Here is a 111,437-nt window from a genome sequence, read left to right as displayed (position 1 = left end):
AGCGATTCCGACAATTCCTCCTCCGACCAGCCGGCGCGCCGCGCCATCCGCAGGTGGATCGCGAGTTCCGGCCAGGCATGGGTCGCGGTGTCGGAGATCACGCAGATCAGCGTGCGCGTCTTCAGGTCGAGCCCCGGACGCGCCCAGAGCTTCGCGAAGACCGCCTCGCGCGCATAGTCGCCGAAGGCCTCCATGATCGGGTCGTCATAGACGCCCTGGGCCATGCGCTCGACCGTGGCGGAGCCCATCAGGCTGCGCCGCACGGCGTCGCCCTTCTGCCAGTCCTCGTTCTTCGCCATGGCGGTGTCCTCCGGTTGGGCGGCGGGCCTGGAGGCCTTTGCGCTCGCCTTGGCTCGCTGCAATGCCGCCGGACCCTTGTCCGCAGCAGCATCCCTACCCGATCGGACGGGTCCATCCGACCGGGATCTGCTGGCGGGCGCCGTGGCGGCGCCGGTCAGCCGGCCAGGTAGTCGTGCACCACCTCGCCCAGCGCCAGCGTCAGGTCGGCCACCAGATGCGTCGCGGACACCACCTCCAGCACCGGCAGGTCCGCCACCGGTGCCATCGCGTGCGGCGTGAAGGACAGCGCGGCGGGGCCGCTCCAGCCGCCCTTCAGCACGACATCGGTCATGAAGTACCGCACCAGTTCGCAGATGCGCGGGGTGCCATCGACATGCGGGATGACCTTCAGCAGGAAGCCGGGCTCGGCCATCGATGCCTGCAGCTTGTCCATCGGCACCGCGCGATGCTTGTACCCCATGGTGCCGGTGGCGATCCGCACGCTGCCGTAGTCGAGCGTGCCGACCAGCGTGTCCTGTTCCACCCGCAGCACCGGCTTGGCCAGCTTCTTGGGGAAGCCCCACAATTCGCGCCCGCCGGCGATCGGCGATTCATCGTCGAGGAACATGGCATGGACGTAGCCGCCCTTCTGGCTGCCCAGGCGCACCGGGATGACCTGGCCGCTTTCGGTGTAGTCGCCGAAGCCGGTGCTGTCGGGCATGCGGATGAATTCGTACTTCACCAGCGGTTCGTCGAATTCGAGCGGCCCGGGCACCACGCGCCGCAGCGCCTCGGGATCGGTGCGGTAGGTGATGATGAGGAACTCGCGATTGACGAAGCGGTACGGGCCGGGCGGATAGGCCGGGCTGGTCAGCGGCATGGCGAAGGCGCGGCGGCGGACCTCGTCGGGGGTCATGCGAAGGCTCCTCGGATGGGGTGGGGGGTCGAAGACCGTGGGTGACGGCCGGCGCTGGCCCGCTCCAGCACCCTGCCACCCGCATCCGTCCGCCGGAACGGGTGACCGGGCCGGGGCGCGCTTTCAGGCGTGCTCGCGCCGGCCCAGGGCGCGCAGGCGGTCGCCGGTGACATCGAAGGTGCGCGCGCCGACATCGGGCGGCATGGGCGCGAGCCACGGCGCCGCATCGAGCGTCGCCTGGGCATCCTCCCGCCCATGCGCCCAGCGATCCTCCATGGTCGCGCGGCTGAACTCGTAGTCCTTGGACTGGCCCTGGTCCTGCTCGGGCCGGTAGATCAGCTGGGCGACATCCATCGTGGTGACGCAGCCGAAATTGTACAGGAAATGCGCCTCGGGCGTGTCGCGCAGCTCGGGCGGCAGTTTCTCGATCAGCGCGTTGATGTTGTGCCGCAGGTCGTGCGTGAAGCGGATAATGTCCGACGCCGCGCGGGTGCGGCTGCTGTAGCGGATGTCCTTCTCCCGCTCGGCCACTTCCTCGAGCGTGGTGGGCAGGCGGCCGCGGGCGGGAAACACATCCACCTGGAAGGTCAGGCGCGACCGGCGCGGGCTTTTGGTGATGACGTATTGCAGCGGCGTGTTCGAGACCAGGCCGCCATCCCAATAGTGCTCGCCGTCGATCTCGATGGCCGGGAAGCCGGGCGGCAGGGCGCCGCTCGCCATGATGTGCTCGGCGCGCAGCGGGATCTCGGCGCTGTCGAAATACGCGAAGTTGCCGGTCCGCACGTTCACCGCGCCGACCGACAGGCGCGTGCCGGTGGCGTGGTTGATGCGGTCGAAATCCACCAGGGCTTCCAGCGTGCCCTTCAGCGCGGCGGTGTCGTAGTAGCTGGTCGGCGGCGGCTTCGCGAACCAGGCGGTGGGCGGCTGCGGCGCGAAGAAGCCGGCCTGGCCGAACAGCAGCGCGCTGGTGGCCGCGGCCTGGCGCCGCGCGCCGGGCAGCCGCCCGAAGGCGAGGTCCGGCCAGCCTGGCGGCGTCGTCACCACCTCCCAGAAGCGACGCAGCTTCGCCACGCGGTCGGCTTCCGCATTGCCGGCGATGATCGCGGCGTTGATCGCGCCGATCGAGATGCCGGCGACCCAGTCGGGCAGGTAGTCGCTCCCGGCGATCGCCTCATAGACCCCGGCCTGGTAGCTGCCGAGCGCGCCGCCCCCCTGCAGCACCAGCGCGACCTTCTTGTTGTAGCCGTTGGCGCGCTTCGGGGCGGGGTGTCGTGGCATGCGGTGCGGCTCCGGGACGTTCTGCGCGCATCGTAGCCGTTCCGGTGGCAGGCGCACGCGGTTTTGCTGCGGCGCAGCGGTGCGGCCGCCGGCCGGGTTGCGCGGACGGGCGCATCCGGTGGCGGTCGGTCAGCCGAAGCGCAGCGCCGGCACGGCATCCTGCGCGCGCACCAGGTAGCGATACCGATAGGCCTCGGTCATGCCGAGCCCGGTGTTCAGCGCCAGCGACGCCGCATTGGCCGCGGCCACCTGGCAGAACAGCCAGGTGGCGCCCTGCGCCTGCGCCCAATGCGCCGCGGCGCGCACCGCCCGTGCCGCCAGCCCGCGGCGCCGATGGGTGGGCGGCACCGCCAGGTCGAAGAAGCCGGCCAGATCGCCCGCCGCGACGACCGAGATCACCGCGGCGGCGGCGTTGTCCTCGTGCAGGGTGATCCAGGCGCCGGGCACCATCAGCAGGGCCGGCGTGCCTTGCTTTTCCTGGCGGCGCGCGGGGGTCTGGTGTTCCGCGGTGGCGGTCACCGCCATCCAGTCGGCGTCCGGCGCGGGCAGCGCGGTGGCGGCGGGGTCGGCAGCGGCGATGGCGCCGATCGGCGCGACCAGGATGACCGTCTCGTCCTTCTCCACATAGCCGCGCGCGGCGAGCAGCGCGCCCAGGCCCGGGGGGTCGAGCGGCGTGGCGCGGAAGCGTGGCGGCAGGCCGAGCGCGGCGTAGCGCGCTTCGATCCGCGCGATGCGCGCCGCGAGGTCGGGATCGGGCGCGGGGTCGATCGCGGAGGCGGCATTGGCGCGCCCGGTGCCGCCGGCGAAGGCGCGCACCACGAAGGGCCCGTCGAAGGCGATGCGCGGCGCGGGCACGGTGGAGAGCGTCGCGCGCTCCAGCGCGCGCACGTCTGGCATAGCGCGCTCCAGCGCGCGCACGTCTGGCAAAGCGCGCTCCAGCGCGCGCAGATCCGGCATAGCGCCCGCCGGCCCGCGCGCATCCGGCGGCGCACCCGCCGTCACGGCTGCAGCCCCAGCCGGCCGATCAGCATTTCCTCCATGCGCGCCGATTCCGCCAGGAAGGCGCCATAGGCCGCACCCTCGCGATAGTCCTCGGTCATGTCGTTGCGATCCAGCGCGGCGCGGAAGGCCTCGTCGCGCATGCCGGCGCGGAAGGCGTCGCGCAGCGCCTCGGCGATCGGGTCCGGCAGGCGCGGCGGGGCGATGATGCCGAAGGGCGCCGTCACGGTCAGGCGATAGCCCAGTTCGCGCAGCGTCGGCGCGGTGGGCCAGCGCGGCAGGCGCTGCGCGCTCCAGACATGCAGCCAGGCGGCCTCGCCGTCATCGACCAGCGTGCCGATCCGCACCGGCCCGGCCATCACGTCCACATCGCCGGCGGCCAGGGCGCGGGCGCCGTGCAGCGCGCCGCGGAAGGGCACGTGCACCGCCTGCACGCGTTCGCGCAGCAGCAGCCGCGCCATGGTCAGGTGGCCGTTCGAATTCACGCCCGAACTGCCATAGGACAGCACGCCAGGCTTCTCGCGCGCCTCGCTCAGGAAGCCGGCCCAGCCATCGGGGAAGCGGCCGGCCTTGGCGATGGCGCCGAAGGCGGCGCCGGCCACGCCCAGCAGCGGGGTGATGTCGTTCGGGATCTCGAAGGGCAGGTGTTCGAGCAACGCGGTGCGCAGCGCGGCCGCGGGCAGTTGCGCCAGCAGCCGTCCATCCGGCGGCGCGGTGGCCAACGCCGCGATCGCCGCCATGCCGGCGCGGCCGGGCTTGTTCTGGATCACGATCTCCTGGCCGAGCGCGGGCTCCGCGGCATCCGCCAGGGCGCGCATCACCGTGTCGTTGCCGCCCCCCGCGGCGAAGGGCACGACCAGGCGCAGCGGGCCGCCCGGCCGCCAGGCACGGGCCGGCCGTCCGACCGCGGGCAACGCACATGCGCCGAGCAGCAGGGCGCGGCGCGCCGTAGCGGACATCAGGCTGGTCCCCTCCATTCCCCCCGGCCAGGCGCGCATCCTGCGCGCGCCGGCGCCCCCGCGCCAGCGACCGGCCGTTGCATTCGGTCGCGCGGCGAACATCCGCGCGCCACGCCAGGCTGGCCTGCTGGATCGCACGAACGGGTAAAGGATGAAAGATGGCGGCCCGCCGCAGGTTTGGGCGGGGCGGCGCGGTGCCTGCCGCGGCATGGATCGTCGCGGCGCCGCCGCCCGGCGCCGTGGCGCGGGGCGACGGCCGTGGCGGCCTCACCAGCGGTCATGCGGGCCCCAGGCGTGCCGGCGATGGTCCCAGCCGTGGCGCGGGCGTTCCTGGCGCCAGCCATGCCAGGACGGGCCGTGGCGATAGGGCCGGTGCCAGTGCCGCGGCGGCGGCGGCGGGCGATGGTGCCAGGACGGCGCATGGCCCCAGCCGGGACCATGGCGGCGGTAATCCCCGGCATCGGCAGGGGTGGCGATGAGTGTCGCGAGAACCAGGGCGGCGGCGGCGGCGAAGCGGCGCATCGGGGGTCTCCTTTCCGGCGTCTGGAAGCAGACCCCGGCGGCAAGGCGCGCCGGAGGCCCCGCCATGGCGGGACCGCGGCACGGCGTGACGCAATGTCACGCCGCCCGGCGGGCAAGCGGTCACGGCGCGGCGGATCGTGCCGCCCGGCCCGGCCCACGCATCGCCACGTCGTCCTGCGCCGGCGACGGGCAGCGCGGGTGTCGCGCCGCGGGGCCGGGGGCGGGCCGGGCGCCGGCGCGCGCGGCCCCCCGCATCAGTGCGGGCGTGCCGTCGGGTCCCCGCCGCAGGTGCAGCCGGCCCAGGGCAGGGCGGCCAGCAGCCCCATCGGCAGCACCGCGCCCGCCAGGAAGCCATGCAGGTCGGCCTCGGCCGCCAGCAGGCCGTCGCCGAAGGCCGCGCCGACCTCGATCGCGCCGGCATCGGCGATGCGGTGCGCCGCGGCCATCCCGAATACCAGGCCATGCACATGGCGCAGCGCGGCCGCCAGGGCGCGATCGTTCGGCGGCGCCGCGGTCGGGTCCCCGCCGCTCGCGGCCAGGCCGAAGAAGTAGCCGAGCGCATGGTCCGCCTGCAGCGCCGCGCGCGCCGCCGCCGGCGCGACCAGCCCGGCGCGCAGCAGGGCGCGCGCCGCGAGCAGCTGTTCGATCAGGACGATGCTGCGGGCGTGGCGCAGCCGGGCCTCGGGCGCGGCGGTGGCGAACAGGGCGCAGGCTTCGCCATGGGCCTCGTGCAGATCGGCCTCGGGCACGGCCAGCCAGTCGTCGGCGGCGCGGGCGGGGGGCACGGGGCGCGGCGCCGGCCAGCCGACCGGCGTGTCATGGGTGTCGAGCATTCCGGCTTCTCCGGTGGGCGGCACGCCACCGTGCCTGTGCCGGAAGGAATGCCCCGGAACGCGCCCGGATTGTTCGCCATTGTCTTCATGTGGCGAACCGGTCCGGTGCATGGGCCTCTGCGCTATCGCGCCGCGAGGCGCGGCCAGTTGGCGTCGCCGCGCGCCACGCGGCCGGGGATGTCGCGTTCCCAGCGCCGCTGCACCGACCGGTCGTAGTTCAGGTACAGCCGGCCATCGACGATGCGCCAGGCGGCCGGGTCGATGGGGGCGGTGTAGCCCTCGCTCACGGCATAGGCGCAGAAGCCGCCATAGGCCGGCGCGTAGCGGTCCGGGTCGGCGGCGAAGGCATCGCGATGCGCGGCGGTCGCGAACAGCCAGGTGGCGCCGCGCCACGCATGCGCGAAGGCGGCGCTGGACGCCACCGGGCGGCCCTGGGTGGCATAGGCGACCACGTCGGTGCCGCGCACCGCGATGCCGCGCTCGGCATTGACCTGCGCGGCCTGGCCGTCGCGCGGCAGCAGCAGTGCGCCGAGCGGGACGGCGATCGTGGCGCCGGGGACGATCCAGAGCATCGAGCGGCGGGAAACGGCCATGGCGGTTCTCCTGTTCACCCGCTTTCGCCTTGCCTTCGGCGTCGGTTACGGCCCCCATTGGCGCGGCGGGGGCGGCGCATGATATGGTGCCCTCGGAAGGTCGGCGGCGGACGGGCTCCTCGCCAACCCGGTCAGGTCCGGAAGGAAGCAGCCGTAACGGGTTCTCGCCCGGGTCGCTTGTCGGCCTTCCACCTTCACGGCCCACGGGGCCGCGCCGCAGCCCCAGGGGATCGCACAAGGCACCGCATGGCTTCCGACCTCCTCGGCTCCCCCTCCGCGCAGGATGCGGACGCGCCGGCCGAGGACGGCCTGCCGGAGCCCCCCGCGCCCGAGGGACCGGGGTTGTTCGGCGACCCCGCGCCTGCCGCGGCGCCGCCCGCCGGCCCGGTGCAGGACGCCGGCGCATCGGCCGTGGCCGTGCGCGGGACACCCACCGCGGCCGGCTACCGCGTGCTGGCGCGCAAATACCGGCCCACGCATTTCGACGACCTGATCGGCCAGGACGCGCTGGTGCGCACGCTGCGCAACGCCTTCGCGCAGGGGCGCGTGCACCACGCCTTCCTGCTGACCGGCGTGCGCGGCGTGGGCAAGACCACCACCGCGCGCATCATCGCCCGCGCGCTGAACTGCATCGGCGTGAACGGGCAGGGCGGCCCCACCGCCGACCCCTGCGGGGTCTGCCCGGAATGCAAGGCGATCCTGGCCGACCGCCACCCCGACGTGACGGAAATGGACGCCGCATCGAACAACGGCGTGGACGACGTGCGCGAACTGCGCGAGGCGCTGCGCTTCCGCCCCGCCCAGGGCCGCCAGAAAGTGTTCATCCTGGACGAGTGCCACATGCTCTCGGCCGCCGCCTTCAACGCGCTGCTCAAGACGCTGGAGGAACCGCCGCCATCGGTCACCTTCGTGCTGGCCACGACGGAACTGCGCAAGGTGCCGGTCACCATCCGCAGCCGCTGCCAGGTGTTCTCGCTGCGCCGCGTGCCACAGGACATGCTGCGCGACCACTTCGCCGGCATCGCGGCCAAGGAAGCCGTGACGGTGGCAAGCGAGGCGCTCGGCATGATCGCCCGCGCCGCCGATGGGTCGGTGCGCGATGGGCTGTCGCTGCTCGACCAGGCGATCGGGCTGGCGGGCGGCGCCGCCGTCACGGGTGACTCCACGCGCGACATGCTCGGCCTGGCGGACCGCTTCATGGTCTTCGACCTGATGGAGGCGGTGATGGGCGGCGACGTCGCCGGGGCGCTCGCCATCCTGGACCGCACGCATGAAGTCGGCGCCGATCCGCTGGCGGTGCTGCAGGACCTCGCGGAACTGACCCACCTGCTGACCCGCTTCCGCGCCGCCCCCGCGCTGAAGGACGACGCCACGCTGCCCGAGGCCGAGCGCACCCGCGGCGCGGCGCTGGCGATGCGCCTGTCGGTGCCGACGCTCGCGCGCGCCTGGCAGATGCTGCTGAAGGGTGTGGCCGAGGTGCAGCAGGAAGGCGTGGACCGCCGCGCCGCGGCCGAGATGGTGCTGATCCGCCTGGCGCATGTGGCCGACCTGCCGACGCCGGGCGAACTCGTGAAGCGCCTGACGGCCGAGGGTGCGGGCGATGCCGCGCCGCGCCCGGCACCTGGCGGCGGGTCGGGCGGGATGCGGGCGATCGCCGGCGGTGGCGCCGTGGCCTCCGCCGCACCGGAGCCGGTCGCCGACGCCCCGCCGCAGCCGCGCGAATGGCGCGAGGTGGTGGCGCTGGCCTCCGGCGTGAAGCCACTGCTGCACGCGCATCTGCTGCACGATGTGCATCCTGTTCGCATCGCGCCGGGCCGCGTCGAGATCCGCCCGCTGCCCTCTGCCCCGCGCGACCTGGCCGCGCAGCTCACCGCCCTGCTGGCGGATCGCACCGGCACCCGCTGGACCGTCACGGTCAGCAACGAGCCCGGCGAACCCACCCTGGCCGAACAGGGTCGCAGCGCCGAGACCGACCGCCGCGCCATCGCGCAGACCCACCCGCTGGTGCAGGCCATCCTGGCCGCCTTCCCGGGTGCGACCATCGAGACGGTGCGCGACGACGCCGCCGACGACTACGGCCTGGTCGCCACCCCCGCCGCCCGCACCGCCGAACCCGACGAGCTGGACGGCCGCGACTTCGCCCCGCCCGAGGCGGATTCCGCCTGGACCGACGACGACGACCTCCCCAACGACGACTGAAGGCACAGCACGATGAAGAACCTCGCCAACATGATGAAGCAGGCGCAGCAGATGCAGTCGCGCATGCAGGAAATGCAGGCGAAGCTGGAAGCGACCGAGGTCGAGGGTTCCTCCGGCGGCGGCATGGTGAAGGTCCGCATGACCGGGAAAAGCGAGCTCAGGCGCGTGACGATCGACCCGTCGCTGATGAACGCCGATGAGCGCGAAGTGCTGGAAGACCTGCTGGTGGCCGCGCACGCCGACGCCAAGCAGAAGGTCGAGGCGACCATGGCCGAGGAAATGCAGAAGGCGACCGCGGGCATGAGCCTGCCGCCGGGGATGAAGCTGCCGTTCTGACACACGCCGACGGCACCAGCACCGCCGGCTGACAATTCCGTTTTGCGCGACACGGCGCCACCCGCCACACCCTCCCGGCATCATGCAGAACGACCCGGTCGAACACCTCGTCACGCTGCTGTCGCGCCTGCCCGGCCTCGGCCGGCGCAGCGCACGGCGCGCCGTGCTGAAAATGCTGATGGACCCGGCGGAGAAAATGCTCCCCCTCGCCGAAGCCCTGCACGCCGCCGCCGACGCCGTCCGCCCCTGCGAAACCTGCGGCAACCTCGACACCCAATCGCCCTGCCACATCTGCCGCGACCCGCACCGCGACCACAAAATCGTCTGTGTGGTGGAAGGCGTCGCCGACCTCTGGGCGCTGGAACGCGCCCACGCCCACCGCGGCACCTACCACGTCCTCGGCGGCCTGCTCTCCGCCCTCGGCGGCACCGGCCCCGACGACCTCAGCATCACCCCCCTCCTCCAGCGCATCGAAACCGACCGCATCGAGGAAGTCATCCTCGCCCTCCCCGCCACCGTCGACGGCGCCACCACCAACCACTACCTGACCGACCGCCTGAAACCGACCGGCACCTCCATCACCCGCCTGGCCCAGGGCGTGCCCATCGGCGGCGCCCTCGACGTGCTCGACGACGGCACACTGGCGGCGGCGTTCAAGGCACGGCGGCCGCTGTGATCGGGGGTGGACGTGACCGGGGGGCCAGCCCCCCGGGCCCCCCGCTGGGAGGCAACCGCCTCCCAGACCCTGGGTCAGATGGGCAGGATCAGGGAGGGGCATGGTGTGCCCGTCGCGTCGGTACCGCCGATGAGCCCCTCCCTCATCCTGCCCATTCGGTTTCCGCGGGTCCGGGGGCACGTATGCCCCCGGCGGGAGGGTTCGGGAGGGCAGAGCCCTCCCGAGACGCGCCCACCCCTGTCAGAGCCTCCCGCCGCGCCCTGATCGCCGCAGCCGCGATGTCCGTCGTCGCGCCGTCCGTGCGCGCCGCTGGGGCAGAGCGGTGGTTCAGGACGAGTGATGGCGTGCGGCTTCGGTATCTGGAGGCCGGGTCGGGGCGGGTGGTGGTGTTTGTGCCGGGGTGGTGCATGCCGGCGCGGATTTTTGCGCCGCAGGTCGAGGCCTTGTCGCGGCGATGGCGGGTGGTGGTGTTGGACCCGCGCGGGCAGGGGCTCAGCGAGGTGCCGCGGGAGGGGTATGAGCCGACGCGGCGTGGCCAGGATGTGCGGGATTTGCTGGCGCAGCTGGGTGGTGGGCGGGTGGTGCTGGCGGGGTGGTCGCTGGGGGTGCTGGACGTGCTGTCCTATGCCGATTTGGCGGGGGATGCGCGGATTGCGGGGCTGGTGCTGATCGACAATTCGGTGGGCGAGGGGCTGCCGCCGCCGCCGCGCGCGTCGCGGTTCTTCCAGAATTTGCGGCAGCGGCGGGATGCGACGGTGCGCGGCTTCGTGGCGGGGATGTATCGGACGCCGCAGGAGGCGGCGTATCTCGATGGCATAGCGCGCGATGCGCAGCGGATGCCGGTCGAGGCATCCATCCGGCTGCTGTCCTACCCGCGGCCGCGGGAGTTCTGGCGCGACAGCCTCTATGCCGTGCGGCGGCCGGTCTATTACGCCGTGACGCCGCGGCTGCGCGGCCAGGCGGAGGCGGTGGCGCAGCGACATCCGGCGCCGACGGTCGAGGTGTACGAAGGCGCCGGCCATGCGCTGTTCGTCGATGAGCCGGCGCGCTTCAATGCGGCGGTGGATGATTTCCTCGCGCGCAAGGCGGCCTGGTCCTGATGGCATCGTTGTTTCCGTTGTTCCTCATCGCCGGCGCGGCGGTGGGGGTCGAGATCGCGCTGACGCGCTTCTTCGCCGTCGCGAGCTGGTCGGAATATGGCTACTGGGTGATCTCGATCGCCATGACGGGGTTTGCCGTCTCGGGCGTGGTGATGGTGCTGGGGCGGGGCGTGTTCCTGCGCCATGCGCGCTGGCTGTTGCCGGCGCTGCCCATCGCGATGCTGGCGGTGGGCGGCGCGGGCTGGATCGGCGCGACGCTGAACGGGTTCAATCCGCTGGAACTGCAGAACCCCGCCACGGCCGAGGCGCAGCTGGTGAACATCGCGCTGTATTACGCGGCGCTGTTTCCGTTCTTCTTCCTCGCCGGGCTGGCGGTGTCGCTGAACTTCGTGGTGCATCACGACCAGGTCGGGCGCGTGTACGGCTATGACCTGCTGGGCGCGGGGACCGGGGCGGTGCTGGCGCTGGTGCTGATGTTCGTGCTGCATCCCTTTGCGCTGGTGCCCGCGCTGCTGCCGCTGCTGGCGGTGGCGGCGATGCTGTCGGGCGGTGTGCGCTGGCGCGTCGCCGCGGTCGTGGTGCTGGCGGCGACCGAAGCCGCGGTGTTCGGCCTGGCCGCGCCGCGCGTGAACGAATTCAAGGCGATCTACGCGCCGCTGAACGTGCCCGACAGCCGCGTGGTGGCGCAGATCCTGTCGCCGCGCGGCGTCTACATGCTGCTGGATAACTTCACCGAGCGGCTGGACACCGACGTGTCGAACAATGCCGGCGGCATGGGCATCCCGGCGCCGCCGCGGTCCTTCGGGCTTTATCGCGACGGGTCGCGCATCGCCGCGCTGCCGAGCGGGCCGGTCAGCGCCGAGCACGCGCCGGCCTCGCTCGATGCCGCGCCCTATGCGTTGCTGGCTTCGCCGCGCGTGCTGGTGCTGGGCGGCGCGGGCGGGTTCCGGGCGGCGGAGGCGCTGGCGCTGGGCGCCGATCACGTCACCATCGTCGAGCCCGAACCTGTGCTGCGCGATGCGCTGCTGCATGGGCTCGGGCCGTCGCCGGCGCTGGCGGCCGACCCGCGCGTGGTGGTCTCGGCGGCGCATCCGCTGACCGCATCGGGCGTGTTCGAACTGGTCGACTTCGCCGGCGATTTCATGGGCGCCGACGACCAGAACCGCACCGCCTTCACGGCCGAGGCTTTGGCGGGATTCCTCGCGCGGCTGGAACGCGGGGGCATGGTGTCGGTGCCGGTCGGCATCCGCGAATTGCCGGTCTATGCGATCCGCGTTCTGTCCACGGCACGCGAGGCGCTGCGCATTGCCGGCGTGGCCGAACCCGCCCGGCACGTGGTGGTGATCCGCAGCGCGTGGAACCTGCGCGTACTGATATCGCGGGACCCTTTCACGCGCGCGCAGGTCGAACGGCTGTCGTCCTTCGCCGAGGAACGATCCTTCGACCTGTCCTACGCGCCGGGCCTGGTGATGGAGGGGCGCGACGTCTGGAACGACCTGCCGCCGGTCTCGCTGGAAGCGACCACGGTGGACCAGGGCGGCCAGGCGCAGGACGCGGTGGCGCGGGAGGCCGCGCTGGTGCTGGCCGGCACGCCGCCCGTCGATGCCTTCGACCGTTCGCCCGTCACCGCCGACCGGCCCTGGCTGTCGCCGCTGGTGCGGTTGCCGTCGCTGGGGGCCGCGCTGGAACGCATCGAGATCCTGCCGCAGCAGGAGATCGGCCTGCTGGTGAATGTGGCGGTGCTGGCGCAGGCGATCGTGCTGGCCTTGGTGGTCTCGCTGCTGCCGCTGTTCGCGCGCGGGGCGCTGCGCGTGCCCGCGCCGGTGCTGGGCCGCGCGCTGGTGTATTTCCCAGCACTCGGCCTGGGCTTCCTGCTGATCGAGATCGCCTTCATCGAACACGCGGCGCTGCTGCTGGGGGACCGCACATCCGGCTTCGCGCTGGTGCTGACCACGATGCTGGTGTTCTCGGGCATCGGTGCGATGTGGGCGGGCAGCGTGACGCGGGCCGGGCGCGCGCTGCGCTTCGCGGTGGTGGTGGCGCTGGCCTGCGGCGTGCTGGCGCTGGTCGGCGTGCGGCCGGCGGTGCTGGCGGCGCTGGACCTGCCCTGGCTGGCGCGTGCGGCGATCCTCGTGGTGGCGCTCGCGCCAATCTCCCTCGCGCTGGGTTTTCCCTTCCCGCTGGGTCTGGACCGCTTCCAACAGGAGGGGCCGGCGCTGCTGCCCTGGGCCTGGGCGCTGAACGGGGCGTTCTCCGTGGTGGCGACGCCACTGGCGAATTTAATCGGCCATGGGGCGGGGCTGTCCTGGCTTCTGGCGGCGGGGATGGTTTGTTACACTGGGGCCGCCCTCGCCTGGCCAAGGACACGCCCATGACGATCTCCCGCCGCCCCCTGCTGCTTGGTGCGCTTGGCGCGCTGGCCGCGCCGCCGCTCGTGCAGGCCCAGGGCAGCACCGCCTGGACGCGGGAAGCCTATCTGGCGGCGATGCGCGCCTCGGGCCGCGAGACCACCATCACCGAGGCGAATTTCAACGCCATCCAGGCCCGCAAGCCGGCTGCCATGCGCCGCATCGAGAATTACCTGAAGGCCCGCTTCAACGGTGAGGCCGACCCGGTGGTGATGCGCGCCTTCGAAACGCTCCCGCGCGAATACTTCCACTGGAACTACGAAGGCCGGTCGAACCAGGCCGGCGTGGCGTACGAGAACGACCCCAAGCCCTGGGGCCTGGGCTATGGGTCGGCGCTGTCGGACTACCTGGGGCAGGCCTACATGACGCAGGTCTGCGCGCCCAAGCCGGACCACGTGGTGCTGGAAATCGGCACCGGGTCGGGCTTCCAGGCGGCGCTGCTGTCGCGCTGCGTGGCCAAGCAGTATTCGATCGAGATCATCAACCCGCTCGGCACCGCGGTGCAGCGCATCTTCGCGCCGCTGGGGTATTCCAACGTGGAAACCCGCGTGGGCGATGGCTTCTTCGGCTGGCCGGAAGTGACCGGCGGGTTCGACACCATCATCGTGACCTGCGCCGCGCAGTATGTGCCGCCGGCGCTGATCCAGCAGCTCAAGCCGGGTGGGCAGCTGGTGATCCCGATCGGCCAGCCGTTCCGCCGCGGGCAGTTCCTGTACATCTATTCCAAGGACCAGGACGGGCGCGTGCGCAGCCGCAAGGATGTGGGTGTGTATTTCATCCCGATGACCGGGGCGATGATGAACCGCCCGCGGCCGACCGATGCGCCGAACCCGGAAGGGGCGCCGGCGCGGCCCGCCGCGCCGCCCGCCGCGGCCCCGGCCCAGCCGGCCGGCTGACCACGCGGGCCGCGCGCTATCCCTCGGCGCGCGGCACCATCCGCCCGACCCGCCGCCCGCCGAAGATGTGCACGTGGAAATGCGGCACTTCCTGCCCGCCATCCACGCCCATGTTGGTCAGCACGCGATAGCCCCCGTCCTCGAGCCCCAGGTCGCGCGCCACCTTCCCCACCGCCCGCCAGAAGCCGGCGATCTCGGCCTCGGTCGCCGTTGCGGCGAAATCCGCCATCGACACGTAGCGACCCTTCGGGATCACCAGCACATGCACCGGCGTCTGCGGGTTGATGTCGTGGAAGGCCAGCGCGTGCGCGTCCTCATGCACGCGCTTGCAGGGGATCTCCCCGCGCAGGATGCGGGCGAAGATGTTGGTGTCGTCATAGGGCGGCAGGCCGGTCACGGACATGGCGGGTCTCCTTCGCGGCCATCCTGGCCAAGCGCAGCGGTGGCGCAAGCGTCGCGCAGCATGCCGCGCGCGGTCTGCGCCGCACGGGTCACGGCAGCTTGCGCGTGCCCGCCGCGCGCAGGATGCCCTGCGGCCTGGCGGCCTTCTCGGCGATGCCCGAAATGCCCTGCCGGCGCGCCAATTCGGCCCAGACCTCCTGCGGCGCGATGCCCGCATCCACCCACACCACCACCAGGTGATACAGCAGGTCCGCGCTTTCGAGCACGGTCTCGGCGCGGTTGCCGACCGCGGCCTCGATCACGCATTCGACGGCTTCCTCGCCCAGCTTCTGCGCCACCTTCGCGGTGCCGCGCGCCAGCAGCCGGGCGGAATGCGAACGACCGGCATCGCCGGATTGGCGGCGCGCCTCCACCACCTGCCACAGGCGGTCCAGGATGGCCGCATCGGCACCCTTGATGGCGGGCACGAGCGGCGCCAACAGGCGCTGTTCCGCCTTGCGGACCGGCTTGGGCAGCTTGGCCTTGGCCACCGCCGCGCTGCCGCGCACGATGGCCGGCACCGGCACCCGCTCGCCCTTGGGCAGCTTCCTGGGCGCGGCCTTCTTGGCGGTGGACTTCTTCGGCACGGCCTTCTTGGCCGCAGGCTTCCGCTTCGCAGTCTTTGCCATCACGCGGCCCTCATCATGCGGGGGGCGTGGCGCACCGGCAGGCCGGCGCCGGCAAGCGCCGCCTTGGCATCGGCGATGCTGAATTCCCCGTAGTGGAACACCGAAGCGGCAAGCAGCCCGGTCGCCCCGGCCGCCGCGCCATCGACGAAATGCGCCGTGGTCCCGACCCCGCCGGACGCCACGATCGGCAGCCGCACCGCGGCGCGCACCGCGCGCGTCAGCGGCAGGTCGAAGCCCTGCTTGGTGCCGTCGCGGTCCATCGAGGTCAGCAGGATCTCCCCCGCGCCCAGCGCGGCCACGCGGCGCGCCCAGTCCACCGCATCGATGCCGGTGCCGCGGCGGCCGCCATGGGTGAAGACCTCCCAGCCCTCGGCGCTGTCCTTCTTCCGCGCGTCGATGGCGACGACGATCGCCTGGCTGCCGAAGGCCTCGGCGCAGCGGCGCACCACGTCCGGGTCGGCGATGGCGGCGGAATTGATCGAGACCTTGTCCGCACCCGCCAGCAGCAGGCGGCGCGCATCCTCGACACTGCGCACGCCACCGCCCACGGTCAGCGGGATGAAGACCTGCGCGGCGGTGCGCGAGACGACATCGAGGATGGTGTCGCGGTTCTCGTGGCTGGCGGTGATGTCGAGGAAGGTGATCTCGTCCGCGCCCTCGGTGTCGTAGGCGCGGGCCTGCTCGACCGGGTCGCCGGCGTCGCGCAGCTCGAGGAAGTTCACGCCCTTCACGACGCGACCATCCTTGACGTCCAGGCACGGGATGACGCGCAGCGCGAGCAAGGTGATGGATGACCTTCCCAATTGTCGGCGAACCGGCGCGGTGTGATCCGCAGGATTGCAAACCGCAGCGATTGGGGCCGAATGTTTCACAGGTCAAGTGAATGCATGTTGACGGGAGGGCATGGCCGATGCGCTTCGACGGCGTGGGTGTGATCGAGGACGGCTTCACCTTCACCGAGGCGGAGATCGAGCGCGCCTCCCCGCGCTTCTGGTGGGGGCCGCGCAAGCGCGCGGCCTATGAGCGGGTGCTGGAACGCCGCGGCCTGCGGCGCGAGCGCGAGGACGAGGATGACGGCCCGGAGTCGGGCAGCGACAGCGATCGCCGCGACAACAGCGCCGCCGGCACGGCCGCCGCCGCGACGGTGCTGATGGCGGACAGCGAGAAGCGCCAGGAGGGCGGCGCTTCGTCCTGGGGGTCGTGGTTCAGCGGCGGGTCGGATGGCGGCGGCGGTTCCTCCGAAAGTGACAGTTCTTCTTCGTCGAGCAGCGGCGGGTCGGATGGCGGCGGGGGTGGTTCGGGAGAATAGCGCCGACATTGCCCGCGCGGGCCCGCGCGTGGCAGGTCTCCGGTCATGGGATCGCGCCGGACGATGCAGGGTGATGATGGCGACGCCGGGTCGAGACGCGCGCTGCCACGATCGGTCGACACCATCATCGGGCCGACCCTGTTTTCGGCGGTACGCCGGATAACCCGGTCCGCCAGCATCGCATTCACCGCCCTGGCCTGCATCGGCGCGACGCTGGCGCGGGCTGACGAGGCCTGCCTCTACGCGCCGACGCCCGTTTGCATCGTGGATGTCCATGCCGCCGGCGCCGACCTGCCACTCCATGCCGTGCGCCCGGCGACCGATGCCACCTTCGCCGTGACTCGCGTGATGTCGGCGCTGCTGGCTCTCGATGAGGTCGACATCGCCGAAGCGGTGGCGCGGCGCGCGCCGGTGCGCGCGGGGGGCCAAGGCGCGCCGGACCTCGCTTCGCCGATTGCCGTTGCGCGATTCATGGCGTCGGTGCGCGCGGGCACGCCCGCGTTTTCCTGGCTCGATGGCCTTGCTGATCCCGACGGGCCGCTCGCGGCGCTGTACGGCTCCTCGACCACTTTGTTCGGGGCCGCCGGCCGGGCGGCCTACGCGTACCGGCGGGCTGGTGACGGGCTCCTGGCCGCCTTGGCCGAGCAGCAAGGTGTCGCGACGGCGGAGGCGGTGTCCCGCGAGGCCCGCTCCGCGTTTCGGGCGAGTGCGGCCTGGCAGGGGGTTGATGCCGGCATGGCGCGCTGGAACGAGCGGGTCGCGCGCCATATCCGAGTGTGGGAGAATCTCGCGGAGTTCCGCACCACGCTCGACGATCCCGCGGGTGCGCGGGACGCCCTGGCGCGCATCGGCACCGCGCCAGCGACCGGGACCGAGATACGGCTGTGGTGGCGCCTGGGCGATGCAGGCCGGGCGGAGGCCCGGGCGCGCGAAAGCGGCGAGGGATCGGTGATGGCGGTCCATGCCGATCTCGCCATCGCGGCAGCCCTGGCTGCCGGGGATCGGACAGAGGCGCTGCGGCTGATCGCGGAGGCCTGGCCGCGCTCTCTCGAGCGGCGCCGGTACGGGAGCGCCGACATGCATCATGTCCGCCGACTGATCCGCGCCACCGCCGCTGCCGGCGCGCGCGCGGATGCGCTGGTCCGCGCCGAGGCGTTGCGAAGCCTCGTGCGATCCGTCCCGCCGCGTGAGAACGAGACCTACTGGATCGAGGCGGGCGCGGCGTTGAACGACATCGGCGAATACCGTGCCGCGCTGGCGCTGCTGCATGAGGAACTGGCGTGGCGGTCCGACTCCCGCCCTTCCATCTGTGCGCCGCGGAGCGATCGGCCGGCGCCCATTGTGCGGCGTGGTGTCTCGGATCCGTATGCCCTGGCGGTGGAATTCGCGCGGGCCGGCGCGGAAGACGCAGCACTGTGCGTACTCGGCACTCTCGCGGCTCCTTTCGTGGTGGCGCCGGATGCGGACCAGGCACGATCGGCGGCGGCCTTCCTGCAAGGCCTGGGCCTGCCCTCCGGGGCCGCGCTGAGGCTCGCGCGCCGAGATATCGCGTCGCGGGAGGTTCACTGGATGATGGCGTCGCGGCCAGGCGACGTACCGCACTGGCGCAACGCGGTTCTCGACGAACGCGGCAACGTTCAGCGCATCGAGGCCATTCTCACCTTCCTGTCGCGCCAGCCGGCGCCTGTCCGCATGGGGCCCTTGCTCACGGCTGCGCAGGAAGGTGCGCGCGGCGGTCTTGGCGCGTGGGCTGCGACACGGCTGCACGACGCGCTGGCTCTCCTGCCTGACTTGGGGCGCCCCTTCCCCGAAGCCTGTCGGATCATGTCAACTGCACGCAGCCCTGGCCGTGAGGATCTCGCCGAGGCCGCGTTCCGCAGCGCAGTCGACGCGGCTCGCGCCGAGCCTGACTTCGTCCGTGGCGCGATTTTGGTCGACATCGCTGCCTGCCGCGCTGGCCGGCGCGCTAGTTGACCAGAGCCGTTTCCGCTCGCTTCGGCTCGCCTCAACGTCTCCAGATCATTGTTCTTGCGAGCCTCTTTACCCGCCCAAAGAATTCCGTTTGGGCGGGTGATGCTCTAACCCGCCGCCGCCAGCGCGGCCGCCGCATCGATCCGCCCATCATACAGCGCGCGCCCGATGATCGCGCCCGCGATCCCCGCCCCCGCCTCGCGCAGCGCCACCAGATCCTCGACCCCCGCCACGCCGCCGCTCGCCACCACCGGCAGCGCCACCGCGCGCGCCAGTGCCGCCGTCGCCTCCACATTCACGCCGCCGAGCATCCCGTCCCGCGCGATGTCGGTGTAGATCACCGCCGCCGCGCCGCTGTCCTCGAAGCGCCGCGCCAGGTCGGTTGCGGACACGTCCGACGTCTCCGCCCAGCCCTCCGTCGCGACCATGCCGTCCCGCGCATCGATGCCCAGCGCCACCCGGCCGGGGAAGGCGCGGCACGCCGCCCGCGCGAAATCCGGGTCCTTCACCGCCGCACTGCCCAGGATGATCCGCGCCACGCCGGCATCCAGCCAGGCCTGCGCCACCGCCATGCTGCGGATGCCACCACCCAGCTGCACCCGCGCGCCCGGCACCGCCGCCAGGATGCCGCGCACCGCCGCGGCATTCGCGGGCTTCCCGGCGAAGGCGCCGTCCAGGTCGACCACATGCACCCAGCCGAAGCCCGCCTGCACGAAGGCGCGCGCCTGCGCCGCCGGGTCCTCGGCATAGACCGTCGCCTGGTCCATCTCGCCGCGCTTGAGGCGCACGACCTGGCCGCCTTTGAGGTCGATGGCGGGATAGAGCGTCAGGGTCACGGGCAGCATCCGGATGGCGGGAGGTCGGGGCAGGCGCGGGGGCTTCCTGCCGCCTCGGCCGCGATCGCGCAACCGCCAGCAGTTACCGGGGCTGCAGCGCGATCGCCGCGGCGCGCCGCACCGCCGCTGGCCCATGGCTTCCGCGAAGATCCGTGCCCAGGTGCATGAGTCCGCGTGGGCAGGGGGCGATCTGGCGAGGACGCCGCCTATTCCGGCTGGATGCCCGCGGCGCGGGTGACCTGCGCCCATTCCGTGACCTCGGCCGCCACCTCCTGGCCGAACACATCGGCCGGGCCGCCGGCCGGGGAAATGCCCTGCGCGCGCAGCCGATCGGCCACGCTTGGCACCCGCACCGCGCGCGCCATCGCCGCGTTGATCTGCTGCACCAGCGCCGGTGCCATGCCGGCCGGGCCGAAGGCGGCGTACCAGTTCATCGACAGGAAGCCGGGATAGGTCGCCGCGAAGGGCGCCACGTCGGGTAGCACCGCCTGGCGGTCGGGGCTGCCGATCGCGATCGGCACCATCCTGCCCTCGGCGATATGCGGCAATGAATTCACCAGGTTGTTCACCAGCGCCTGCACCTGGCCCGACAGCAGCGCCGTGGTCGCCGGCGCGGCGCCGCCGAACGGGATATGCGCGATGTCGAGCCCGGCGATCTGCTTCAGCCGCTCCATCGTCAGGTGGTTGCCGGTGCCGTGCCCGGCCGAGCTGTAGTTGAACTGGCCTGGGCGCGCCTTCACCGCCGCCACGAAGTCCGGCAGCGTCCGCACGCCCAGCGAGGGATGCGCGACCAGCAGGAAGGGCGCATCGGCCAGCCGGCACACGGCGGTGAAGTCGCGCAGCGTGTCGAAGGGCATGCTGCGCAGCACGGATGGGTTGATCGCATGCGAATTCGCGGTGACCAGCAGCACGTGCCCGTCAGGCGCGGCTCGCGCCACCACCGCGCTGCCGGTGCTGCCGCCGGCGCCCGGGCGGTTCTCCACCACCACCGACTGGCCCCACGCCGCTTCCAGCTGCTGCGCGACGAAGCGCGCGATGGCATCGGTCGGCCCGCCGGCCGAGAACGGCACGATGATGCGCACCGGCCGCGCCGGAAACGCCTGTGCCACGGCGACACCCGGCGCGGCCAGAACGGCGGCGGCGAGCACGGCCCGGCGTTGGATCGCCATGGTTCTTCCCTCCCGAGGATACCCGCGACCATGCCCCACCCACCGCGCCAAGGCCACGGGCTGGCACGGCGCCATCGGCGTGGCAGCATGCACGGGTGACATCCAACGCCTTCCTGCCGGGCCTGCGCGAGGCCCTGGGCGCGCCGGGCATTGCCATGGCCGCGACCTTCCTCGCCTTCGGCGCCGCGGTGCAGGAGGCAGGCCTATCGCCCGGCTGGGCCGTGCTGGCCTGCTGGGGCATCTATGGCATGCCGGGGCAGTTGGTGCTGGTGCAGGCGGCCGGCGCCGGCTGGACCGGCGGGGTCGGCATCGCGGTGCTGGGCGCGGTCGCGGTGAACGCCCGGTTCCTTCCGATGGCTGTCTCGATCACGCCGGTGCTGTCGGCGCGCAGCCGCTGGCGCCTGCTGCCCGCGGTGCCGTTCATCGCGGTGACGCCCTGGGCGGCGGCCATGCGCGCGCTGCCGGCGGTGGACAGGCCGGACCGCGTGCCGTGGTTCCTCGGCTTCGGGCTGACGTCGTGGATGGTGGCGGGCTTTGCCTCCCTCGCTGGCTTCCACCTGGCCGGGGCGCTGGGGCCGGAGGCCCGCGCGGGGCTGCTTTTCGTCAACCCGCTGTATTACGCGCTGCTGCTGGCCGCCGACCTGGACCGGCCGGCCCCGCGGCGCGCGGTGCTCTGCGGTGCAGCCGCGGCGGCCCTGGCCTGGCTGCTGCCGGCTTCGGTCGCGTTGCTCGCGGCGGGGCTGGTGGGCGGCACGGCGGCTTTCCTGATCGGGCGTCGCCATGGCGCCGGCTGACCTCGCGCTGATCCTGACGGCCGCGGCCTGTCTGGCGCTGCGCCTCGCCGGGGTGTGGCTCGCCGGCGGGCTCACGACGGATCATCCGGTCATCGCCTGGGCCACCGCCGTCGCCCAGGCCACGCTGGCGGCCTTCGTCACGTTGGCGATCGTGGCGCCCGCCGGCGCGCTGGCGGAGGTGCCGCTGGCGGCACGGTTGGCGGGGCTGGCGGTGGGGGTCGCGGCATGTCTGGCGATGCGACGGCGGTTGCTGCCGGCACTGGTCGCGGGGTTGGCGGCGATGCTGGTTGTCCGGGCGATGCTGTGAGGGCGAGAGGGGCTTTGCCCCCCTCGCGCTCCCCTCACCAAGGGGCAACCGCCCCTTGGATCCCGGGGGAAATCAAGCAGTGATGACGCGGTGGTGGCGCAGGAAGGACAGCAGGTCCAGCATGGGCAGGCCAAGGATCGCCGAGTGGTCGCCGGTGATACGGCCGAACAGGTGAATGCCGGGGCCTTCCAGGCGATAGGCGCCGACCGAGGCCAGCACCGCCTCGCCCTCCAGCGCCAGGTATGAGGCCAGGAACGCCTCGCTGAAGTCGCGCATCACCAGGCGCGGCACCGACACATGCTGCCAGATCCGACCGCCGCGACGGTGGCACACCACCGCCGTCACCAGGTCATGGGCGCGGCCACGCAGCGCCATGAGCTGCGACCGCGCGGCGGCCAGGTCGGGCGGCTTGTCGTACCAGAGGCCCTCGCAGACCAGCAGCTGGTCGCAGCCGATCACGAACGCCTCGGGGTCGCGCCGCGCAATGCGCTCGGCCTTGGCATCCGCCAGCATCAGCGCGGCATCGGCCGCAGGTATCCCTTCGGCCTGGGCGGATTCCTTGATCGCAGCCTCGTCCACGGCCGCGGCGACGGCCTCGAACCGGAGCCCGGCGGCTTCAAGCAACGCCCGGCGCGCCTGCGACGCCGAGGCAAGCACCAGGCGCGGCGCCGAAGCCTGGATCACGCGCCCGGCCCGGCCTGGCCGAGCACCGCCGCGGCCGGGTCATCGGGCGGCGGCGGCGCGACGGCATCCTTGCGGCGGGCATGCCAGGCATCCATCAGCTGCAGCACCGTCGCGGCGGTTTCCTCGATGCTGCGGCGGGTCACGTCGATGACGGGCCAGCCCCGCGCGGTGCACAGGCGGCGCGCGGCGACGATCTCGGCCTTCACCGCCTCGGGATCGATGTAGTCGGTGGCGTCCTGGCGCACGCCGCCAGCGCCGATGATCTTGAGACGGTGGCGGCGGATGTCGATCAGCGCATTCACCTCGATATGCAGGCCGACCACCGGGCAGGGCGGGTTCTCCAGCGCATCCGGCAGCGCGGCGCCCGGCACGATCGGCACATTGGCCGCCTTGATCCCGCGATTCGCCAGGTAGAAGCAGGTCGGCGTCTTGGACGACCGCGACACCCCGACCAGCACCACGTCGGCATTGCGGATGCCCAGCGTGCCCTGCCCGTCATCATGGCTGAGCACGTAGTGCATCGCGTCGATGCGCCGGAAGTAATCGGCATCCATGACATGCTGGGCGGCGCGGCGTTCCTTCGCGCGGGCGCCGATCGCGCTCTGCAACAGATCCATCACGGGATCGAGCGGCGAGAAGCACGGCAGGCCGAGCCGCCCGCAATGTTCCTCCAGCGCCAGGCGCAGGCTGGAATCGACCAGGGTGAACAGCACCGGCCCGGGCTCGTGCTCCATGCCCTCCAGCACGCGGTCGAGCTGCAGGCGGGACCGCACCAGCGACCAGCGATGATGGATGACATGGTGGTCGTCGAACCGCGCGAGCGTGGCGCGCGCGATCGAGTTCAGTGTCTCCCCGGTGGAATCGGAGACCAAATGGAGGTTGATCTGGCGGTGGATCATCGTGGGGATAGTAGCGCGCTTCGCTGTGGATGACGGGGATGGAATCATGCCGTCGCGTCGCCTCGGTGGACATCGTGAATCGACGACACATCCATGGCGGCCTGCGGATGGATCGCGGCGCTCCCTGGGGACGATGTGGACAGCTTCAACCAGCCCAGGCTGTACCTGGGGTGGCGGGGCCGGCCGGCCGGTGGGCGAAACCGCCTGGCGGATCGGCGGTGGCTGAATCCCCGTCATCCACACCCCCAACTACCTACACACCCTTTCTTAAAACCTGATTCCTTGCGAAGGGTTGTCCATGGACAGCGAACCAGCGACCGGCCCGACCAAGCCTCTCCTGCGCGCATTGGGTGGCGAAGCCGTATGGCCGCCGCCGGCCTGGCTGATGCGCCAGGCCGGGCGGTACCTGCCGGAATACCGCGAGCTGCGCGCGCAGGCCGGGGATTTCATCAGCCTCTGCACCACGCCGCCGCTGGCGGCCGAGGTCACGCTCCAGCCGATCCGCCGCTATGGCATGGAAGCGGCGATCCTGTTCTCCGACATCCTGATGATCCCCTGGGCGCTGGGGCAGCCGCTGCGCTTCGCGGAAGGCGAGGGCCCCTTGCTCGAGCCGCTGCGCACGGCAGAGGCGATCGCCGCGCTGGATCCGTCCGTGGTGGTGGCACGTGCCGCGCCGGTGTTCGAGACGGTGGCCCGGGTCCGCGCCGGCCTGGCGGCCGAGGCCCCGCGCACCACGCTGATCGGCTTCGCCGGTGGCTGCTTCACGGTCGCCTGCTACATGCTGGAAGGCAAGGGCAGCAAGGAATTCCCGGCCGCCAGGGGGCTCGCCTATGCCGACCCGGCGCTGTTCGGGCGGCTGATCCGCACCCTGCAGGACGCCACGGTCGAATACCTGGTGGCGCAGGTCGAGGCCGGCGCCGAGGCGCTGATGATCTTCGATTCCTGGGCCGGGATGCTCTCGCCTGGCCAGTTCCGTCGGTGGGTGATCGAACCCACCGCGGCCATCACCCGGGCGCTGCGCAAGCGCTGCCCGGGGGTACCGCTGATCGGCTTCCCGCGCCTGGCGGGCCCGCTGCTGACGGATTACGCCGCGCGGGCGGGGGTGGATGCGACCGCCATCGATACCTCGATGGACCCGCGCTGGGCGGCGCAGGCGGTGCCGCCGACCATGGCGCTGCAGGGCAACCTGGATCCGCTGGCGCTGGTGGCGGGCGGGGCCTCGCTTGAAGCCGAGGCGCGGTCGATCCTGGGGGCGATGCGCGGCCGGCCGTACATCTTCAACCTGGGCCATGGGATCGTGCCGCAGACGCCGCCGGAGCATGTCACCCAGCTGATGCGGATCCTGCGGTCGGCCTGACGCCGCGGCGCGTGGTGTCAGCGCGCCCGCGCGCGCCGGGCCCAGCGCGCGCCCACGATACCGCCGGCGATGGCCCCAACCACGCCGCCGAGCGGGCCGATGAGGAAGATCGCGCCCATGGCGAAGGCACCCTCGGCCTGGCTCACGCGCGCCATCATGCCGTAGGTGAGCACCGCCGCGCTGGTCGCGACCCATCCCAGGGCGATGCCCAGCACGACGCCCAGCAGGATCCGCATCATGCCTCGGTCGCGAAGGGTGGCTTGAGCCACAGCGCGTCCTTCACCTTGGCGCGCAGGAAGGCCTGGTGGCTGCCGGCCTGGTCGTCGCTGACCGGGATGGGGCGTGGCGTCCAGGCGACGCTCTCGCCCATGGTCAGGGCATCGGCCCCGCCGGCCTGGCTGGCTGCCAGTTCGAAGCCAGGCTGCTTGCCGCCCATCAGCTCCAGGTAGACCTGCGCGAGCAGCCGGCAGTCCAGGATCGCGTTGTGGGCGGCGCGCATGGAGTTGTCGACGCCAAGGCGCCGGCACAGCGCATCGAGGCTGTTCGGCATGCCCGGATAGCGAAGCTTGGCCAGGGCCAGGCTGTCGATCATGCGGCTGCGATCGAGCGGCGGCGCGCCGCAGCGGCGAAGCTCGGCATCGAGGAAGCCGAAGTCGAAAGGCGCGTTGTGGGCGATGACCGGCGAATCGCCCAGGAAGGCGATGAACTCCTCGACGATGGTGGCGAAGCGCGGCTTGCCCTGGAGATCGGCGTTGGTGAAGCCATGGATACGGGTGGCCTCGGCCGGGATGTCGCGCTCGGGATCGACCAGCCGATGAAAGACATTGCCAGTCGGCAGCAGGTTCACAAGCTCGACCGCCGCCACCTCGATCACGCGATCCCCATGCAGGGGATCGAGACCGGTCGTCTCGGTATCAAGGATGACTTGCCGCATGGCGCAACACTAGCAGGCTTGGTCCGACCCTAGAATCCCGTGGTCAAGGGGCCCGTCGGCCCCTTGCGGGGTGCGGGGCAGAGCCCCGCAGCTTCCTCACCACCCTGCGGATGGCCGCCTGCGCGAAATGCCGACTGATCCCCGTTCGGACCACATGATCCGCCCGTCGCCGCTTCTCCGCATCCGGCATCTGCCGCGCATGGATGGCCGCGAAGCGTTCCGCCGTCATACCAGCCCGCCGCAGCACCCGCGCGCGCTGCACGGCGGCCGGCGCCGAGACGACGATCACCTGGTCGACGCGCCGCTGGCCGCCATTCTCGAACAGCAGCGGCACGTCGAGCACGACGATGCCCTGCCCGTTGCGTCGGGCACGGGCCAGGAAGCGGCGCTCCGCATCACGCACCAGCGGCCAGACGATGGCTTCGAGGCGCTTCAGCGCCGCGGGATTGCCCAGGACCGCGCGGCGCAGGGCCTCGCGATCCACCCGGCAGTCGCGCACGCAGCCGGGGAAGGCCGCGGCGATCGGCGCCACGGCGCGCCCGCCGCGGGCCTGGAGCCGATGGACGGCCGCATCCGCATCGAAGACCGGGATGCGCAGGCGGCGCAGCGTGGCGGTGGCGGTGGACTTGCCCATGCCGATGCCGCCGGTCAGGCCGATGACGATCATCGTGGCGGGATGTCGGCGGCGACCACGGCGCGTAGCGCCTCGTCCACGCCGGGGGCGGCGCCGAACCAGGCTTCGAAGCCGGGGCGCGCCTGGTGCAGCAGCATGCCGAGCCCATCCACCGCGCGAAGCCCGCGTGCCCGCGCCGCGGCGAGCAGCGGGGTTTCCAGCGGGACATAGACGATGTCCACGACCACGGCCTGTGCGGGCAGGGGCGCCAGGTCGAGCTGCAACGGCGGCTGTCCCTGCATACCGAGCGCCGTCGTGTTCACCAGCAGCGCGGCATCGTGCAGCGGCGGTACGTCCGCCACCACGATGGGGCCGCCGAGATCACCGGCCAAGGCCTCTGCCCGGGCGCGCGACCGGTTCACCAGCGTGACCCTCGGGCAGCCGGCGTCGAGCAGCGCGGCCGCCACCGCCCGCGCCGCGCCACCGGCCCCGAGCAGCACGGCCGGGCCAGCGGCAGGCTGCCAGCCCGGCACCCCGGCGCGCACGCTCTCCAGGAAGCCAAACCCGTCGGTATTGGAACCCTCGATCCGGCCGTCGCGGAACACCAGCGTGTTCACCGCGCCGGCGCGCCGCGCCGTGGCATCGACGCTGTGGCAGACATCGAAGGCCGCCTGCTTGTGCGGGATGGTGACATTGGCGCCGCGAAAACCGAGATCCGCCAGCGCATGGACGGCGGTGGCGAACCGGTCCGGGTGGACCGGCAGCGGCAGGTAGGCGCCATCGATCCCGAGCGTGGCAAGCCAATGCCCATGCAGGCGCGGCGAGCGGGAATGCGAGACAGGCCAGCCGAGGACCCCGGCAAGGCGCGCGTGACCGGTGAGAAGGCGCATCCCGCCAGCAAGCCCGGCCGGCGGGCGTCGTGCAAGGGGGTGGACAGCGGGGCCGGCGCCGGGCTGCATGTCGGCGCGGCGCGCGAGCGCCCCTGCAAACCGCCGATGCCGGGACCATTTCCTCCCCATGCCCGCAAGACCCGATGACCACGGCGCACCGGCACGACTGGGCTTCGATGCCGTGGTCAACCTGTCGCAGGACATCCTGTCGGCGCATCGGCTGGAGGGTCGGGGCACGCCAGCGGAAGCGGCGGCGCGCCTGGCAGTGCAGCGGTTGCCCGGGGTGGCCCAGGTGAAGCTGCGCTGGCACGGGCCGCGGCCAGGGGCTCCGACGCCGCCGCTGGTGACGATCCACCCGATCGGCAGCACGGCGCCGGTGGCCGGGGCCGGGTGGCAGGCGGCGCAGGAGCTCGCGGCGGTGCTGGTGCGGGAGGCGCTCGATCGCCTCGCCACGGCGGGGTGACGCGGCGCGCTATTCGGCGGGCAGCGCGGCCGGGCGGCGCGCCTCGGCGAATTCGGGCGCGCGGGCCCAGAGCTCGGGCTTGAGCTCCTCCGGCCGGTCGGGGAAGGCGAAGGCGCAGACCAGCGTCACCATCGCGAAGCCGCCCAGCACCAGCATCGCGACGGCCAGGGAGCCGGTGGCTTCATGCAGGAAGCCGATCAGCGGGGAGGCGACGGCCGCGCCCATGAAGCCGATGGTGAAGCGAACCGAATAGAGCTTCGCGCGCAGCGGGGGCGCGACATAGCGCGCCGTCATCGTCTCGTTCACCGTGACCTGGCCGAACACGCAGGCGGCGACAATCCCCGCCAGCGGCAGCACCAGCCAGCCATCGAGGAAGGACAGCGCGAAAAGCGCCGGCACCACGGCGATGCCGAGCGGCATGAAGACCCGCTTCAGCGTGGTGCGGTCGATGATGTTGCCCACGGTGAATTGCGTCAGGCCGCCGCACAGCGTCGCCAGGAAGGCCAGCAGCCCGACCACTGGCAGCAGGTCCGGGCTGTCCGCCAGGCGTTCCTGCATCAGCTTCGGCAGCAGCAGGGTGAAGGCGTTGAACACCAGGCCGGAGACGGCGGCGATCGACATCAGGATCAGCACGGCGCGGCGCACCACGCTGGGCGGGATCTCGGCGAAGGGGCGCGCGCCGCCGCCGGCCTTCACGGCATCGAAATCCGGTTCGCGCATGTAGAGCAGGCCGACCGCCATGCAGGCGACGCCGGGGATGATGAAGGCCCAGCGCCAGCCGAGGGCGGCCGCGACGAAGGCGGTGACCACCGGCGCGCTCGCCACGCCGAGATTGCCGAAGACGCCGTTGATGCCCATGGCGCGGCCAACGCGATCGCCGGCGGCCTCGACCAGCACGGCGGTGCCGATCGGGTGGTAGATCGCGGCGAAGCAGCCCATCAGGCCAAGCGCCACGCCGATCGCCACCGGGCCGTCCATGAAGCCCGCCGCCGCCATGAAGAAGCCGGTGCCGAGGAAGAACGCCGTCATCAGCGCGCGCCGGCCGACGCGGTCGGCCAGCCAGCCCATTGGCAGCGCGCCCAGCCCATAGGTCACGAACATCGCCGTGCCGAGCGCCAGGATCGGGCCGTAGTCGCCGCCGAAGGTCGCACGGTCCTGGGTGACCATGGCCAGCACGGCGGTCGCCAGGATCAGCAGGCAGTAATGGGTAAAGGTATGGGCGGCGTTGATGAACACCACCTGGCGCTGGGCCGCGGTCATGGCTTGTCCTCGGGTGCCGGGACTTCCGCCCGGGTGCTGCGGCAGGCTACGCTCGGCCGCATGGCGACGTCAGGCCAAATCCTGTCGCGAGACGGCCAGGCGCCGCGGCGCGACCTTCCGCAGGACCGGGTGGACCGCCCGCTGGCCGCCTTCGCGCGCGACTATGCCGAGGGCGAGGCGGTGCCGCGCCACAGCCACGACCGCGCGCAACTGCTGTATGCCACCGCCGGCATCATGCGCGTGACCACGGATGCCGAGCGCTTCACGGTCCCGCCGGGGCGCGCGCTCTGGATGCCGGCGGCCGTGCCCCATGCGGTGGCGATGCCCCGCGGGCTGGCCATGCGCGCGCTGTTCCTGCGCGCCGACGCGGCGGCGGCCGGGCCGCCACGGGCCGCCATCCTGTCGGTGGCGCCGCTGCTGCGCGAACTGATCCTGGCCGCCTGCGCCGAGCCGCTGGAATGGGACGAGAAGGGTCGTGGCGGCCACCTGGCCGCGCTGATCCTGGAAGAGATCGCCCGCGCGCCGGCCCTGCCGCTGGGCGTGCCGCAGCCGCGCGACGCCCGGCTGGTCCGCCTGGCGGCGGCGCTGGCGGCGCGGCCCGACAGCGCGCTGACGCTGGATGACTGGGCGGCCCGCACGGGCGCCAGCCCGCGCACGCTGCGGCGCCTGTTCCAGGCCGAGACCGGCATGGGCTTCGCGCGCTGGCGCCAGGCGCTGCGCCTGGCGGAGGCGGCGGCGCTGCTCGCCAGCGGCATGGCCCCGGCGCGCGCGGCGGCCGCGGTGGGCTATGCCAGCGCACCCGCCTTCGGCGCGGCGTATCGCGCTGCCTTCGGCGTGACGCCGGGTACGGTTCAGCCCGCCACCGTGGCGGTCGCCCACAGCGCATAGGCTTCGTCCCGCACGACGCGCACGGAATCGAAGCGCGCGGTGACCAGCGCAGCTTCCAGCGTGCGCGCGGTGAAGCCGGTGCGATGCGCCATGAAGGCATTGCCCGCGGCGATCGCCGCGCCATGGCCGTACAGCATATCGAGCGGTGCGATCGGCCCGGCGGGCGACAAGTAGGCAGGGTCGGCGAGCCGGTCCTGGGCCACCAGCTCGGCCACGCGCTGCAGGTCCGGCAGGGTGATCAGCGCGAAGCCGCCCGGGCGCAGCACGCGGCGGAATTCGCGCAGCGCCAGCGGCACCTCATGCGCGAACAGGTGTTCGAGGTTGTGGGCCGACCACACCGCATCGAAGGACGCGGTGGCGACGACCGACATGTCGGTGATCGAGCCCAGGATATCCGGCGCCACGCCGGGATCGATGTCGAGCCGCACCTCGTGCCATTCGCCGGGGGCGAAGAAGCCGGCCGGCAACTTGGCGGGGTCGGCCCGCCCGCAGCCGACATGCAACAGGCTGCGCAGGGTGGGCGGGGCGTCGGCAAGCAGGGTCATGGCGTGTCCCGTCATGTCAGGCGGCGCGCGGCAAGGGCGACTGCAGCCCCGCCAGGTAGGCGGCGGCGCGGCGGCCGCCGCGGCGGCGGTCATGCTCGGCCAGCAGGCGGAAGGCGATGTCGCAGGCCGCGTAGCAGTCGTGCAGGATCGCCGCCATCGCCAGGAGCTGCCGGTCCGACAGCGCGTCCAGCCGCGCGAAGTCGCGGATGAACACCGCATCGGCCCAGACCAGCTGGCCGAGCCCCGCATAGGGATCGTTGTTCACCATCATTGGCTGCACGGCACGGCTGACGGTGGGGAAGAAGCGGTGCAGCACGAAGCCGTGGCCGCGCAGGAAGATGTCGATCTCGCTGAACAGCGGCTGGCCCTTGTAGAGCGGCAGGAACTCGACCTCGGCCTGGACCACCACGGCATCGCGCAGGCGGGCCTGCGCGTGGCGCAGCACCATCAGCTCGGCACCCTGGATATCGAGCTTCAGCAGGTCGGCGCCTTGCGTCTGGGGCACGTCGTCGAGGCGGACGGTGTCGACCTGCTCGGTCGCGATCACGCGGCCCCAGTCGGGGAAGCCGTGGAACAGCGCCAGCACATCCGGGTCGGGTTCCAGCAGGGATGTCATGCCCGGCGCCTGGCAGATATGCAGCGTGTGGCGCCGGCCATCGCCGACGGCATGCGGGAAGTAGCGTTCCAGCGGCCCCTTGCGCGTATCCAGCAGGTCCAGCGCGGCCGGGTTGGGTTCGAACCCCACCACCTCGGCATCGCCGGCGCGCAACATGGCGGCATAGGGCGGGTCGGAATCGATCGGGTTGGCGCCGATATCGATGACCTTGATGCGCGGCGTGTCGTCCTGAAGGCCGCGGGGATCACCGTCGCCCGACAGGGCGCGGAAGCTCGGGTCGGGCATGGCGGCTGCCTCCTGCAGCGGCGGGCATCCTCGCCGGATGATCTTTCCGAAGCGTTCACGCCGGCTTGCCGCGCGCCGCACGTGGCGTATGGGTGCCGCGCGGCACGGCCGCACCCGAACGGAACCCGCATGGCCGCCTGGCTTCCCCTCCTCCTCGGCTTCCTCACGGCGATCGGTCCGGTTTCGACCGACATGTATCTGCCCGCCTTCCCGGCGATCGAGGCGGAGCTCGGTACCGCGCGCGGCAGTGTCGAGATCACGCTGGCGGCCTGGTTCGTCGGCCTCGCGGTCGGGCAACTGGTGCAGGGCAGCCTGGCGGACCGGCTGGGGCGGCGTCGGCCGCTGGTGATCGGCACGGCGGTCTATACGGTGGCGTCGATCGGCTGCGCGCTGGCGCCGGACATGCCGACGCTGGCCGCCTGGCGCTGCGTCGCGGCCTTCGGCGGCGCGGCCAGCGCGGTGATCCCGCGCGCCATGGTGCGCGACCTGGCGGAGGGCCTTGCCGCGGCGCGGCTGATGTCGCGGCTGATGCTGGTGATGGGCGCGGCGCCCATCCTGGCCCCCACGCTGGGCGGGCTGCTGCTGGAGGCCGGCGGCTGGCGCGCGATCTTCTGGGTCTGCGCGGCCTATGGCGGGCTGTCCTGCCTGCTTGCGTGGCGCTTCCTGCCGGAGACGCTGCCGCCCGACCGCCGCATCCGCCGTTCGGTGCTGCGGCTGCTGACGGATTTCGTGCAGATCGGGCGCGAGCGCGTTTTCATCACCCATGCGCTGATGGGCGCGGCGACCATGTTCATGGTCTTCGCCTACATCAGCGGCGCGCCGGGCGTGTACATTGAGCAGTTCGGCATGTCGGCCACGAGCTTCGGGCTGGTCTTCGGCATCAGCGCCACCGGCTTCATCGCGGCATCGCAGGTGAACCCGATGCTGCTGCGCCGCTTCGGGGCAAGCCGCGTCCCGGCATTGGCGCTGCGGGTCTCGGCGGTGGCGGTGGCGGTGCTGGCGGTGGCCGCCTGGACCGGCGCGGGCGGGCTGATCGGCGTGATCGCGGCCGCGATGGTGGCGCTGGCCTGCACCGGGCTGGTCTTCCCGAACGCGGCGGTGGGCGCCCTGTCGCGCCATGCGGGGCGGGCCGGAAGCGCCTCGGCGCTGCTCGGCACCCTGCAGTTCACCTGCGCGGCGGCCGGCAGCGCGCTGGTCGGCGCGCTGGCCGACGGCACGGCGCGGCCGATGGCCGGGCTGATGCTGGCGGGGGCGATCGCGGCGCTGGTGGCGGAACGCCTGCGGCCCGCATCCTAGGGCAGATCGCGTTCAGATGGACTCATCTGAACGCGTGAAGATGCTCTGAAAACAAAAGGCCAAAGCCAGCGACGTGAGCGCGAGCGAACGCAGCATGCGCGAGGGCATCGTCCGTTCAAACGGGTTCGTCTGGACGGGCAAGGATGCTCGTGAAGACAACGGGCGGGCGGCATTGCACGGAGCCATGGCGAGCGGAAATGGCTCCCGCCGCGCAGCGTCGCCGCGCCAGTGGCCAAGCTGCCGATCGGCTCGACCCGCGCCTTCGCGTCATCGGCCAGGCGCGGCCAGCCGGCCTTCTTCGCCGGCGCGTTGCTTGCGCCTGCCCGCCGCGGCCTACGCCCCGCCCGCGGCCTCCTGCGCGCCGTCGCGCCGCAGCGGAATCGCGCGATCCAGCCGGCACGAGACCTCCGCACCCTCGGCCCAGGCCTGCGCCGCCGCGGGCGTGACCACGAACAGCATCCCGGCCGGCGTCGCGACCTCGTATTCGCGGGTCTGGCCCAGGAAGGCGGCGCGCTGCACGCGACCGGGCAGGCCGGCACCGGCCTCCGGCGGCAGCAGGCGGATCGATTCCGGGCGGACCGCCAGCGCGGCGGGGCCGGGCGGATGCGCGCGCATCACCGTCTCCAGCACCGCGCCGCCGAGCGCGATGCGTCCCTCGTCCAGCACCTCGCCCTGCAGCACATTCGCCTCGCCCATGAAGTCGGCGATGAAGGCGTCGGCGGGGTCGTCGTACAGCGCGGCCGGCGTGCCCTTCTGCGCGATGCGGCCATCCTTCATCACCACGACCAGGTCCGAGACGGCCAGCGCCTCCTGCTGGTCGTGCGTGACGTAAACGACCGACAGGCCAAGCCGCTTCTGCAGGTCGCGGATATCCTCCCGCACACGCCGGCGCAGGCGGGCATCGAGGTTGGACAGCGGCTCATCGAACAGCAACACCTTGGGCCGCAGCACCAGCGCGCGCGCCACCGCCACGCGCTGCTGCTGCCCGCCGGAGAGTTCCGCCGGCAGCCGCGCACCCAGGCCGTCCAGCCCCAGCGTCTTCAACATGGCGTTGGCCTCGGCCTCCGCCGCTTGGCGCCGCGCGCCGCCGACCACCAGGCCGTAGGAGACATTCTCCAGCACGTTCATGTGGGGGAACAGCGCGTAGGATTGGAACACCATGGCGATGCGGCGTTCGGCGGCCGCGAGGCGCGTGACGTCGCGGCCCTCGATCTCGATCCGCCCCGCGGTCGGCAATTCGAGCCCCGCCACCAGCCGCAGCGTGGTGGTCTTGCCGCAGCCCGACGGCCCCAACAGCGTGACCAGCGCGCCCTGCGGCAGGTCGAAGGTGACATCGTCCACCGCGCGCACCTGGCCGAAGGCCTTGGTCACGCCGGTGAAGCGGATGGCGGCATCGGTGGTCATGGCATGTTCATCCAGTCCAGGCCTGCGTGCCCGCCGCGCGCCGTGGCGACCTTCGCCGGCACGCTCACGCGCCGGCCCGCATGGGTGTCGCCGGCAACGGCGTTGCTGCCCGCCGTCCGATCTGTGCGCGGCCGACCATCTTCTCGATGCCCAGCACGACCGCCAGCATGACCACGATCAGCACGGTGGAGTAGGCGATGGCGAGCGCCATCTCCCCCGCCTCGACCCGCCCGACGATATAGACCGTGGCCAGGTTGTGCTGCGCCGAGACCAGGAAGATCACCGCCGAGACCGCCGTCATGGCATGCACGAAGCTGAAGGCCAGCGCCGCCACGATGGCCGGGCGCAACAGCGGCAGCACGACGCGGCGCAGCGTCTGCAAGGCGCCTCCGCCCATGGTGGCCGATGCCTCGTCCAACGACCTGTCGATCTGCGCCAGCGCCGCGATGCCCCCGCGCACGCCGACCGGCAGGTTCCGGAACACGAAGCAGATCACCAGGATCAACGCCGTGCCCGTGAGCTCCACGGGCGGTTCGTTGAACGCCATGATGTAGGAGACGCCGACCACCGTGCCCGGGATGGCGAAGGACAGCATGGTCGTGAATTCCAGCGACCTGCGACCGGGGAAGGCCTGCCGCGCCAGCAGCCAGGCCAGCAGGATGCCGAGCCCGGCGGTGAGTGGTGCGGAGATCGCCGCCACCTGGATGGTGGTGAACAGGCTGTCCCAGGCCGACCCGCGGAAGGCCGGGCCGTTCGCCCATTCCACCTCGAACCCGGTCACGAAATGGCGCCAGGTGAAGGACATGTCGGCGCGCCCGATATCGTGCACGAAGCCGCCCACCAGGATGATGCCATAGACCGCCGCGGTGAAGGCCATCCAGGGCCAGGCCACGGCGCCACAGGCGAAGCGCAGCCCGCGCGGCAGCGGCGCCGGCACGCCGGAATCGCCCTTGCCCGTGACGGTGGTATAGCGCCGCTTGCCCAGCCACAGCGCCTGCAGGGCGAAGGCGCCGAAGGTCAGCGCCAGCAGCAGCAGCGCCAGCGCCGCCGCGCGCCCCGGATCGTGCCGCGCGCCAGCGATGGCGAAGAAGATGCGCGTCGACAGCACGTCGAAATCGCCGCCCAGCACCAGCGGATTGCCGAAGTCGGCAAGACTCTCGACGAAGGCGAGCAGCAGGCAGGCGGCGATGGCCGGGCGCAGCAGCGGCCAGGTCACGGTGCGGAACACGGTGAAGCGCCGCGCCCCCATGGTGGACGCCGCTTCCTCCAGCGACGGGCCGATCGCACGCACCGCGCCTTCCAGCAGCACGAAGGCGATCGGCGCCTGCGCCAGCACCTGCGCCAGCAGCACGCCCGGCAGCCCATAGATCCAGCGGCTGCGCGGAATGTCGAACCATTCCCACAGCGCGGTGGTGACGATGCCGGTGCGTCCGAACAGCACGATCAGCGCGAGCGACACCACGAAGGGCGGCGTGATCAGCGGCAGGATGGTCATGGCGCGGAAGGCCGGCTGCGCGCGCATCTGCCCGCGTGCGGCCAGCAGCGCGAAGGCGAGGCCGATCAGGGTCGAGATCACCGCCGTCAGGCTCGCCAGCAGCAGCGTGTTCCACACCACGCCGCAGCCCTGGTGGGTGCTGAGGCAGGCGAGGCTCCAGGCCTCCGGCGCGGCCAGCCGCGTGGCCAGCGCGGCGGGCGCGATGCGGCCATCCTCCATCACCGCCGCGGCCAGGATGGTGGACAGCGGCACGAACACGAACAGCAGCAACAACCCCGCGCTGCCCGCCACCAGGAAGGCGATGAAGGCATCCCCGCCGAAGCGCCCCTGCGCCGCCAGCCCGGCCGACAGCATGGCGAAGGCGCCGGCCAGCAGGATCGCCGCGCCCCAGCCCAGCGCGGTCTGCGGCCCTGCCTCGCCCATCAGCGGCGCCAGCATCGGCCAGGCCAGCCCGCGCAGCCCGATCGCGTAGCCCTGCACGAAGACCAGCGCGATCGCGCCCGCGCCGCACCACGCCAGCAGCCGCCCCGGCACGCGCCCGGCCAGCAGCGCCGGTGCGGGCGCCAGCAGCACAATCACCGCCGGCCACAGCCACCAGCGCGTGCCGTTCGCGAGCAGCGCGACCAACGGCGCGGCGTCGCCGGAAGGCCAGGCCGCCAGCCCCGCGACGCCGGAGTCCACGCCATGCCAGGGTGCCAGCAGCACCCCGGCCAGCACGGCCGCGAGCGCGGCACGCCCGAGCAGCAGCGCGCCCACGCCGCCTCAGCGCGCGGCCGCGCGCACCTCGCGTTCCCAGCGCTGCAACAGGCGGGTGCGCTGTTCGCTGCTGCCCCAGCGGGCGAAGTCGTAGTCGATCAGGCGGACATCCTCGAAGCGCGGGGCCTGCGGCGGGATCGGCGCGGCGCGGTTCGACGGCAGCTGGAAGGAATTGGCCTGCGCGCCGATGGCCTGCGCCTCGGGGCTCAAGGCCCAGTCGTAGAAGCGGCGCGCATTCTCGATGTTGCGCGCGCCGCGGATGATCGACATGGAGCCGATCTCGTAGCCGGTGCCCTCGCAGGGGGCGACGATGTTGACCGGCGCGCCGCCGACCTTCTGCGTCACCGCGTCATGCAGGAAGGTGATGCCGACCAGCGATTCCCCCGTGGCCGCCGCGCGCGCCGGTGCCGCGCCCGAGCGCGTGTACTGGTTCACGTTGCGATGCAGGGCGCGCAGGTAGGTGAAGGCGGGTTCCTCCCCCATCACCTGCACCAGCGTGGCCAGCATGGTGTAGGCGGTGCCGGAGGTGTTCGGGTCGGCCACCTGGACCTCGCCGCGGAACTCGGGCTTCGCCAGGTCCGCCCAGCAGGTGGGGGCGGCGATGCGGCGGCGTTCCAGCTCGCGCGTGTTGTAGGAATAGCCCAGCGCGCCGGCATAGATGCCGACGGTGCGGAACTGCGCCTGCTCCGCCTGGCGCACCGCCCAGGGCTGCAATTCCGCCAGGCGCGGGGAGCGGTATTCGACCGTGAGGTTCTCCTGGCCTGCCTGCATGTGCGGGTCGCCGGTGCCGCCCCACCACACGTCGCCGCGCGGGTTCGACGCCTCGGCGCGGATCTGCGTCATGGTCTCGCCGGAGGATTTGCGCGTCATGGCCACGCGGATGCCGGTGGCGCGTTCGAAGGCGGCCATCATCGGGCGGCACCATTCCTCCTGCACCGAGCAATAGACGGTCAGGTTGCCCTGCGCCTGGGCGGCGGCGGGCAGTGCGGCGAACGCACCGGCGGCGATGGCGATGGCGATGGCAAGAGGGCGACGGGTCGCCATGGCGGTAGTCCTCCCAGAGGGCCGGGTCTGCTGCCCGGCGCCAGAATGTGACGGTTCAGTTACGCGCGTCCGCGCGCCGCGTTCAAGCCTCCAGCAGCGCACCGAGCCGCGCGCCCAGCGCCGGCGCGCCGACGCCGATGGGGTTGCCGCCCACCAGCCAGCCGCCGCTGTCGAAGCCATTGGTCCAGCAGCCGGCCTCGCGCGCGATGACGATGGCCGCGGCGGCATCCCAGGCGTTGATGTGCAATTCCAGGTAGCCATCGAGCCGCCCCGCCGCCGCTTCCACCAGCCCGAGCGCGCCCGACCCGCCGCAGCGCATCCCGGCGCCCTGCGCCATCACGCCTTCGGCCATGCGGTGGAAACGCGCGATCGGCACGCGCAGGGACCAGCCGCATTCGATGATGGCGCGGCCGAAATCGGTGGTCGGCGCGGCACGGATCGGCGCGCCGTTCAGGGTTGCGCCAAGGCCCTCGGCGGCTGCGAAGACCTCGGCCGGGGCATGGCGGGCGATCGCGCCGGCCACCGCGCGCCCGTCCATCACCAGGCCGATCGACACGCACCAGCGATCCCCGCCGCGCGAGAAATTCGACGTGCCGTCGATCGGGTCCAACACCCAGAGCGGGCCCTTGGCATCGGCGACGCCGCCCATCTCCTCGCCCAGGATCGCCTCGTTCGGGAATTGCGCGGCGAGGGCGTCGCGGATGAAGCGTTCGGTCGCGCCATCGGCTTCGGTGATGAAGTCCTGCGCGCCCTTCAGGCTGGCCACGCCGCCGCCCGAAGCGCGCAGGCGCTGCGCCAGGTCGGCGGCCTCCACCGCGATCAGCGCGGCGGCGTCGCGGCGTCGCGCGAGGTCGTTCATCCGTAGGCTCCCATCACGTTCTGGTCGAAGTCGATCAGCGCGCCGGTCATCATCGCCGCGGCGTCCGACAGCAGGTGGATCGCCAGCCCCGCCACGTCGCGCGGTTCGATCAGCCGGCCGAAGGGCTGGCCTGGCGCGGCCTGGTCCAGCCAGTCCGGCGGATTGCCGTCGCGCGCCTGGATGGCGTGCTCCCCCGGCGTATCGGCCCAGCCGAGGTTGATCCCGTTCACCCGGATGCGGTGGTCGCGCAGCCCATGCGCGGTGTTCTTCGTGAGCGTCGCCAGCGCGCCCTTCGACGCCGCATAGGCGGTCAGGAAGGGCTGCCCGCCATGCGAGGACATGGTGATGATGTTCACGACGGCGCCGGGCCGGTCCAGCGCGACCAGCCGCCGCGCGATGGCCTGGGTCAGGATGAAGGGCGCGCGCGCATTCACCGCGAACAGCCGGTCCCACAGCGCCACCGGCGTGTCGAGGATGGTGCCGCGATCCGTCAGCCCCGCCGCGTTGACCAGCGCATCGACGGGACCGAGCGCGTCCTCGGCCTGCGCGACGATGCGCGCCGTCGCCTCGGCATCCGCCAGGTCGGCGGGGATGAACACCGCCGGCACGCCAAGTGAATCCGCCACCGCCCGCCCGCGCGCGATGTCGCGCCCGGTGATGGCGATGCGGTCGGCGCCGGCTTCGGCCGCGGCGCGCGCGATGCCCTCGCCGATGCCCTGGGTGCCGCCGGTCACCAGCACCACGCGGCCCTTCAGCGAGACCTTCGGCAGCGCGGTCATGCGACGCGCACCGGGCGGTTGTCGCGCAGCGATTGCAGCGCGGCCTCGGCCAGTACCAGCGCCTGGCGTCCATCCTTGGCGCCGACCGGCATCGGCGTGCCTGCGCGCACCGCGTCGATGAAGGCGGCGAGTTCGATCCGATAGGCATCGGCATAGCGTTCGAGGAAGAAAGGCAGCGGCTTGTCGGTGGCGACGGCGGCCGCATCCGCCTGTTCCACCGTGGTCGCCACGCGGTTGCCGGCGGTCAGCCGGCCCAGGCTGCCATGCACCTCGACCCGCTGGTCGTAGCCATAGGCGGCGCGCCGCGAATTGTTGATATGCGCCATGCGGCCGGACGCCGTCCGCAGCAGCACCATGGCGCTGTCGATGTCGCCGGCGGCGGCGATGGCGGGATCGACCAGCGCGCTGCCGGTGGCGAAGACCTCGATGGGCTCTTCGCCCAGCATCAAGCGCGCCATGTCGAAGTCGTGGATGGTCATGTCGCGGAACATGCCGCCCGAGACGCGGATATAGTCGAGCGGCGGCGGGCCGGGATCGCGCGAGGTGATGACCACCTGCTCGACCGCGCCGATCGCGCCGGCGGCGATGCGGCGATGCAATTCGGCGAAGTTCGGGTCGAAGCGCCGGTTGAAGCCCACCAGCATCGGCACGCCGGCGGCCTGCACCACGGCTAGCGCCTGATCCACGCGGGCCAGCGAGAGGTCGATCGGCTTTTCACAGAAGATCGCCTTGCCCGCCTTCGCCGCGGCGATCACCAGGTCGGCATGGGTGTCGGTGGAGGACGCGATGATCACCGCATCCACCAGCGGGTCGCGCAGCGCCGTCACGGCATCGGACGCCAGGGCGCCGTGCCGCGCGGCGAGGGTGGCGGCAGCGGCTTCGTGCACATCCACCACATGGGCCAGCCGCGCGGCGCCGCTGGCGGCCAGGTTGGCGGCATGGATGGCGCCGATGCGCCCGGCGCCGAATTGCGCGAAGACCAGCATCGCGTTCCTCCCCGGGCCTCGCTTGTGGCCCGCGCCATCCATCCGTAACACTGCGTCGCCGTCAATGCGCGGCAGCACGGCCGCGCCACGACACCGGGGAGGGGAATCGCCATGGCCACCATCCGCCTGACCGCGGCCGAGGCGACCATCCGCTTCCTCGCCGCGCAGGAGACCGAGATCGACGGCCGGCGCGTGCCGCTGTTCGGCGGGGTCTTCGCCATCTTCGGGCATGGCAACGTGGCCGGGCTCGGCCCAGCCTTGCAGGCGGCCGGCAAGCGCCTGCCCACCTTCCGCGCGCACAACGAACAGGCCATGGCGCATGCCGCCATCGCCTACGCCAAAACCCATGCACGGCGGCGCATGATGGCCTGCACGACCTCGATCGGGCCGGGTGCGACGAACATGGTCACGGCGGCGGCGCTGGCGCATGTGAACCGCCTGCCGCTGCTGCTGCTGCCCGGCGACGTCTTCGCCGATCGCCGCCCTGATCCCGTGCTGCAGCAGGTCGAGCAGTTCGGCGACCCGACCATCAGCGCGAATGACTGCTTCCGCCCGGTGTCGCGCTTCTTCGACCGCATCACGCGGCCCGAGCAGCTGCTGCACAGCCTGCCCGCCGCGCTGCGCGTGTTGACCGACCCGGCCGAATGCGGCCCGGCCACCATCGCCCTGCCGCAGGATGTGCAGGCGGAGGGGTTCGACGTGCCGGCGGCGTTCCTGGCGCGGCGGTTGCACCGCATCCGCGCGCCGGAGGCGGATGCGCGCGACCTCGCGGAGGCCGTCGCGGCCCTGCGGCGCGCCAAGCGCCCGCTGCTGATCGCCGGCGGCGGCGTGAAGTATGCCGGCGCCGAAGCCGCCCTTGCCGGCTTCGCGCAGCGCCACGGCGTGCCGGTGGCCGAGACCCAGGCCGGCAAGGGCAGCCTGCCCTGGGACCATCCCTGCAATGCCGGCGCGATCGGCGTCACGGGATCCGCGGCGGCCAATGCGTTGGCGGCGAAGGCCGACCTGGTGCTGGCGATCGGCACGAGGCTCGCGGATTTCACCACCGGGTCGCGCGCGCTGTTCGCGCAGGCGCGGCTGGTGGCGCTGAACGTCGCCGCCTTCGATGCGGGCAAGCACGGCGCGCTGGCGATGGTGGCCGATGCGGCGCGCGGCCTGGCGGCGCTGGAGACCGCGCTGGCCGGCTGGGCGGCGCCGGCCGACTGGACGGGGCGCATCGCGCCCGCCGTCGCGCGGTGGAACGCCACCGTCGCGCGTGTCACCGTCGCGCCGAAGCCGGGCGCGCTGCCGACCGATGCGCAGGTGCTCGGCGCCGTCAATCGCGCCATGCCGCGCGAGGGTATCGTGGTCTGCGCCGCCGGCGGCCTGCCGGGCGAATTGCACAAGCTGTGGCGCGCGAACGATGCGGCGTCCTATCACCTGGAATACGGCTATTCCTGCATGGGCTACGAGATCCCCGGCGGGCTCGGCGCCAAGCTGGCCATGCCGAAGCGCGAGGTGGTGGTGCTGGTCGGCGACGGGTCGTACCTGATGATGAACAGCGAGATCGCGACCTCGGTCGCAATGGGTGCGAAGCTGACCATCGTGATGCTCGACAATCGCGGCTTCGGTTGCATCAACCGGCTGCAGCGCGGGACCGGCGGCGCGGCGTTCAACAACCTGTTCGACGATGCGGCCCCGCCGGTCGACTTCGCCGCCCATGCGCGCAGCCTTGGGGCCGATGCGGTGGCGGTTGATGACATCGCCGCGCTGGAGGCCGCCCTGCCCGCCGCGTTGCGCGCCAGGCGCACCACGGTGCTGGTGGTCACGACCGATCCGCAGGCATCGACCACCGAGGGCGGGGCCTGGTGGGACGTGCCGGTCACCGCCGTCCCGCGCGACGCCGCGCAGACGCGCGCCCGCACGGAGTATGAGAGGCGTCGCGCCGGAGGCGCGCCGTGAGGTGCAATGCCGGAGGCGCGCCGTGAGGTGCAATGCCGGAGGCGCGCCGTGAGGTGCAATGCCGGAGGCGCGCCGTGATCCGCCAAGCTGGAGCCCCACAGTGATCCGCCTTGCCATCAACCCGCTGACCTGGACCAACGACGACATGCCGGAACTCGGCGCGGCGACGCCGCTCGGGACCTGCCTGTCCGAAGCGAACCAGGCCGGCTTCGCGGGCGTCGAACTCGGCAACAAATTCCCGCGCGACGCCGCGACGCTGGCGCCGATCCTGGCGCGGCACGGCCTGGCGCTTGCCTCCGGCTGGTACGGGTCGCGCCTGCTGGAACGCGACGTGGAGGCCGAGATGGCGGCCGCCGAACCCCACCTCGCGCTATTGCAGGCGCTGGGCTGCACTGCCTGCGTCTTCGCCGAGGTCTCGCGCGCCGTGCACGGCGAACGCACCACGCCGCTGTCGCGCCGCCCGGTGCTGACCGATGCCGACTGGGCCGTGCTCGCGCCGCGGCTGGACGAGATGGCGCGGCGCATGGCGGCGCGCGGGCTGCGCCTCGCGTACCACCACCACATGGGCACGGTGATCGAGACGCAGGCCGAGATCGACCGGCTGATGGCCTCGACCGGCCCGGCCTTCCACCTGCTGCTTGATACCGGCCACCTGACCTTCGCCGGCGGCGATCCGGTGCTGGCGGCGCGCACCCATGCCGGGCGGATCGCGCATGTGCATTGCAAGGATGTGCGCGCGCCGGTCATGGCCGATGCGAAGGCGCGCGACCTGCCGTTCCTGGCGGCGGTGCTGGATGGCGTGTTCACCGTGCCCGGCGACGGCAGCGTGGATTTCGCCGCGGTCTTCGCCGCGCTGCGCGGCTACGAGGGCTGGCTGGTGGTCGAGGCTGAGCAGGATCCCGCCCGCGCGCATCCGCTGACCTATGCGCGCATGGGCCATGACCATGTGGCGCGGCTGGCGGGTGCGCTCGCGCCCTGAACAGCGCCCGCGCGGGATGAGCGTGATCCCCGGCGCGACGCTGAGGGCGTTGTGGCCGACGACAGCCGCTTCAGGCCCCTGACCGCGGCTCCGGCACCGCGACCGGCCGCGGCGCCAGCATCGCCAGGCCGCCATCCGCCGACGGCGCCAGCGCATGGATCCAGAAACGCCCCTCCGGCCGGTCCGGCGCGCCCATGACGGGCGATGGCGCGGAGGCGATGCGCAGCGCGCCGCTCGTGCCCATCCAGTCGAAATGGCGATGGCCATGCAGCACCAGCACGCGCGCCGCGACGCGCCGTAACCGCCCCAGCACCCAATGGCCATTGACCAGCGCGGTGCCGATGCGTTCGGCCAGCGCGGCGCCGGGGCGCGGGTATTCCATCAGATGGTGGTGCAGCGCGACCAGCCAGCGCGCGCGGGGGAACTGCGCCATCGCGGCTTCCGCCGCGCGCATCTGGTCCATGCCGACCAGGCCGAGCGCATTGGTGAAGGAGAAATGCGTCTCGGCATTCGAATCCAGCAGGATCACGCCGAGGCCATCGGGCGCCGGCGGCGGCACCACCATGGGCCAGGCCTGGTTCCAGACCTCGCGTGCCGCCAGGCCGGCGCGGATGCCGCCATCGTCCATGAAGCGCGCCAGCGCGGCGCCACGGCCATCGGCCGCCAGCCAGTCGTTGAGCGTCGGCCCCAGGGCGCGCGCGGCGCGGTCCATCACGTGCACGCGGTGGCCTTGCAGCCGCGCGGTGGCGGCCAGCATGCGCAGCCGCCGCAGCGATCCTCCCGGCGCGATCGGCAGTTCCAGCCGCGCCGGATTGGCGCGGTCCACGATGTTGACGTCGTGGTTGCCGGGAATGACCAGGACGCGGTCGCGCAGTGCGGGATGGCGCGCCAGCGCTTCCTCGAAGGCGATGTATTCAGCATTGCGCCCGGCATCCGTGACATCGCCCGTGACCATGATCCAGTCGAGGCGTTCGCGCGCGTCCTCGGCCGCGAGCACCGCGAGCGCGGCGTCCAGGCGGGCATTGCCGCGCGGGCCGTCGCGCCCGCATTCCAGGCGGAACCCATAGGGGTCGCCGACCACATGGATGTCGGACAGGTGCGCGATGCGCCAGGCCGCGGTGCCAGGGACGATGGCGCTGTCGATCTCCTGCGGGGAGCCGGCCAGGGCCTCGGCCACCGACCAGGCCGGCGCGCCGACCATCAGGTACACGGCGATGGCCCAGATGCCGTTGGACAGCGAGTCGCCGGCGGCGCGCAGCAGGCCGGCGGGCGAGAGATCGTCCACGATCACGCTGGGCAGCGGCCCCACGGCCAGCGCGACCAGCGCCGCGCCAACCGCCAGCAGGCTGCCGGCGACCAGCCCGGCCAGGCGGCGCGCCGCGGCGAAGTCCCGCGTCGGCGCGACGAATTCCAGCGCCAGGCCGACCAGTTCGCGCACCGCCATGTACAGCGGCTGCACCAGCGCGGCGTTCAGCGCCCAGAAATTGCGCTCGACCGCGCGCAGCAGCCGTGCGCTCCAGCGCCACAGGATTCCGGCGGCCAGCAGCAGGACGGCGATCACGGTGATCCAGCGGCCGGCGTCCGAGACCCGCGCCCAGACCTGGTCGGCGAACCACAGCGCGACCTTCGGCGCCGCGCCGATCAGCACCGCCGGCACCACCAGCAGCAGCAGCGCGGCGAGCGCCAGCTTCGGCAGGCTGATCTCGAGCAGGATATGGGAGGCATGGCCCAGCAGCGAATGGCGGGAGGTGCTTGAGGCATCATCCTCGAGATCCCCGTCGCGTGGGTCGGCGAAGGCCATGGGCATCGATCCGTTAACGGGAGCGTGGCAGTCTAGCCCGCGTCAGCGCCGCGGGACCAGGAACGTGCCGACAGACTCCTATGTCTACATCGCCGTCCGCAGCGCGACCGTGCTGCTGGCGCTGGCCGCCATCGCCTTCGGTGCGGTCCGCGCCGTGAACACCCGCGCCGACATGATGCGGCGGCTGCTGCGCCTGGTCGGGGCGGTGATGCTGCTGGCGATCGCCTGGCTGGCGCTGCGCGACGTGCTGGACACCATCGCGCGCGGCGCGGCGCCCGAGACCACGGCCGACGACTGGAGCTGGCGCGTCATCGACGTGCTGGTGCCGCTGTTCTTCCTGCTGCTGATCGAAGGCTGGCGGCAGCGCGATGCGCTGGAGCTGCGCCTCGCCGCGCAGTCCGAGACCGATCCGCTGACCGGCCTGCCGAACCGCCGCGGCTTCACGCAACGGGCCGTCGCGGCCTTGCAGGCGGCGCGCCGGCAGGGCGAGCCCTGCGCGGTGGTGGCCTTCGACCTCGACCGCTTCAAAGCCATCAATGACGGCCATGGCCATGCCGCGGGGGATGTGGTGCTGCGTGGTGTGGGCGCGGCGATCCGCGCGTCGGTACGCGGCAGCGACGTGTCCGGGCGGATGGGCGGGGAGGAATTCGCCCTGCTGCTGCCCGGCGACGACATCGCCGATGCGGTGTCGGTCGCGGAGCGGCTGCGCGCCCTGGTGCGCGCCACGGTGGCGCATCCGGCCGGCGGAGAGGTGGCGGTGACGTTGAGCGCCGGCGTGGCGGTGGTCGGCGCGGGTGCCACGGATGCGGCGCTGGATGCTGCCCTGGCGGCGGCCGACCGGGCGCTCTATGACGCCAAGCAGCAGGGCCGCGACCGGATCCTGGTCGCCGCCTGAGCGGCTGCCGGCCGGGCTGGCACGAAACCTGCCGGGATCGGCCCGTGCCGGTGGCCAGCGCCGCCGGGCGGAAGGCTGCGCCGCAGCTTGCGGCGCCGTGGATGGAGCGGGGCGGATTTCTTCCTTCCGACAGGGCGGTGGCGTGGTGATGCGGCCGGGGACGGCGCGCCGGCGTGATCGCGCGGCGGTGCCGGTGCGGCGGCCGGTTGCCGCTGGCGGTCCGGCATGACGGCGGCGCGCATCCTGCGCCTGCTGCTGGGGGGCGCGATCGGCGCGGTGGGCGGGGCGGCGTTCTGGGCGCTGCAGCTGCCGCTGCCCTGGCTGATCGGGTCGCTGGTGGCGGTGGCCGCCGCGCGGCTGTCGGGCGCGCCGGCCGAGGCCGACCCGCGGCTGCGCAACGGCTTCCTCGGCATCATCGGGATCGCGCTCGGCGCCTATTTCACGCCGGCGACGGCGGCGGTGCTGGTCTCGCAGGCGGCGCTGCTGGTGCTGGCGGCCTTCATCACCCTGGCGATCGGCGCGGCGCTGGCGCCGGTGCTGGCGCGTCGCGGCAAGGTGGACATGGCGACGGCCTGGTTCTCATCGATCCCGGGCGGGGTCGCGGACATGGCGATGCTGGCGGAATCCTATGGCGGGCGGCCGGCGCCGGTGGCCCTGGCGCAGCTGCTGCGAGTCTGCTCGGTGGTGGTGCTGGTGCCCAACCTTTTCGCATTGGCGGGGCTGCGCGGGGATGTGCCGCAGGCCTCCGCCGTGCTGCCCTTCCTGCCCGGCATCCTGGTGCTGCAGGTGCTGGGCGGGCTGGCGGCGGGCTGGGCGCTGGTGCGCGTGGGCGTGCGTGCGGGGTGGATGCTGGGGCCGCTGGCGGTGACGGCGGCGCTGACGGCTTCGGGCGTGGTGCTGTCGGGCGTGCCGGCGTGGCTGTCGGCGCTGGCGCAGGTGGTGCTGGGGGCCAGCCTGGGCGCCGCCTTCGGGCGCGAGACGATCCGCCCGCTGCGCCGCTTCCTGCCGCATGCGGTGGTGCAGGTGGTGTTGCTGATGGTGGCCTGCGCGGTGGCAGGGGCGGCGCTGGCCTGGCTGTTCGGCGCGCCGCTGGGCGCCATGCTGCTGGGCACCGCGCCGGGCGGCGTGGCGGAAATGAGCCTGACCGGCAAGGTGCTGGGCATGGATGTGGCGCTGATCGTGACGCTGCATGTCACGCGCATCTTCCTGGTGACGGTGCTGACGCCGCCGGCCTTCCGGTGGCTGCATGGGCGGTAGCGCGCCGGCCGGGAGTTTCCGGTAGCCTTTTCCCGCGATCCGCGCCATATGCCCCCCTGGAAGCGACCGGCCCGATGCCGGGGCGCGCCAACCGCCGCGACCGCGGCGGGCTGACAGTGCTGCCGCGGGCCTCCTTGACCGGACCGGCGCGGCGTCTCCGGCCACATGGGCGGCCTTCCCGTCGCGGACCCCGCGATGGGCCCACCCCATGCCGCCCGAGACGCCGACCACGCCGGTCCTTGGATCCGCGGTGCGCCCCTGTGCTGCCCTCCGTGTCGCTCCCGGGGCCAAGCCTGGCCCCATCCGCCGTGCCGCCGCCCGCGCAAGGACGGGCGGGCATGGTCCGCAGGGCGCATCCGGTGCCATGCGACGAGAGGACGACCGATGTTCGACAAGTACTTCCGCAAGGAAATCGCCTGGGGCGACAAGACCCTGGTGCTGGAAACCGGCAAGATCGCCCGCCAGGCCGATGGCGCCGTGCTGGCCCGCCTGGGCGACACCATCGTGCTGTGCACCGCCGTCGGCGCGCGCAGCGTGAAGCCGGGGCAGGACTTCTTCCCGCTCACGGTGAACTACCAGGAGAAGGCCTTCGCCGCCGGCAAGATCCCGGGCGGCTTCTTCAAGCGTGAGGGCCGCCCGTCCGAATTCGAGACGCTGACCTCCCGCCTGATCGACCGCCCGATCCGCCCGCTGTTCCCCGATGGGTTCCGCAATGAAGTGCAGGTGGTCGCGACCGTGCTGTCGCATGACCTCGAGAACGAGGCCGACATCGTCGCCATGGTCGGCTGCTCGGCCGCCCTGACCCTGTCGGGCATTCCCTTCTTCGGGCCGATCGCCGGCGCGCGCGTGGGCTACATCAACGGCCAGTACGTGCTGAACCCGACCGCCGAGCAGCGCAAGGAAAGCGTGCTCGACCTGGTCCTCGCCGGCACGGCCGAGGGCGTGCTGATGGTGGAATCCGAGGCGAGCGAGCTGACCGAGGAGGTGATGCTCGGCGCCGTCGAATTCGGCCACAAGTCGTTCCAGCCGGTGATCCAGGCGATCATCGACCTGGCCGAGGTCGCCGCCAAGGAACCCTGGGCGGTGCCTGAGGAATCCGAGGCCACCAAGGCGCTGAAGAAGCGCATCGCCGAACTGGGCCGCGCCGAGATGGCGGTGGCCTATACCGAGACGCAGAAGCTGGTCCGCCAGGACAAGGTCGGCGCGGTCAAGAAGAAGATCGCCGCCGCGCTGGAAGCCGAGGGTGCCGATGTGGGCGCGGCCAAGGGGCTCTTGAAGGAGCTCGAGGCCGACGTGGTGCGCAACAACATCCTCGACACCGGCAAGCGCATCGACGGGCGTGACACCCGCACCGTGCGCCCGATCGTGGCGGAAGTGGGCGTGCTGCCCCGCGCGCATGGCTCCGCGCTGTTCACCCGTGGCGAGACGCAGGCGCTCTGCGTGGCCACGCTGGGCACCGGCCAGGACGAGCAGATCATCGACGCGCTGCCCGGCGAATACCGCGAAGACTTCATGCTGCACTACAATTTCCCGCCCTATTCGGTGGGCGAGACGGGCCGCATGGGCTCCCCGGGCCGGCGCGAAGTGGGCCATGGCAAGCTGGCCTGGCGCGCCATCCATCCGCTGCTGCCGGAGAAGGCGAAGTTCCCCTACACCATCCGCGTGGTGTCGGAGATCACGGAGTCCAACGGCTCGTCGTCCATGGCGACGGTCTGCGGCACCTCGCTGTCCATGATGGATGCCGGCGTGCCGCTGAAGCGCCCCTGCGCGGGCATCGCCATGGGCCTGATCAAGGAAGACCGCGGCTTCGCCGTGCTGTCCGACATCCTGGGCGACGAAGACCACCTGGGTGACATGGACTTCAAGGTGGCCGGCACCGATGTGGGCATCACCAGCCTGCAGATGGACATCAAGATCACGTCCATCACCTTCGAGATCATGAAGATCGCGCTCGACCAGGCGCGTGATGGCCGCCTGCACATCCTGGGCGAGATGTCGAAGGGCCTGTCGGGCAACCGTTCGGACGTGGCGGCGACCGCGCCGCGCATCACGGTCATCAACGTGCCGAAGGACAAGATCCGCGACGTGATCGGCTCCGGCGGCAAGGTGATCCGCGAGATCACCGAGCAGACCGGCACCAAGGTCGACATCGAGGATGACGGCACCATCAAGGTGGCGGCCACGTCGGTGGAAGCCGCGCAGCGCGCCATCGACTGGATCCGTGGCATCGTGGCCGAACCCGAGGTGGGCGTGATCTACAACGGGAAGGTCGTGAAGACCGCCGAATTCGGCGCCTTCGTGAACTTCCTCGGCGCCAAGGACGGGCTCGTGCACATCAGCGAGCTGGCGCAGGAGCGCGTCAACAAGACCTCCGACATCGTCAAGGAAGGCGACCAGGTGAAGGTCAAGGTCCTGGGCTTCGACGACCGCGGCAAGGTCAAGCTGTCGATGCGCGTGGTCGACCAGGCGACGGGCGCGGACATCACCGAGCAGGTCGGCGCGCGCCGCCCGCGCGAGGATGGCCCGGATCGTGGCGGCGAACGCCGCGACCGTGGCGATCGCGGCCCGCGCCGCGACCGCGGCGGCGAAGCGGCCGACTGAGTCACCTGCCGGGGTCCCCTGTCAGGGACCCCGGCACGTGCCATATAGCTGTCACGCTGGTCGCTGGGAGCGCCATTCGTTGAAGGCCATCAATACGATTCGCATGGGCGGCGTGGACGTCCTGCCGCTGGTCGAAGGCGGCAAGGGCGTTGCCGTCTCCAATGGCGCGACCTGCGGCGCCTGGGCGGCCGCCGGCGGCGCCGGCACCTTCTCCGCCGTCAATGCCGATTCCTACGATGCGGACGGCAACCCGATCCCGCAGGTCTACCATGGCAAGACGCGCCGCGACCGGCACGAGGAGCTGGTCCGCTACGCGATCGATGGCGCCATCGCGCAGGCCAAGCGCGCGCACGACATGGCCGGCGGCAAGGGCCGCATCCACGCCAATATCCTGTGGGAGATGGGCGGCGCCGAACGCGTCGCGCGCGGGATGCTGGAAGGTGCGAAGGGGCTGGTGCACGGCGTCACCTGCGGTGCCGGGATGCCCTATCGCCTGGCCGATGTCGCGCGCGACTACGGCATCCACTACTACCCCATCGTCTCCTCGGCGCGCGCCTTCAACGCGCTGTGGAAGCGCGCCTATTCCAAGACACGCGAATGGCTCGGCGGCGTGGTCTACGAAGACCCCTGGCTGGCCGGCGGCCATAACGGCCTGTCGAACAGCGAGGACCCGAAGGTCCCGGAAGCGCCCTATGCCCGCGTGCTGAAGCTGCGCCAGCAGATGCGCGAATTCGGGCTGGACGACACACCCATCATCATGGCCGGCGGCGTCTGGTGGCTGGAGGAATGGGAAGACTGGATCGACAATCCCGAACTGGGCCCGATCGCCTTCCAGTTCGGCACCCGCCCCCTGCTCACGCAGGAAAGCCCGATCCCCGACGTGTGGAAGCAGCGCCTGCTGACGCTCCAGCCCGGCGACGTGCTGCTGCAGCCTTTCTCGCCGACGGGCTTCTATTCCTCGGCGGTCCGCAATCCGTTCCTGCAGGAGCTCGAGGACCGCAACGAGCGCCAGGTCGCCTACACGGCCGAACCGGTCGGCGACCACATCTCGGAATACGGCGTGGGGCCGCGCAAGCGGAAGGTGTATCTGGCCCCCCACGACCTGGCGCGCGTCTCGCACTGGGAAGCGGAAGGCTTCACCGAGGCGATGCGCACGCCCGACAATACGCTGATCTTCGTGACGCCCGACAAGGCGCAGGAGATCGTGAAGGACCAGGTGGACTGCATGGGCTGCCTGTCGGCCTGCCGCTTCTCCAACTGGTCCCAGCACGAACCCGATTTCTCGAACGGCAAGAAGGCCGATCCGCGCAGCTTCTGCATCCAGAAGACCCTGCAGGACGTGGCGCATGACCGCGGGCTGGAGAACCAGCTGATGTTCGCCGGCCACAACGCCTATCGCTTCGGCCAGGACCCGTTCTATTCGAACGGCTTCGTGCCCAGCGTGAAGCAGCTGGTCGAACGCATCCAGACCGGTCGCTGAGGAAGCAAGGCCGGGGGAGGACGCCTCCCCCGGCCTTCCTGTTCACTTCGCCGGCAGGAACCCGACGATCTCCCGCGCCCTGGCGCAGATCGGCTCGGCGATCGCCCGCGCGCGTTCGGCGCCCACATGCAGCGCCGCATCCAGCGCAGCCGGGTCGTCCAGCAGGCGCTTCATCTCGGCGGCGATGGGGCCCAGATGCGCCACCAGCGCATCCGCCAGCGTGCCCTTGAAGGCCCCGAAGCCCTGCCCGCCATGTTCGCGCAGCACGTTCTCCGGCAGCGTGTTCGTGATGCCGGCCAGGATGCCCACCAGGTTGCGCGCCTCCGGCCGGTTCTCGAGGCCCGCCATGTGGTCGGGCAGCGGCTCGGCATCGGTCTTCGCACGGCGGATCTTGAGCGCGATGGTGTCGGCATCGTCGGTCAGGTTGATGCGCGACTGGTCCGATGGGTCGGACTTCGACATCTTCTTGGTGCCATCGCGCAGCGACATCACGCGCGCGGCCACGCCCTGGATCAGCGGCTCGATCGTCGGGAAGAAGTCCACGCCGTAGTCGTGGTTGAACTTCTGCGCGATGTCGTTGGCCAGCTCCAGGTGCTGCTTCTGGTCGTCGCCGACCGGCACCTTGGTGGCGTGATAGGTCAGGATGTCGGCCGCCATCAGGTTCGGATAGACGTACAGCCCGGCCGACGACGCCTCCTGGTTCTTGCCGGCCTTGTCCTTGAACTGCGTCATGCGGTTCAACCAGCCCAGCCGTGCGACGCAGTTGAAGATCCACGCCAGCTCGGCATGCGCGCGCACATGGGACTGCACGAACAGGATGCAGCGCTGCGGATCCAGCCCGCAGGCGATCAGCGCGGCGGCCATCTCGCGCGTCTGGCGCGTGAGTTCGGCGGGGTCCTGCCAGACCGTGATGGCGTGCAGGTCCACCACGCAGTAGATCGCCTCGGCCTGGTCCTGCAGCGGCACCCAGTTGCGGATGGCGCCGAGGTAGTTGCCGAGCGTGGGCACGCCCGAAGGCTGGATGCCGGAGAAGACGCGGGTCATGGTTGGCCTTGGCTGAGCGGTATCGCGCCGTGCATCCCGCGCCCGCCGCGGGGCGTCAAGGCCAACGGGAGCAACCGATGCACGCGCCCTTCGACACCCTGCCCGGCTGGGCCGCAGCGGTCGCGTGCCGGCTCGAATTCTTCGCGCGCGGCCAGCCCCGCGCGCGCCAGCGGCGCCGCGCCCTGCGCCGGGCCCTGCGCGCGCTGCGCCAGCACCTGGCCGTGGTGGGGGACGGCGCCGCGCTGGCCGCCTTCTGCCACGCCGCCCTTCGGCTGGCCGAGGCCGGCCTGGCGGCGCGGCCGGACCTCGCGGCCCATCGCCCCGGCTTTGGCGGGCTGTGCGCCCTGGCGCGGGCCGAACTCGCGGCGGGCCGGGACGATCGCGCGCTGGTCGCGGCGGCGCAGGCGGCTGCCGCGCTGCCCGTCGCCATGCCGTGGCCGCTCGCCGCGCTGCCCGGCCGCGTGGTGTTCCTCGCCAGCGTGGCGGACACGCTGCCGGACGAGGCGCCCGCGGCCGCGGCGATGCTGGCGAACGACCTCGCGACGCTGGGCCACGACCTGCCCTGCCTGGCGCTCGCGGCGGCGGCGCATCCACGCTGACCGGCGCCCTGCGTCGCGCGACCCGAACGGGTGCGCCAGCCCTGGCCCGCCCGCGGTTCAGCCCGGCGCGCGCGCGCCGAAGATCGCGCTGCCCACCCGCACCAGCGTCGCGCCCTCGGCGATCGCCGCCTCGAAATCCGCGCTCATGCCCATCGAGACCACGGCCAGCCCGTGCCTGGCCGCGAGGTTCGCCAGGAACGCGAAATGCGGCCGCGGGTCGTCCTCGACCGGCGGGATGCACATCAGGCCGGTCACCGGCAGGCCGTGGTCGTCGCGCGCGGCGCGGATGAAGGCGTCGGCCTCGGCGCGCGCCACGCCGGATTTCTGCGGTTCCGCGCCGGTGTTCACCTGTACCAGGCAGTCGGGGCGGCGGGCTTCCTTCGCCATGGCCTCGGCGATGGCGGCGGCCAGCTTCGGGCGGTCGATGGTCTCGATCACGTCGGCCACGCGCACCGCGTCGCGCGCCTTGTTGGTCTGCAGCCCGCCGATGATGTGCAGGCGCAGCGCGGGGTGGGCGGCGCGCAGCGGGGGGAATTTCCCGTCGGCCTCCTGCACGCGGTTCTCGCCGAACACCAGCTGGCCCGCCGCCAGGGCATCCAGCACGGCCTGCTGCGGGTTGGTCTTGGACACCGCGACCAGCGTCACGCTGGCGGGCGGGCGGTTGGCGCGGGCGCAGGCCTCGGCGATCCTGGCGCGGATGGTGGCGAGGTTGGCGGCGATGGTGGTGGTGTCGGTCATGGCGGGACGAGGCTAGTGCATCTGGCGCGGCTGCACAGGATGCGTCGGCGTGGCGGGCCGCCGTGGCTGTGGCTGTTCTCGGACCCGCTGCGGCTGCCCGACCCGCTGGCCGCCGCCGCCCGGCTGCCGCGCGGCGCGGGGGTGGTGGCGCGGGGGGTCGATCCCGAGGTGCTGGCGGCGCTGGCGGTGCTGGCGCGGCGGCGTGGGCTGGCGCTGGTGGTGGCGGGCGATGGCCGAGCCGGGCTGGCGCTGGGCGGCGGGGTGCATGTGCCGGACCGCCGGCCGACGCGCCACCTGTTGCCGCTGCTGCTGGCGCGGCGCGCGGGCGCGCCAGGGGCGTGGCTGACGATGGCGGCGCATGGCGGGGCGGGCGCGGCGGCGCGGGCGCGGCGGCTGCGGCCGGACCTGGTGTTCCTTTCGCCGATCTTCCCGACCGCCAGCCACCCGGGCGCGCCGGCGCTGGGCCCGCTGCGCTGGGCGGCGGCGGCGGGGCGGCTGGGGGGTGTCGCGACAGGTCGCGCCAAGGGTGTCGCGACAGGTCGCGCAAGGATGAACGAGACGGGTCGCGCCAAGGGTGTCGCGACGGGTCGCGCAGGGATGAACGAGACGGGTCGCGCAGGGATGAGCGAGACGGGTCGCGCAGGGATGAACGAGACGGGTCGCGCAACGATGGACGCGACGGGTCGCGCGGCATCGCCGATGGCAGGCGGCGCGGCGTTCTGCCGCCGTACTGTCCTGGTGGCGGCGTTGGGTGGCATCGCGCCCGCGACGCTGCGGCGGCTGCCGCGCCGTGCCGCGGCGGTGGGGGCCATCGGGGGGTTGCTGCCACAGGCTGTGGCGCGCCCGCCACAGTGTCTCAGGTAAGTCGCGTGTCGCCTGTCTGCGCGGTTGCCCCCCCCGGCCCGGCCGGGACATAGTCCGTTCCAGGCCGCGACGCCGCCATTCCGCCTGTTCGCGGGAAGCGGCGGCGTACCTTGTCCGGGGGGGCAGGGAGGCCGAGGAAAATGCCGGTTCGCCGGCCATGAGGAGGACTAGAATGCGCAAGATTCTGCTGGGGACGACCGCCGTCGTTGGCGCCGCCCTTCTGGCGCCGGGGGCTTTCGCTCAGCCCGCGGCAACGCAGGTTCCCGCCGGTGGCGGTGCCCCCACGGCCGGCCAGGCTCCGCTGGTCCCGTCGGGCGCCGGCACGGGCGGCGTCGCCGTGCAGCCGACCCCGTCGATCGCCGGCGCCGGCGGCCTGACGGTTCGCCTGGGTGGCTACTTCGCCTTCACCGGCGGCTACGTGCAGGACGACTGGGATCGCGGCCGCAGCCGTAACTTCCAGAATGGCACCACCGGCGCTGCCGCGAATGCCAATGGCCGTGCGCGGACCGACTTCCGCAACGACATGGAACTGAACATCTTCATCGATGGCCGCGCCTCCAACGGCATGACCTACGGTGCGGTGTTCGAGCTGCAGATGGACAACGCGACGGCCGGCGCCGGCGACGGCACCACCGTGTCGTTCGACGAGATGTACGGCTTCATCACGCTGCCGAACCTCGGCACGCTGCGCTTCGGCCAGGAAGACAGCGCGGCCTCGCTGCTGCAGGTCCGCGCGCCGGCCTCCGCCGCGCTGGGCGGCGACGGCGAGTGGGACGAGTTCATTGTCCAGAGCGGCCTGTTCAGCTCGCCCTATCTGCTGGCGGGCATCAACGACGGCTCCGACGCGACGAAGATCATCTACCTGTCGCCGCAGTTCGCCGGCTTCGACTTCGGCGTCTCCTACGCGCCGAACGCCTTCGAGGGCGAGCGCACCGACATCGCGAACAGCACCTCGGCGCAGCGCGACCAGACGAACATCCAGAACGAGGTCTCGCTCGCGGTTCGCTACCGCGGCACCTTCGGCGCCATCGGCGTGCAGGCCGGTGTCGGCGCGATGTTCGCCGAAGCGCCTGAGCTGAACACCGCCGGCGCCCTGATCAACCCGCGCGCCCAGTCGGTCACCGCCTACACCATCGGCGCGCAGATCACCGCCTACGGCTTCGGCTTCGGCGCCGAGTACACCTGGGGCCAGTACAATGGCTCCGGCCCGGGCCGCGCTGCCCTGGCGGCCGGCCTGGATGACTCGCAGCACTACATCATCGGTGCCACCTACACGATGGGCCCGGTGGTGTTCGGCGGCATCTTCGGCCAGGCGATGCAGAGCAACGGCGCCTGCCGCGTGGGCACCGCCAACGCGTCCTGCGGCGCCGGCGTCGCGGGCACGATCCGCGACCTCGACGACCGCACCCAGACCACCTGGGGCGTGGGCGTCGCCTACAACCTGGCGCCGGGCCTGGTGCTCTTCGCCCTGTACAACAACGTGAACGACGAGAACGTGCCGACCGCGGCGCCGACCAACGCCCGCTACGGCGGCAACGGCACCACGCTGGCCTCGTTCAACGGTTCCAACACCCGCACGATCAACGTCGGCGTGGCTGGCATCCGCCTGGCCTTCTGATCCTTCGGGATCGGCAGCAACGGGGGCGGCAGGGGAAACCCTGCCGCCCTTCGTCGTTCCGGGCACCAGATTCCGTCCGCGGCGCGAAGCCGCTACACCCGGCGGCATGACCATCGACCTCGACCCCTGCATCGCCCTGCACCAGGCCGGTCGGCTTGACGAGGCGATCCGCTGCTATCGCCGCGCCCTGCCGCGCGACCGCGGCGGCGTGCAGGTGAACCGCCTGCTGGGCGTGGCGCTCTTTGCCAAGGGCGACCTGCGCGATGCGCTGAAGCACCTGCAGGCCGCCCTGGCACGCGCGCCCGGCGATGCCGCGTTGCTCAACGACACCGGCAATGCGTTGCGCGCCCTGGGCCGGCGCGCCGAAGCCGCGCAGGCCTTCCGCCGCGCCATCGCCACCGCCCCCGATGCGCTGTTCAACCTGGCCGACACGCTGCTGGAGCTGGACCGCCCGGCCGAGGCGCTGGATGTCTATCGCGCCATCCTGGCGCGTCGCCCCGACGGCATGGATGCCGACTTCCACAACAACCACGGTGCCTGCCTCATGGCGCTGGACCGCGCCGAGGAGGCGCTCGCGGCCTTTCGCCAGGCGCTCGCGCTGGATGCCGCGCATCCGGGCGCGCTGACCCATATGGGCGCGGCCTTGCAGGTGCTCGGCCGCCCGCGTGAATCGGTCGAGCATCTGCGCGATGCGGCGCGCCGCCATGGCGCGACGCTGCCGCTGCTGGTCACGCTCGGCCACGGCCTGCTGGACCAGCGCGACCTGCCGCCCGCGCTCGAGACCTTCGCCGAGGTGCTGCGCCACCAGCCGGGCCACCACGGCGCGATGGTGGGCCAGGCGATCGCGCTGTCGGGCCTCAAGCGCCATGCCGAGGCGATCGCGGCGATCGGGCGCGCCATTGCGGCAGCGCCTGCGGAGCGCCCGGCCCATATCGTCGCCGGCAATATCCACCTGGCTGCCGGCGACCTGCCCGCCGCCGTCGCCGCCTATGCGCGCGCGGCCGCGCTGCCCGCCGGGCGCCGGCCGGATGCCGCCGCGGCGCTGCTGACCTTCACCCGCCTGCGGGTCTGCGACTGGACCGGCTTCGACACGGCACGCACCGGCCTGGTGGCGGGCTTCGAGGCCGGCACGGCGCGCCTGCCGCCCTTCGAGGCGCTGGCCCTTGCCGACGATCCCGGCCTGCACCGGCGCACCGCCGCCCACCATGCGCGCACCAGCTTGCCCGCACGGCGCGACGCGCTGCCGGTGCGCCGCGAAGCGACGCGCCTGCGTATCGGCTATGTCAGCGGCGAGCTGCGGATGCATGCGGTCGGCCACCTGATGGCGCGGCTGCTCGAATGCCACGACCGCGATGGCTTCGAGGTGCATGCGATCTCGCTCGGCCGCCTGACCGGCGACCCGGTGCAGGCGCGCATCCGCGCCGCGGTCGATGGCTTCCACGACGCCGTCGCGCTGACCGACGATGCGCTGGTGGCGATGGCGCGCGGCCTGCGGATCGATATCGCCATCGACCTCAACGGCTATACGGGGGATTCGCGCGGCGCGGTGCTGGCGCGCGGCATCGCACCGGTGCAGGTCGGCTTCCTGGGCTATCCGGGCACCAGCGGCGGCGGTTTCCTGGACTACATCATCGCCGACGCCACGGTGATCCCGCCGGGCGCCGAGGCCGACTGGACCGAAGCCGTGGTCCGCCTGCCGCACGCCTTCCTGCCGACCGACGGCGGCCGGCCGGTCGCGACCGACGGCATCACCCGCGCGCGCTTCGGCCTGCCCGAGCACGGCTTTGTCTTCTGCTGTTTCAACAACACCCACAAGATCCTGCCGGCGGTGTTCGACGGGTGGATGCGGATGTTGGCCGCGGTGCCCGGTTCGGTGTTCTGGCTGCGCGAGGAGAACGCGCCGGCCACCCGCAACCTGCGCGCCGCCGCCGCCGCGCGCGGCATCGACCCGGCCCGGCTGGTGATGGCCGGGCGCGTGGACGCCATGGCCGAGCACCTGGGCCGCCACGCGCTGGCCGACCTGTTCGTCGACACCCTGCCCTACAATGCCCACACCACGGCGGCCGATGCGCTGCAGGCCGGGCTGCCGGTGCTGACCCAGGCGGGACGTGCCTTCGCCGGGCGCGTCGCGGCCAGCCTGCTCACCACGCTCGGCCTGCCGGAGCTGGTGACCGACGGTGCCGCCACGCAGGAACACACCGCCATCGCCCTGGCGCGCGACCCGGCCCGGTTGGCGGCCATCCGCGCCAGGCTGGCCGCCGCCCTGCCCGCCACGCCGCTGTTCGACACCCCGCGCTATGCCCGCAACCTGGAACGCGCCCTGCGCGCCATGCAGCAGCGCGCCCTGGCCGGGAGCCCGCCCGCCGGCTTCGCCCTGGACGAACCGGGGACGAATTGACCGCCCCGCCGCGGCTTCGTCTTTTCAGCGCCCCAATCGAGGCGCTACAAGGCAGCGCCATGACCCGCGCATCCCCCCGCCGTCCCGCCGCCTTCCTGTGCGCCCTTGGTGCCGCTGCGCTGCTGGGCGCCTGCGGATCGGGCAATGTCCGCGATGTCGGGCGCGACGAATACACCTCGCAATCCGGCCGCGACCGGGTGCGCGGGCGGCTCACCGGGCAGGATGACGGCATCGTGCTGTTCGGCACGGCGCGCAGCCGGCCGGAGGACGCGGCCTCGGGCGCGACCGGGCTCGGCGTCAACGCCTACCTCTGGCGCGCGACGCTCGACACGCTGGCCTTCATGCCGCTGGCCTCGGCCGATCCCTTTGGCGGCGTGATCATCACCGACTGGTATTCGCCGCCGGGCGCCGGCGCCGAACGCTTCAAGGCGACCGCCTATGTCATGGGCCGCCAGCTGCGGTCGGATGGCGTGCGGATCTCGATCTTCCGCCAGATCCGCCAGGGGCAGGGCTGGGTGGATGCGGTGGTCGCGCCGGCCACCGGCGCCGAGCTCGAGGACCGCGTGCTGGCGCGGGCGCGCGAATTGCGCAGCCAGTCGGGCGTCGCGGGGCGGTAGGGCCTTCGCCGCGCGCCCGGGCGCGCGGCGGTTGTTTTCGCGCACCGCTCCGCCCGATCGGGATCGGCGCTACCCGCCGCCGCAGGGTGCCCGTCGCAGGCCGCGCGCCACGCCGGCCTCGGGCGCCGTCACCAGGGTCAGCAGGCAGGGCGCGTGGCCGCGCGTGAAGCGCCAGTCATTGCCCGCGCCATGGCCTTCCAGCGGTGGTTCCGGGTGCAGCGCCAGCGTCGGGGCGCGGCGCGATGCCGCGGCCTCGGCCACCAGCGCCGCGCGGGCCGCCGGGTCGGGGTCGAAGGGGTCACGGTCGAAGACCGCCACGCCCAGCCGCGGGCCGGTGGCCGGCAGTCCGGCCAGCAGGCGACGGAAATCCTCGATCGCCGCACCGTGGTTGTTGGGCTGGCGGACCTCCCCATGCGCGGCGGGGGCGAGGGCCAGCACGGCGTGCACCAGTTCGGGCCGCTCGGCCGCCGCCAGCACCGATTGCCAGGCGCCGCGCGACTGCCCCGCCAGCACGATGCGGCGATAGCCCGCCTGGCGCAGCAGCGGCAGCGCGCGCGACAGCGTGGTCAGCGCGGCGGCCAGGTGGTCCTCGGCCGGGTCGCGGTCGAAGCGCAGGATGTCGAAGCCGGCATCGTTCAGCATGGCCAGCAGGCCGGGCACGGCGCGCCGGCGGTGATCCACCGATGCGCCGCCGAAGCCGTGCGACCAGACCACCACGCCCTCGGCGGCGCGCGGCCCGTGGCGGAACATCAGGGGTGCGGCGCGGAACGGGCCGACCTGTGCCTCGACCGGGCGGAAGGCGGGCAGCGCGAGGGACATCACATTGCCGTCGAAGGCCACGACGCGGCAGGTGGCCGGGTCGGGGGCGGTGTTGGCCTCGGTGCTCTCGCAGGTGGCTTGCAGGCGGTTGCGGACGGCGACGGGGCCGTCCTCGCCGCCGGTGAAGCGCCAGCTGATCGACCGGCCATTGCCGGCCACGACGAAGCCGGCATTGGTCATGGCGCCGCGGTAGTGCAGCGTGAAGCCGATGACGGTGGAAGGGCCGCGCGCCTCGCCGAGTGCCGCCACCGAGAACAGCGCGCGATAGGCGGCGAAGTCGGTGTTGGGGTCCGGCTGCGCCTGCGCGGGTGTGGCGGCGAGCAGCCCGGCCGCTAGGAATCCGGCGCGGAGCGGCTTATGCATCGCGCTTCCCAGACGAAGCGCGCGCGCAGGATGAACGACAGCACCGCACCCCAGGACGCCCCGTCCCCCCGCTACGATTTCCGTGCCGCGGAGCCGCGCTGGCAGGCCGAATGGGAGGCGCGCGCCTGCTTCGCCGTGCCCGACGTGCCGCCGGCCGAGGCGCGCAAATACTATGTGCTCGAGATGTTTCCCTATCCGAGCGGCAAGATCCACATGGGGCATGTGCGCAACTATACGCTGGGCGACGTGGTCGCGCGCTACAAGCGTGCGCGCGGCCACCTGGTGATGCACCCGATGGGGTGGGATGCGTTCGGGTTGCCGGCCGAGAACGCGGCGCGCGAACGCGGCGTGCATCCCGCCGCCTGGACCTACGCGAACATCGCCAACATGCGCGACGAGCTGAAGCGCATGGGGCTGTCGCTGGAATGGGCGCGCGAATTCGCCACCTGCGACCCGGACTACTACGGCCAGCAGCAGAAGCTGCTGGTGGATTTCTGGAAGGCCGGGCTGGTCGAGCGCCGCGAATCCTGGGTGAACTGGGACCCCGTGGACAACACGGTGCTGGCGAACGAACAGGTGATCGACGGGCGCGGCTGGCGATCCGGCGCGGTGGTCGAGAAGAAGAAGCTCGCGCAGTGGGTGCTGGCCATCACGAAGTACGCGCCGGAGCTGCTGGAGGCGCTGTCCACGCTGGACCGCTGGCCCGATCGCGTGAAGCTGATGCAGTCCAACTGGATCGGCCGCAGCGAGGGTGCGCGGGTGCGGTTTGCGCTGTCCGCGCCGGTCGATGGCATCGAGGATGTCGAGGTCTTCACCACGCGCCCGGACACGCTGTTCGGCATGTCGTTCCTGGCCGTTGCCGCCGAACACCCCATCGCGGTGGCCACTGCCGCGCGCGATGCGAAGGCCGCCGCGTTCATCGCGGAGTGCCGTTCGATGGGCACCTCCGAGGCGGTGATCGAGCAGGCGGAGAAGAAGGGCCACGACACCGGCATCCGCGTGAAGCACCCCTTCACCGGCGCCGAATACCCGGTCTGGATCGCGAATTTCGTGCTGATGGAATACGGCACGGGCGCGATCTTCGGCTGCCCGGCGCATGACCAGCGCGACCTGGATTTCGCGCGGAAGTATGGGCTGTCGGTGACGCCCGTCGTGCTGCCGAAGGGTGCTGACGCCGCCACCTTCGCGGTGGCAGACGAGGCCTTCACCGATGACGGCACCGCGTTCAATTCCGGCTTCCTCGACGGCCTCGACGTGGCGGCCGCCAAGCGTGGCGCGATCGACGCGCTGGAGCAGCGGCAGGCCGGGACCGGCGTGGTGAATTGGCGCCTGCGCGACTGGGGTGTCTCGCGCCAACGCTACTGGGGATGCCCGATCCCCTTCATCCATTGCGACGATTGCGGCGTGGTGCCGGTGCCGGCCGACCAGCTCCCGGTGCGCCTGCCCGAGGATGTGGACTTCGCCAAGCCCGGCAATCCGCTGGACACGCACCCGACCTGGAAGCACGTGGCCTGCCCGCGTTGCGCGAAGCCGGCGCGGCGCGAGACCGACACCTGCGACACCTTCGTGGATTCGTCCTGGTACTTCGCGCGCTTCTGCTCGCCGCGCGCCGACCAGCCCGTGACGCGCGCGGCCGTCGATGCCTGGCTGCCGGTGGACCAGTATATCGGCGGCATCGAGCACGCGATCCTGCACCTGCTCTATTCGCGCTTCTTCACGCGCGCGATGTCGGCCTCGGGCCACCTGTCGCTGGCGGAACCCTTCGCCGGGCTGTTCACGCAGGGCATGGTGCAGCACGAATCCTACAAGTCGGCCGATGGCCGCTGGCTGTATCCGGAGGAAGTGGAGTTCGGCACCGCCGCCGACGGGTCGCGCACCGCCACGCTGAAGGGCGCCAATGCGCCGGTCACGATCGGCCGTGTCGAGGCGATGTCGAAGTCCAAGCGCAACACGGTGGATCCCGGCGCCATCGTCGCGCGCTACGGTGCCGATACGGCGCGCTGGTTCATCCTGTCCGACAACCCGCCCGAGCGCGACATGGAGTGGACGGAATCCGGCGTCGCCGGTGCCTACCGCTTCACGCAGCGTGTGTTCCGCATGGTCGAGGCCGCGCTGCCCACGCTGCCCGCGCCGGATGCGGGCGTGCATGATGGCGACGACCGCGCGGCCAAGGACTTGCGCCGCGCCACGCATCGCGCCATCGCCGCGGTGACCGAGGCGCTGGAGACCTTCGCCTTCAACGTCGCCGTCGCGCGGCTGTACGAATTCGCCAATGCGATCGAGGCGGCGCGCAGCGAAACGTCCCCCGCCGCGGCCGCCGCGCGGCGCGAGGCGCTGGAGATGCTGGCCCGCCTCTCCGCGCCGATGATGCCGCATCTGGCCGAGGAAGCCTGGTCCCTGCTGCGTCCCGGCGACGCCGCGCTGGTCGCGCAGCTGCCGTGGCCCGAACCCGATGCGGCGCTGCTGGTGGCGGAGAGCGTGAAGCTTGCCGTCCAGGTCCTGGGCAAGCTGCGCGCCACCATCGAGGTGCCGGTGGGCGCGAGCGAGGACAGCATCTTCGCCGCGGCGGAAGCCGAGGAGAACGTGCAGCGCGCGATCGCCGGCAAGCCCATCCGCAAGCGCATCCATGTGCCCGGCCGGGTGGTGAACCTTGTCGTCTGAGCGCGGCACGCGCCGGGCCGTGCTGGGGCTGCTGCTGCTGGGCGGCTGCGGCTTCCGGCCGATGTATGGCGAGCGTGAATCCGGCAGCGTGACGCAGGGGCTGCAGACCGTCCGTGTCGGCCTGATCCCCGAGCGCAACGGTCAGCTGCTGCGGCGGAACCTGGAACAGCGCCTGGGCAGCGGCGGGGCGCAGATGCGCTACGACCTGCGTGTCGGCCTGGCCTATGGCATCGACCTGCAGGGCTTCGCGCGGGACGGCACGCCATCGCGCGTGCGGATCACCGCCTCGGCCAGCTGGTTCCTCTACGATGCCGCCAGCCCGCCACGGCTGGTGGCAAGCGGGTCGGAACGCGCCTTCGACGCCTACAACGTGCCGGAGAACCAGTTCTTCTCGGCCGATACCTCGCGCGAGGCGACCGAGCGCCGGCTGCTCGACCAGCTGGCCGACGATATCGTGCGCCGCCTGGCGGTGCGCTTCGAGTCCGGGCCGCCGAGCGCGGGCTGAACGGGCATGGCGAAGCTGGACGCGCGCCGCATCGCGGGCTTCCTGGCCGACCCGGGCGGCGCGCGCATCGTGCTGGTGTTCGGCGAGGATGGCGGCCTGGTGCGCGAACGCGCCGATGCGCTGGCGCGCGCCGTCGCCGGCGACGACCCCTTCCGCCTGGTGGACGTGCCGCGCGAGGTCGCGGCCAAGGATGCCGGCCTGCTGGCCGCCGAGGCAGCGACCCCGGCGCTGACCGGCGGGCGCCGCCTGGTGCGCGTGCGCGACGCGACCGACGGCCTGGCGACGGCGGCCAAGGCCGTGCTGGCGGGCAACGGGCCGGGCGTGGTGCTGCTGGAGGGCGGGTCGCTCGATGGCCGCAAGGGGCTGCGCGCCGCACTTGAGAAGGCCGGGCCCGAGGCGGCGGTGATCGCCTGCTACGCCGAGACGGGCGCGGCGCTGGAGGGCTCCATCACCGGATTACTGAAGGGATTCGGCGTCACCGCCGAACCTTCCGCCGTGTCCTGGATGGCGCAGCGGCTGGGCGAGGATCGCCTGGTGATGCGCCGCGAATGCGAGAAGCTGGCGCTGTATGTCGGCGCCGGCGGGCGCGTGAGCGAGGAGGATGCGCTGGCGTCGCTGTCGGAGGGGTCCACGCTCGACCTCGACGCCGCGCTGCTGGCGGCGACCGAGGGCGACCCCGCACGCGCCGACCGCGCGCTGGATGCGGCCTTCGCCGAGGGCGCGCACGCCGTGCAGGTGGTGCGCGGCGCGCTGCGGCATGTGCAGCGGCTGGAAGTGGCGGCGATGGCGGTGGCGCGCGGGGCGGCACCGAAGGACGCGCTGGAGGGGCTGCGGCCACCGGTCTTCTTCAAGTCGCGCCCATCCTTCGAGCGCGCTCTGCGCCTGTGGCGGCCGGAGACACTCGCGGCCGCCGGCGCGGCGCTGCTGGAGGCGGAACGGGCGACCAAGACCACGGGGATGCCGGATACGGCGGTGGCGCGGGCAGCGGTGATGGGGTTGGCGCGGGAGGCGGTGCGGGCGCGGCGGGGGTAGAAGGCCAGGGCTCTGCCCTGGACCCGCCAAGGGCCGAAAGGCCCTTGGATCGCGGGACTTAGGCGAAGTCGGGGTCCAGCAGGCGCAGCACGCCTTCGAGCTGGTCGAGGTCGCCATAGGTGATTGTGACCTGGCCACCCTTGCCGGCCGGCTTGATGCCCACGCGAAGGCCCAGCCGCTCCGTCAGCCGGCGTTCCAGCGCGGCGGTGTCGGCATCCTGCTTCGTGGCACGGCGGGCGGCGGGATCGCGCGGCGCGGCAGCGGCCAGTGCCTCGGTCTGGCGCACCGACAGGCCGCGCACCACCACCAGCCCGGCCAGGCGTTCCGGGTCCTCGGCGCCCAGCAGCGCGCGCGCATGGCCGGCCGACAGCGTGCCCGTGCGCAGCAGGTCCCGCACGCGGCCGGGCAGGTTCAGCAGGCGCAGCGTATTCGCCACATGGCTGCGCGACTTGCCGACCGCCTGGCCGAGCGCCTCCTGCTTCAGGCCGAATTCGCCGAGCAGGCGGGCATAGCCCTCGGCTTCCTCGAGCGCGTTCAGGTCCTCGCGCTGCAGGTTCTCGACCAGGCCGGCGGCCATGGCGGCACGGTCGTCGAGGTCGCGGATCACCACCGGCACGTCGTGCAGCCGCGCCTGCTGCGCGGCGCGCCAGCGGCGCTCCCCGCCCAGGATCTGGTAGCGGCCAGGCGCCTTGGGCTTCGGGCGCACCAGGATGGGCTGCAGGATGCCGTGTTCCTGGATGGAGGCGGCGAGTTCGGCCAGGGCGGCCGGGTCCGGCGTGGCGCGGGCCTGGAAGGGGCTGGGTTCCAGGGCCTCCACCGGCAGGGTGCGCGGGGCGCCAGCCGGGGTGGCGGCAGGGGCGGCGGGCGCGTCGCCCATCAGCGACGACAGCCCCCTGCCGAGGCGCGGCGGCTTCGTCATGCGGCGGATTTCCTGGCGCGGCGCTCGCGCTTCAGCAGTTCCGCGGCCAGGTCGACATAGGCCTGCGCGCCGGCGGAGCGGTGGTCGTACAGGATCACCGGCAGGCCGTGCGACGGCGCCTCGCTGATGCGGACATTGCGGGGGATGACGGTGCTGTAGACCTTGTCGCCGAAGAAGGCGCGGACATCGGCGGCGACGAGCTCGGATAGATTGTTCCGCTTATCAAACATTGTCAGCACGATGCCCTCAAGCTCGATGGCCGGGTTCAGCGCCCGCTTCACGCGTTCGACCGTCCGGGTGATCTGCGACACCCCCTCCAGGGCAAAGAATTCGGTCTGCAGCGGCACCAGCACGGAATGCGCGGCGACCAAGGCGTTCAGCGTGAGCAGGCCGAGCGAGGGCGGGCAGTCGATGAGGATGATCTCGGTGCCCCCCAGCGCCGGCGCCTGGGCGTCCAGCGCATCGCGCAGGCGGCGTTCGCGGTTTTCCAGGCCGACCAGCTCGATCTCCGCGCCGGCCAGTTCGGGGTCGGCGGGCAGCAGCGTCAGGTTCGGGATGCGCGTGGGGCGCAGCAGGTCGGCCAGCGGCTTCTCGCCGGTCAGCAATGCATAGGACCCGGCGCCGCGATCCTGCCGCGCGATGCCCAGGCCGGTCGAGGCATTGCCCTGCGGGTCCATGTCGATCAGCAGCACGCGGCGCTTGGCTGCCAGCGCGGTGCCGAGGTTGATCGCGGTCGTGGTCTTGCCCACCCCGCCCTTCTGGTTGGCGAGGGCGATGATGCGAAGGGGCGCGCGGTCAGTCGTCGCGGGCACGGCGGATCTCGCTCAGGCGGAGGATGGTGGCCTCGGGGTCCGTGCGGCTGTCGAACCGCTCGGTCTTGAAGTGCCAGTGCGTGGCGGCACTCGTCAACTCTTGCTCGGCGGTGCGGCCCTTCGGAAAGACCGCGATGCCCCCCGGGGCGAGGAATCGCGCCGCGAATCCCAGCAGCGGATCGAGCGGCGCGAGCGCACGCGCGGTGACCGCAGCGATCGGCGGCAGGGTGGCGCGCTCGATTCGGTGCGGGTGGACCTTCACGCCCGGCAGCCCCATGCGTCCGGCGGCGTCCATCAGGAAGGCGGCCTTGCGCCGGTCGGATTCCACCAGATGCACGTCGCGATCGGGCAGCGCGGCCGCGATCACGAGGCCCGGCAGCCCGGCGCCCGATCCCAGGTCGGCGATCGCGCCGGTCGCGGGCAACAGTGGCAGCAGCTGGAGGCTGTCGGCGATATGCCGGTGGTCAACCTCGGTCGCCGTCCGCGCCGAAACCAGGTTGATGGTCGCGTTCCAGCGCAGCAGCAGGTCGCGATAGGTCGCGAGCCGTGCGTCGCGCGCCGGGTCCGGCGGAACCGTGGCGATCGGGTGTTTCACGTGGAACGCGGAGCGTCGCGGCGCAGCGCCACGGCCAGGGCGGCGATGGCCGCCGGGGTGATGCCCGGGAGGCGGCCGGCCGACCCCAGCGTCGCGGGCCGGGCGGCGGCCAAGCGCTGGCGCATTTCCGAGGACAGCCCGGCGATGGCCGCGAAGTCGAGGTCGGGCGGAATGGCGGCGCGCTCCTCGCGTTCCAGCAGGCGCATCTCGGCCTCCTGGCGGCGCAGATAGGGCGCGTAGAGCGCCTCGGCCTCCAGCAAGGTGCGCAATGCGGGCGCCAGGTCCCGCAGCCATGGGAAGGCGCCATCGACCACGCCGGCATCCACCCCGGGCAATGCGAGCACCTCCAGTACCGACCGCCGTCGCCCATCCTGGTTCACGGCGATGCCTGCCGCGGCCAGCGCGCCCGAGGTCGCGCCCTCCGCCCGCGCGCGTGCCAATGCATCCGCCAGCGCGGCGGCGAAGGCCCGGTGGCGTGCGGCGCGTTCCGGTCCCACGCAGCCCCAGGCGACGCCCTTCACGGTCAGTCGCAACCCGGCATTGTCGGCCCGCAGCGCCAGCCGATGCTCGGCGCGCGCGGTAAGCATCCGATAGGGCTCCGACACGCCCTGCAGCACCAGGTCGTCCACCAGCACGCCGACATAGGCCTCCGCGCGGGTCAGGACCCGGTCGGGCTGCGCGCCCGCGGCGCGCGCGGCGGCGTTGAGGCCCGCCATCAGCCCCTGCGCGGCGGCTTCCTCGTATCCGGTGGTGCCGTTGATCTGCCCGGCCAGGAACAGCCGCGGCACGGTGCGGACTTCCAGGGCCGGCGTCAGGGCGCGCGGGTCGACATGGTCGTATTCGATGGCGTAGCCGGGGCGGCTGATGCGCGCGCGCTCCAGCCCGGGGATGGAGGCGATCATCGCCCCCTGCACCGCCTCCGGCAGGCTGGTCGAGATGCCGTTCGGGTATACCGTATCGTCGTCGAGCCCCTCGGGTTCGAGGAAGATCTGGTGGCGCTCCCGCTCGGCGAAGCGGACCACCTTGTCCTCGATGGACGGGCAATAGCGTGGCCCGACCCCCTGGATGCGCCCGCCATAGACGGCGCTCTGGTGCAGGTTGGCCCGGATCAGGGCGTGGGTTGCGGGCGTGGTGGCGGTGATGGCGCAGGCCACCTGGCGGTTGGTGATCCGCCCGGTCATCCAGGACAGCGGCTCCGGCGGGTCGTCGCCTGGTTGCGGCTCCAGGGCCGCCCAGTCGATGGTCCGGCCATCGAGGCGCGGCGGCGTGCCGGTCTTGAGGCGCGCCAGCGGCAGGCCCATCCGCTCGAAGGCCAGCGCCAGGCCGATCGCGGGCGCATCGCCGACACGACCGGCGGGGATGCGCGTCTCGCCGATATGGATCTCGCCACGCAGGAAGGTGCCGGTCGTGACCACCACGGCGCCGCAGCCGATCCGCCGGCCGTCGCCGGTGACCACGGCGGCCACCGCGCCGTCGGCGTTGGTCTCGATCCCCTCTGCCGCGGCTTCCAGGATCGACAGCCCGGCCTGGCCCTCCAGCAGGCCGCGGATCGCCTCCCGGTACAGGCGGCGGTCCGCTTGCGCCCGCGGTCCACGCACGGCCGGCCCCTTCGAACGGTTCAGCACCTTCACATGGATCGCCGCCGCGTCGGCCGCCCGCGCCATGAGGCCGTCCAGCGCATCGACCTCCCGCACCAGATGGCCCTTGCCCACGCCGCCGATGGCCGGGTTGCAGGACATCTCGCCAAGCGTCGCGCGCTTGTGGGTCAGCAGCAGCGTGCGCGCGCCACAGCGCGCGGCGGCGGCGGCGGCCTCGCAGCCGGCATGACCGCCGCCGATGACGATGACATCGAAGGAACCATCCATCGGCGCGATATACGGGATCAGGCGGCTCTGCGGGAGAGAACCCGACGCTCACTTGCCGATGCAGAATTCCGCGAAGACCAGGTCCAGGATGTCCTCGACCCCGACGCGCCCGCTCAGCCGGCCCAGCGCCCGCAGCGCTGCCCGCAGCGCTTCCGAGACCAGCTCGGGCAGCACCGCAGCTTCCGCCTCGGCCAGCCAGGCCGCCGCCTCGGTCAGCGCGGCGCGGTGTCGCGGGCGCGTCAGCAGGGCTGCGTCCCCCGTACCGGCCAGGCGCACCGCCTCGGCTTCCAGCCGCCCGCGCAGCGCCTCCATCCCGATCCCCGTGCTGGCCGAGATCGCGAGCGGCGCCGTGCCGCCGATCGTCCCTTGTGCCGGCGCGAGATCCACCTTGTTCACGAGCACCAGCGCCCCGGGGGTGACCCAGGCGAGCGTCGCCGGGTCCGGTGCGACGTCGGCGGCGAAGACTGCGATCACCAGGTCGGCTTCCTCGGCCCGCCGCCGCGCCCGGCGAATGCCTTCCTGCTCGACCTCGTCCGCGGCGTCGCGCAGCCCTGCCGTGTCCGCGAGGGTCACCGGGACCCCGGCGAGGACCAGCCGGACCTCGACCACGTCCCGTGTCGTTCCTGCCCGCGCCGAGACGATCGCCGCCTCCCGCCCCGCCAGGGCGTTCAGCAATGACGACTTGCCCGCATTCGGCGCGCCGAGGATGGCGACCACCACGCCGTCCCGCAGCCGTTCGCCCTGCCCGCCATCGGCCAGGTGCGTGGCGATTTCCTGGCGCAGCGATGCCGCCCCGGCCCGAGCCTGGTCGCCGAGGTCGCTGGGCAGATCGTCCTCGGCGAACTCGATGGCGGCTTCCTGGTGCGCAAGCAGCCGCGCCAGCCGCGCCGCCCAGCCGCCGAGCAGGCGCGCCAGGGCGCCATCCGCCTGCCGCAGCGCCTGGCGTCGTTGCGCCTCGGTCTCGGCGGCGATCAGGTCGGCGATGCCCTCGGCGGCGGTCAGGTCCATGCGTCCGTTGAGGAAGGCGCGGCGGGTGAACTCCCCCGGTTCCGCCGGCCTGGCGCCCAGGGCCGCGAGCGCGCCGGCGACGGCGGCGATCACCGCGGGCCCACCATGTAGGTGCAGCTCGGCGCTGTCCTCGCCGGTGTAGGACCCTGGGCCGGGGAACCAGGTCACCAGCGCATGGTCCAGCGCCTCCTGCCCTGCAGTGGCGCGCAGCCGCCGCAGGCTGGCGTGGCGCGGCGCCGGCCGGGCGCCGGCGATCGCGTCAAGGATCGGTCCGCTGGCGGGGCCGGACAGCCGCAGCACGGCGATCGCGCCCCGCCCCGCGCCGCTCGCGAGGGCGAAAATCGTGTCGGTGCCGTTCACGCCGGAGGTTTCACGTGAAACACCGCTCAGCCCTTCGGCGGCGGCACGTCCGTCTCGGTTAGCATCAGCCGCCGCACCCGCCCGCCACCGATCACATGCACCTGCAGGATCTCCTCGACATCCTCGGCGGTCCGCGGGCGGTACCAGACCCCGTCGGGATAGATCACCATGGCCGGGCCGAACTCGCAGCGTTCCAGGCAGCCGGCGGTGTTCACGCGGATATCGGGGATCTTCAGCTCCTTCGCGCGGGCCTTCATGTAGTCGCGCAGCTTCTCGCTGCCGCTGGCGGCGCAACAGCCACGTGGGTGCCCGTCCTGCCGGCGGTTGGTGCAGACGAAGACATGCGCGGCATAGAAGGGTGGCGGATCGGCATCGGTCACGCGGGCAACTCCGGCAGCGGGCATGGGCACCATGTAGCGACCCCCCGCGCGGCCTCCAACCCGCATGGCTTGACGGCCCCCCGCCTCCGGGTGTCTGTCCCGTCAGGCCATGCCCCAGCTTTCGCTGCACACCCCGCTCGGGGACCTGACCGTGTCCGAGGAGGACGGCGCCATCGTTGCCCTCGACTGGGGCCGTGGCCGCGACCAGGACGCCACGCCCCTGCTGCTGCGCGCCCGCGACCAACTGCAGGACTATTTCGACGGCATCCGCACCGGCTTCGACCTGCCGCTCGCGCCCCATGGCACGGCCTTCCGGCGCAAGGTCTGGGATGCGCTGCGCACCATTCCGGCGGGCCAGACGCGCTCGTACCTCGACATCGCCCGGCAGGTCGGCTGCCGCGCGCCGCGCGCCATCGGCCAGGCCAATGGCGCCAACCCGATCCCGATCCTGATTCCCTGCCACCGCGTGGTGGCCGCCGATGGTACCCTCGGCGGCTATTCGGGGGGCGAGGGAGCGGCTACCAAACGCTACCTCCTGGACCTCGAGCGCGTGGCGCCCGCGGCCGACACCCTGTTCACGGCCGCCACGACCCCGGCCCAGCGACGGACCCGCCCTTCATGACCCACGCCATCCGCATCCATGAGACCGGCGGCCCCGAGAAACTGGTGTGGGAGGACATCCCCCTCCCATCCCCCAAGCCGGGCGAGGCGCTGGTCCGCCACAAGGCGGTCGGCCTCAATTTCATCGACGTCTATTTCCGCACCGGCCTCTACAAGGCGCCCTCCCTGCCCGCGATCATCGGCATGGAGGGGTCGGGCATCGTCGAGGCGATCGGCGAAGGGGTGACCGAGGTAGCCGTGGGCGATCGCGTCGCCTACGCCACCGGCCCGATCGGCGCCTATGCCCAGGCGCGCTGCATCAAGGCCGACCGCCTCGTGAAGCTGCCCGACGCGATCGGTTTCGAACAGGGCGCGGCCATGATGCTCCAGGGCATGACCGCCGCCTTCCTGATCAAGAAGTGCTACCCGGTGCAGGCCGGCCAGACCGTGCTGGTCCATGCCGCCGCCGGCGGTGTCGGCCTCATTCTGTGCCAGTGGCTCAAGCATATCGGCGCCACCGTGATCGGCGTGGTCAGCACCGAGGAAAAGGCGGCGCTGGCCCGCGCCCATGGCGCCGCCCACGCGCTGCTCACGAAGGATGACGTCCCCGCCCGCGTGAAGGAGATCACCGGCGGCGCGATGCTCCCGGTGGTGTTCGACAGCGTCGGGCGCGACACCTTCAACACCTCGCTCGACTGCCTGGCCTCCTTCGGGATGATGGTCTCCTACGGCAATGCCTCGGGGCCGGTCGCCATTCCCGACCTCGGTATCCTGTCGGCCAAGGGGTCGCTCTATGTTACGCGCCCCACCCTCGTGACCTACACGGCGAAGCGCGAGGACCTGAACGCCCGCGCCACCGACCTGTTCGAGGTGGTGGCCTCCGGCGCGGTGCAGATCCGCGTCAACCAGACCTTCGCGCTGAAGGATGCCGCCGACGCGCATCGCGCGCTGGAGGCACGGCAGACCACGGGCAGCACCGTTCTTCTGCCGTAGAGGCAAGGCCGGGGGAACGAACTCCCCCGGACCCCCTCCTTTTTCTGTCCGTCGCCAAGGCGCGCCCGGCGCAGCGCGCCGGCCCATCACCCCTGGCGCCAGACCGGGAAGGGGTCGGGCAGCTTCGCCCAGGCCTTGGCACCCTTGGCCATCTCGGCATCGGTCAGCAGGCAGGCCTCCAGCTGCAGCCGCAGGGCGGCCTCGTCCACCTCCACGCCGATGAACACGATCTCCTGCCGGCGGTCGCCCCAGGGCTCCTGCCACTGCCCGGCGACCATGGCGCGCCAGTCGGGGTCATCCGGCCAGCGGCTGCGCGGCTGCGCGGCCCACCAGAAGCCGGCCGCCTCATGCCGGCTCACGCGCCCGGCCAATTGCCATTCCCCGGCCCAAGGGAGCCGGGTCGCCAGCCAGAAGAAGCCCTTCGCCCGCACCACGCCTGGCAGGTCGCCCTCGATCAGCCGCTTGAACCGCGCCGGATGCAGCGGCCGCCGCGCCCGCCATACGAAGGACCGGATGCCGAATTCCTCGCTTTCCGGCAAATGCTGCCCGGACAGCGCCTGCACCCAGCCCGCCGCCTGGCGCGCCTGGCCGAAATCGAAGCGCCCGGTCCCCAGCACATGCGACAGCGGCACCTGGCCGCGCGTGCTCGCCACGATCTCGGCGCGCGGGTTGAAGGTGGCGATGATGCCGGCCAGCCGGCGCAGCTCATCCTCCGCCACCAGGTCCGCCTTGTTCAGCACGATCACATCGGCGAATTCCACCTGCTCGACCAGCAGGTCCACCAGCAGCCGCGTATCCTCCTCGCCTGTCGTCTGCCCGCGCCGCGCCAGCGTATCCGCCGAGCCGTAGTCGGCCAGCCAGGCCTGCGCATCAACCACCGTCACCATGGTGTCCAGCCGCGCGACATCCGCCAGGCTGAACCCCTCCTCGGTACGGAAGTCGAAGGTCGCGGCCACCGGCATGGGCTCGCTGATGCCCGTGCTCTCGATCAGCAGCGCATCGAAGCGGCCTTCGGCGGCCAGCTTCGCCACCTCGGCCATCAGGTCCTCGCGCAGCGTGCAGCAGATGCAGCCGTTGGACATCTCGACCAGGCGTTCCTCGGTGCGCGAGAGCGTGCCGGCATTGCCCACCAGCGCCGCGTCGATGTTCACCTCGCTCATGTCGTTGACGATGACCGCGACGCGCCGGCCCTCGCGGTTCGCCAGGACATGGTTCAGCAGCGTGGTCTTGCCCGCCCCCAGGAAGCCCGAGAGCACCGTCACCGGCAGCCGCCCATCCTGCGCGCTCATGCGAAGACCCCCGGTTCGTCGATGCACAGCAGGATGCGCGCGCGTTTGTCCTCGGGCAGGCGCGAGACCGGTGGCGACCGGTGCAGGCAGCCCGCCGGCGCGGGCGTGGCGTGGCGCGTGCCCTTCAGCAGAGCCACGGCACAGGCGGGCGCCTGGTGCGGCGCGCGGCAGTCCGGGCCGCACAGGGTCCATTGCGTGCCCTCGCCCCGATAGGTGCACAGCAGGCGCAGCCCGATCGCATCGATGTGGAAGTGGCGGCAGGAATCATGCACCACGCCATCCAGCCGCACCCGCACCCGGTCATGCCCGCTGATGGCGGCGAACATCGCGGCCAGGCGCGTCATGTCGGCCGCCAGCGCCACCGGCACCGGCTGCCCCAGCGCCGCCAGCACGCCATCCACTGCAGCTTCCGGCGCATCCTCGCAGGCGGCGCGGAAGGGCGCGGCGGCCAGCAGCGGCGCGGTCATCCTGCGCCACCCGGCCGGTTCGGGCCGCAGCCACAGCGCCAGGGCGACGTCGCGCCGCAGGATCTCGAGCAATACGGCCTGATCCGTGCTGGCCGCCGCGCAGGGCGGGGTGGCGACCGTGCGGACCATCCCGGCCCCGGGGGGAAAGACTTCGCACAGGAGGGACATCGGGCGGCTCCGGCCTGCAGCCATTTCCGCTCGCCTTGGCGCGCTTCAATGTCTCCAGGGCATTGGTTCCACGAGCATCTTCACCCGATCGGATGGGTCCATCCGACCGGGATCTGCTCTGACGCCTAAATGTTATAACATAACTTTTCTGGGGCCGGCAAAGTCCCCGCTCACGCCAGGCCGAGCACCGCGAAAAGCCGCGTCGCCGGCGGCCAGGCCGCCATGACCTGCGCCCGGAACAGCACCAGCCCCACCACGCCGGCCGCGACCAGCGCCAATGACGCGATCCAGGCCCGGCGCAGCGCCACCTGGTCCGCCCCGGCGCTGGCCACCGGCGCGCGCTCACGTGCGGGTGGCGCGGACGGTGGCGCGGGCGGCTTGGGCGGCGCAGCCACCGAGGCGGGTTCGGGCGCTGGTTCAGGCGCCGGTTCCGGCGGGCGGGGCGGCGGCGGCGGCGATGGCGGCGATGGCGGCGGTGGCGCCGCGGCGACGCGCGGCAGCGCGAAATCCGTCGCGCAGCGCGAACAGCGCAGCGTGCGGGCCGCGCCGGCCAGCAGCCGATCCGGCACCTCGTACTCCGCGCCGCAGGAAGGGCAGGCGATCCGCATGCGATTCATATCAACCGGCGCGCGCCGCTCGGCAAGCAGCGGTTGAGGTGCAGGGCCGGGGCAGGCACAAAAGGGGGATGGTCCGATTCAGCCGCGTGGCCCTGGCCTACCCCGATCCCCGCGGCCGGCCCGGTGCCGCGGTGCTGCGCGACCTGTCCTTCACCCTGGGGGATGGATCCTTCACCTGGATCCTCGGGCCCTCCGGCGCGGGCAAGACCTCGGTGCTGCGCCTGATGCACGCCGCGCTGCGCCCGACCACGGGCGAGGTCGAGCTGCTGGGCGTCGCCCTCGCCCGCGCCCGCCGCGCCGACCTGCCGCCGCTGCGCCGGCGCATCGGCGTGGTGCACCAGGAATTCCGCCTGCTCACGCATCTCTCGGCCTGGGACAATGTGGCGCTGCCGCTGCGCCTGGCGGGCACCGCGGAATCCACCATCCGCGGCGACGTGACCGACCTGCTCGACTGGATCGGCCTGACCGGCAAGGAGGAACGCCGCCCGGAGGAACTCTCCGGCGGCGAACAGCAGCGCCTGACCATCGCCCGCGCCGTGGTCACGCGCCCCGCCCTGCTGGTGGCGGACGAGCCGACCTCCGAGCTCGATGCCCTGCAGGCGCGGCGCACCATCGCGCTGCTGGCCGAGATGAACCGACTCGGCACCACCGTGGTGGTCGCGACCCATTCGGAGGACCTGCCGGCGCGCCACCCGGCGCGGATGCTCACCCTCGATGGCGGCCGGGTGGTTGCCGATGGCTGAACCGCGCCGCCGCCTCGCGCGCGATCCGCTGGGTCTCCGCCGCGCCCTGGCCGACCGGCTGCTGCTCGGCCTGGTCGCGGCCATGGCCTTGCTGGCGGCCTTGGCGCTGGCCGGGCGCGACGGCGCCGACCGCCTGGCCCAGCGATGGCGCGACGGCGCGCAGGCCGCGGTCACCGTCCAGGTGCCCGAGCCCACGGCGGAGCGCATGGCGCGCGCGCTGGCGGCCTTGCGCGCCATGCCCGAGGTCGCCGCCGCCGAACCGGTCGACCCCGCCCGCATGGCCGAGCTGCTGCGCCCCTGGCTGGGCGGCGCGCACAACGTCCCGCTGCCGGGCGTGATCGAGCTGCGCCTGGCCGACCTCGCGGCCGACCCGGTGCGGATCGGCGACCGCGTGGCGGCCGAGGTGCCTGGCGCGGTGACCGAGGCGCATGGCGTCTGGGTGGCGCATCTCGCGGCGCTGGCGCGCGCGGTCGAGGGCGTGGCGCTGGCGGTGCTGGCGCTGGTGGCGGGTGTCGCGGCGGCGGTGGTGGCGGTCGCGGTGCGCGCCGGGTTGTCGGCGCGGCGCGATGCGGTGCTGGTGCTGCATGGGCTCGGTGCCACGGATGCCGACGTGGCGGGGCGCTTCGCGCGGCGCGTCGCCGTGCTGGCGGCGCTCGGCGCGGCGGGCGGCACGCTGGTGGCGCTGCCGGCGCTCACGGGCCTTGCGGCGGTGGCCGGGCCCTTGGCGGGTGCCGCGGAATGGCAGGGGCTGCCGTGGCTCGACCTGGCGCTGGTCCCGCTGGTGGCGGCGCTGGTCGGCTGGACCACGACCCAGGCGACGGTGCGGCTGTGGCTGCGGCGCCTGCCATGAGCGTGACGTCGGACGGCGTGCCGAGGCAGGGCGTGCCGGAAGGCGAGCCATACCAGCGCGTGCCGGAAGGCGAGCCGAGACAGGGCGTGCCGGAAGGCGAGCCGAGACAGGGCGTGCCGGAAGGCGAGCCATACCAGCGCGTGCCGGAAGGCGAGCCGAACCAGGGCGTGCCGGAAGGCGCGCCGAACCAGGGCGTGCCGCAACCCATGCTGCCGGCGCCTTCGCCCTCGCGCGCCCAGCCTGCCGCGGCCACACCCGGCGCGCCCCCGGCCGGCCCGCATGACAGCGCGCCGACCGCTGCCCCCGCCCGGGACCTCCGCGTCGCGGCACAGCCCGTTCCGCCCGCGCGCCGCTGGCGCCGCCGGGTGGTCCGGGCCAGCCTGGCGGCCGTGCCGCTCGCCCTGCTGCTGGGCTTCCTCGCCTTCGTGCAGGCCGCCATCGCACCCGTCATGCGAACCCCGGGGGAGACCGACGGCATCGTCGTGCTGACCGGCGGCTCGGAACGCGTCGCGACCGGGTTGCGCCTGCTCGCCGAGGGCCAGGCGCGCCGGCTGCTGATCTCCGGCGCGCATCCCGAAGCCGGCCTGGCCGAGATCGCCAGCGCCGCCGGCATCGACCCCGCCCCCTTCGCCGGGCGCGTCGCGGTCGGCCACGCCGCCGCCACCACCCGCGGCAACGCGGTCGAGGCCGCCGCCTGGGCGCGCAGCGAGGAGATGCGCTCGCTGCGCATCGTCACCGCCGGCTACCACATGCCGCGCGCCATGGTGGAACTCCGCCGCGCCATGCCCGGGATGCCGCTGGTCGCGCATCCGGTGCCCTCCGCCGCGCTGCGGGCGCCGGGCGCGTTGTGGCGCCCGCGGGTCTGGGCATTGCTTGCGGGCGAGTATGCCCGCTACCTGGGGGCCTGGGCCGGGCTCTCGGGCGCCTTCGTCCCGCGACGGGAGACTCACGCGACATGACCTGGCTGCGCTCGGCGCTGTTCAACCTGGTGTTCCTTGGCGGCACGGTGCTGACCGTGCTGTTCGGCACGCTGCTGCTGCCGCTGCCCGCCCGGGTGATGGTGGCCTATATCCGCAACTACGCCCGGCTGATGGTGGCGGCGCTGCGCGCGATCTGCGGCATCCGGCTGGAGGTGACGGGCCTGGCCAACATTCCCGCCGGGAAGGTGATCATCGCCGCCAAGCACCAGTCGGCCTTCGACACCATCGTGTGGCTCGCGCTGCGGCCGCAGGAGCGGGACCCGGTCTATGTGCTGAAGCAGGAACTGGTGGACATCCCGCTGTGGGGGCGGCTGGCGACGCGCTGCGGGCATATCTCGGTCGACCGTGCCGCCGGGGCCTCGGCGTTGCGCGGCATGGTGCGCGCGGCGCAGGGCGCGCTCGCCGCCGGCCGTCCGGTCGTGATCTTCCCCGAAGGCACGCGCACGGCGCCCGGCGAGCATGCGCCCTACCAGCCCGGCGTCGCCGCGCTGGCCGGCGCCGCGGGGGCGGCGGTGGTGCCGGTGGCGACCGACAGCGGCCTGTACTGGGGCCGGCGCGCCTTCCAGAAGCGCCCGGGCACCATCCATGTCGCGATCCTGCCGCCGCTGCCGGCCGGGATGCCGCGCGTCGCGCTGATGGCCGCGCTGGAGACCGCCATCGAGGACGCCACGGCCACCCTCACCGGCCTGCCGCGGCCTGTGGACAAGTCTGGGGACGGCGCCACTGTCATTCCTGATTCGGACACGGAGCGGAGCCCCGCAACCTCCTGATTCGGAGCGATCCGTTAATCAGGAATGAAGTTTGTGGATATCTCCGTCCCGGCGGCGTCGGGCAGCAGGGCGGCGATGCGGTCCAGCCCGGCATCGCGCACGCCCATGGCGCGCAGGTGCCGCAGCGTGTTCAGCAGGTAGTCGCGATTGGCGCCCATCGCGCCATGGCCGCCGGCGATCGCCGCCGCCGCCCGCTCGGGCGACAGCCGCCCGCAATACAGCCGGCACCCGCGGTTCGCGACATAGGCGACCGCGCGCACCATCCGCCCGCTGTCCAGCAGCCGCAGCGGCAGCATCCGCCGGTGATAGACCTGCTCGGCCCCGTCCGGCAGCTCGCGGTCATCGAGATAGGCGAGCACCGCGGCCGCCTCCGCCCCGCGCACCGCGAAGGCCAGCCCGCGGCAGGCGCCGCCGCGATCCAGGCCGAGCACCAGGCCGGGCCGTTCCGGCGTGCCGCGGTAGCGGTGCGACCACAGGCAGAAGCGGCGATGGAAGCCGCGCAGCAGCGCCGGATGCGCCCGCGCATGGCTGAAGCCGGGCCGCCAGATCAGCGACCCATAGGCAAAGACATAGAGGTGGCCGTCGGCATCGAGCAGCTCTCGCTGCGTGGCGCCATCCGCCGGCGGTGCATGCAGCATGTCGCGGTTCCGCATCCGCGGCGCCGCGCGGCGTCATTCCATCCGTCGGGCGCGCCACCGGCCCGCATCCCGGCCCGGCGATCCGGTCCGACATGTGGTCGGCGGGTGGTCGGGTGGGGATGCGGGCCGGTGCCGCCTGATCGGAAAACGTCCTATATCCGGCACCGTGACCGACGCCAAGCCGACCCGCCCCGCCCGCCGCCACCTCCGCCGCGCCCTGGCGGCCGTGCTGCTGGTCGTGCTGCTGGGCGGCGCGGCGCATGGCCTGGCTTGGCACTGGGCGACCGGCGCCATCGCCGTGGGCATGTCGGACTGGGTGACGCAGCGGCGCGCCGAGGGCTGGACGATCGAGCACGGCCCGCCGGCGCGCGGCGGCTGGCCCGTCGCGGCGCGGCTGACGATGGCGGATGTGCAGGTCGCGTCGCCGGCCCGCGCCGGCCATGCCGGCATGGCGCACCAGGCCGCGCGGGTGGTGCTGCAGATCTCGCCGGCACAGCCCGACCGGCTGGTGGTGCTGCTCGATGGGCCGCAATGGCTCAGCCTGGGCGGCGCGACGATTCCCTTCGCGGCCGACCGCTTCGCGCTGTCGGTGCCGCTGGCCGCGGGATCAGTGCCGGCCGCCGTCGAGCTCGACGTCGCCCGGCTGGAGACGCTGCTGCCGGCCGGGCCGCTGGCACTGCGCGCGGCGCGCATCGTGCTGGTCAGGGGCGCGGCGCCGCCGCCCGGCGCCGAGGCGGAGGCCGTGCTCGGCCTCACGCTGCGCGCCGAGGGCGTGGTGCCGCCGGCCTCGCCGCTGACCGCCGCCTTCGGGCGCGAGGTCGAGCACCTGTCGATCGAGGCGCTGCTGGCCGGCACGCCGCCGCTGCCCGGCCCGCCGGCGGTGATGGCGGCGGCCTGGCGCGACGCCGGCGGGGTGGTCGAGCTGCCGGCGCTGGCCCTGCGCTGGGGCCCGCTGGCCGGCGATGCGCGGTTGTCGCTGGCGCTGGACGCGGCGCTGCAGCCGCAGGGGCGTGGCACGCTGCGCATGTCCGGCGCGCCGGCGGCGCTGGAGGCGCTGGCGGGGGCCGGGCTGATCGATGGCGGCGCGGCGCGCGCCGGCCAGGGCGTGGTGGCGCTGCTGGCGCGCACGCCGCCGGAGGGCGGGCCGCCGCGTGTCGAGGTGCCGGTGGCGCTGGCCAACGGCAGCGTGTCGGTAGCGCGGGTGCCGCTGATGCGCGTCGCGCCGATCGCCTGGCCGGCATCGCGCGCACGATGAGCCGCGTGGCGGACCCGCCGCGACGGGTGCGATGGGTCGGGCAGGGCGTGCCGCCGCCGGCCATCGCGATGCGGTGGCAGGGTGTGTCGGTGGCGTCGTCGCTCGATAAGGTGGGCGAGCCCTTGGCGACGATACCGCGGCCGTCGCGGCGCCTTTGCGCGTGGGCTGCAACCCCCGCGTGCGGCCTGGCGTGCATGCGCGGCGCGCAGCGTCGCGATGCGGGTGGAATCGGGCTCGATATCTACCCTTGCGATGGGGTCGACTCGGTGCGCCGCACCTGCGTCGGCGAAACGGATTAACGCCACGCAAGCGTTGCGCTGCGCTTTCCGCGCGTAGCGCGAGAGGGCCGTGAAAACGACGTCAATCAGCACCGCACAACCGTCACAGCCCTGTCGGTTGCCGCCAGCGCAGCGTTAAAGATGACGCATGGCTCTCCTGACTGTGACAGGGCGCGCTGCCACCACCGAGAGACGCGGATGGATGATGTGACGTTCGAAACCCAGGCCGAAGCGGAAGGTACGGACCGCAGCGCGATCGTGATGATGCTCACCTATGTCGAGGCCGAATGCCGTCGACTGGGCGATGCCGAAGCGGCGCGGCATGCCGCGCTGGCGGCGCAACTCATCACCGGGCAACAGGTCGCGCCGGCGGTCGAACGCGGGCTGCGCCGCGGCCCGCCGGTGGCCGTGCCGCTCAACTGAATCGCGCGGCGCCGCGGCGCGCCGTCGCCGCGCTCGCGGCCTGCCGGTGAACCGGCCAAAGCCAATCCATCCGGAGGTCAGCGCGCCGCGCGCGCGATGTCAGGTCGCGCGGCGCAGCTGGAACAGCGCCTGTTCGCCGAACAGGTTCGCCAGGCGCACGGAGCGCCGCCATGGCGCCTTCCGCCCGCGCTCATCCACCGCCAGCCACTTCTCCACGCGATAGCCGTCCATCTCGCACAGCGCCAGGAAGTCGAGGATGGTGCAGGGGTGGATGTTCGGCGTTTCGTACCAGGGGCGGTTCCAGGTGTCGGTGTCGGGCATGCGCCCGCGCGTCAGCAACCGCCAGCGCAGCTGCCAATGGCCGAAATTCGGGAAGGACACGATGGCATGGGCGCCGATGCGCAGCATCTGGCGCAGCACCTCGCGTGGTTTCTCGACCGCCTGCAGCGTGCGCGACAGCACCACGTAGTCGAAGCCGCCATCGGGGTAGAAGGCGAGGTCGTTGTCGGCATCGCCATGGATCACCGCGAGGCCGGAGGACACCGCCTTCGTGACTTCCGCCATGTTGATCTCGATGCCGCGGGCATCGGCCTGCTTCTCGCGCGTCAGGTGTTCGATCAACGCGCCGTCGCCGCAGCCGATGTCGAGCAGCCGCGCGCCCTGCGGGATCATCTCCGCGATCAGGCGGAGATCCAGGCGCATGTTCTTCGCGACGTAGCGGATGTCGGGCGGGGCTTCGGGCATGTGCGGCGCTTCGGCGTGGCCAGGCCAGCGGCGTAGTAGGCTGGCGCCATGAAGGCAAGCGTCGCGGCGTCCGCGTTGCAGGTGGGGCTGGTCGCGCTGGTGGTGGCGGCCGGGGTCCTGGGCTGGCACGCCCTCGTGGCCGGGCCCGAGCCGGTGCTGCACGACCGCAGCGGCATCCTGCTCGACACGGCGCCGATCTGGCTGCTGCCGGCCTGGTACCTGGCGGCCTGGCAGGCGCTGAGCTTCGCATCGCTGCGCCGTGCGTTGCGCGGTGCGGCGGCGCTGGCCGGGCTGTGCCTGCTGACCTTCGCGGTGGCGCTGCTGCTGGGCGTGGCGACCGCCGGGCTGGCGGCGCTGCCGGTCGGGCTGGCCGGCATCCTGGTGATCGCGCGGGTGATGGCGCGCTACGATGCGGCCGATGCCGCGCCGGCGGCGGGCGCGCCGCGCTGGGCGCATCTGGTCGGCGTGCTGGCCGGCTATGCCCTGCTGATCCCGGCGCTGCTGGCGCAGCGCGACGAATACGGGCGCGAGGTGGCGCCACTCGCGGGCAGCGCCGGTGGCCTCGTGGTGCTGCTGGCGCCCCTGGTGGCGGTGGGCATGCCGCATGCGGCGCTGACCGCCTGGCGGCGCGCCGCGGGGCGCCCGTGGCCGGCCTTGCTGCCGCGCGCCGCGGTGCTGGCGCTGCTGGCCTGGCTGCCGGGCGCCATCATCATCGGCCCCGCCTGGCCGCTGACGATGCCCGCGCGCAACCTGGCGCTGCACGAGGAGATCGCGCTGTTCCGCGCCGCCGGCGCCTATTGGCGCGGGGCGCACGCCGGCGATGCGATGCGCGCGGCGCCGGGCCCCTGGCCGGTGACGCTGGTGGTGCCCGAGGGCTGGCTCGGCCTGGAGGACCGCTACCGCGGGCCGGAGGAGGTGCCGCGCTCGCTCGAGATCGCGCGCGACCCGCGCGCCCCGCCGGCCGATCCGCCGATCCTGCGGCTGCGCCTGGAGGCGCCGCTGCCCGTGCTCGCGGCCGAACCGGGCCGCGGCGTGGCGCTGGGCTGCGCCGCGCCGGACCCGGCGCGCGGCGGCCTGGTGGCGTGCCGGCAACTGGCCTTCGACGACCAAGAAGGCCCCGCCCCGGCGCTGGCGGCGATGCTGCCCGAGGCGTCGCTCACGCGGCGCGTCGTGCTGCGCGAGGGGCTGTCGCCCGAGGACTACCTGTTGGCCGGGCCAGGCCTGCTGGCGCGCTGCCGGATCGGCGGGTCCTGCACGCTGCACCTGCGCGTGGTCGAGGGACCGGCGGCGCTGGTGATCCTGCCCGAGGCGGCAGCCTTGCGCTGGCGCGAGGCGCGCGACGCCGCCGCGCGCCTGCTGCACGACGCCGCCGGGCTGCAGGTGGCGCGCGACGACGCGCCGCCGTTCTGACAGACCGTGTGAGACTGCCGGTGCCAGGCTGCGGAATGCGCCGCCCGGCGCATTCCCAGGCGGTCCCTGACAGGCCGTTGCGCGGCGTCAGTGTGCCAGGAAGGGCGCGTCGCGCGTGTTCGCCAGCGCGTCCCAGGCGGCGCGCACCTGCGCCGCGCCATGGGTGCGTTCCAGCCGGCGCAGCGTGAAATGCCCGCGCGCCACGCCGCGGAAATGTTCCAGGAAGGCGATGTTGACCGCCGCGCCGGCCGCCGCCCCCAGGATGGGTGCGGCCTGCGCCGTGACCTTCAGCCCGACCGGCCCGACGAAGCGCGCCGCCACCGCCGCCACGAAGCCGGGCACGATGGTGCGGCCCACCGCGCCCTTCAGCGCCTCGGCCAGGGCGATGCGCACGGCGAAATAGCCGCTCTCGGTGGCATCGTCGGCCGCCGTCGTGCCGCCCAGCGCGAAGACCTTCAGGCATTCGGATGCGGCCTCGGGGGCCGAGAGGTCCTCGCCTTCCTCGCCCGCCACGGCGGCGACCTGGCGCAGCAGGATGGTGGTCGAGACCGGCAGTTCGACCAGCGTGCCGGCCAGCCCGAAGGCGCCGCCGATGGCCCCCGACGTCGCCGCCATGCCGCGATGGAACCAGGATGACGGGATGGGCAGCGGCGAGACCGCCGGGCCGGAGCGCATGGCGGTGCCGATCGCCAGTTGCAGCGCGGCGCGCACCGCGCCGTCCAGCCCGCCCTGCACCGCGGTGGGCAGCCGCGCGCGCAGGGCTTCGATCGGCATGCCGGCCAGCCCGGCCAGGCGCGCGGCCAGCGATGGATTCTCCAGCGCCTCGTACGCCGCGCGCAGGTCGCGCAGGGCGGCGGGGGGCAGGTGGGTGTCGGGGGGGATGGTGGTGAGGCTCATCGTGACCGCTTCACTTGGCCCCGCGCCGCGCGTTGATCCAGCCCCGCCGCCTCACGTTCCGCGGCGGCGGCGTAGGGGGCCAGGCGCTCGGCCACCACGCGCGCCACGGCTTCCACCGCGGCACGGCGCGGGAAGGCGGCGCGCCAGACGATGCGGATGGTGCGCGACGCGCGCGCCGCCAGCGGCCGCAGCACGATGCCGGCATCCTGCGCCGCCCCGGCCGCCAGCCCCGGCACCAGCGTGGTGCCGTAGCCGGCGGCGACCATGTTGATCAGCGTCGCCAGGCTCGATGCGCGCAGCGCGCCGCCGAGCGGCCCAGCCAGGCCGCAGGCGGCCAGCGCCTGGTCGCGCAGGCAGTGGCCATCGGCCAGCACCAGCACGTCGGCGGACAGCTCGGCCTCGGCGATGCTGTCGCGCGCCGCCAGCGGATGGTCGGGCGGCAGGGCGGCGATGAAGGGTTCGGTGAACAGCGCGCGGCTGGCGAGGTCGGCGCCGTCCGGTTCGCTTGCGAGCAGCGCGGCGTCGAGCTCGTGGGCGCGCAGCTTCTCGACCAGCGTGGTGGTCACGTCCTCCCAGGGTTCGATGGCGAGGTGGGGCAGCGCCTCGCGCAGCGGGGCGAAGACCAGCGGCAGGAGGTAGGGGCCGAGCGTCGGGATCACGCCGATCCGCAGCGGGCCACGCAGCGGGTCGGCCAGCGCCTTGGCCAGCGCCGACATGGCCTCGACCTCGGCCAGCGCGACACGGGCATGGGCGAGCAGCGCCTCGCAGACGGGCGTCGCCACCACCTGCTTGCTGTTGCGTTCGAACAGCACGACGCCGAGCGATTCCTCCAGCTTGCGGAGCTGCACGGACAGCGTCGGCTGGCTGACGCGGCAGGCCTCGGCGGCGCGGCCGAAATGGCGGTGTTCGGCGACGGCGAGCATGTAGCGGAGGTCGCGGAGGTTCATCCTGTCCCCTTCGGGGCCGTGCCGGGGCGCGGCGGGACGCGGCGCTGGCGCAAGCTGCGCGCAGGCACCCCGGGCGCGGGCACGATCATTGGCACCGTCTATCACAATCTTCAAAACTTGGGGCTTCCGTAATCATGCCGGGCATGGGACACGCGTCGCCACGGAGCCGGCCACGATGAATGCCGGTTCGCCTGCCGCCGGGTTCGCTTCCCCGCCCGCGGATGGGATCAGGCATCGCAGCCAGCAACGGAGAGACAGCATGATGGACGGAACCTCGGGCACCGGCGGCAAGTGCCCGGTGATGCACGGCACCCCGGTCGCGGCGCGCTTCAGCACCCGCACGAACAAGGATTGGTGGCCCAATGCGCTGAACCTGCGCATCCTCGCGCAGCACTCCGCCAAGTCGAATCCGATGGGCGAGGGCTTCAGCTACGCCGAGGAATTCAAGAAGCTCGACCTGCACACGCTGAAGGCCGACATCATGGCGCTGATGAAGGTCAGCCAGGATTGGTGGCCGGCCGACTACGGGCATTACGGCCCGTTCTTCATCCGCATGGCCTGGCACGCGGCCGGCACGTACCGCACGGCGGATGGCCGCGGTGGCGCCGGCAATGGCGCGCATCGCTTCGCGCCCGAGAATTCCTGGCCGGACAACGCGAACCTGGACAAGGCGCGCCGCCTGCTGTGGCCGATCAAGCAGAAGTACGGCAACCGCATCTCCTGGGCCGACCTGTTCGTGCTGACCGGCAACTGCGCGATCGAATCCATGGGGCTCAAGCCGTTTGGGTTTGGCGGCGGCCGCGTGGATATCTGGGAGCCCGAGGACGACATCTACTGGGGTGCCGAGACGACCTGGCTGGGCGATGAGCGCTACACCGGCGACCGCGAGCTCGCGAACCCGCTGGCCGCGGTGCAGATGGGCCTGATCTACGTGAACCCGGAAGGCCCGAACGGCGTCGCTGACCCGGTCGCCTCCGGCCGCGACATCCGCGAGACCTTCGCGCGCATGGCGATGAACGACGAGGAAACCGTCGCGCTGGTCGCCGGCGGCCATACCTTCGGCAAGGCGCACGGCGCCGGCGATGCGTCGCTGGTCGGCCGCGAGCCCGAGGGCGCGCCGATGGAGGCGATGGGCCTGGGCTGGCTCAGCACCTGGAAGTCGGGCAAGGGCGTCGACGCCATCACCTCCGGCATCGAGGGTGCCTGGAAGCCCAAGCCCACGACCTGGGACATGGGCTATTTCGACATGCTGCTCGGCTATGAGTGGGAGCTGCACAAGTCCCCCGCCGGCGCGCAGCAGTGGCACCCGAAGGACCGCGCCGCCTGGACGCTGGTCGAGGACGCGCACGACCCGTCCAAGCGCCACCCGCCGATGATGACCACGGCGGACATGGCGATGAAGATGGACCCGGCGTATCGCGCGATCAGCGAGCGGTTCCACAAGAACCCCGACCAGTTCGCCGATGCCTTCGCCCGCGCCTGGTTCAAGCTGACGCATCGCGACATGGGGCCGAAGGTCCGTTACCTCGGTCCGGACGTGCCGGCCGAGGACCTGATCTGGCAGGACCCGGTGCCGGCGGCGACAGGTGCGCTGATCGACGCGGGCGATGTTGCCGCGCTGAAGGCGCAGATCCTCGCGACCGGGCTGTCGGTGTCGCAGCTGGTGCAGACGGCCTGGGCCTCGGCCTCGACCTTCCGCGGGTCGGACAAGCGGGGCGGCGCCAATGGCGCGCGCATCCGCCTGGCGCCGCAGAAGGATTGGGAAGTGAACCAGCCGGCGCAGCTCGCGACCGTGCTGGCGGCGCTGGAGGGTGTGCAGGCGGCGTTCAACGCGTCCGCCACCGCCGGCAAGCAGGTGTCGCTGGCCGACATCATCGTGCTGGGCGGCTGCGCGGCCATCGAGGCCGCGGCCAAGGCGGCCGGCTTCGGCGTGACGGTGCCCTTCGCACCGGGCCGCACCGATGCCACGCAGGACCAGACCGACGCCGCGTCGTTCGATGCGCTGGAGCCGGAGGCCGATGGCTTCCGCAATTACCGCCGCGCGCGCTTCACGGTCTCGGCCGAGGAGCAGCTGGTGGACAAGGCGCAGCTGCTGGGCCTGACGGCGCCGGAGATGACCGCGCTGGTGGGCGGCATGCGCGTGCTGGGCGGCAATTTCAACGGCTCGCCGCATGGCGTGCTGACGAAGCGCCCCGGGCAGCTCACGAACGACTTCTTCGTGAACCTGCTGGACATGGGCACCGCCTGGTCGCCGACCGACGAAAGTGCGGAGGAATTCCAGGGCCGCGACCGCGCCACCGGCACGGTGACCTGGACCGGCACGCGGGTGGACCTGGTGTTCGGGTCGAATTCCCAGCTGCGCGCGCTGGCCGAGGTCTATGCCCAGGGCGACAATGCCGGGAAGTTCGTCGGTGACTTCGTGGCGGCCTGGGTGAAGGTGATGAACGCGGATCGGTTCGACCTGGCCTGATCCGGGCGCGCATTCCGGGCTGGTCGGCGGCCGCCTCCTTCCGGGGGCGGCCGTTCGGCGTTCCTGGACACCGCCCGCGGATATGGTCCTGGACCGCGGCACCCCATATAAGGCGCCCCGACGCGGCAGCGCGGCGTGCGGTCCGGTTCAAGGGCCGCGGCGGCCGGCGCTTGAAGGCATGGACCGATGAACTGGATCTCCGACTGGGCGCTGCCGAAGATCTCCGGCCTGTTCAAGCGGGATGTGCCGGAGAACCTCTGGCACAAATGCCCGGCCTGCGAGCAGATGATCTTCCGCCGCGACCTCGATGCCGCGCTGAATGTCTGCCCGCATTGCGGCCACCACATGCGGATCTCCGCCACGCGCCGGCTGGAATGCACGCTGGATGAGGGCTTCTCGCGCATCGAATTGCCGCGCGCCCCGGCCGACCCGCTGCGCTTCCGCGACCAGCGCCGCTACACGGACCGGCTGAAGGAAGCGCAGGCGAAATCCGCGATGGATGACGCGGTGGCCGTGGCCCACGGCACCATCGAGGGCCAGCGCGCCGTGGTCGCCGCCTTCGAATTCGCCTTCATGGGCGGTTCGATGGGCCCCGGCGTGGGCGAGGCGATCGTCACCGCCGCGAAGCTGGCTGTGCTGCAGGACAGCCCGTTGATCATCTTCACCGCATCGGGCGGGGCGCGCATGCAGGAAGGCGCCGTCAGCCTGATGCAGATGCCGCGCACGGTGATCGCCACGCGGCTCGTGAAGGAAGCGGGGCTGCCCTACATCGTGGTGATGTGCGACCCGACGACGGGCGGTGTCACGGCATCCTTCGCCATGCTGGGCGACATCCACATCGCCGAGCCGGGGGCGATGATCGGCTTCGCCGGTGCGCGCGTGATCGAGCAGACGGTGCGCGAGAAACTGCCCGAGGGCTTCCAGCGCGCGGAATACCTGCTGGAGCACGGCATCCTCGACATGGTGGTGAAGCGCGGGGAGATGCGCGCCACACTTGCGCGCGTGATCGGCCTGCTGCGCGTGCCGCTGGTGCTGCGCCAGCCGGAGGTCAGCGTCGAGGAAGTGACCGCCCTGCCCGCGCCCGAGGACCCGGCCCCGCAAGCCCAGGCCTGAGCGCATGTCCCGCGCCGAGGCGATCGTCGAGCGCCTGCACGCGCTGCATCCGAAGCTGATCGACCTCAGCCTGGGGCGGATGCAGCGCGCGTTGGATGCGCTGGGCAACCCGGAGAGGCGCCTGCCGCCGGTGGTGCATGTGGCGGGGACGAACGGGAAGGGGTCCACCTGCGCCTTCCTGCGCGCGATCACGGAAGCGGCGGGGAAGCGCGCGCATGTCTTCACCTCCCCGCATCTGGTGCATTTCCATGAGCGGGTGCGGTTGGCTGGAACGCTGGTGTCGGATGCCGACCTGACGGCGGCGCTGGAGGAGACCGAGGCGGCGAATGGCGGCGAGCCGATCACGGTGTTTGAGATCACCACGGCCGCGGCGCTGCTGCTGTTCAGTCGCGTGCCGGCGGATGTGATGGTGCTGGAAGTGGGGCTGGGTGGGCGGTTCGACGCGACGAATGTGATCGACCGGCCGGTGGCGACGGCGATCGCGTCGCTGTCGATGGACCACATGGATTTCCTGGGCGACACGCTGGGGGCGATTGCCTTCGAGAAGGCCGGCATCATCAAGCGCGGCGTGCCGTGTGCGACCGGGCTGCATGTGCCCGAGGCGCGCGAGGTGCTGGCGCGCGTGGCGGGGGAAAGCGCCGCGCCGCTGCTGATGCGCGGGCGGGATTGGCGTTGCGACGCGGTGCAGGGCGGGCTGGTCTATGCCGATGCGCGCGGGTCGATCGACCTGCCGCCGACCGGGCTGCCGGGGCCGCACCAGGCGGAGAATGCGGGGATCGCCATCACGGCGCTGCGGGCGTGGGGGCCGGCGTGGCTGACGGATGCGGCGGTGGCGAGCGGTGTGGCTGCGGCCGAATGGCCGGCGCGGTTGCAGCGGCTGACGGGCGCGCTTGCGGCGATGCTGCCGGGCGGGTTCGAGCTGTGGCTGGATGGCGGGCACAATGCGGGGGCGGGGGAGGCGTTGGCGGCGCATCTCGCGACGTGGCGCGACCGGCCGTTGCATCTTGTCGTGGGGATGAAGAAGGGGAAGGCGAGCGAGGAATTCCTGCGGCCGCTGATCCCCTTCGCGACGACGCTGACCGCGGTGGCGGAACCCGGGCAGCACCTGGCGATGAGCGTTGAGGATATTGTCGCGGCGAGCGGCGGCGTGGCGCGGCCGGGGCCGACGGTGGCGGCGGCGTTGGGGCGGATCGGGCGCGAAGAACCGCCCGGGCGGGTGCTGGTGTGCGGGAGCCTGTATCTGGCGGGGGAGGTGTTGAAGGCGGAGGCGGGCGCAAGCCTATCGCGCGAGGGCGCAAAATCCGCCTAACGCGCGGAAATCGTGGCATTTACCCATCAGAACAGCGTATTCTGCCCCAGCCATGGTTAAACAGCCTGTTTTCAACAACTTGGATGCCGAACAGGCGCGTCAGGCGGTGGATTGCCGGCAGGTCTTCGAAGCCCTGCGCGCGGCCGAAGGCGAGCTTTCGCGCCGCTTCGCCGGCAGCATGGCGTGGCGGACCATCCACGGCAAGGACTACCTGTATCGCCGGCGCGGCAAGGTCGAGAAGAGCCTCGGCCCGCGATCGGCCGAGACCGAGGCCATGGAGACCGCCTTCCGCGCCGGCCGCGCGCGTGCGGATGACCTCGCGCAGGGGCTGCGCGAACGGCTGGAACGGATGGCGCCGGTCAATGTCGCGCTGCGACTTGGGCGTGTGCCCAACGTGGTCGCGCGGGTGTTGCGCCGGCTGGATGAGCAGGGGTTGCTGGGCCCGCGCATCGCGGTGGTCGGGACGAATGCGCTGTTCGTCTACGAGGCAGCGGCCGGCGTGCAGTTCGGGTCCGGGCTGCTGGCGACGGTGGATGTGGACCTGGCGCTGGATGCGCGGCGGTCGCTGACGCTGGCGGCGGAGTTGCGGCCGGAAGGGTTGCTCGGCCTGTTGCGGAAAGTGGACCGCAGCTTCTCGATCCGCCGCGATGGCGATTTCCGCGCGGTGAACCGTGACGGCTTCATGGTGGACCTTATCACCGCGGCGCCGCGCGATTTGCGCCGGCGCGCACCACGGGCGCGCCTGGGCACTGCCGCTGAGGACTTGGAAGCGGTCGAGATCGGCAAGCTGCAATGGCTTGTGGAAGCGCCGCGCTTCGCGTCGGTCGCGATTGCCGAGAGCGGGCTGCCGGTGCGGATGGTGGCCGCCGACCCGCGCTTCTTCGCCGCGCACAAGCTCTGGCTGGCGGAGCGAGAGGATCGCGAGCCGGAGAAGCGCGGGCGGGATCGCTTGCAGGGGGAGGCGGTGGCGGGGTTGCTGGCGGGGGCGTTGTCGAACCTGCCGGTGGATGATGCGAGCCTCAGTCAGTTGCCGGCGGCGTTGGCGGTGGGGCTGCGGGAGGCGATGATGGCGCGGCTGAGCGGGCCGGTATTGGAGTGGTAATTCTCGAGAAGCACACCGAGCATGGTGCCGGTCATCTTGAGTCACTCCCTTTAGGCAACGCAGACCAAAAGCTTCCGGCCGCTCTGGCGTACATTCGATGCGTTTCCGAGAACCGGTAATGCTCGTCCTTCACACAGAGAAGGGCTCCTTCCGTCAGCAACTCCGATGCGCGAAGGATGCGCCCGAGATTGTGGATGCGATACGTCCGCGTCGTCTGCGTCTGAAGGTCAGAAAGCTGCCGATGCCCTACTCGCTTGTTCCGCAGGGTCCACAGTTCCGCGAGAGCGCATTGGATCCGGTTCGTCCGGTAGTGGGTGTAGGTCGTGCACCACTTCTCTACCCGTGTGTTCTGTGCGGCGATCGCCGCCGCAATATCGGACGGAAGCCGTTGCCGGAGCCACGCGTGATGGTCAGGATCAGACACCGATAAGAGCTGTCCTGTTCGCGCATCCCTTGTCTCGGCGAGGCGGAGCGCACATGCCGCCTCGGCACGCTCCCGCAGAGCCGCTCGGACATCGCCTTTCCGTAACTCCGTCGAGACGAGCTCGAATCCGATACTGCCGCCATCCCTGCGGTCAGCGTCCCATAACCGCGCAAGCGCCATGATGACCTGCACATGAAGCGCTTCACGAACAACCTGAAATGGCGCGGCAAGCCGCGCGCCGTTCATCCGGGAGATCAGCGCCGAATCACCGTCCGGCCGACGAGAGGTTTCCCAAGCGGGTATTGCAACATCGAGCTCATCGATCGAACCGTCGATCAGCGCTGTCAGTCGTGACAGGCGAGCGTCTTCCGCGCTCATGCCTGCTTCCGCTCAATCAGCTCCCTGCGGATCTTCCGCCCGCGCCGGATGCGGTCCTCGATGAACTCCGCCTGCCCGTAGCGCACCGCGCGCCCCAGCGCGTGCGCGTCCTCGCTGAACCGCGCCAGCATTTCCAGCAGCGCCTCGCGGTTGTTGAGGAACACGTCGCGCCACATGTCGACATCGCTCGCCGCGATGCGCGTGAAGTCGCGGAAGCCGGCGGCGGCGAATTTCAGCACCGACTCCTTCGTCTCCTCCGCCAGGTCATCCGCCGTGCCGCAGATGGTGAAGGCGATCAGGTGCGGCAGGTGGGAGACGATCGCCACCGCGCGATCGTGCGTGACCGGGTCCAGCGTCTCGATCATCGACCCGCAGCGGCGCCAGAACTCTCGAACTTTCTCGACCGCCGCCGCATCCGACCCCGGCAGCGGCGTGACGATGCAATACCGCCCGTCGAACAGCTCCGCGAAGCCGGCATCCGGGCCGGAATGCTCGGTGCCCGCCATCGGGTGCGCCGGCACCAGGTGCACACCCGCCGGCATCAACGGCGTCAGGTCGCGCACCACGCTGCCCTTGGTGGACCCCACGTCGGACAGCACGCAGCCCGGCGCCAGATGCGGCGCGATGACCGCCATCACCCCGGCATAGGCGCCGACCGGCACGCACAGGATCACCCCGTCGCAGCCGGCCACGGCGCGCGCCGGATCATCCTCCACAACATCGACGATGCCGAGCTCGCGCACGCGTGCCAGCGTCTCCGGCCGCCGCGCCGTCGCCACCACCGTGCGCGCCAGGTCGCCGCGCGCACGCGCCACCCGCGCGATGGACGACCCGATCAGCCCGATGCCGACCAGGCACAGGCGTTCGAAGACCGGCTCAGCCATGCATGAAGGCGGTCAGCGCCTCGATGACCATGGTGCATTCCTCGGCGGTGCCGATCGTGATGCGCAGGCAGGACGGCAGCCCATAGCCGCCCATGGCGCGCACGATGAGCCCGCGCGCCTTCAGCGCGTCATCCGCGCCCTTCGCCTTCGCCGGCGTGCCGAAATCCACCAGCAGGAAATTGCCTTCGCTCGGCCAGACCTTGATGCCGGCGGCTTCCAGCGCGGATGCCACGCGACCACGCCATTCGGTGTTGTGCGCGACCGAGCGTTCGATCCAGCCCTTCTCGGCCAGCGCCGCGATGCCCGCGGCCATCGCGGCGGCATTCACGTTGAACGGCCCACGCACGCGCGACAGCACATCGATCACGGGTGCCGGGGCATAGGCCCAGCCGAGCCGCATCCCGCCCATCCCGAAAATCTTGGAGAAGGTGCGTGTCATCACGGTCGCGCCAGGTCCGCCGGCATCCACCAGCCTGGCGCCCGCATCGTAGTCCGGGCGCGTGACGTATTCGGCGTAGGCGCTATCCAGCACCAGCAGGATGTCGTCGCGCAGCCCGGCGCGCAGCCGGTCCACCTCGCTTTGCGGCAGGATCGACCCGGTCGGGTTGTTCGGGTTGGCCAGGAACACCAGCCGCGTGCGCGGCCCGACCGCCGCCAGCATGCCGTCGATATCGGCGGCCAGGTTGTGCTCCGGCACCTTGATGATGCGGCAGCCCGCCCAGCGCCCGGTGATGTCGTACATCAGGAAGCCGTGCGCGCTCATCACCAGCTCGGTCCCCTCCCCGCCATAGGCGAGGATGAGCAGCGCGATGAGTTCATCCGACCCGTTGCCGACCACGATCCGCGCGGGGTCCAGCCCAAAGCGCGCGCCGATCGCCTCGCGGATCGCCTTCGCGCCGCCATCGGGGTAGCGATGCGCCTCGGCCGCCATCGCCTGGATGGCGACGATGGCACCCGGCGGCGGGCCGAAGGCGCCCTCGTTGGAGGACAGCTTCACGATCCGGTTCACGCCCGGGATCTTGGATTCACCACCGACATAGGGCTCGACCGACAGGATCGAGGGGCGAGGCATCACGCTCATGCTGCGTCTCCGGCGACCGGCGCGGCATAGGCGCCGAGGATGGTGCGCCGCGCCCAGGGCAGCGCGGACAGGCGCGCATCATCGGCGCGCAGGAAGCCTTCGACCTCGGCCAGGGCCAGCGTGGCCTGGCCGACGCGCGCGACGATCAACGAGGGCACCTTCAGCCCGGCCTCGGCCAGCGCGGCGATGATCCGCCCGCGCGCCGCGCCGGCCTCGGCCTCCAGCAGCAGCAGCGTGCGGTCATCGCCCGACGGATCGGGATCGACCGGGGCCACCACCAGCGCGCCCGGGCTGCCGGCAGGTTCGGTGACGAAGGGCAACCGCGCCACCACCTGCAGCTTCGGCACTTCCAGCCGCGCCCACCACGCACTTCCCGCGCCGGCTTCCTGTTCGGCCGGGGCCGGCAGCACCGCGACCGAGGCTTCGCCATCCGTCACCGCCGCCAGCGCCCGCGCCGGCGTGGGGTGCACGCGGATCGCGGCGATCGGCCCAAAATGCTCGCGCGCCAGGCGCGCATGGCCCGATTGCGGGCTGGGCGCATGCACGGCCACGGAAAACCCACCCTGGATGGCGGTGCTGGCCATGAAGATCTCGCGCCAGATCCGCACCAGGCGTTCGCGCGCCAGCGGCCCGGTGTGGCGCGCCAGCAGGCGGCGCAGCACGGCGGCCTCGCGCCCCGGGCGCAGCGGGGTGGTGCCGCCCTTCGCACGGCTGCCGGCCAGGCGCCCCACGACGGCGGACCGCTTCATCAGCAGGTCGTGCATGGCATCGTCGAGCGCATCGATCTCGGCGCGGAGCGCGGCGATGTCGGCCTCGGCGGGGGTGGCGGGCGAGGTGTCTGGCATGGCTGCTTTTGAAGTGCGTGACGGTGGAATAGACGGCCCCGCGCGGGGCGCCAAGCGGGGGAGGCTGCGCGACACCGCCCGCCCGCGCAGGCCGGCCATGCGCGCCGCCGAGCGGGCGGTGATGCACGCGCCCGTCCTCCCCCCGCGCGCGGGGGCCGGTTGGCCATGGCCCCGGCGGCCGCGGCAGGCCTGCGGGTGCCCAGGTGGGGCCGCGGCAGCGCGCCCGCATGGCGGCCGTTGCGGCGCCGGCGCGGCGGCCCTAAGCATCCATCCGCCATGTCCCAGGCCATCGCCCCCCTGCCGGAGGTCGACCACCAGCATGTCGTCTTCGCCGACGGCCTGCCGCTGGATTGCGGCGCCGTGGTCGCGCCGCTGGTGGTGGCGTACCGGTCCTATGGCCGGCTGAACGCCGCGAAGACCAATGCGCTGCTGGTCTGCCACGCGCTGACCGGCGACCAGTATCTGGCCGAGCCCAGCCCCGTGACCGGCAAGCCCGGTTGGTGGGAGAGCATCGTCGGGCCCGGCAAGCCGCTGGATACCGACCGCTATTTCATCGTCTGCGCCAATGTGCTGGGCGGGTGCATGGGGTCGACCGGCCCGCGGTCGGAGATGACGGATGGCGAAGGGCGTGGGTTGGGCCGGCCTTGGGGGACGGATTTCCCGCAGGTGACCATCCGCGACATGGTGCGCGCGCAGAAGCGGCTGATGGACCACCTGGGCATCGCGCGCTGGCTGGCGGTGGTCGGCGGGTCGATGGGCGGGATGCAGGTGCTGGAATGGGCGGCGACCTATCCGGATGCCGTGCTGGCCGCGGCACCGATCGCCTGCGCGGCGCATCACAGCGCGCAGAACATCGCCTTCCACGAGGTCGGCCGCCAGGCGATCCATGGCGACCCGGACTATGCCGGCGGGCGGTACTGGGAGGCCGGGCGCATCCCGGCGCGGGGGCTCGCGGTGGCGCGGATGGTGGCGCACATCACGTACCTGTCGGAGCAGGCGCTGACGCGGAAATTCGGGCGCCGGCTGCGGGGTGCTTCGGCGCTGACGTTCCTGGAGGATGTGTTCGAGGTGGAGTCGTATCTGCGCCACCAGGGCAGCACCTTCGTGCAGCGCTTCGACGCGAATGCGTATTTGACCATCACGCGCGCGATGGATTTCTTCGACTTGGCGGCGGAGCACGAGGGTGATTTGTCGGCGGCGTTCCGCGGCACGGCGACGCGGTTCTTCCTGGCGAGTTTCAGCAGCGACTGGCTGTTCCCGACCTCAGAGAGCCGCACGGTGGTGCGGGCGCTGAACGCGGCGGGGGCGAGCGTGTCCTTCGTGGAGATCGCGAGCGACAAGGGGCACGACGCGTTCCTGCTGGAGGAGCCGGAGTTTCATGCGGCGCTGGGGGGGTTCCTGCGTGGGGCGGCGGAGAAGGTGGGGGTTTAGGGAACGAGCCCGGGCGAACTCTCGCGCGTGGCTTACGGCACTATGAGCTGCCGAACGAAACCGCGCGCTGATTCGACGATGCTTGGAACCTCCTCGAGGTTGCGGATGCGGAAGGTCATGTCGGCACCGATGTCCGGCGCAATCCGAACGAAGCGCGCCGTGCAAACGGCTTCGAAGTCGCTGATGAACGCCGATGCATCGGGCAGAAGCCGAGGGCCGGTGCGATGGCAACCGATCATTGGCGACACGCGCGAACCTTCAACGAGGGCGAAGGAAGCGGTTATCCGATTCCCGAAGACCAGCACTTCGCGCGAGAATTCGTAGTCCGTCACGCGGCGGGGGTGTGGCAACGTCGCCGCTCCGGGGTCGTCGGGGAACGTCCAGCGAGAGATTCGAATCTCCGTATCGTCTGCACACTGATGGCCTCTATTCCGTCGGCAAGCGCTGATGCCATTCTCGGCTGTTGCCGACGCGGTATCGTCACGCAATTGGAACAGAATCGCAAAGCCACGCTGCGGCTCAAGCGGTACGTTGTTCCAGTTGACGTAGCTTAGATTCCGCAACGGTACTCGCAGGGCTGTGTGATCGAACCGGTACTCGATGCGCCGATCCGGCTCATCTGGCACGACCCTTCGAAGCGGCAACGGGAGCGGGCAAACCGTTAGTTGGACATAGGGCACCGTCGCGGGGGCGGCGTCGTGCAGACGCCCCGTGCGCAATGACCCGACATCTACCCCGTGGCGCAGAAGCCCGCGCGTGACGGCTGCCGAACGCGTATCACCGAGCGCGAAGGATTCACCGGCCGTCTCAAAGGGCGTGATGTAAGCCGCGCCGGAGTCCTTCACGAACACCGCTGCGACCCGCAGCACGCGACTGGCCGAAGCGTCAAGGTCCGAGCGACCCGGAGCAAACACGATCCGAAAGGTGCACTCGTGCGTCTGGCGCGAGGCTTCTCGGTCAATCTGCCGTTCCGAACCAGAACTCGGCTGTTCCGTCGTGCAGCTTCCCAACAGGAAGGCGACCATCGCAAGGGCCATCAGCGGCCAGGCGCGCGGCTTGATCAAGCGAGCCCCTCATACTTCAACGTGTCAAACCCTACCCCATGATTAGATCGCCGCGGGCGCGCGCAATGATCCGCCATCCGACAAAGCGGGCGACCTGCCCCGCTCACCCCGCCACAATCCCCGCCGCCCGCGTCACCAGCGTGGTGATGGGCGCGGTGATCGCCTGCACCTGCCCTGACAGCCGATCCTGCTGCGGCGTCTGGAGCCGACTAACGCCTCGGCCCGATCGGATCGCTTCCATCACCTCGCCGTCCTAGGCGACAGACCCGCCCAAACTACTCGACACATGAATCCGCCCGTCTTTCGCCGCATGCCGCTGTGATCCGCATCGCATCCGGCGCCCACTTTCGGCGCCATGCTCCACCCTCGATGCAAGTGCCTCGCACGCCGCTTCACAGCAGGAGCAAGCCCATGCTGAAGGCAACGATCGTCACCTTGGCAGCATTCGGCGTCGCGCTTGCCGCGCACGCGCAGGTCGAACGCAGCCCGACCACCCCCACGCCGCAGGTCGAGACCATCACCGACCCCGACGCCATCGCCGCGCGCCTGCGCATCTGGGCGACCGACAGCGGCGATCCCGTCTATTTCGGCGAGGTCCGCAACGTCGACGCGCGCTCGCGCCGCGTCCTCGGCCACTACCAGTGCCTCGCCATCGCCTTCATCCGCTACGAGGCCGGCGTCCTGCACTACTACCACAAGATGTGGGCGCGCTCGCCCGACGGCTCCTGCCGCTACGACGACCTGACCAGCCGCCCGGTCGGCAATCGCGGCCTGTGTGTCCGCGACAGCGACGCTGCCGGTCCCGGCCGCGCGCCCAGCACCAGGCGCATCAGCAAGGACAATCTCGACTGGCAGAACGGCCGCTTCCGCACGATCGACACGCGCGCCCGCCGGGTGGGCGAGACACCCGCCTGCGTCCCGCCGAACGGCGCGGCCGCCGGCCTGTTCTCGCTGGAGATCATCGGCGACCGCTTCCGCCTCATCACCACCCGCCCGCTCAGCTACGAACTGAACATGGCGCCGCAGGACCCGCGCAGCCCGCCCTCCGCCCCGGTATTCTGAAACGCGCCACGCCACGAAGGGGGATCGCATGAGCTTCCTCGCCGCCCTCGATGCGCTGCCGCCGAACGACCCGGCGCGGGCCGGCCTGTTCATGCAGCGGCTGCGGGCCGATTGGCGCGCGCTGTTCGCCGAACTGCGCGCCGACCGTCCCGTGCTGGAACTGCCGATCTTCACCATGGTCAGCCGCTGGACGGACGTGGTGGACGTGCTGTCGCGCAACGAGACCTTCCGCGTCACCTACGCACCGATGATGGACCCCTCGGTGGGGCCGTACATGCTCGGGCGCGACGGGGCGGAGGAGAACTGGCGCGACAAGTCCGTCATGCGCGCGCTGATGCGCTGGGACGACGTGCCGGGCATTCGCGCGCTGGCCGCCGCGACGGCCGCCGAGGCGCTCGCCGCCACCGCGCCGCCGACGGTCGATGTGGTGCAGGCCGTCTCGCGCCTGGTGCCGCTGCGCGTGGTGCAGCACTGCTTCGGCTTTCCCGCCCCGGATGACGCGATGCTGCGCTGGTCCTGGGCCACGCAGGCGGACATGTTCCACAACATCGCGAATGTGAAGGCGCGTCACGATGCCTGCGTGCAGGCCGGCACCGAGATGCGCGCCTGGGTGCGCAGCTTCCTGGCCACGCGCCGGCCCTGGGACCAGGCGGCGGGCGAGGACACGGTGTCGCGGCTGCTGCGGCTGACCGCGGGCGGGCTGTCGGGCCTCGACCCCGAGCAGGTGGTGAGCAACGTCTGTGGCCTGCTGGTCGGCGCGATCGAGACGTCGTCGCAGGCGATCGTCAACGCGACCGAGCAGATCCTGCTGCGCCCGGAGGTGGCGACGCGCGCGCTACGCGCCGCGCGCGGCAATGAGGAAGCGGCCTTCGACGCGATCGTGTGGGAGGCGCTGCGCTTCAACCCGATGACGACCTTCGTGATTCGCACCGCCGCCACCGATGCCGTGCTCGGCCCGGGCACGCCCTACGAGACGAAGGTCACCGCGGGCACGCGGATCGCGGCCGGCATCGGTTCGGCGATGTTCGACCCGGGCGTATTTCCCGAACCGGACGCGTTCCGCGAACGACGGCGCACCGCCTACCTGCATACCGGCTTCGGGCCGCATGAATGCCTCGGCCAGTTCGTCGCGTATGCCATCATCCCGGAGACGATCAGGCACATCCTGCTGCTGCCCGGCCTGCGCCTGCGCGAGGGGGACGCAAGCCGCGTCGACTTCGCGGGCGGGCCCTTCGCCGAGCACTTCGTGCTGGCGCATGGGGCGGCTGGGTGACGCGACGTCGGCCTCGGCTGGCGCCTGCCCCCCTGCGTTGCCAGCCTGGTTGAGCAAGCTTCGCCGTCGCCCGTCAGGCCTCAATCCACCCGCGCCCCCGACGCCCGGATGATCGGCGCCAACGCCGCCTCATTCGCCGCGCGATAGGCCGCGAAATCCTCTGGCGTCGTCCACCAGGGCGTCGCGCCGTTCTCGAGGAACCGCCGCTTCAGATCGTCGCTCTCCAGCGCCTGCTTCGTCAGCGCGTTCAGCCGCGCCACGATCGCCGGCGGCATCCCCGCCGGGCCCATCACGCCGCCCCAGGAATTGATCTCGAACCCCGGCAGGAATTCCGCCATCGTCGGGATCTCCGGCGCCACCGGGCTGCGCTGCGCGCCGGTCACCGCCAGTGCGCGCACCTTGCCATCCCGGTGCAGCGCCAGCCCCTGCGGGATGTTGTCGAAGATCATGTGCACGCGTCCGCCCTGGATATCGACATGCGCCGGCGCGGCGCCGCGATAGGGCACGTGCAGCATGTCGATGCCGGCCATGGTCTTGAACATCTCGCCCGAGATATGGACCGTGGTGCCCGACCCCGACGACGCATAGGCGAAGCGCCCCGGATTGGCGCGCAGCAGCGCGATCAACTCCGGCACCGATCGCGCGGGGACGTCGTTGTTCACCACCAGCAGGTTCGGCAACTGCCACAGCCCCGAGACGTAGGAGAAATCCCGCGTCGGGTTGAACGGCAGCCGGCTGTAGAGCGTCGGCCCGATGCCCAGCGGTGCGACCGAGGCCAGCCCGATCGTATTGCCGTCCGGCACCGCGCGCGCGATCGCCTCGGTGCCGATATTGCCGGCCGATCCCGCGCGGTTCTCGACCACGAATTGCTGGCCGGTGATCTCGCTCATCTTGATGCACCAAAGGCGCGACAGGATGTCGGTGCCCCCGCCCGGCGGGAACAGCCCGATGAAGCGGATGGAGTTGGCCGGCCAGGCGGGCTGCGCGACGGCGGGCGCCGCCAGCGGCGCGGCGGCGATGGCGAACAGGCTGCGGCGGCGCAGCGCGGCGATGGGGGTCATGCACGTCTCCCTGACGGCCTTGCTGGCCTTGCCGCCATGGGACAAGCGAAGCCCGCGCGCCGTCAAGCGCGGTGGTTCACTCCACCACGGCGCCGGAGGCCCGCACCAGCGGCGCGAAGCGTGCCTCATTGTCGCGGCGGAAATCCGCCAATTGCTCGGGCGTGGTCCACCAGGCGGTGGCGCCGCCTTCCTCGAAGCGGCGTTTCAGCTCCGGGCTTTCCAACGCCTGGCGACCGAGCGCGTTCATGCGCGCCACCATCGCCGTCGGGAGGCCCGCCGGGCCGCAGGCGCCACCCCAGGAATTGATCTCGTAGCCCGGCAGGAATTCCGTCATGGCCGGCACCTCGGGCAGCTGCGGGCTGCGCCCGGCGCCGGTCGCGGCCAGCGCGCGCACCTTGCCCTCGCGCGACAGGCGGCTGGCTTCGGGGAAGTTGCCGAAGACCATGTCGACGCGCCCGCCCATCAGGTCGATGTACGCCGGCCCGCCGCCGCGATAGGGCACGTGCAGGATGTTCACGCCGGCCATCTGCTTGAACATCTCGCCGGCGATGTGCAGCGTGGTGCCGGCGCCGGAACTCGCGAAGGTGTAGCGGCCGGGGTCGGCGCGGCACAGCGCGATCAGGTCGGTGATGTTGCGCACCGGCAGGTCCGGGCGGACCACCAGCAGGTTCGGCAACTGCCACAGCCCGCAGATCCAGGTGAAGTCGCGCGTCACGTCGAAGGCCAGGCGCTGGTACAGCGACGGCGCGATCGCCATGGACGAGACCGACGCCAGGCCGATGGTGGCGCCATCCGGCGCGGCGCGGGCGATCACCTCGGTGCCGACATTGCCGCCCGACCCGCCGCGATTGTCCACCACGAAGGACTGGCCGGTGATCTCGGCCATGCGCTGGCACCAGATGCGGCTGAGCGTGTCGGTCGAGCCGCCCGGCGGGAAGATGCAGACGTAGCGGACCGGCCCGGCGGGCCAGGCCGGTTGCGCGACCGCGGGGGCCGCCAGCGCGGCCGCGCCGGCTGCAAGGACGGCACGGCGCGTCGTCGCCACCTGGTGGCGGGGCTTGGTCATCGCTGTCCTCCCGATGCCCGGTCGCGCCGGGCTTGGGCAGCATGGCAGACGATGCGCCGCCGCGCCGTCAAGCATCCTGTCGCGGCATGTGTGGCGGGACGGCAGCCGCGGCCGTCACTGCTGGCGGCACGCCGCTCCGGAGGCGGCGCGCGAGCCGCGGCGTGGCGGCCGGGCGCACCGGGCAGGATGCTGGCCGGCGCGCCGGAGAAGATCCTGATCGGATGGCATTATCCGGCCGGGCGAGGATGCCCCGGAAACCAATGGCCCGGAGGTCTTGCCGCGAGGCAGGGCGCGCACAACCGGCCTTATGATCGGGCGGCGTCGTCCTCGGCCGCGGCGCCGAGCTGCCGCAGGCGCCGGCGCAGCGCATAGAGCTGGTCGAGCAGCGAGAGCACCACCGGCAAGGCTTCCTCGTTCACATCGAGGTCGTGGCGCAGTTCCAGGATCAGCCGCACGCGCTCGACATCGATCTCGTGGAAGCAGGGGGCGCCGGAGTCCGACTCGCACCGCACATGGCCGGCGGCGATCCAGCGTTGCAGGTCGTCGGTGCTGAGCCGCGCGAAGCGGGCACACAGGATGTCCACGGTGATCATGCCAGCCCCTCCAGCCCGGCGCGCGGATCGGCCGGGTGCTCCGGCGCCCAGTCGCGCAGGAAGGCCTCGAGCGCGGCATCCGGCGCGCCGACCATGACGCGCAGTGTCAGGAACAGGTCGCCCGCGGCGCGGTCGCCGTGCGCCGCCACGCCCTTGCCGCGCAGCCGCACCTGCCGCCCGGTGTCGCTGTGCGCCGGCAGGGTCACGCGCAGCGGGCCCGACGGCGTCGGCACCTCGACCGGCCCGCCGAGCACCGCTTCCTTCAGCGTCACCGGCAGGTCCATGCGCAGGTCGTTGCCGTCGCGGCGATACAGGGTGTGGTCCTGCACCCGCAATTCGATCAGCGCGTCGCCGGCCGGCCCGCCCTGCCAGCCGGCGCCGCCCTGCCCGCGCAGGCGCAGCACCTGGCCGGTCTCGACGCCAGGCGGGATCTTGACGCTGAGGGTGCGGCCATCGGGCAGCGTCAAGACCTCGGTCGCGCCGGCGACGGCGGACAGGAAGGGGACGTCGAGGCGGTAGGATTCGTCCTCGCCGCGCCGCGGGGCGGCCTGGGCGCGGCGGCGGGCTTCGAAGAACTCGGCGAAGATGTCGTCGGGAGTCGCGCCGGAGGCGCGCGGGTCGTTGTAGGCGCCGGAGGCGCGCGGGTCGTTGTAGGCGCCGGAGGCGCGCGGGTCGTTGTAGGTGCCGGAGGCGCGCGGGTCGTCGTGGGTGCCGGAGGCGCGCGGGTCGTCGTAGGTGGCGCCGGACCACGCACTGTCGCGCGGGCCATAGCGCGTGCCGGCCATGTCATCGGCGTAGCGCCGGTAGCCGCCGGCGGGGCGCTGCTCCTGGCCCTCGGCGTTGATCTCGCCGCGGTCGAAGCGAGCGCGCTTGTCGGGGTCCGAGAGCAGGTCGTTGGCGGCGGCGGCGGCCTTGAACTTCGCCTCGGCCTCGGGCTTGCCGGGGTTCAGGTCGGGGTGGTGCTGGCGCGCAAGCTTGCGATAGGCCTGCTTGATGGCCTCCGGCGTGGCGTCGCGCGGGACGCCCAGGACGTCGTAGGGATCGGCGGCCATGCCGGGCTCCTTCGCGGACGCGTCACCTGGCACCGGCGAAGCGCGGATGCCGCGCACCATGGTCGACGATCGAGGCGCGCGCGCCAAGACGCCGCCTGCGCCGATGTCCAGCCATACGGCACGGACCGGCGCAGGCGAACCTGCGGCGGGATGGGCGCGCCCCAAAAAGAAAGGCCCGGAACCCGCAAGCGGGACCGGGCCTAGTCAACAGGGAGGCTTCACGTCTGGGAGACGAGGGATCCGAAGACCCCTTCCGACCAAGTCGCCGGATGACAAGGAGGATAGGTGCAGATGCAGCATGCGTGATTCCCGATATGCACCAATCGGCCATGCATTCCACGCATGGCGAATCACACAGCCCTGTGATCCGCGTCATCTCACGCCGCGCTGGTCGCCAATTCGGCCACCAGGAAGTCGCGGAACACCGAGACCCGCTTCGAATGGCGCATCTCCTCGGGGTAGACGAAGAACGCGTCGATGCGCGGCGCCTTCACCTCGGGCAGCACCTGCACCAGCCCGTCCAGCTGGTCGCCGATGTAGTCCGGCAGCGCCGCCAGGCCGAGCCCGCTGCGCACCGCCTCCAGCATGCCGGGCAGGGAGTTGATCTCGATCGCGGCGCGGCGCGGCGCGCCGGTGCGCCGCCCGGCCTCGGCCAGCCAGTTCACGTTCTCGATCGGCGGGCGGTAGTCGCCATAGACGATCAGGCGATGGGCATCGAGGTCCTCGGCCCGCTGCGGAATGCCGGTGGCCTTGAGGTAGCCCGGCGACCCGCAGACCTTCCAGCCGAAGGTCGCGATATGCCGCTGGATCAGGTCGGGCTGCCGCGGCGGGTGCATGCGGATCGCCACGTCGGCCTCCCGCATCGCGAGGTCGAGGTCGGAATCATCCAGCAGCAGCGTCACGCTGATCTCGGGATGCAGGTCGAGCATCCGGCGCAGCCGCGGCGCCAGCCAGGAACTGCCGAAGCCGGTGGTGGTGGTGACCTTGAGCCGCCCGGCGGGGCGTTCGCGGCTTTCTGTCAGCAGCGCCTCGGTCATCGCCAGCTTGGCAAACACCTCGCGCACGGTGCGGTTCAGCGTCTCGCCCTGCTCGGTCAGGATCAGGCCGCGCGCGTGGCGGTGGAACAGTGGGACGGTGAGCGCTTCCTCGAGCGCCTGGATCTGGCGCGACACGGCGGATTGGCTGAGGTTCAGCGTCTCGCCGGCATGCGTGAAGGACCCGGCTTCCGCGACCGCGTGGAAGACGCGCAGCTTGTCCCAGTCGATCGGCATCAGGCGGCGACCTGCTCGGTCTCGGCATCGGCGGCGGCGAGGAACTTTTCGCCCTCCAGCGCCGCCATGCAGCCGGTGCCCGCGGCCGTCACCGCCTGGCGATACACGCGGTCCTGCACGTCCCCGGCGGCAAACACGCCGGGCACCGAGGTGCGCGTGGTGCCGGGCACGGTGCGGATATAGCCGTCCGCGTCCATGTCGAGCTGGCCGGCGAACAGGGCGGTGGCGGGCGCATGGCCGATCGCGACGAACACGCCATCCACCTTCAGTTCGCTGCGCTCGCCGGTGCGCGCATGGCGCAGCGCGAGCCCGCGCGCCACCGGCACGCGGCCGCTGTCGTCCGCCAGCACGGATTCGGTGATGGTGTCCCACAGCACCGTCACGTTCGGCTTCGCGAACAGGCGCTGCTGCAGGATCTTCTCGCTGCGCAGGCTGTCGCGGCGATGGATCAGCGTGACGTGGCGCGCCAGGTTGGACAGGTAGAGCGCCTCCTCGGTCGCGGAATTGCCGCCGCCGATCACCGCCACGTCCTTGCCGCGGTAGAAGAAGCCATCGCAGGTCGCGCAGGCCGAGACGCCGAAGCCGCCCAGTTCCTTCTCGCCCGGGATGCCGAGCCAGCGGGCCTGCGCGCCGGTGGCGATCACCACCGCATCGGCCTCGAAGGCATCGCCGGAATCGCCGGTGGCGCGGAAGGGGCGGTGCGACAGGTCGATGCCGGTGACGATGTCGTGGATCACCTTCGCGCCGACGTGTTCGGCCTGCTGCTGCATCTGTTCCATCAGCCAGGGGCCCTGGATGGCCTCGGCGAAGCCCGGGTAGTTCTCGACATCGGTGGTGATGGTCAGCTGCCCGCCGGGTTGCAGCCCCGCGACAACCAGCGGTTCGAGCCCCGCGCGCGCCGCATAGATCGCGGCGGTGTACCCGGCCGGGCCGGCGCCGATGATGAGCAGGCGGGTGCGGTGAGTCTCGGCCACAGGGCGGTTCCCGATTCTGTTGCGCTGCACCGGATATCGGCCAGCCCTGCGTATATCACAACCCGGTCGTGTCCCGGCCGGGCGTCTCGGCACGGTGGCGGGCGCCGACATCGCGCCGGGTGCCTTGATGCCGCCGCCCCGTGCAATGATATTGCGCCCGACGAAGCCCCCGAGCAACGAAACAAGCGATTCCCGAATGCCCCGCGAGCAGGACGATCCCGACCTCGACACCGTCGACCGCCACATCCTGTCCGAGCTGCAGGATGACGGCCGCATGACCAATGTCGAGCTGGCCCGGCGGGTGAACCTGTCGGCGCCGCCCTGCCTGCGCCGCGTGCGCCGGCTGGAGGAGGCCGGCATCATCCGCGGCTACCATGCCGACATTGACCCGGTGGCCCTGGGCTGGGAGGTGACCTTCTTCGCCCTGGTCGGGCTCGATTCCCAGAAGCAATCCGTGCTGGACGGCTTCGAGGCGCTGGCGACCTCCTGGCCCGAGGTGCGCGAATGCCACATGATCCGCGGCGGCGGGGATTTCCTGCTGCGCCTGGTGGCGCGCGACACCGCGCATGAGAACGAGCTGACCGGCCGCCTGACCGCCGCGCCGGACGTGATGCGGGTGATGACATTGCAGACCATCCGCACCGCGAAGGATGCGGCGGGCGTGCCGATCGGCTGACAGCGGCGCCCCAGGCGGGCCTGCCTTGTGCCGAGGCCGCGATTGCGGCCCGCCGGTCGGCCGGGGTCCGGGGGCGCGCGAAGGTCGATGCCGGCGGTCGACGGCGTCCGCCGCCGGCCTCAGCCCACCGCCGGCACGTCGTTGATGCCCAGCGACTGCGCCGCGCGCACCAGGTTGCCCCAGGTGGTGGGATCGACCGGGATGCCCTCGGCCAGCCGCTTCGCCTTGGTGATGCGTTCCTTCTCCCCGGCGACCAGCACCGGGTTCTCGGGATCGGCCGGCGGGCTCGCCTTCACATCCGCGATCACCGCCGCGAGTTCGCTGCGGAAGGCCGCGACATCCCCGAAGCGTGCCGGGTCCAGCACGAAGGCCAGCCAGGAATTGACGATGCCGCGGTCGCGCAGCTCCGGCCGCCAGGCGGTCGCACCCCCCAGCAGCGCGCCGGCCAGGATCTCGCAGACCAGCGCGAGGCCGTAGCCCTTGTGCGCGCCGAAGGACAGCAGCGCGCCGCGCGGGTTGTCCCGGTACAGCACGCCGGGGTCGGTGGTGGGCTGGCCGCGCGCATCGACCAGCGCGCCCTCGGGCACCGGCCGCCCGGCATTGAACGCCACCCGGCACTTGCCGAGCGCGATGGCGGATGTCGCGAAATCGAGCACCAGCGGCTGGCCCCCGGCTGCGCTGGGCGGGATGGCGACGCAGACCGGGTTGGTGGACAGCCTGCCATCCGACCCGCCGAAGGGTGCCACCGCCGGCGCCCCCGACACGCCATTGACGAAATGCACGGAGATCATCCCCGCCGCCGCCGCCTGTTCACCATAGGTGCCCACGCGTCCAATATGATGGACGTTGCGCAGCCCCATCACCGCATGGCCGTGCTCGCGCGCTGCGCCGATCGCCCAGTCCATGCAGGTCCGCCCGACCTGCTGGCCATAGCCCATCCGCCCGTCGAACAGCGCCAGCGAAGGGTCCTGGCGGATCACCTCGGGCGCCGCGTTGGGATGCAGCTTGCCGTCACGTACGTGGTCGACGTAGCGCGGCAGCAGCATGATGCCGTGGCTGTCATGGCCCTGGAGGTTGGCCTCCAGCAGATGGGCGGCGACCTGCTCGGCCTCGGCCGGCGCGCTGCCGGCGGCGGCGACGATCGCGCGCAGCATGTCGCGCAGCGCGGCCGCCTCGACGATGACCTCGCGGCTCATGATTCCTTCCACGGCCGCCGCTGCCACAGCCCGCGCAGCTGCGTCTCCAGCGCGGCGATGTCGTTGCGGAAGTCGGCACCGATCCGCGGCGCCAGCGGCAGGCCCAGGCGCTGCGCCTCCCGCACGAAGTCGGTGTCGGACAGGGCGGCGCGGAAGGCGCCCTCCAGCCGCTCGCGGATCTCCGCCGGCAGGTTCGGCGGGGCGACGATGCCGCGCGTGGCGCCGCTGATCAGGTCCTGGCCCTGTTCCTTGAACGTCGGCACGTCGGGCGTGCCGGACCAGCGCGTGGCGGCCGCCTGCCCCAGCGACCGGATCCGCCCGGCCTGCAGAAGCGCCAGGCTCTCGCTCATGTTGAAGGCGCCGACATCGAGATGCCCGCCGGCCAGCGCGGTGGACAGCGGCGCCATGCCGTTGAAGGGCACATGCGTCATGGCCGGGATGCCGGCCAGATCCTCGAGCGCGATGACCAGCAGGTGGTCGTCCGAGCCGATGCCGGTGCTGCCGTAGCTGATCTGCCCCGGGCGCGCCTTGCCCGCCGCCACCAGGTCCGCCAGCGAGCGGATCGGCGAATCCGCGCGCACGAACAGCCCGCCCGGATCGTCCACCACATTCGCGATGAAGGTGAATTCCATCGGACGGTAGCGCACCGTGCGCTCCATCGGATAGGTCACCATGGCCGGCACGCTGGTCGCGGCCAGCATGTAGCCATCCGGCGCCGCGGCAAACACCTGTTCCCAGCCGAGCTGCCCGCCGGCGCCGGCGCGGTTCACCACCACGAAGCGCGCGCCGGGCAGCTTCGCCTGCACCACCGGCAGCACCATCCGCGCCATGGTGTCCACGCCGCCGCCCGGCGGGTAGGGCACCACCACCTCGATCGGCCGGTCGGACGGCCAGGCGGCGTGCGCCAGGCGCGGCAGGCCGAGGGCACCGGCTGTGGCGATCGCGCCCAGCATGCGGCGGCGAATGGTCATGGCGTTCCTCCGGTGGTTGTCCTGTTCGCGCGAGAGTGACGGCAGAGCCCAATTCCTGCAAACATCGGCTCTGCCAGGGGGGCAGGTCGCCGCGGCCCTGCCCGTGCTGCTTCGGGGAAGACCATCGATGACGAGACTCACCGCGCGACGCAGGTCGCTGCTGGCTGCCGGCGCGGCCTCCATGCTCGGCCTTCCCGGCTGCGCCCTGCCGGTGCGCGGCCCCGCCGTGCCGCGCGGCCGGACGCTGGCCGCCCAGGTGCTGGGCCTGCCGAATGAACGCTTCGTGGTCACCAGCCCCGAGGGCCAGCGCGCGATCGAGGCCGAGTTCGACGCCGCCGCCGACCGCATGCGCCGCCGGCTCGGGCTGCGCCCCGGCCAGCCGCTGCCGCAGCTGAACCTGCTGTCGGTCTCGGGTGGCGGGGAGAACGGCGCCTTCGGCGCCGGCCTGCTGTGCGGCTGGTCGGAACTCGGCACGCGGCCCGAATTCAACCTGGTGACCGGCGTGAGCACCGGCGCGCTGACCGCGCCCTTCGCCTTTCTGGGGCGCGACTATGACCCCCAGCTGCGCGCGGTCTATACCGACCTCACGCTGGCCGACATCGCGGCCTCGCGCGGGCTGCTCCAGGCCGTGTTCCATGAATCCCTGGCCGATACCGCGCCGCTGTTCCGCACCATCTCGCGCTACCTGGACCAGCCGATGCTCGCCGCGATCGCCCGCGCGCATGAGGGCGGGCGGCTGCTGCTGATCGGGTCCACCAACCTCGATGCGCAGGTGCCGGTGATCTGGAACATCGGCGCCATCGCCGCCAGCGGGCATCCGCGCGCGCTCGACCTGGTGCGCCGCATCCTGCTGGCCTCGGCCGCGGTGCCGGGCGTGTTTGCGCCGGTGATGATCGACGTGACGGTGGATGGCGAGGCGCGGCAGGAGATGCACGTGGATGGCGGCGCCTTCGCGCAGGCCTTCCTGTACCCGCTCTCGGTCGGGCGCCGGCGGCGCGAGCGCCTGGTGCGTGGCGGCGCGGCACGCGACGTCGAGGCCTATGTCATCCGCAACGGCCGGCTCGACCCCGAATGGGCCACGGTGGAACGCCGCACGCTGGGCATCAGCGGGCGCGCCATCTCCACCATGATCGCCGCCAGCGGCTACAACGACGTGATCCGCATCTACAACGCCACCCAGCGCGACGATGTGGGCTTCAACCTGGCCTTCATCGGCAGCGACTTCGACATGCAACTGCCCGCGCCCTTCGACCAGGGCTTCATGCGCGCGCTGTTCCAGTACGGCTACGAACGTGGCCGCCGCGGCTACGACTGGGCGAAGCGGCCGCCGCTGTGATGCGCGCCACTGCCTCCCGCCGCGCCGTGCTGGCCGGCGCCCCGGCGCTGCTGGCCGGCTGCGCCCTGCCCGAACGCGGCCCGCCGGTGCCCCATGCCGATACGCGCGGCGCCACGGTGCTGGGCGTGCCGGACGAACGCTTCGTGCTGCCGCAGGACCTGCCGGCGATCGAGGCGGCCTTCCGCGAGGCCGGGCGCCGCCGCATGCGCCACCTGGGGCTCACGCATCCCTCGCAACTGCCGCGCTTCCAGCTGCTGGGCGTCTCCGGCGGTGGCGAGGACGGGGCCTTCGGGGCCGGGCTGCTGTGCGGCTGGACCGCGCATGGCACGCGCCCGGAATTCGAACTGGTGACCGGCGTGTCCACCGGCGCGCTGACCGCGCCCTTCGCCTATCTGGGCAGCGAATGGGATGGCGCGCTGCGCAGCGTCTATACCGAGATCACGCCGGGCGACGTGCTGCGGTCCCGCGGGCTGCTCGCCGCCATCTTCGACGATGCGCTGGCCGACAGCGCGCCGCTGTTCCGCACCATCTCCCGCTACCTCGATGAACGCATGCTCGCGGCGATCGCGCGCGGGCATGAATCGGGGCGGCTGCTGCTGATCGGGTCGACCAACCTGGATGCGCAGCTGCCGGTGATCTGGAATGTCGGCGCCATCGCCGCCAGCGGCGACCCGCGCGCGCTGAACCTGGTGCGGCGCATCCTGCTGGCCTCCGCGGCCATCCCCGGCGCCTTCCCGCCGGTGATGTTCGACGTGGCGGTGAACGGCGTGACCCACCAGGAGATGCATGTCGATGGCGGCGCCTTCAGCCAGGTCTTCCTGTATCCGCGCCAGGTGACCGAGCAACGGCGCGAAAGGCTGCGGCGCGGCCAGCCGGTGGTGCCGGCCAGCGCCTATGTCATCCGCAACGGGCGGCTCGATGCGCAATGGGCGGCGGTGGACCGGCGCGCCATGTCGATCGCCGGGCGGGCGATCTCCACCATGATCGCATCGTCGGGGTACAACGACGTGGTGCGGATCTGGAACACCACGCAGCGCGACGGGATCGACTACAACCTGGCCTTCATCCCGCGCGACTTCACTGCCACCTACAGCGAACCCTTCGAGCAGGCCTACATGCGCGCGCTGTTCGACTTCGGCTTCGAACGTGCGCGGCGCGGCTATGACTGGGCGAAGCAGCCGCCGTGAGGCGCGCTTGCGCGAACGCGCCGCGCGGCGCCGTGCGGCACGCCCACCGCCGTGGCGCAGGCGCGCGCGCCCTGCGCCGGGCGCTTGCCTGATGCGTGGCCGGAGGGGCGTGCCTGCCGGCGCGGCCCGTCTTCCCGCCGGCGCCGCCGCCCCCATATCCCGTCCGCGATGAACCCGACCCCGCCAGCGGCCGTCATGGCCCGGCGCGCCACGCTGGTCGGCGGCGCCGGCCTGCTGGCGGGCTGCGCCCTGCCCGAGCGCGCCGACCCGGTGCCGACCGACCGCATCCGCAACGCGCAGGTGCTGGGCCTGCCGAATGAACGCTTCTGCGTCACCGACCCCACCGACATCCCGCGCATCGTCGAGGAATTCAACCAGGCCGGCCGGCGCCAGCGTGCCGCCTTCGGCCTGGGTCCGCGCGACCGCCTGCCGGACGGCCACATCATCGCCTTCTCCGGCGGGGGCGAGAACGGGGCCTTCGGCGCCGGCCTGGCCTGCGGCTGGACCGAGGCCGGCACGCGGCCATCCTTCAACCTGGTGACCGGCATCAGCACCGGGGCGCTGACCGCGCCGCTGGTCTTCGCCGGGCCGCATCGCGATGCCCAGCTGCGCGCCGCCTATACCGAGATCACCGCGGCCGACGTGCTGGCCGAGCGCGGCCTGCTGGCGGCGCTGGTGGATGATGCGCTGGCCGACAGCGCGCCGCTGGCGCGCACCATCGCGCGCTTCTACGACGCATCGCTGATGGCCGAGGTCGCGCAGGGCTATGCGCGCGGGCGGCAGCTGGTGATCGCCACCACCAACCTCGATGCGCAGCGGCCGGTGGCGTGGAACCTGGGGGCCATCGCCGCCAGCGGGCATCCGCGCGCGCTGGACCTCTCGCGCCAGGTGCTGCTGGCCTCGGCCGCCGTGCCGGGGGTGTTTCCGCCGGTGATGATCGACGTCACGGTGGATGGCCTGCCCTATCAGGAAATGCACGTGGATGGCGGCACCTACGCGCAGGCCTACCTGTACCCGCCGGCGCTCGGCGCCAGCCGGGCGGAGCGCATCCGACAGGGCCTGACGCCGCCCGCGGTCACCGCCTATGTCGTGCGCAACGGGCGGCTGGCGCTGAGCGGCGGGCCGGTGCGCCGGCGCGTCCTGCCGATCGCATCGCGCGCCATCTCGACCCTGATCGGCGCCGCCGGCGTCAACGACGTGTTCCGCATCGAGGCGACCGCGCGCCAGCACGGCATCGCCTTCCGCCTGGCCTATATCGAGGACGACTTCACGGCGCAGGAGGTCGAGCCCTTCGGCCAGGACTATCTGCGCGCGCTGTTCGCCTATGGCTACGGCAAGGCGCGCGGCGGCAATCCCTGGAAGCCCGGCCTGCCGGGCTGAACGGCGCCCCGCCGCGCAAGCCTTCATTAACGGATGTGGCGGCAGGGTGGCGCCATGGCCTTCTCCTCATCCGATCGCTTCGCAGCCTGCAGCGCGACCGTCATGGCGGCGCGCGGCGGCTTCACGCCGCATGACGCGCTGGTCGATGGGCCGGCGGCGCATGGCATCGGGCTCGGGCTGCTCTCGGTCTGGGTGGGCGGGCCGGCGGATGCGCGGGACCTGCGTGCGCTGGGTCGCGACGGCGCGGCGCGGATCCTGCGCGCCATGGTCTGGTCGCCGCTGGGTGCGGCGCGGCTGGCGCCCGGGCCGGACCTGGTGCTGTTCGCCTACGCGGTCGAAGCCGGCACGATGCAGGCGCTGGTCGACCTGCAGGCGCATCTGGGCGTGGAGGAAAGCGGCGCACCCGATGCGGCGACGCTGGACGCGGCGCGGGCGCAGGACCCCGCCATGCTGGCCGCCGCCATCGCCGCCGCGCATGGCGCCTGGCGGCGCGCGCGCGGCCTGCCGCCGGCGGGCTC

At 72.4% G+C, this 111,437-nt stretch carries 107 protein-coding genes and 1 other RNA gene (1 of these 108 running past the window's edge); 50 read left to right on the top strand and 58 right to left on the bottom strand.

The genetic code is table 11. The features are described from left to right. The 8 genes from LQ222_RS03125 to LQ222_RS03090 all read right to left on the bottom strand — a co-directional run. Positions 1-299: the 5' portion of a carboxymuconolactone decarboxylase family protein gene (locus LQ222_RS03125; RefSeq protein WP_230164414.1), read on the bottom strand. Its footprint begins 112 nt before the window's first position; 299 of the gene's 411 nt are visible here — the first part of the coding sequence; the start codon lies at positions 297-299; its stop codon lies beyond the left edge, outside the window. 155 nt (positions 300-454) lie between these two features. After that, entirely contained in the window at positions 455-1,195 is a 741-nt protein-coding gene (locus tag LQ222_RS03120) for an acetoacetate decarboxylase (protein WP_230164412.1), read from the bottom strand. A gap of 123 nt (positions 1,196-1,318) precedes the next feature. Continuing rightward, positions 1,319-2,473, bottom strand: a complete 1,155-nt coding sequence (locus LQ222_RS03115) for a patatin-like phospholipase family protein (protein WP_230164410.1) — start codon at positions 2,471-2,473, stop codon at positions 1,319-1,321. A gap of 129 nt (positions 2,474-2,602) precedes the next feature. Continuing rightward, positions 2,603-3,370 carry a GNAT family N-acetyltransferase gene (locus tag LQ222_RS03110; RefSeq protein ID WP_230164408.1) on the bottom strand — a complete coding sequence of 256 codons (768 nt, stop codon included), beginning with the start codon at positions 3,368-3,370 and terminating at the stop codon, positions 2,603-2,605. A gap of 101 nt (positions 3,371-3,471) precedes the next feature. After that, entirely contained in the window at positions 3,472-4,431 is a 960-nt protein-coding gene (locus tag LQ222_RS03105; RefSeq protein ID WP_230164407.1) for a tripartite tricarboxylate transporter substrate binding protein, read from the bottom strand. Positions 4,432-4,698: 267 nt separating this feature from the next. After that, positions 4,699-4,953, bottom strand: a complete 255-nt coding sequence (locus LQ222_RS03100; protein ID WP_230164405.1) for a hypothetical protein — start codon at positions 4,951-4,953, stop codon at positions 4,699-4,701. 254 nt (positions 4,954-5,207) lie between these two features. Continuing rightward, positions 5,208-5,786, bottom strand: coding sequence for a hypothetical protein (locus LQ222_RS03095; RefSeq protein ID WP_230164402.1), 579 nt, complete (start codon positions 5,784-5,786; stop codon positions 5,208-5,210). Between the two features lie 122 nt (positions 5,787-5,908). Then, positions 5,909-6,379 carry a YHS domain-containing (seleno)protein gene (locus LQ222_RS03090; protein WP_230164401.1) on the bottom strand — a complete coding sequence of 157 codons (471 nt, stop codon included), beginning with the start codon at positions 6,377-6,379 and terminating at the stop codon, positions 5,909-5,911. 94 nt (positions 6,380-6,473) lie between these two features. On the opposite strand from LQ222_RS03090, the gene ffs reads away from it, so the two are divergent. The 7 genes from ffs (at position 6,474) to LQ222_RS03055 (ending at position 13,994) form a co-directional block, all read left to right on the top strand. Then, an RNA gene (ffs, locus tag LQ222_RS03085) (signal recognition particle sRNA small type) lies at positions 6,474-6,572 on the top strand. Positions 6,573-6,625: 53 nt separating this feature from the next. Next, complete coding sequence (locus tag LQ222_RS03080; RefSeq protein ID WP_230164400.1) at positions 6,626-8,578, top strand: DNA polymerase III subunit gamma/tau; 1,953 nt, start codon at positions 6,626-6,628, stop codon at positions 8,576-8,578. A 12-nt stretch (positions 8,579-8,590) separates the two neighbouring features. Next, positions 8,591-8,914 carry a YbaB/EbfC family nucleoid-associated protein gene (locus LQ222_RS03075; RefSeq protein WP_230164399.1) on the top strand — a complete coding sequence of 108 codons (324 nt, stop codon included), beginning with the start codon at positions 8,591-8,593 and terminating at the stop codon, positions 8,912-8,914. Between the two features lie 82 nt (positions 8,915-8,996). Continuing rightward, on the top strand, positions 8,997-9,590 hold the full coding sequence (recR, locus tag LQ222_RS03070; protein WP_230164398.1) for a recombination mediator RecR: 594 nt from the start codon (positions 8,997-8,999) through the stop codon (positions 9,588-9,590). Between the two features lie 344 nt (positions 9,591-9,934). Further along, complete coding sequence (locus LQ222_RS03065) at positions 9,935-10,690, top strand: alpha/beta fold hydrolase (RefSeq protein WP_230164397.1); 756 nt, start codon at positions 9,935-9,937, stop codon at positions 10,688-10,690. After that, positions 10,690-13,065, top strand: a complete 2,376-nt coding sequence (locus LQ222_RS03060) for a hypothetical protein (protein WP_230164396.1) — start codon at positions 10,690-10,692, stop codon at positions 13,063-13,065. The genes LQ222_RS03065 and LQ222_RS03060 overlap by 1 nt, the downstream gene beginning before the upstream one ends. Next, the gene (locus LQ222_RS03055; protein ID WP_230164395.1) at positions 13,062-13,994 is read left to right on the top strand and encodes a protein-L-isoaspartate O-methyltransferase; all 933 of its coding nucleotides are present in this window, start codon (positions 13,062-13,064) and stop codon (positions 13,992-13,994) included. The genes LQ222_RS03060 and LQ222_RS03055 overlap by 4 nt, the downstream gene beginning before the upstream one ends. A 16-nt stretch (positions 13,995-14,010) precedes the next feature. On the opposite strand, the gene LQ222_RS03050 is transcribed toward LQ222_RS03055, so the two are convergent. The 3 genes from LQ222_RS03050 to hisF all read right to left on the bottom strand — a co-directional run bounded on the left by LQ222_RS03050 (position 14,011) and on the right by hisF (position 15,846). Beyond that, the gene (locus LQ222_RS03050; protein ID WP_230164393.1) at positions 14,011-14,397 is read right to left on the bottom strand and encodes a histidine triad nucleotide-binding protein; all 387 of its coding nucleotides are present in this window, start codon (positions 14,395-14,397) and stop codon (positions 14,011-14,013) included. Between the two features lie 88 nt (positions 14,398-14,485). Then, the gene (locus tag LQ222_RS03045; RefSeq protein ID WP_230164392.1) at positions 14,486-15,064 is read right to left on the bottom strand and encodes a phosphoribosyl-ATP diphosphatase; all 579 of its coding nucleotides are present in this window, start codon (positions 15,062-15,064) and stop codon (positions 14,486-14,488) included. Then, a complete protein-coding gene (gene hisF / locus LQ222_RS03040) occupies positions 15,064-15,846 on the bottom strand; it encodes an imidazole glycerol phosphate synthase subunit HisF (protein WP_230164391.1) in 783 nt (260 codons plus the stop codon). The genes LQ222_RS03045 and hisF overlap by 1 nt, the downstream gene beginning before the upstream one ends. Positions 15,847-15,974: 128 nt before the next feature. Here hisF and LQ222_RS03035 point away from each other — a divergent pair, with 128 nt between their 5' ends. After that, positions 15,975-16,373, top strand: coding sequence for a hypothetical protein (locus tag LQ222_RS03035; RefSeq protein ID WP_230164390.1), 399 nt, complete (start codon positions 15,975-15,977; stop codon positions 16,371-16,373). Positions 16,374-16,436: 63 nt separating this feature from the next. Then, positions 16,437-18,347, top strand: coding sequence for a hypothetical protein (locus tag LQ222_RS03030; RefSeq protein WP_230164389.1), 1,911 nt, complete (start codon positions 16,437-16,439; stop codon positions 18,345-18,347). Positions 18,348-18,451: 104 nt separating this feature from the next. On the opposite strand, the gene hisA is transcribed toward LQ222_RS03030, so the two are convergent. Continuing rightward, positions 18,452-19,180 (bottom strand): 1-(5-phosphoribosyl)-5-[(5-phosphoribosylamino)methylideneamino]imidazole-4-carboxamide isomerase, encoded by a 729-nt coding sequence (hisA, locus tag LQ222_RS03025; RefSeq protein ID WP_230164388.1) that lies wholly within the window; start codon positions 19,178-19,180, stop codon positions 18,452-18,454. A gap of 206 nt (positions 19,181-19,386) precedes the next feature. Then, complete coding sequence (locus LQ222_RS03020; RefSeq protein WP_230164387.1) at positions 19,387-20,349, bottom strand: tripartite tricarboxylate transporter substrate binding protein; 963 nt, start codon at positions 20,347-20,349, stop codon at positions 19,387-19,389. Positions 20,350-20,444: 95 nt separating this feature from the next. Here LQ222_RS03020 and LQ222_RS03015 point away from each other — a divergent pair, with 95 nt between their 5' ends. Continuing rightward, positions 20,445-21,143 carry an AzlC family ABC transporter permease gene (locus tag LQ222_RS03015; RefSeq protein ID WP_230164386.1) on the top strand — a complete coding sequence of 233 codons (699 nt, stop codon included), beginning with the start codon at positions 20,445-20,447 and terminating at the stop codon, positions 21,141-21,143. Next, positions 21,130-21,450 carry an AzlD domain-containing protein gene (locus LQ222_RS03010; RefSeq protein ID WP_230164385.1) on the top strand — a complete coding sequence of 107 codons (321 nt, stop codon included), beginning with the start codon at positions 21,130-21,132 and terminating at the stop codon, positions 21,448-21,450. Before LQ222_RS03015 ends, LQ222_RS03010 begins: the two co-directional genes overlap by 14 nt. Positions 21,451-21,522: 72 nt before the next feature. Here the strand turns inward: LQ222_RS03010 and LQ222_RS03005 are convergent, their stop codons facing one another. Together LQ222_RS03005 and LQ222_RS03000 are read right to left on the bottom strand one after the other, a co-directional pair. Further along, on the bottom strand, positions 21,523-22,134 hold the full coding sequence (locus LQ222_RS03005; protein WP_230164384.1) for a nucleoside triphosphate pyrophosphatase: 612 nt from the start codon (positions 22,132-22,134) through the stop codon (positions 21,523-21,525). Continuing rightward, on the bottom strand, positions 22,131-23,033 hold the full coding sequence (locus LQ222_RS03000) for a pyruvate, water dikinase regulatory protein (RefSeq protein WP_230164383.1): 903 nt from the start codon (positions 23,031-23,033) through the stop codon (positions 22,131-22,133). The genes LQ222_RS03005 and LQ222_RS03000 overlap by 4 nt, the downstream gene beginning before the upstream one ends. Before the next feature lie 298 nt (positions 23,034-23,331). Here LQ222_RS03000 and hemE point away from each other — a divergent pair, with 298 nt between their 5' ends. Next, entirely contained in the window at positions 23,332-24,390 is a 1,059-nt protein-coding gene (gene hemE / locus LQ222_RS02995) for a uroporphyrinogen decarboxylase (RefSeq protein WP_230164382.1), read from the top strand. 17 nt (positions 24,391-24,407) lie between these two features. Here the strand turns inward: hemE and LQ222_RS02990 are convergent, their stop codons facing one another. Genes LQ222_RS02990 through LQ222_RS02975 form a run of 4 tightly spaced genes read right to left on the bottom strand, consistent with a single transcriptional unit; the run spans position 24,408 to position 26,827 of the window. Next, positions 24,408-24,629 carry a hypothetical protein gene (locus LQ222_RS02990; protein ID WP_230164381.1) on the bottom strand — a complete coding sequence of 74 codons (222 nt, stop codon included), beginning with the start codon at positions 24,627-24,629 and terminating at the stop codon, positions 24,408-24,410. Further along, complete coding sequence (dnaQ, locus tag LQ222_RS02985; protein WP_230164380.1) at positions 24,626-25,324, bottom strand: DNA polymerase III subunit epsilon; 699 nt, start codon at positions 25,322-25,324, stop codon at positions 24,626-24,628. Before dnaQ ends, LQ222_RS02990 begins: the two co-directional genes overlap by 4 nt. A 43-nt stretch (positions 25,325-25,367) precedes the next feature. Next, positions 25,368-25,991, bottom strand: coding sequence for a dephospho-CoA kinase (coaE, locus tag LQ222_RS02980; RefSeq protein ID WP_230164378.1), 624 nt, complete (start codon positions 25,989-25,991; stop codon positions 25,368-25,370). After that, positions 25,988-26,827: a shikimate dehydrogenase gene (locus tag LQ222_RS02975; protein ID WP_230164376.1), complete on the bottom strand. Its 840-nt coding sequence runs from the start codon at positions 26,825-26,827 to the stop codon at positions 25,988-25,990. Before LQ222_RS02975 ends, coaE begins: the two co-directional genes overlap by 4 nt. Before the next feature lie 127 nt (positions 26,828-26,954). Here LQ222_RS02975 and LQ222_RS02970 point away from each other — a divergent pair, with 127 nt between their 5' ends. Beyond that, positions 26,955-27,290 carry a hypothetical protein gene (locus tag LQ222_RS02970; RefSeq protein WP_230164374.1) on the top strand — a complete coding sequence of 112 codons (336 nt, stop codon included), beginning with the start codon at positions 26,955-26,957 and terminating at the stop codon, positions 27,288-27,290. A gap of 9 nt (positions 27,291-27,299) precedes the next feature. Here LQ222_RS02970 and LQ222_RS02965 read toward each other — a convergent pair whose 3' ends face one another. Next, complete coding sequence (locus LQ222_RS02965; protein WP_230164373.1) at positions 27,300-28,550, bottom strand: MFS transporter; 1,251 nt, start codon at positions 28,548-28,550, stop codon at positions 27,300-27,302. A gap of 60 nt (positions 28,551-28,610) precedes the next feature. On the opposite strand from LQ222_RS02965, the gene LQ222_RS02960 reads away from it, so the two are divergent. Continuing rightward, complete coding sequence (locus tag LQ222_RS02960) at positions 28,611-29,438, top strand: helix-turn-helix domain-containing protein (RefSeq protein ID WP_230164372.1); 828 nt, start codon at positions 28,611-28,613, stop codon at positions 29,436-29,438. On the opposite strand, the gene LQ222_RS02955 is transcribed toward LQ222_RS02960, so the two are convergent. Together LQ222_RS02955 and LQ222_RS02950 are read right to left on the bottom strand one after the other, a co-directional pair. Next, complete coding sequence (locus tag LQ222_RS02955) at positions 29,402-29,983, bottom strand: methyltransferase domain-containing protein (RefSeq protein ID WP_230164371.1); 582 nt, start codon at positions 29,981-29,983, stop codon at positions 29,402-29,404. The two genes, LQ222_RS02960 and LQ222_RS02955, sit on opposite strands and share 37 nt — an antisense overlap. 16 nt (positions 29,984-29,999) lie before the next feature. Continuing rightward, a complete protein-coding gene (locus LQ222_RS02950) occupies positions 30,000-30,884 on the bottom strand; it encodes an FkbM family methyltransferase (protein WP_230164370.1) in 885 nt (294 codons plus the stop codon). 129 nt (positions 30,885-31,013) lie between these two features. On the opposite strand from LQ222_RS02950, the gene LQ222_RS02945 reads away from it, so the two are divergent. Then, positions 31,014-32,180, top strand: coding sequence for a multidrug effflux MFS transporter (locus LQ222_RS02945; protein WP_230164369.1), 1,167 nt, complete (start codon positions 31,014-31,016; stop codon positions 32,178-32,180). Positions 32,181-32,513: 333 nt separating this feature from the next. Here the strand turns inward: LQ222_RS02945 and LQ222_RS02940 are convergent, their stop codons facing one another. The 6 genes from LQ222_RS02940 to iolG all read right to left on the bottom strand — a co-directional run bounded on the left by LQ222_RS02940 (position 32,514) and on the right by iolG (position 39,503). Then, positions 32,514-33,584: an ABC transporter ATP-binding protein gene (locus LQ222_RS02940; RefSeq protein WP_230164368.1), complete on the bottom strand. Its 1,071-nt coding sequence runs from the start codon at positions 33,582-33,584 to the stop codon at positions 32,514-32,516. 64 nt (positions 33,585-33,648) lie between these two features. Then, the gene (locus LQ222_RS02935) at positions 33,649-35,835 is read right to left on the bottom strand and encodes an iron ABC transporter permease (protein WP_230164367.1); all 2,187 of its coding nucleotides are present in this window, start codon (positions 35,833-35,835) and stop codon (positions 33,649-33,651) included. Between the two features lie 6 nt (positions 35,836-35,841). Then, positions 35,842-36,879, bottom strand: a complete 1,038-nt coding sequence (locus LQ222_RS02930; protein ID WP_230164366.1) for an ABC transporter substrate-binding protein — start codon at positions 36,877-36,879, stop codon at positions 35,842-35,844. An 82-nt stretch (positions 36,880-36,961) separates the two neighbouring features. Then, on the bottom strand, positions 36,962-37,738 hold the full coding sequence (locus LQ222_RS02925; protein WP_230164364.1) for an inositol monophosphatase: 777 nt from the start codon (positions 37,736-37,738) through the stop codon (positions 36,962-36,964). Continuing rightward, positions 37,735-38,517: an SDR family oxidoreductase gene (locus LQ222_RS02920; RefSeq protein ID WP_230164363.1), complete on the bottom strand. Its 783-nt coding sequence runs from the start codon at positions 38,515-38,517 to the stop codon at positions 37,735-37,737. The genes LQ222_RS02925 and LQ222_RS02920 overlap by 4 nt, the downstream gene beginning before the upstream one ends. Next, positions 38,514-39,503: an inositol 2-dehydrogenase gene (iolG, locus tag LQ222_RS02915; RefSeq protein ID WP_230164362.1), complete on the bottom strand. Its 990-nt coding sequence runs from the start codon at positions 39,501-39,503 to the stop codon at positions 38,514-38,516. Before iolG ends, LQ222_RS02920 begins: the two co-directional genes overlap by 4 nt. Positions 39,504-39,614: 111 nt before the next feature. On the opposite strand from iolG, the gene iolD reads away from it, so the two are divergent. Further along, entirely contained in the window at positions 39,615-41,441 is a 1,827-nt protein-coding gene (gene iolD / locus LQ222_RS02910; protein WP_230164361.1) for a 3D-(3,5/4)-trihydroxycyclohexane-1,2-dione acylhydrolase (decyclizing), read from the top strand. A gap of 100 nt (positions 41,442-41,541) precedes the next feature. Then, on the top strand, positions 41,542-42,420 hold the full coding sequence (gene iolE, locus LQ222_RS02905) for a myo-inosose-2 dehydratase (RefSeq protein WP_230164360.1): 879 nt from the start codon (positions 41,542-41,544) through the stop codon (positions 42,418-42,420). A gap of 70 nt (positions 42,421-42,490) precedes the next feature. On the opposite strand, the gene LQ222_RS02900 is transcribed toward iolE, so the two are convergent. Continuing rightward, entirely contained in the window at positions 42,491-44,221 is a 1,731-nt protein-coding gene (locus LQ222_RS02900; RefSeq protein ID WP_230164359.1) for a metallophosphoesterase, read from the bottom strand. A gap of 64 nt (positions 44,222-44,285) precedes the next feature. Here LQ222_RS02900 and LQ222_RS02895 point away from each other — a divergent pair, with 64 nt between their 5' ends. The 4 genes from LQ222_RS02895 to LQ222_RS02880 all read left to right on the top strand — a co-directional run bounded on the left by LQ222_RS02895 (position 44,286) and on the right by LQ222_RS02880 (position 50,454). Further along, a complete protein-coding gene (locus LQ222_RS02895; protein ID WP_230164358.1) occupies positions 44,286-45,116 on the top strand; it encodes a GGDEF domain-containing protein in 831 nt (276 codons plus the stop codon). A gap of 225 nt (positions 45,117-45,341) precedes the next feature. Further along, positions 45,342-46,373 carry an AbrB family transcriptional regulator gene (locus LQ222_RS02890; RefSeq protein WP_230164357.1) on the top strand — a complete coding sequence of 344 codons (1,032 nt, stop codon included), beginning with the start codon at positions 45,342-45,344 and terminating at the stop codon, positions 46,371-46,373. 384 nt (positions 46,374-46,757) lie between these two features. Beyond that, entirely contained in the window at positions 46,758-48,974 is a 2,217-nt protein-coding gene (gene pnp / locus LQ222_RS02885) for a polyribonucleotide nucleotidyltransferase (RefSeq protein WP_230164355.1), read from the top strand. 79 nt (positions 48,975-49,053) lie between these two features. Further along, a complete protein-coding gene (locus LQ222_RS02880; RefSeq protein WP_230164353.1) occupies positions 49,054-50,454 on the top strand; it encodes a nitronate monooxygenase family protein in 1,401 nt (466 codons plus the stop codon). A 42-nt stretch (positions 50,455-50,496) separates the two neighbouring features. Here LQ222_RS02880 and trpS read toward each other — a convergent pair whose 3' ends face one another. Next, positions 50,497-51,498, bottom strand: a complete 1,002-nt coding sequence (gene trpS, locus LQ222_RS02875; protein WP_230164351.1) for a tryptophan--tRNA ligase — start codon at positions 51,496-51,498, stop codon at positions 50,497-50,499. A gap of 77 nt (positions 51,499-51,575) precedes the next feature. On the opposite strand from trpS, the gene LQ222_RS02870 reads away from it, so the two are divergent. After that, positions 51,576-52,097 (top strand): hypothetical protein, encoded by a 522-nt coding sequence (locus tag LQ222_RS02870; RefSeq protein ID WP_230164349.1) that lies wholly within the window; start codon positions 51,576-51,578, stop codon positions 52,095-52,097. Positions 52,098-52,154: 57 nt separating this feature from the next. Here LQ222_RS02870 and LQ222_RS02865 read toward each other — a convergent pair whose 3' ends face one another. After that, positions 52,155-52,835, bottom strand: coding sequence for a YggS family pyridoxal phosphate-dependent enzyme (locus tag LQ222_RS02865; protein ID WP_230164348.1), 681 nt, complete (start codon positions 52,833-52,835; stop codon positions 52,155-52,157). A 39-nt stretch (positions 52,836-52,874) separates the two neighbouring features. Here LQ222_RS02865 and LQ222_RS02860 point away from each other — a divergent pair, with 39 nt between their 5' ends. From LQ222_RS02860 to LQ222_RS02845, 4 genes are all read left to right on the top strand, one after another. After that, positions 52,875-53,699, top strand: a complete 825-nt coding sequence (locus tag LQ222_RS02860; protein WP_230164346.1) for a thiamine phosphate synthase — start codon at positions 52,875-52,877, stop codon at positions 53,697-53,699. A gap of 172 nt (positions 53,700-53,871) precedes the next feature. After that, positions 53,872-55,317 (top strand): porin, encoded by a 1,446-nt coding sequence (locus LQ222_RS02855; RefSeq protein ID WP_230164345.1) that lies wholly within the window; start codon positions 53,872-53,874, stop codon positions 55,315-55,317. A gap of 106 nt (positions 55,318-55,423) precedes the next feature. Beyond that, on the top strand, positions 55,424-57,715 hold the full coding sequence (locus tag LQ222_RS02850) for a glycosyltransferase family 41 protein (RefSeq protein WP_230164344.1): 2,292 nt from the start codon (positions 55,424-55,426) through the stop codon (positions 57,713-57,715). 59 nt (positions 57,716-57,774) lie between these two features. Beyond that, positions 57,775-58,332, top strand: a complete 558-nt coding sequence (locus LQ222_RS02845) for a DUF3576 domain-containing protein (protein WP_230164343.1) — start codon at positions 57,775-57,777, stop codon at positions 58,330-58,332. 69 nt (positions 58,333-58,401) lie between these two features. On the opposite strand, the gene LQ222_RS02840 is transcribed toward LQ222_RS02845, so the two are convergent. Then, a complete protein-coding gene (locus tag LQ222_RS02840; protein ID WP_230164342.1) occupies positions 58,402-59,514 on the bottom strand; it encodes an alpha/beta fold hydrolase in 1,113 nt (370 codons plus the stop codon). A 30-nt stretch (positions 59,515-59,544) separates the two neighbouring features. Between LQ222_RS02840 and leuS the strand changes: the two genes are divergently transcribed. Genes leuS through holA form a run of 3 tightly spaced genes read left to right on the top strand, consistent with a single transcriptional unit; the run spans position 59,545 to position 63,712 of the window. Next, complete coding sequence (leuS, locus tag LQ222_RS02835) at positions 59,545-62,175, top strand: leucine--tRNA ligase (protein WP_230164341.1); 2,631 nt, start codon at positions 59,545-59,547, stop codon at positions 62,173-62,175. After that, positions 62,165-62,680: an LPS assembly lipoprotein LptE gene (gene lptE / locus LQ222_RS02830; protein ID WP_230164340.1), complete on the top strand. Its 516-nt coding sequence runs from the start codon at positions 62,165-62,167 to the stop codon at positions 62,678-62,680. Before leuS ends, lptE begins: the two co-directional genes overlap by 11 nt. Before the next feature lie 6 nt (positions 62,681-62,686). Continuing rightward, positions 62,687-63,712, top strand: coding sequence for a DNA polymerase III subunit delta (gene holA, locus LQ222_RS02825; protein WP_230164338.1), 1,026 nt, complete (start codon positions 62,687-62,689; stop codon positions 63,710-63,712). A 58-nt stretch (positions 63,713-63,770) separates the two neighbouring features. Here the strand turns inward: holA and LQ222_RS02820 are convergent, their stop codons facing one another. The 6 genes from LQ222_RS02820 to LQ222_RS02795 are packed head-to-tail and all read right to left on the bottom strand — an operon-like array spanning position 63,771 to position 69,675. After that, a complete protein-coding gene (locus LQ222_RS02820) occupies positions 63,771-64,631 on the bottom strand; it encodes a ParB/RepB/Spo0J family partition protein (protein WP_230164336.1) in 861 nt (286 codons plus the stop codon). Beyond that, the gene (locus LQ222_RS02815) at positions 64,628-65,443 is read right to left on the bottom strand and encodes a ParA family protein (RefSeq protein WP_230164335.1); all 816 of its coding nucleotides are present in this window, start codon (positions 65,441-65,443) and stop codon (positions 64,628-64,630) included. The genes LQ222_RS02820 and LQ222_RS02815 overlap by 4 nt, the downstream gene beginning before the upstream one ends. After that, the gene (rsmG, locus tag LQ222_RS02810; protein ID WP_230164334.1) at positions 65,427-66,038 is read right to left on the bottom strand and encodes a 16S rRNA (guanine(527)-N(7))-methyltransferase RsmG; all 612 of its coding nucleotides are present in this window, start codon (positions 66,036-66,038) and stop codon (positions 65,427-65,429) included. Before rsmG ends, LQ222_RS02815 begins: the two co-directional genes overlap by 17 nt. Continuing rightward, positions 66,035-67,903 (bottom strand): tRNA uridine-5-carboxymethylaminomethyl(34) synthesis enzyme MnmG, encoded by a 1,869-nt coding sequence (gene mnmG, locus LQ222_RS02805; RefSeq protein ID WP_230164333.1) that lies wholly within the window; start codon positions 67,901-67,903, stop codon positions 66,035-66,037. Before mnmG ends, rsmG begins: the two co-directional genes overlap by 4 nt. 48 nt (positions 67,904-67,951) lie before the next feature. Next, positions 67,952-69,271 (bottom strand): tRNA uridine-5-carboxymethylaminomethyl(34) synthesis GTPase MnmE, encoded by a 1,320-nt coding sequence (mnmE, locus tag LQ222_RS02800; RefSeq protein ID WP_230164332.1) that lies wholly within the window; start codon positions 69,269-69,271, stop codon positions 67,952-67,954. A gap of 26 nt (positions 69,272-69,297) precedes the next feature. Next, positions 69,298-69,675: a ferredoxin gene (locus tag LQ222_RS02795; protein ID WP_374202146.1), complete on the bottom strand. Its 378-nt coding sequence runs from the start codon at positions 69,673-69,675 to the stop codon at positions 69,298-69,300. A gap of 85 nt (positions 69,676-69,760) precedes the next feature. Between LQ222_RS02795 and LQ222_RS02790 the strand changes: the two genes are divergently transcribed. Together LQ222_RS02790 and LQ222_RS02785 are read left to right on the top strand one after the other, a co-directional pair. Further along, positions 69,761-70,273, top strand: a complete 513-nt coding sequence (locus LQ222_RS02790; protein WP_230164330.1) for a methylated-DNA--[protein]-cysteine S-methyltransferase — start codon at positions 69,761-69,763, stop codon at positions 70,271-70,273. Continuing rightward, a complete protein-coding gene (locus LQ222_RS02785; RefSeq protein WP_230164328.1) occupies positions 70,270-71,244 on the top strand; it encodes a quinone oxidoreductase in 975 nt (324 codons plus the stop codon). The genes LQ222_RS02790 and LQ222_RS02785 overlap by 4 nt, the downstream gene beginning before the upstream one ends. A gap of 86 nt (positions 71,245-71,330) precedes the next feature. Here the strand turns inward: LQ222_RS02785 and zigA are convergent, their stop codons facing one another. The 3 genes from zigA to LQ222_RS02770 form a co-directional block, all read right to left on the bottom strand. Beyond that, complete coding sequence (gene zigA / locus LQ222_RS02780; RefSeq protein WP_230164326.1) at positions 71,331-72,533, bottom strand: zinc metallochaperone GTPase ZigA; 1,203 nt, start codon at positions 72,531-72,533, stop codon at positions 71,331-71,333. Then, positions 72,530-73,168, bottom strand: a complete 639-nt coding sequence (locus LQ222_RS02775; RefSeq protein ID WP_230164325.1) for a DUF1826 domain-containing protein — start codon at positions 73,166-73,168, stop codon at positions 72,530-72,532. The genes zigA and LQ222_RS02775 overlap by 4 nt, the downstream gene beginning before the upstream one ends. Before the next feature lie 170 nt (positions 73,169-73,338). Further along, positions 73,339-73,776 carry a zinc-ribbon domain-containing protein gene (locus tag LQ222_RS02770; RefSeq protein WP_230164323.1) on the bottom strand — a complete coding sequence of 146 codons (438 nt, stop codon included), beginning with the start codon at positions 73,774-73,776 and terminating at the stop codon, positions 73,339-73,341. 77 nt (positions 73,777-73,853) lie between these two features. Here LQ222_RS02770 and LQ222_RS02765 point away from each other — a divergent pair, with 77 nt between their 5' ends. The 4 genes from LQ222_RS02765 to LQ222_RS02750 are packed head-to-tail and all read left to right on the top strand — an operon-like array spanning position 73,854 to position 77,128. After that, positions 73,854-74,528 carry a cell division ATP-binding protein FtsE gene (locus LQ222_RS02765; RefSeq protein ID WP_230164321.1) on the top strand — a complete coding sequence of 225 codons (675 nt, stop codon included), beginning with the start codon at positions 73,854-73,856 and terminating at the stop codon, positions 74,526-74,528. Then, positions 74,521-75,378: a cell division protein FtsX gene (locus LQ222_RS02760; RefSeq protein WP_230164319.1), complete on the top strand. Its 858-nt coding sequence runs from the start codon at positions 74,521-74,523 to the stop codon at positions 75,376-75,378. Before LQ222_RS02765 ends, LQ222_RS02760 begins: the two co-directional genes overlap by 8 nt. Further along, positions 75,375-76,337 (top strand): YdcF family protein, encoded by a 963-nt coding sequence (locus LQ222_RS02755; protein WP_230164318.1) that lies wholly within the window; start codon positions 75,375-75,377, stop codon positions 76,335-76,337. Before LQ222_RS02760 ends, LQ222_RS02755 begins: the two co-directional genes overlap by 4 nt. After that, on the top strand, positions 76,334-77,128 hold the full coding sequence (locus LQ222_RS02750) for a 1-acyl-sn-glycerol-3-phosphate acyltransferase (RefSeq protein WP_230164317.1): 795 nt from the start codon (positions 76,334-76,336) through the stop codon (positions 77,126-77,128). Before LQ222_RS02755 ends, LQ222_RS02750 begins: the two co-directional genes overlap by 4 nt. Positions 77,129-77,142: 14 nt before the next feature. Here the strand turns inward: LQ222_RS02750 and LQ222_RS02745 are convergent, their stop codons facing one another. Then, on the bottom strand, positions 77,143-77,766 hold the full coding sequence (locus LQ222_RS02745) for a gamma-glutamylcyclotransferase (RefSeq protein ID WP_230164316.1): 624 nt from the start codon (positions 77,764-77,766) through the stop codon (positions 77,143-77,145). Between the two features lie 166 nt (positions 77,767-77,932). Between LQ222_RS02745 and LQ222_RS02740 the strand changes: the two genes are divergently transcribed. Together LQ222_RS02740 and LQ222_RS02735 are read left to right on the top strand one after the other, a co-directional pair. Beyond that, positions 77,933-79,021 (top strand): DUF2125 domain-containing protein, encoded by a 1,089-nt coding sequence (locus LQ222_RS02740; protein WP_230164315.1) that lies wholly within the window; start codon positions 77,933-77,935, stop codon positions 79,019-79,021. A 476-nt stretch (positions 79,022-79,497) separates the two neighbouring features. Next, positions 79,498-79,722, top strand: a complete 225-nt coding sequence (locus tag LQ222_RS02735; protein WP_230164314.1) for a hypothetical protein — start codon at positions 79,498-79,500, stop codon at positions 79,720-79,722. A gap of 99 nt (positions 79,723-79,821) precedes the next feature. Here the strand turns inward: LQ222_RS02735 and metW are convergent, their stop codons facing one another. Next, complete coding sequence (gene metW, locus LQ222_RS02730; protein WP_230164548.1) at positions 79,822-80,424, bottom strand: methionine biosynthesis protein MetW; 603 nt, start codon at positions 80,422-80,424, stop codon at positions 79,822-79,824. Positions 80,425-80,514: 90 nt separating this feature from the next. Between metW and LQ222_RS02725 the strand changes: the two genes are divergently transcribed. Then, a complete protein-coding gene (locus LQ222_RS02725) occupies positions 80,515-81,876 on the top strand; it encodes a hypothetical protein (RefSeq protein WP_230164313.1) in 1,362 nt (453 codons plus the stop codon). An 87-nt stretch (positions 81,877-81,963) separates the two neighbouring features. Here LQ222_RS02725 and LQ222_RS02720 read toward each other — a convergent pair whose 3' ends face one another. Together LQ222_RS02720 and LQ222_RS02715 are read right to left on the bottom strand one after the other, a co-directional pair. Next, positions 81,964-82,773, bottom strand: a complete 810-nt coding sequence (locus LQ222_RS02720) for an EcsC family protein (RefSeq protein WP_230164312.1) — start codon at positions 82,771-82,773, stop codon at positions 81,964-81,966. Continuing rightward, positions 82,770-83,720, bottom strand: a complete 951-nt coding sequence (locus LQ222_RS02715; protein ID WP_230164311.1) for a LysR substrate-binding domain-containing protein — start codon at positions 83,718-83,720, stop codon at positions 82,770-82,772. Before LQ222_RS02715 ends, LQ222_RS02720 begins: the two co-directional genes overlap by 4 nt. 262 nt (positions 83,721-83,982) lie before the next feature. On the opposite strand from LQ222_RS02715, the gene katG reads away from it, so the two are divergent. From katG to LQ222_RS02695, 4 genes are all read left to right on the top strand, one after another. Beyond that, positions 83,983-86,190, top strand: coding sequence for a catalase/peroxidase HPI (gene katG / locus LQ222_RS02710; protein WP_374202148.1), 2,208 nt, complete (start codon positions 83,983-83,985; stop codon positions 86,188-86,190). Positions 86,191-86,376: 186 nt separating this feature from the next. Further along, positions 86,377-87,303 carry an acetyl-CoA carboxylase, carboxyltransferase subunit beta gene (gene accD / locus LQ222_RS02705; protein WP_230164310.1) on the top strand — a complete coding sequence of 309 codons (927 nt, stop codon included), beginning with the start codon at positions 86,377-86,379 and terminating at the stop codon, positions 87,301-87,303. Positions 87,304-87,307: 4 nt separating this feature from the next. Further along, entirely contained in the window at positions 87,308-88,612 is a 1,305-nt protein-coding gene (locus tag LQ222_RS02700) for a folylpolyglutamate synthase/dihydrofolate synthase family protein (RefSeq protein ID WP_230164309.1), read from the top strand. Between the two features lie 52 nt (positions 88,613-88,664). Next, positions 88,665-89,714: a GSU2403 family nucleotidyltransferase fold protein gene (locus LQ222_RS02695; RefSeq protein WP_230164308.1), complete on the top strand. Its 1,050-nt coding sequence runs from the start codon at positions 88,665-88,667 to the stop codon at positions 89,712-89,714. A 31-nt stretch (positions 89,715-89,745) separates the two neighbouring features. Here the strand turns inward: LQ222_RS02695 and LQ222_RS02690 are convergent, their stop codons facing one another. The 4 genes from LQ222_RS02690 to LQ222_RS02675 are packed head-to-tail and all read right to left on the bottom strand — an operon-like array spanning position 89,746 to position 93,326. After that, positions 89,746-90,516, bottom strand: coding sequence for a hypothetical protein (locus LQ222_RS02690; protein WP_230164307.1), 771 nt, complete (start codon positions 90,514-90,516; stop codon positions 89,746-89,748). Continuing rightward, complete coding sequence (locus tag LQ222_RS02685) at positions 90,513-91,400, bottom strand: prephenate/arogenate dehydrogenase family protein (protein ID WP_230164306.1); 888 nt, start codon at positions 91,398-91,400, stop codon at positions 90,513-90,515. Before LQ222_RS02685 ends, LQ222_RS02690 begins: the two co-directional genes overlap by 4 nt. Next, complete coding sequence (hisC, locus tag LQ222_RS02680; protein WP_230164305.1) at positions 91,393-92,481, bottom strand: histidinol-phosphate transaminase; 1,089 nt, start codon at positions 92,479-92,481, stop codon at positions 91,393-91,395. The genes LQ222_RS02685 and hisC overlap by 8 nt, the downstream gene beginning before the upstream one ends. Next, a complete protein-coding gene (locus LQ222_RS02675) occupies positions 92,478-93,326 on the bottom strand; it encodes a chorismate mutase (protein ID WP_230164304.1) in 849 nt (282 codons plus the stop codon). Before LQ222_RS02675 ends, hisC begins: the two co-directional genes overlap by 4 nt. 276 nt (positions 93,327-93,602) lie before the next feature. Here LQ222_RS02675 and LQ222_RS02670 point away from each other — a divergent pair, with 276 nt between their 5' ends. After that, positions 93,603-94,757 (top strand): homoserine O-acetyltransferase, encoded by a 1,155-nt coding sequence (locus tag LQ222_RS02670; RefSeq protein ID WP_230164303.1) that lies wholly within the window; start codon positions 93,603-93,605, stop codon positions 94,755-94,757. A gap of 32 nt (positions 94,758-94,789) precedes the next feature. On the opposite strand, the gene LQ222_RS02665 is transcribed toward LQ222_RS02670, so the two are convergent. Beyond that, complete coding sequence (locus LQ222_RS02665; RefSeq protein ID WP_230164302.1) at positions 94,790-95,821, bottom strand: hypothetical protein; 1,032 nt, start codon at positions 95,819-95,821, stop codon at positions 94,790-94,792. A 411-nt stretch (positions 95,822-96,232) separates the two neighbouring features. On the opposite strand from LQ222_RS02665, the gene LQ222_RS02660 reads away from it, so the two are divergent. Both LQ222_RS02660 and LQ222_RS02655 read left to right on the top strand, forming a co-directional pair. Further along, entirely contained in the window at positions 96,233-96,883 is a 651-nt protein-coding gene (locus tag LQ222_RS02660) for a hypothetical protein (RefSeq protein WP_230164301.1), read from the top strand. Positions 96,884-96,911: 28 nt separating this feature from the next. Then, complete coding sequence (locus LQ222_RS02655; protein WP_230164300.1) at positions 96,912-98,156, top strand: cytochrome P450; 1,245 nt, start codon at positions 96,912-96,914, stop codon at positions 98,154-98,156. Positions 98,157-98,236: 80 nt separating this feature from the next. On the opposite strand, the gene LQ222_RS02650 is transcribed toward LQ222_RS02655, so the two are convergent. From LQ222_RS02650 to trxB, 6 genes are all read right to left on the bottom strand, one after another. Continuing rightward, positions 98,237-99,217, bottom strand: a complete 981-nt coding sequence (locus LQ222_RS02650; RefSeq protein WP_230164299.1) for a tripartite tricarboxylate transporter substrate binding protein — start codon at positions 99,215-99,217, stop codon at positions 98,237-98,239. A 76-nt stretch (positions 99,218-99,293) separates the two neighbouring features. Next, positions 99,294-100,283: a tripartite tricarboxylate transporter substrate binding protein gene (locus tag LQ222_RS02645; RefSeq protein WP_230164298.1), complete on the bottom strand. Its 990-nt coding sequence runs from the start codon at positions 100,281-100,283 to the stop codon at positions 99,294-99,296. Positions 100,284-100,588: 305 nt separating this feature from the next. Further along, a complete protein-coding gene (locus LQ222_RS02640) occupies positions 100,589-100,876 on the bottom strand; it encodes a chaperone modulator CbpM (protein ID WP_230164297.1) in 288 nt (95 codons plus the stop codon). Beyond that, entirely contained in the window at positions 100,873-101,928 is a 1,056-nt protein-coding gene (locus LQ222_RS02635) for a DnaJ C-terminal domain-containing protein (RefSeq protein ID WP_230164296.1), read from the bottom strand. The genes LQ222_RS02640 and LQ222_RS02635 overlap by 4 nt, the downstream gene beginning before the upstream one ends. A gap of 377 nt (positions 101,929-102,305) precedes the next feature. After that, complete coding sequence (locus LQ222_RS02630; protein WP_230164295.1) at positions 102,306-103,199, bottom strand: LysR family transcriptional regulator; 894 nt, start codon at positions 103,197-103,199, stop codon at positions 102,306-102,308. After that, positions 103,199-104,173 carry a thioredoxin-disulfide reductase gene (gene trxB, locus LQ222_RS02625; protein WP_230164294.1) on the bottom strand — a complete coding sequence of 325 codons (975 nt, stop codon included), beginning with the start codon at positions 104,171-104,173 and terminating at the stop codon, positions 103,199-103,201. The genes LQ222_RS02630 and trxB overlap by 1 nt, the downstream gene beginning before the upstream one ends. Before the next feature lie 196 nt (positions 104,174-104,369). On the opposite strand from trxB, the gene LQ222_RS02620 reads away from it, so the two are divergent. Then, positions 104,370-104,849, top strand: coding sequence for an Lrp/AsnC family transcriptional regulator (locus LQ222_RS02620; RefSeq protein ID WP_230164293.1), 480 nt, complete (start codon positions 104,370-104,372; stop codon positions 104,847-104,849). Between the two features lie 119 nt (positions 104,850-104,968). On the opposite strand, the gene LQ222_RS02615 is transcribed toward LQ222_RS02620, so the two are convergent. After that, positions 104,969-106,045: a malate/lactate/ureidoglycolate dehydrogenase gene (locus LQ222_RS02615; protein WP_230164292.1), complete on the bottom strand. Its 1,077-nt coding sequence runs from the start codon at positions 106,043-106,045 to the stop codon at positions 104,969-104,971. Next, the gene (locus LQ222_RS02610; RefSeq protein ID WP_230164290.1) at positions 106,042-107,016 is read right to left on the bottom strand and encodes a tripartite tricarboxylate transporter substrate binding protein; all 975 of its coding nucleotides are present in this window, start codon (positions 107,014-107,016) and stop codon (positions 106,042-106,044) included. Before LQ222_RS02610 ends, LQ222_RS02615 begins: the two co-directional genes overlap by 4 nt. Before the next feature lie 127 nt (positions 107,017-107,143). On the opposite strand from LQ222_RS02610, the gene LQ222_RS02605 reads away from it, so the two are divergent. From LQ222_RS02605 to LQ222_RS02590, 4 genes are all read left to right on the top strand, one after another. Further along, the gene (locus LQ222_RS02605) at positions 107,144-108,352 is read left to right on the top strand and encodes a patatin-like phospholipase family protein (protein WP_230164289.1); all 1,209 of its coding nucleotides are present in this window, start codon (positions 107,144-107,146) and stop codon (positions 108,350-108,352) included. Then, a complete protein-coding gene (locus LQ222_RS02600; RefSeq protein ID WP_230164288.1) occupies positions 108,352-109,539 on the top strand; it encodes a patatin-like phospholipase family protein in 1,188 nt (395 codons plus the stop codon). Before LQ222_RS02605 ends, LQ222_RS02600 begins: the two co-directional genes overlap by 1 nt. Before the next feature lie 195 nt (positions 109,540-109,734). Beyond that, the gene (locus tag LQ222_RS02595; protein WP_230164286.1) at positions 109,735-110,919 is read left to right on the top strand and encodes a patatin-like phospholipase family protein; all 1,185 of its coding nucleotides are present in this window, start codon (positions 109,735-109,737) and stop codon (positions 110,917-110,919) included. A gap of 54 nt (positions 110,920-110,973) precedes the next feature. Continuing rightward, positions 110,974-111,437, top strand: a 464-nt coding sequence (locus LQ222_RS02590) for a glycosyl hydrolase 108 family protein (protein ID WP_230164284.1), incomplete at its 3' end; no start/stop codon positions are given.

Source organism: Roseomonas sp. CECT 9278 (assembly GCF_918698155.1).
Taxonomy (GTDB): domain Bacteria; phylum Pseudomonadota; class Alphaproteobacteria; order Acetobacterales; family Acetobacteraceae; genus Neoroseomonas.
Note: the sequence above shows the minus strand (reverse complement) of the source record. Positions and strands in the feature narration are given on the sequence as shown.

Coding starts and splice junctions, on each gene's coding strand:
- LQ222_RS03000 (WP_230164383.1), bottom strand. CDS start 23,033: ATGATCCACCGCCAGATCAACCTCCATTTGGTCTCCGATTCCACCGGG.
- LQ222_RS02865 (WP_230164348.1), bottom strand. CDS start 52,835: ATGACCGACACCACCACCATCGCCGCCAACCTCGCCACCATCCGCGCC.
- LQ222_RS03095 (WP_230164402.1), bottom strand. CDS start 5,786: ATGCTCGACACCCATGACACGCCGGTCGGCTGGCCGGCGCCGCGCCCC.
- leuS (WP_230164341.1), top strand. CDS start 59,545: ATGAACGACAGCACCGCACCCCAGGACGCCCCGTCCCCCCGCTACGAT.
- LQ222_RS02645 (WP_230164298.1), bottom strand. CDS start 100,283: ATGACCAAGCCCCGCCACCAGGTGGCGACGACGCGCCGTGCCGTCCTT.
- LQ222_RS02595 (WP_230164286.1), top strand. CDS start 109,735: ATGGCCCGGCGCGCCACGCTGGTCGGCGGCGCCGGCCTGCTGGCGGGC.
- LQ222_RS02685 (WP_230164306.1), bottom strand. CDS start 91,400: ATGGCTGAGCCGGTCTTCGAACGCCTGTGCCTGGTCGGCATCGGGCTG.
- LQ222_RS02615 (WP_230164292.1), bottom strand. CDS start 106,045: ATGAGCCGCGAGGTCATCGTCGAGGCGGCCGCGCTGCGCGACATGCTG.
- LQ222_RS03110 (WP_230164408.1), bottom strand. CDS start 3,370: ATGCCAGACGTGCGCGCGCTGGAGCGCGCGACGCTCTCCACCGTGCCC.
- LQ222_RS02745 (WP_230164316.1), bottom strand. CDS start 77,766: ATGCTGCATGCACCGCCGGCGGATGGCGCCACGCAGCGAGAGCTGCTC.
- recR (WP_230164398.1), top strand. CDS start 8,997: ATGCAGAACGACCCGGTCGAACACCTCGTCACGCTGCTGTCGCGCCTG.
- LQ222_RS03105 (WP_230164407.1), bottom strand. CDS start 4,431: ATGTCCGCTACGGCGCGCCGCGCCCTGCTGCTCGGCGCATGTGCGTTG.
- LQ222_RS02605 (WP_230164289.1), top strand. CDS start 107,144: ATGACGAGACTCACCGCGCGACGCAGGTCGCTGCTGGCTGCCGGCGCG.
- LQ222_RS03075 (WP_230164399.1), top strand. CDS start 8,591: ATGAAGAACCTCGCCAACATGATGAAGCAGGCGCAGCAGATGCAGTCG.
- hisC (WP_230164305.1), bottom strand. CDS start 92,481: ATGAGCGTGATGCCTCGCCCCTCGATCCTGTCGGTCGAGCCCTATGTC.
- LQ222_RS02920 (WP_230164363.1), bottom strand. CDS start 38,517: ATGACCGCGCTGCCGAAGGTCTCGCTGAAGGGCCGCGTGGTGCTGGTG.
- LQ222_RS02690 (WP_230164307.1), bottom strand. CDS start 90,516: ATGAGCGCGGAAGACGCTCGCCTGTCACGACTGACAGCGCTGATCGAC.
- pnp (WP_230164355.1), top strand. CDS start 46,758: ATGTTCGACAAGTACTTCCGCAAGGAAATCGCCTGGGGCGACAAGACC.
- LQ222_RS02855 (WP_230164345.1), top strand. CDS start 53,872: ATGCGCAAGATTCTGCTGGGGACGACCGCCGTCGTTGGCGCCGCCCTT.
- zigA (WP_230164326.1), bottom strand. CDS start 72,533: ATGAGCGCGCAGGATGGGCGGCTGCCGGTGACGGTGCTCTCGGGCTTC.
- mnmG (WP_230164333.1), bottom strand. CDS start 67,903: ATGGATGGTTCCTTCGATGTCATCGTCATCGGCGGCGGTCATGCCGGC.
- LQ222_RS03120 (WP_230164412.1), bottom strand. CDS start 1,195: ATGACCCCCGACGAGGTCCGCCGCCGCGCCTTCGCCATGCCGCTGACC.
- LQ222_RS02700 (WP_230164309.1), top strand. CDS start 87,308: ATGTCCCGCGCCGAGGCGATCGTCGAGCGCCTGCACGCGCTGCATCCG.
- LQ222_RS02720 (WP_230164312.1), bottom strand. CDS start 82,773: ATGAGCCTCACCACCATCCCCCCCGACACCCACCTGCCCCCCGCCGCC.
- LQ222_RS02990 (WP_230164381.1), bottom strand. CDS start 24,629: ATGATGCGGATCCTGCTGGGCGTCGTGCTGGGCATCGCCCTGGGATGG.
- LQ222_RS02725 (WP_230164313.1), top strand. CDS start 80,515: ATGAAGGCAAGCGTCGCGGCGTCCGCGTTGCAGGTGGGGCTGGTCGCG.
- LQ222_RS02955 (WP_230164371.1), bottom strand. CDS start 29,983: ATGACCCTGCTTGCCGACGCCCCGCCCACCCTGCGCAGCCTGTTGCAT.
- LQ222_RS02750 (WP_230164317.1), top strand. CDS start 76,334: ATGACCTGGCTGCGCTCGGCGCTGTTCAACCTGGTGTTCCTTGGCGGC.
- LQ222_RS02795 (WP_374202146.1), bottom strand. CDS start 69,675: ATGCCCGCTGCCGGAGTTGCCCGCGTGACCGATGCCGATCCGCCACCC.
- LQ222_RS02735 (WP_230164314.1), top strand. CDS start 79,498: ATGGATGATGTGACGTTCGAAACCCAGGCCGAAGCGGAAGGTACGGAC.
- LQ222_RS02860 (WP_230164346.1), top strand. CDS start 52,875: ATGCGTCGGCGTGGCGGGCCGCCGTGGCTGTGGCTGTTCTCGGACCCG.
- LQ222_RS02945 (WP_230164369.1), top strand. CDS start 31,014: ATGGCCGCCTGGCTTCCCCTCCTCCTCGGCTTCCTCACGGCGATCGGT.
- LQ222_RS03045 (WP_230164392.1), bottom strand. CDS start 15,064: ATGGCAAAGACTGCGAAGCGGAAGCCTGCGGCCAAGAAGGCCGTGCCG.
- holA (WP_230164338.1), top strand. CDS start 62,687: ATGGCGAAGCTGGACGCGCGCCGCATCGCGGGCTTCCTGGCCGACCCG.
- katG (WP_374202148.1), top strand. CDS start 83,983: ATGGACGGAACCTCGGGCACCGGCGGCAAGTGCCCGGTGATGCACGGC.
- LQ222_RS02925 (WP_230164364.1), bottom strand. CDS start 37,738: ATGAACGACCTCGCGCGACGCCGCGACGCCGCCGCGCTGATCGCGGTG.
- LQ222_RS02760 (WP_230164319.1), top strand. CDS start 74,521: ATGGCTGAACCGCGCCGCCGCCTCGCGCGCGATCCGCTGGGTCTCCGC.
- LQ222_RS02790 (WP_230164330.1), top strand. CDS start 69,761: ATGCCCCAGCTTTCGCTGCACACCCCGCTCGGGGACCTGACCGTGTCC.
- LQ222_RS02650 (WP_230164299.1), bottom strand. CDS start 99,217: ATGACCCCCATCGCCGCGCTGCGCCGCCGCAGCCTGTTCGCCATCGCC.
- LQ222_RS02900 (WP_230164359.1), bottom strand. CDS start 44,221: ATGGCCTTCGCCGACCCACGCGACGGGGATCTCGAGGATGATGCCTCA.
- trpS (WP_230164351.1), bottom strand. CDS start 51,498: ATGACCCGCGTCTTCTCCGGCATCCAGCCTTCGGGCGTGCCCACGCTC.
- LQ222_RS03080 (WP_230164400.1), top strand. CDS start 6,626: ATGGCTTCCGACCTCCTCGGCTCCCCCTCCGCGCAGGATGCGGACGCG.
- LQ222_RS02820 (WP_230164336.1), bottom strand. CDS start 64,631: ATGACGAAGCCGCCGCGCCTCGGCAGGGGGCTGTCGTCGCTGATGGGC.
- LQ222_RS02965 (WP_230164373.1), bottom strand. CDS start 28,550: ATGACCGCGGCCCAGCGCCAGGTGGTGTTCATCAACGCCGCCCATACC.
- LQ222_RS02940 (WP_230164368.1), bottom strand. CDS start 33,584: ATGACCACCGATGCCGCCATCCGCTTCACCGGCGTGACCAAGGCCTTC.
- LQ222_RS02950 (WP_230164370.1), bottom strand. CDS start 30,884: ATGCCCGACCCGAGCTTCCGCGCCCTGTCGGGCGACGGTGATCCCCGC.
- LQ222_RS02975 (WP_230164376.1), bottom strand. CDS start 26,827: ATGCGCCTTCTCACCGGTCACGCGCGCCTTGCCGGGGTCCTCGGCTGG.
- LQ222_RS02850 (WP_230164344.1), top strand. CDS start 55,424: ATGACCATCGACCTCGACCCCTGCATCGCCCTGCACCAGGCCGGTCGG.
- LQ222_RS02960 (WP_230164372.1), top strand. CDS start 28,611: ATGGCGACGTCAGGCCAAATCCTGTCGCGAGACGGCCAGGCGCCGCGG.
- LQ222_RS02660 (WP_230164301.1), top strand. CDS start 96,233: ATGCTGAAGGCAACGATCGTCACCTTGGCAGCATTCGGCGTCGCGCTT.
- LQ222_RS02970 (WP_230164374.1), top strand. CDS start 26,955: ATGCCCGCAAGACCCGATGACCACGGCGCACCGGCACGACTGGGCTTC.
- LQ222_RS03010 (WP_230164385.1), top strand. CDS start 21,130: ATGGCGCCGGCTGACCTCGCGCTGATCCTGACGGCCGCGGCCTGTCTG.
- iolD (WP_230164361.1), top strand. CDS start 39,615: ATGGCCACCATCCGCCTGACCGCGGCCGAGGCGACCATCCGCTTCCTC.
- LQ222_RS02785 (WP_230164328.1), top strand. CDS start 70,270: ATGACCCACGCCATCCGCATCCATGAGACCGGCGGCCCCGAGAAACTG.
- LQ222_RS02600 (WP_230164288.1), top strand. CDS start 108,352: ATGCGCGCCACTGCCTCCCGCCGCGCCGTGCTGGCCGGCGCCCCGGCG.
- LQ222_RS03115 (WP_230164410.1), bottom strand. CDS start 2,473: ATGCCACGACACCCCGCCCCGAAGCGCGCCAACGGCTACAACAAGAAG.
- LQ222_RS03090 (WP_230164401.1), bottom strand. CDS start 6,379: ATGGCCGTTTCCCGCCGCTCGATGCTCTGGATCGTCCCCGGCGCCACG.
- LQ222_RS02845 (WP_230164343.1), top strand. CDS start 57,775: ATGACCCGCGCATCCCCCCGCCGTCCCGCCGCCTTCCTGTGCGCCCTT.
- LQ222_RS03030 (WP_230164389.1), top strand. CDS start 16,437: ATGCAGGGTGATGATGGCGACGCCGGGTCGAGACGCGCGCTGCCACGA.
- hemE (WP_230164382.1), top strand. CDS start 23,332: ATGGACAGCGAACCAGCGACCGGCCCGACCAAGCCTCTCCTGCGCGCA.
- LQ222_RS03020 (WP_230164387.1), bottom strand. CDS start 20,349: ATGGCGATCCAACGCCGGGCCGTGCTCGCCGCCGCCGTTCTGGCCGCG.
- LQ222_RS02635 (WP_230164296.1), bottom strand. CDS start 101,928: ATGGCCGCCGATCCCTACGACGTCCTGGGCGTCCCGCGCGACGCCACG.
- LQ222_RS02715 (WP_230164311.1), bottom strand. CDS start 83,720: ATGAACCTCCGCGACCTCCGCTACATGCTCGCCGTCGCCGAACACCGC.
- LQ222_RS02695 (WP_230164308.1), top strand. CDS start 88,665: ATGGTTAAACAGCCTGTTTTCAACAACTTGGATGCCGAACAGGCGCGT.
- LQ222_RS02930 (WP_230164366.1), bottom strand. CDS start 36,879: ATGGCGACCCGTCGCCCTCTTGCCATCGCCATCGCCATCGCCGCCGGT.
- LQ222_RS03055 (WP_230164395.1), top strand. CDS start 13,062: ATGACGATCTCCCGCCGCCCCCTGCTGCTTGGTGCGCTTGGCGCGCTG.
- LQ222_RS02640 (WP_230164297.1), bottom strand. CDS start 100,876: ATGATCACCGTGGACATCCTGTGTGCCCGCTTCGCGCGGCTCAGCACC.
- coaE (WP_230164378.1), bottom strand. CDS start 25,991: ATGATCGTCATCGGCCTGACCGGCGGCATCGGCATGGGCAAGTCCACC.
- LQ222_RS03100 (WP_230164405.1), bottom strand. CDS start 4,953: ATGCGCCGCTTCGCCGCCGCCGCCGCCCTGGTTCTCGCGACACTCATC.
- LQ222_RS02755 (WP_230164318.1), top strand. CDS start 75,375: ATGAGCGTGACGTCGGACGGCGTGCCGAGGCAGGGCGTGCCGGAAGGC.
- LQ222_RS02765 (WP_230164321.1), top strand. CDS start 73,854: ATGGTCCGATTCAGCCGCGTGGCCCTGGCCTACCCCGATCCCCGCGGC.
- iolG (WP_230164362.1), bottom strand. CDS start 39,503: ATGCTGGTCTTCGCGCAATTCGGCGCCGGGCGCATCGGCGCCATCCAT.
- accD (WP_230164310.1), top strand. CDS start 86,377: ATGAACTGGATCTCCGACTGGGCGCTGCCGAAGATCTCCGGCCTGTTC.
- LQ222_RS03050 (WP_230164393.1), bottom strand. CDS start 14,397: ATGTCCGTGACCGGCCTGCCGCCCTATGACGACACCAACATCTTCGCC.
- LQ222_RS03035 (WP_230164390.1), top strand. CDS start 15,975: ATGCGCTTCGACGGCGTGGGTGTGATCGAGGACGGCTTCACCTTCACC.
- dnaQ (WP_230164380.1), bottom strand. CDS start 25,324: ATGCGGCAAGTCATCCTTGATACCGAGACGACCGGTCTCGATCCCCTG.
- LQ222_RS02675 (WP_230164304.1), bottom strand. CDS start 93,326: ATGCCAGACACCTCGCCCGCCACCCCCGCCGAGGCCGACATCGCCGCG.
- LQ222_RS02620 (WP_230164293.1), top strand. CDS start 104,370: ATGCCCCGCGAGCAGGACGATCCCGACCTCGACACCGTCGACCGCCAC.
- LQ222_RS02870 (WP_230164349.1), top strand. CDS start 51,576: ATGCACGCGCCCTTCGACACCCTGCCCGGCTGGGCCGCAGCGGTCGCG.
- LQ222_RS02890 (WP_230164357.1), top strand. CDS start 45,342: ATGACGGCGGCGCGCATCCTGCGCCTGCTGCTGGGGGGCGCGATCGGC.
- LQ222_RS02655 (WP_230164300.1), top strand. CDS start 96,912: ATGAGCTTCCTCGCCGCCCTCGATGCGCTGCCGCCGAACGACCCGGCG.
- LQ222_RS03060 (WP_230164396.1), top strand. CDS start 10,690: ATGGCATCGTTGTTTCCGTTGTTCCTCATCGCCGGCGCGGCGGTGGGG.
- LQ222_RS02840 (WP_230164342.1), bottom strand. CDS start 59,514: ATGCATAAGCCGCTCCGCGCCGGATTCCTAGCGGCCGGGCTGCTCGCC.
- LQ222_RS02630 (WP_230164295.1), bottom strand. CDS start 103,199: ATGCCGATCGACTGGGACAAGCTGCGCGTCTTCCACGCGGTCGCGGAA.
- LQ222_RS02775 (WP_230164325.1), bottom strand. CDS start 73,168: ATGTCCCTCCTGTGCGAAGTCTTTCCCCCCGGGGCCGGGATGGTCCGC.
- LQ222_RS02610 (WP_230164290.1), bottom strand. CDS start 107,016: ATGACCATTCGCCGCCGCATGCTGGGCGCGATCGCCACAGCCGGTGCC.
- metW (WP_230164548.1), bottom strand. CDS start 80,424: ATGCGCCTGGATCTCCGCCTGATCGCGGAGATGATCCCGCAGGGCGCG.
- LQ222_RS02670 (WP_230164303.1), top strand. CDS start 93,603: ATGTCCCAGGCCATCGCCCCCCTGCCGGAGGTCGACCACCAGCATGTC.
- LQ222_RS02770 (WP_230164323.1), bottom strand. CDS start 73,776: ATGCGGATCGCCTGCCCTTCCTGCGGCGCGGAGTACGAGGTGCCGGAT.